The 88,593-nt window shown below is 42.6% G+C and carries 84 protein-coding genes, 1 tRNA gene and 3 pseudogenes; 19 read left to right on the plus strand and 69 right to left on the minus strand.

The genetic code is table 11. From position 1 onward, the window contains the following. Positions 1–60: 60 nt before the first annotated feature. The 11 genes from lysS to E5329_RS11385 all read right to left on the minus strand — a co-directional run bounded on the left by lysS (position 61) and on the right by E5329_RS11385 (position 10,471). Positions 61–1,560 carry a lysine--tRNA ligase gene (gene lysS / locus E5329_RS11335; RefSeq protein ID WP_330572113.1) on the minus strand — a complete coding sequence of 500 codons (1,500 nt, stop codon included), beginning with the start codon at positions 1,558–1,560 and terminating at the stop codon, positions 61–63. 200 nt (positions 1,561–1,760) lie between these two features. Next, complete coding sequence (greA, locus tag E5329_RS11340) at positions 1,761–2,240, minus strand: transcription elongation factor GreA (RefSeq protein WP_330572114.1); 480 nt, start codon at positions 2,238–2,240, stop codon at positions 1,761–1,763. Positions 2,241–2,323: 83 nt separating this feature from the next. Continuing rightward, on the minus strand, positions 2,324–2,881 hold the full coding sequence (locus E5329_RS11345; RefSeq protein ID WP_135989654.1) for a hypothetical protein: 558 nt from the start codon (positions 2,879–2,881) through the stop codon (positions 2,324–2,326). A gap of 110 nt (positions 2,882–2,991) precedes the next feature. Beyond that, positions 2,992–3,960 (minus strand): tRNA dihydrouridine synthase DusB, encoded by a 969-nt coding sequence (gene dusB, locus E5329_RS11350; RefSeq protein ID WP_135989721.1) that lies wholly within the window; start codon positions 3,958–3,960, stop codon positions 2,992–2,994. A 192-nt stretch (positions 3,961–4,152) separates the two neighbouring features. Beyond that, a complete protein-coding gene (locus tag E5329_RS11355) occupies positions 4,153–4,929 on the minus strand; it encodes a type III pantothenate kinase (RefSeq protein ID WP_135989655.1) in 777 nt (258 codons plus the stop codon). Next, the gene (locus E5329_RS11360) at positions 4,929–5,282 is read right to left on the minus strand and encodes a DUF6145 family protein (RefSeq protein WP_135989656.1); all 354 of its coding nucleotides are present in this window, start codon (positions 5,280–5,282) and stop codon (positions 4,929–4,931) included. Before E5329_RS11360 ends, E5329_RS11355 begins: the two co-directional genes overlap by 1 nt. Before the next feature lie 10 nt (positions 5,283–5,292). Continuing rightward, positions 5,293–6,300 (minus strand): biotin--[acetyl-CoA-carboxylase] ligase, encoded by a 1,008-nt coding sequence (locus E5329_RS11365; RefSeq protein ID WP_135989657.1) that lies wholly within the window; start codon positions 6,298–6,300, stop codon positions 5,293–5,295. 26 nt (positions 6,301–6,326) lie between these two features. Beyond that, the gene (gene argF / locus E5329_RS11370; protein ID WP_135989658.1) at positions 6,327–7,313 is read right to left on the minus strand and encodes an ornithine carbamoyltransferase; all 987 of its coding nucleotides are present in this window, start codon (positions 7,311–7,313) and stop codon (positions 6,327–6,329) included. A gap of 135 nt (positions 7,314–7,448) precedes the next feature. Beyond that, positions 7,449–8,375, minus strand: coding sequence for an SPFH domain-containing protein (locus E5329_RS11375; protein WP_135989659.1), 927 nt, complete (start codon positions 8,373–8,375; stop codon positions 7,449–7,451). An 18-nt stretch (positions 8,376–8,393) separates the two neighbouring features. Then, positions 8,394–8,825 (minus strand): NfeD family protein, encoded by a 432-nt coding sequence (locus E5329_RS11380; protein WP_135989660.1) that lies wholly within the window; start codon positions 8,823–8,825, stop codon positions 8,394–8,396. Positions 8,826–9,013: 188 nt separating this feature from the next. Then, entirely contained in the window at positions 9,014–10,471 is a 1,458-nt protein-coding gene (locus tag E5329_RS11385) for a cell wall hydrolase (RefSeq protein WP_135989661.1), read from the minus strand. A 305-nt stretch (positions 10,472–10,776) separates the two neighbouring features. On the opposite strand from E5329_RS11385, the gene E5329_RS11390 reads away from it, so the two are divergent. Next, the gene (locus E5329_RS11390) at positions 10,777–12,507 is read left to right on the plus strand and encodes a methyl-accepting chemotaxis protein (protein WP_168356592.1); all 1,731 of its coding nucleotides are present in this window, start codon (positions 10,777–10,779) and stop codon (positions 12,505–12,507) included. Positions 12,508–12,736: 229 nt separating this feature from the next. On the opposite strand, the gene E5329_RS11395 is transcribed toward E5329_RS11390, so the two are convergent. Together E5329_RS11395 and E5329_RS11400 are read right to left on the minus strand one after the other, a co-directional pair. Beyond that, entirely contained in the window at positions 12,737–14,086 is a 1,350-nt protein-coding gene (locus E5329_RS11395) for a glucose-6-phosphate isomerase (protein WP_135989722.1), read from the minus strand. 114 nt (positions 14,087–14,200) lie between these two features. Beyond that, positions 14,201–14,548 carry a hypothetical protein gene (locus tag E5329_RS11400; RefSeq protein WP_135989663.1) on the minus strand — a complete coding sequence of 116 codons (348 nt, stop codon included), beginning with the start codon at positions 14,546–14,548 and terminating at the stop codon, positions 14,201–14,203. Between the two features lie 236 nt (positions 14,549–14,784). Between E5329_RS11400 and E5329_RS11405 the strand changes: the two genes are divergently transcribed. After that, entirely contained in the window at positions 14,785–15,858 is a 1,074-nt protein-coding gene (locus tag E5329_RS11405; protein WP_135989664.1) for an undecaprenyldiphospho-muramoylpentapeptide beta-N-acetylglucosaminyltransferase, read from the plus strand. Between the two features lie 116 nt (positions 15,859–15,974). Here E5329_RS11405 and E5329_RS11410 read toward each other — a convergent pair whose 3' ends face one another. From E5329_RS11410 to E5329_RS11475, 14 genes are all read right to left on the minus strand, one after another. Further along, positions 15,975–16,397 (minus strand): HIT family protein, encoded by a 423-nt coding sequence (locus tag E5329_RS11410; protein WP_135989665.1) that lies wholly within the window; start codon positions 16,395–16,397, stop codon positions 15,975–15,977. A gap of 77 nt (positions 16,398–16,474) precedes the next feature. Then, the gene (locus E5329_RS11415; protein WP_135989666.1) at positions 16,475–17,467 is read right to left on the minus strand and encodes an SCP2 sterol-binding domain-containing protein; all 993 of its coding nucleotides are present in this window, start codon (positions 17,465–17,467) and stop codon (positions 16,475–16,477) included. 71 nt (positions 17,468–17,538) lie between these two features. Further along, positions 17,539–18,918 (minus strand): DUF6382 domain-containing protein, encoded by a 1,380-nt coding sequence (locus E5329_RS11420; protein ID WP_135989667.1) that lies wholly within the window; start codon positions 18,916–18,918, stop codon positions 17,539–17,541. Next, positions 18,902–19,135: a hypothetical protein gene (locus tag E5329_RS11425; RefSeq protein ID WP_135989668.1), complete on the minus strand. Its 234-nt coding sequence runs from the start codon at positions 19,133–19,135 to the stop codon at positions 18,902–18,904. Before E5329_RS11425 ends, E5329_RS11420 begins: the two co-directional genes overlap by 17 nt. Continuing rightward, positions 19,132–19,554 carry an A24 family peptidase gene (locus E5329_RS11430; RefSeq protein ID WP_135989669.1) on the minus strand — a complete coding sequence of 141 codons (423 nt, stop codon included), beginning with the start codon at positions 19,552–19,554 and terminating at the stop codon, positions 19,132–19,134. The genes E5329_RS11425 and E5329_RS11430 overlap by 4 nt, the downstream gene beginning before the upstream one ends. Before the next feature lies 1 nt (position 19,555). Next, positions 19,556–20,383, minus strand: coding sequence for a TadE/TadG family type IV pilus assembly protein (locus E5329_RS11435; protein WP_135989670.1), 828 nt, complete (start codon positions 20,381–20,383; stop codon positions 19,556–19,558). 196 nt (positions 20,384–20,579) lie between these two features. Beyond that, entirely contained in the window at positions 20,580–22,124 is a 1,545-nt protein-coding gene (locus tag E5329_RS11440; RefSeq protein WP_135989671.1) for a DUF5702 domain-containing protein, read from the minus strand. Further along, complete coding sequence (locus E5329_RS11445) at positions 22,108–22,275, minus strand: Flp1 family type IVb pilin (protein ID WP_135989672.1); 168 nt, start codon at positions 22,273–22,275, stop codon at positions 22,108–22,110. The genes E5329_RS11440 and E5329_RS11445 overlap by 17 nt, the downstream gene beginning before the upstream one ends. Before the next feature lie 123 nt (positions 22,276–22,398). Beyond that, the gene (locus E5329_RS11450) at positions 22,399–23,670 is read right to left on the minus strand and encodes a type II secretion system F family protein (protein ID WP_135989673.1); all 1,272 of its coding nucleotides are present in this window, start codon (positions 23,668–23,670) and stop codon (positions 22,399–22,401) included. A 32-nt stretch (positions 23,671–23,702) separates the two neighbouring features. After that, positions 23,703–24,443, minus strand: coding sequence for a type II secretion system F family protein (locus E5329_RS11455; protein ID WP_135989674.1), 741 nt, complete (start codon positions 24,441–24,443; stop codon positions 23,703–23,705). After that, complete coding sequence (locus E5329_RS11460) at positions 24,430–25,671, minus strand: CpaF family protein (RefSeq protein ID WP_135989675.1); 1,242 nt, start codon at positions 25,669–25,671, stop codon at positions 24,430–24,432. The genes E5329_RS11455 and E5329_RS11460 overlap by 14 nt, the downstream gene beginning before the upstream one ends. After that, positions 25,631–26,755 (minus strand): P-loop NTPase family protein, encoded by a 1,125-nt coding sequence (locus E5329_RS11465; RefSeq protein ID WP_135989676.1) that lies wholly within the window; start codon positions 26,753–26,755, stop codon positions 25,631–25,633. Before E5329_RS11465 ends, E5329_RS11460 begins: the two co-directional genes overlap by 41 nt. Continuing rightward, a complete protein-coding gene (locus tag E5329_RS11470; RefSeq protein ID WP_135989677.1) occupies positions 26,752–27,246 on the minus strand; it encodes an A24 family peptidase in 495 nt (164 codons plus the stop codon). The genes E5329_RS11465 and E5329_RS11470 overlap by 4 nt, the downstream gene beginning before the upstream one ends. Positions 27,247–27,381: 135 nt before the next feature. After that, positions 27,382–27,654, minus strand: coding sequence for a pro-sigmaK processing inhibitor BofA family protein (locus tag E5329_RS11475; RefSeq protein WP_135989678.1), 273 nt, complete (start codon positions 27,652–27,654; stop codon positions 27,382–27,384). Between the two features lie 256 nt (positions 27,655–27,910). Here E5329_RS11475 and E5329_RS11480 point away from each other — a divergent pair, with 256 nt between their 5' ends. Next, the gene (locus tag E5329_RS11480; RefSeq protein WP_330572115.1) at positions 27,911–28,168 is read left to right on the plus strand and encodes a YaaL family protein; all 258 of its coding nucleotides are present in this window, start codon (positions 27,911–27,913) and stop codon (positions 28,166–28,168) included. Here E5329_RS11480 and E5329_RS11485 read toward each other — a convergent pair. The 3 genes from E5329_RS11485 to E5329_RS11495 form a co-directional block, all read right to left on the minus strand. Then, the gene (locus E5329_RS11485; RefSeq protein WP_135989680.1) at positions 28,132–28,608 is read right to left on the minus strand and encodes a flagellar export chaperone FliS; all 477 of its coding nucleotides are present in this window, start codon (positions 28,606–28,608) and stop codon (positions 28,132–28,134) included. The two genes, E5329_RS11480 and E5329_RS11485, sit on opposite strands and share 37 nt — an antisense overlap. An 11-nt stretch (positions 28,609–28,619) precedes the next feature. Further along, complete coding sequence (locus E5329_RS11490; RefSeq protein WP_135989681.1) at positions 28,620–30,119, minus strand: flagellin N-terminal helical domain-containing protein; 1,500 nt, start codon at positions 30,117–30,119, stop codon at positions 28,620–28,622. Positions 30,120–30,202: 83 nt separating this feature from the next. Next, complete coding sequence (locus E5329_RS11495; protein WP_135989682.1) at positions 30,203–33,328, minus strand: DUF6240 domain-containing protein; 3,126 nt, start codon at positions 33,326–33,328, stop codon at positions 30,203–30,205. A gap of 181 nt (positions 33,329–33,509) precedes the next feature. Between E5329_RS11495 and E5329_RS11500 the strand changes: the two genes are divergently transcribed. Continuing rightward, complete coding sequence (locus tag E5329_RS11500; protein WP_135989683.1) at positions 33,510–33,680, plus strand: DUF362 domain-containing protein; 171 nt, start codon at positions 33,510–33,512, stop codon at positions 33,678–33,680. 129 nt (positions 33,681–33,809) lie between these two features. Here the strand turns inward: E5329_RS11500 and E5329_RS11505 are convergent, their stop codons facing one another. Continuing rightward, entirely contained in the window at positions 33,810–34,487 is a 678-nt protein-coding gene (locus tag E5329_RS11505) for a MerR family transcriptional regulator (protein ID WP_135989684.1), read from the minus strand. A 410-nt stretch (positions 34,488–34,897) separates the two neighbouring features. Here E5329_RS11505 and E5329_RS30635 point away from each other — a divergent pair, with 410 nt between their 5' ends. The 5 genes and pseudogenes from E5329_RS30635 to E5329_RS11520 all read left to right on the plus strand — a co-directional run bounded on the left by E5329_RS30635 (position 34,898) and on the right by E5329_RS11520 (position 37,138). After that, the gene (locus E5329_RS30635) at positions 34,898–35,173 is read left to right on the plus strand and encodes a hypothetical protein (RefSeq protein ID WP_275443214.1); all 276 of its coding nucleotides are present in this window, start codon (positions 34,898–34,900) and stop codon (positions 35,171–35,173) included. Continuing rightward, positions 35,155–35,355 (plus strand): hypothetical protein, encoded by a 201-nt coding sequence (locus E5329_RS30640; RefSeq protein ID WP_275443208.1) that lies wholly within the window; start codon positions 35,155–35,157, stop codon positions 35,353–35,355. Before E5329_RS30635 ends, E5329_RS30640 begins: the two co-directional genes overlap by 19 nt. After that, positions 35,352–35,912 (plus strand): ROK family protein, encoded by a 561-nt coding sequence (locus E5329_RS30645; protein ID WP_275443209.1) that lies wholly within the window; start codon positions 35,352–35,354, stop codon positions 35,910–35,912. Before E5329_RS30640 ends, E5329_RS30645 begins: the two co-directional genes overlap by 4 nt. Beyond that, positions 35,897–36,147: pseudogene (locus tag E5329_RS11515) on the plus strand (alcohol dehydrogenase catalytic domain-containing protein); the annotation flags it as partial. The gene E5329_RS30645 and the pseudogene E5329_RS11515, both read left to right, overlap by 16 nt. A gap of 41 nt (positions 36,148–36,188) precedes the next feature. Next, positions 36,189–37,138: pseudogene (locus tag E5329_RS11520) on the plus strand (MFS transporter). Here the strand turns inward: E5329_RS11520 and dnaB are convergent. From dnaB to E5329_RS11540, 4 genes are all read right to left on the minus strand, one after another. Continuing rightward, entirely contained in the window at positions 37,135–38,466 is a 1,332-nt protein-coding gene (gene dnaB / locus E5329_RS11525) for a replicative DNA helicase (protein WP_135989685.1), read from the minus strand. The pseudogene E5329_RS11520 and the gene dnaB overlap by 4 nt on opposite strands. 48 nt (positions 38,467–38,514) lie before the next feature. After that, positions 38,515–38,964, minus strand: a complete 450-nt coding sequence (rplI, locus tag E5329_RS11530) for a 50S ribosomal protein L9 (RefSeq protein ID WP_135989686.1) — start codon at positions 38,962–38,964, stop codon at positions 38,515–38,517. Further along, positions 38,961–41,015: a DHH family phosphoesterase gene (locus tag E5329_RS11535; protein ID WP_135989687.1), complete on the minus strand. Its 2,055-nt coding sequence runs from the start codon at positions 41,013–41,015 to the stop codon at positions 38,961–38,963. The genes rplI and E5329_RS11535 overlap by 4 nt, the downstream gene beginning before the upstream one ends. Positions 41,016–41,397: 382 nt before the next feature. Next, positions 41,398–42,771, minus strand: a complete 1,374-nt coding sequence (locus E5329_RS11540; protein WP_135989688.1) for a D-alanyl-D-alanine carboxypeptidase family protein — start codon at positions 42,769–42,771, stop codon at positions 41,398–41,400. A gap of 205 nt (positions 42,772–42,976) precedes the next feature. Here E5329_RS11540 and trmB point away from each other — a divergent pair, with 205 nt between their 5' ends. From trmB to E5329_RS11555, 3 genes are read left to right on the plus strand one after another with little or no spacing between them, the layout of a single operon-like run. Then, a complete protein-coding gene (gene trmB / locus E5329_RS11545) occupies positions 42,977–43,615 on the plus strand; it encodes a tRNA (guanosine(46)-N7)-methyltransferase TrmB (RefSeq protein ID WP_135989689.1) in 639 nt (212 codons plus the stop codon). Positions 43,616–43,669: 54 nt separating this feature from the next. Then, positions 43,670–43,891, plus strand: coding sequence for a DUF4175 domain-containing protein (locus tag E5329_RS11550; protein WP_135989690.1), 222 nt, complete (start codon positions 43,670–43,672; stop codon positions 43,889–43,891). Next, positions 43,872–44,186 (plus strand): YbjQ family protein, encoded by a 315-nt coding sequence (locus E5329_RS11555; protein ID WP_135989691.1) that lies wholly within the window; start codon positions 43,872–43,874, stop codon positions 44,184–44,186. Before E5329_RS11550 ends, E5329_RS11555 begins: the two co-directional genes overlap by 20 nt. Before the next feature lie 146 nt (positions 44,187–44,332). Here the strand turns inward: E5329_RS11555 and E5329_RS31700 are convergent, their stop codons facing one another. From E5329_RS31700 to E5329_RS11580, 6 genes are all read right to left on the minus strand, one after another. Then, the gene (locus E5329_RS31700; RefSeq protein WP_330572118.1) at positions 44,333–44,881 is read right to left on the minus strand and encodes a S66 peptidase family protein; all 549 of its coding nucleotides are present in this window, start codon (positions 44,879–44,881) and stop codon (positions 44,333–44,335) included. Further along, positions 44,853–45,239, minus strand: coding sequence for an LD-carboxypeptidase (locus E5329_RS31705; protein ID WP_330572119.1), 387 nt, complete (start codon positions 45,237–45,239; stop codon positions 44,853–44,855). Before E5329_RS31705 ends, E5329_RS31700 begins: the two co-directional genes overlap by 29 nt. A gap of 78 nt (positions 45,240–45,317) precedes the next feature. Continuing rightward, positions 45,318–47,837 carry a DEAD/DEAH box helicase family protein gene (locus E5329_RS11565; RefSeq protein WP_135989692.1) on the minus strand — a complete coding sequence of 840 codons (2,520 nt, stop codon included), beginning with the start codon at positions 47,835–47,837 and terminating at the stop codon, positions 45,318–45,320. After that, entirely contained in the window at positions 47,807–48,403 is a 597-nt protein-coding gene (locus E5329_RS11570; RefSeq protein ID WP_135989693.1) for a class I SAM-dependent methyltransferase, read from the minus strand. The genes E5329_RS11565 and E5329_RS11570 overlap by 31 nt, the downstream gene beginning before the upstream one ends. Before the next feature lie 54 nt (positions 48,404–48,457). Continuing rightward, entirely contained in the window at positions 48,458–49,681 is a 1,224-nt protein-coding gene (gene pepT, locus E5329_RS11575) for a peptidase T (RefSeq protein ID WP_135989694.1), read from the minus strand. Between the two features lie 78 nt (positions 49,682–49,759). After that, positions 49,760–51,403, minus strand: coding sequence for a CvpA family protein (locus E5329_RS11580; RefSeq protein WP_135989695.1), 1,644 nt, complete (start codon positions 51,401–51,403; stop codon positions 49,760–49,762). Positions 51,404–51,559: 156 nt separating this feature from the next. On the opposite strand from E5329_RS11580, the gene E5329_RS11585 reads away from it, so the two are divergent. Next, a tRNA-Lys gene (locus E5329_RS11585) sits at positions 51,560–51,632 on the plus strand. Between the two features lie 292 nt (positions 51,633–51,924). Here the strand turns inward: E5329_RS11585 and E5329_RS29735 are convergent. Next, positions 51,925–52,065: a hypothetical protein gene (locus E5329_RS29735; RefSeq protein WP_168356593.1), complete on the minus strand. Its 141-nt coding sequence runs from the start codon at positions 52,063–52,065 to the stop codon at positions 51,925–51,927. 153 nt (positions 52,066–52,218) lie between these two features. Here E5329_RS29735 and E5329_RS11590 point away from each other — a divergent pair, with 153 nt between their 5' ends. Further along, positions 52,219–53,262: a helix-turn-helix domain-containing protein gene (locus tag E5329_RS11590; protein ID WP_135989696.1), complete on the plus strand. Its 1,044-nt coding sequence runs from the start codon at positions 52,219–52,221 to the stop codon at positions 53,260–53,262. 390 nt (positions 53,263–53,652) lie between these two features. Here the strand turns inward: E5329_RS11590 and E5329_RS30650 are convergent, their stop codons facing one another. The 18 genes from E5329_RS30650 to vanR form a co-directional block, all read right to left on the minus strand. Continuing rightward, positions 53,653–53,784 carry a hypothetical protein gene (locus tag E5329_RS30650; protein WP_275443210.1) on the minus strand — a complete coding sequence of 44 codons (132 nt, stop codon included), beginning with the start codon at positions 53,782–53,784 and terminating at the stop codon, positions 53,653–53,655. 44 nt (positions 53,785–53,828) lie between these two features. After that, the gene (locus E5329_RS11600; RefSeq protein WP_135989697.1) at positions 53,829–55,271 is read right to left on the minus strand and encodes a sensor histidine kinase; all 1,443 of its coding nucleotides are present in this window, start codon (positions 55,269–55,271) and stop codon (positions 53,829–53,831) included. Between the two features lies 1 nt (position 55,272). Next, positions 55,273–55,944 carry a response regulator transcription factor gene (locus E5329_RS11605; protein WP_135989698.1) on the minus strand — a complete coding sequence of 224 codons (672 nt, stop codon included), beginning with the start codon at positions 55,942–55,944 and terminating at the stop codon, positions 55,273–55,275. A gap of 312 nt (positions 55,945–56,256) precedes the next feature. Continuing rightward, positions 56,257–58,383: a hypothetical protein gene (locus E5329_RS11610; RefSeq protein ID WP_135989699.1), complete on the minus strand. Its 2,127-nt coding sequence runs from the start codon at positions 58,381–58,383 to the stop codon at positions 56,257–56,259. Between the two features lie 179 nt (positions 58,384–58,562). Continuing rightward, entirely contained in the window at positions 58,563–59,705 is a 1,143-nt protein-coding gene (locus E5329_RS11615) for a glycerate kinase family protein (RefSeq protein WP_135989700.1), read from the minus strand. A 113-nt stretch (positions 59,706–59,818) separates the two neighbouring features. Next, complete coding sequence (locus tag E5329_RS11620; RefSeq protein WP_275443211.1) at positions 59,819–61,963, minus strand: ADP-ribosylglycohydrolase family protein; 2,145 nt, start codon at positions 61,961–61,963, stop codon at positions 59,819–59,821. A 105-nt stretch (positions 61,964–62,068) separates the two neighbouring features. Continuing rightward, a complete protein-coding gene (pgmB, locus tag E5329_RS11625; protein ID WP_135989701.1) occupies positions 62,069–62,713 on the minus strand; it encodes a beta-phosphoglucomutase in 645 nt (214 codons plus the stop codon). Continuing rightward, a complete protein-coding gene (locus E5329_RS11630) occupies positions 62,714–65,026 on the minus strand; it encodes a glycoside hydrolase family 65 protein (protein ID WP_135989702.1) in 2,313 nt (770 codons plus the stop codon). A 16-nt stretch (positions 65,027–65,042) separates the two neighbouring features. Then, positions 65,043–66,080, minus strand: coding sequence for a Gfo/Idh/MocA family protein (locus E5329_RS11635; RefSeq protein WP_135989703.1), 1,038 nt, complete (start codon positions 66,078–66,080; stop codon positions 65,043–65,045). An 18-nt stretch (positions 66,081–66,098) separates the two neighbouring features. Continuing rightward, the gene (locus E5329_RS11640; RefSeq protein ID WP_135989704.1) at positions 66,099–66,890 is read right to left on the minus strand and encodes a sugar phosphate isomerase/epimerase family protein; all 792 of its coding nucleotides are present in this window, start codon (positions 66,888–66,890) and stop codon (positions 66,099–66,101) included. 12 nt (positions 66,891–66,902) lie between these two features. Continuing rightward, positions 66,903–67,958: a zinc-dependent alcohol dehydrogenase gene (locus E5329_RS11645; protein WP_135989705.1), complete on the minus strand. Its 1,056-nt coding sequence runs from the start codon at positions 67,956–67,958 to the stop codon at positions 66,903–66,905. Between the two features lie 59 nt (positions 67,959–68,017). Beyond that, entirely contained in the window at positions 68,018–68,866 is an 849-nt protein-coding gene (locus E5329_RS11650; protein WP_135989706.1) for a carbohydrate ABC transporter permease, read from the minus strand. Then, positions 68,853–69,740 carry a carbohydrate ABC transporter permease gene (locus tag E5329_RS11655; RefSeq protein WP_168356594.1) on the minus strand — a complete coding sequence of 296 codons (888 nt, stop codon included), beginning with the start codon at positions 69,738–69,740 and terminating at the stop codon, positions 68,853–68,855. The genes E5329_RS11650 and E5329_RS11655 overlap by 14 nt, the downstream gene beginning before the upstream one ends. Positions 69,741–69,860: 120 nt before the next feature. Next, a complete protein-coding gene (locus E5329_RS11660) occupies positions 69,861–71,171 on the minus strand; it encodes an ABC transporter substrate-binding protein (protein ID WP_135989708.1) in 1,311 nt (436 codons plus the stop codon). A 51-nt stretch (positions 71,172–71,222) separates the two neighbouring features. Next, a complete protein-coding gene (locus E5329_RS11665) occupies positions 71,223–73,004 on the minus strand; it encodes a sugar phosphorylase (RefSeq protein WP_275443212.1) in 1,782 nt (593 codons plus the stop codon). A 57-nt stretch (positions 73,005–73,061) separates the two neighbouring features. Beyond that, a complete protein-coding gene (locus tag E5329_RS11670; RefSeq protein ID WP_135989709.1) occupies positions 73,062–74,063 on the minus strand; it encodes a LacI family DNA-binding transcriptional regulator in 1,002 nt (333 codons plus the stop codon). 68 nt (positions 74,064–74,131) lie between these two features. Beyond that, complete coding sequence (locus tag E5329_RS29740; RefSeq protein WP_168356595.1) at positions 74,132–74,281, minus strand: hypothetical protein; 150 nt, start codon at positions 74,279–74,281, stop codon at positions 74,132–74,134. Then, on the minus strand, positions 74,271–74,972 hold the full coding sequence (gene vanR, locus E5329_RS11675) for a VanR-ABDEGLN family response regulator transcription factor (RefSeq protein WP_135989710.1): 702 nt from the start codon (positions 74,970–74,972) through the stop codon (positions 74,271–74,273). The genes E5329_RS29740 and vanR overlap by 11 nt, the downstream gene beginning before the upstream one ends. Positions 74,973–75,571: 599 nt before the next feature. Between vanR and E5329_RS11680 the strand changes: the two genes are divergently transcribed. Next, entirely contained in the window at positions 75,572–76,663 is a 1,092-nt protein-coding gene (locus tag E5329_RS11680; RefSeq protein ID WP_275443213.1) for an IS110 family transposase, read from the plus strand. 680 nt (positions 76,664–77,343) lie between these two features. On the opposite strand, the gene E5329_RS11685 is transcribed toward E5329_RS11680, so the two are convergent. The 3 genes from E5329_RS11685 to E5329_RS11695 form a co-directional block, all read right to left on the minus strand. Further along, positions 77,344–78,879, minus strand: a complete 1,536-nt coding sequence (locus tag E5329_RS11685; RefSeq protein ID WP_135989711.1) for an ABC-F family ATP-binding cassette domain-containing protein — start codon at positions 78,877–78,879, stop codon at positions 77,344–77,346. A 563-nt stretch (positions 78,880–79,442) separates the two neighbouring features. Then, positions 79,443–80,324: a radical SAM protein gene (locus E5329_RS11690; protein ID WP_135989712.1), complete on the minus strand. Its 882-nt coding sequence runs from the start codon at positions 80,322–80,324 to the stop codon at positions 79,443–79,445. Positions 80,325–80,440: 116 nt separating this feature from the next. Further along, positions 80,441–81,340, minus strand: a complete 900-nt coding sequence (locus E5329_RS11695; protein ID WP_135989713.1) for a B12-binding domain-containing radical SAM protein — start codon at positions 81,338–81,340, stop codon at positions 80,441–80,443. Positions 81,341–81,559: 219 nt separating this feature from the next. On the opposite strand from E5329_RS11695, the gene E5329_RS11700 reads away from it, so the two are divergent. After that, a complete protein-coding gene (locus tag E5329_RS11700; RefSeq protein ID WP_135989714.1) occupies positions 81,560–81,889 on the plus strand; it encodes a winged helix-turn-helix transcriptional regulator in 330 nt (109 codons plus the stop codon). Between the two features lie 77 nt (positions 81,890–81,966). Here E5329_RS11700 and E5329_RS11705 read toward each other — a convergent pair whose 3' ends face one another. Then, a complete protein-coding gene (locus tag E5329_RS11705) occupies positions 81,967–82,779 on the minus strand; it encodes an amidohydrolase family protein (protein ID WP_135989715.1) in 813 nt (270 codons plus the stop codon). A gap of 238 nt (positions 82,780–83,017) precedes the next feature. On the opposite strand from E5329_RS11705, the pseudogene E5329_RS32160 reads away from it, so the two are divergent. Further along, positions 83,018–83,329: pseudogene (locus E5329_RS32160) on the plus strand (winged helix-turn-helix transcriptional regulator); the annotation flags it as partial. Between the two features lie 9 nt (positions 83,330–83,338). Continuing rightward, positions 83,339–84,007, plus strand: coding sequence for a TetR/AcrR family transcriptional regulator (locus E5329_RS11715; RefSeq protein ID WP_135989725.1), 669 nt, complete (start codon positions 83,339–83,341; stop codon positions 84,005–84,007). A gap of 71 nt (positions 84,008–84,078) precedes the next feature. Here E5329_RS11715 and E5329_RS11720 read toward each other — a convergent pair whose 3' ends face one another. Further along, positions 84,079–84,867 (minus strand): SDR family NAD(P)-dependent oxidoreductase, encoded by a 789-nt coding sequence (locus E5329_RS11720; RefSeq protein WP_135989716.1) that lies wholly within the window; start codon positions 84,865–84,867, stop codon positions 84,079–84,081. 82 nt (positions 84,868–84,949) lie between these two features. On the opposite strand from E5329_RS11720, the gene E5329_RS11725 reads away from it, so the two are divergent. Beyond that, complete coding sequence (locus E5329_RS11725) at positions 84,950–85,321, plus strand: MerR family transcriptional regulator (RefSeq protein ID WP_135989717.1); 372 nt, start codon at positions 84,950–84,952, stop codon at positions 85,319–85,321. Positions 85,322–85,405: 84 nt separating this feature from the next. Here E5329_RS11725 and E5329_RS11730 read toward each other — a convergent pair whose 3' ends face one another. From E5329_RS11730 to E5329_RS11745, 4 genes are all read right to left on the minus strand, one after another. Continuing rightward, entirely contained in the window at positions 85,406–85,828 is a 423-nt protein-coding gene (locus E5329_RS11730; RefSeq protein WP_135989718.1) for a DUF2000 domain-containing protein, read from the minus strand. Between the two features lie 2 nt (positions 85,829–85,830). Further along, positions 85,831–86,730 carry a DMT family transporter gene (locus tag E5329_RS11735; protein WP_168356591.1) on the minus strand — a complete coding sequence of 300 codons (900 nt, stop codon included), beginning with the start codon at positions 86,728–86,730 and terminating at the stop codon, positions 85,831–85,833. Then, positions 86,723–87,553 carry a helix-turn-helix domain-containing protein gene (locus E5329_RS11740; protein WP_135989720.1) on the minus strand — a complete coding sequence of 277 codons (831 nt, stop codon included), beginning with the start codon at positions 87,551–87,553 and terminating at the stop codon, positions 86,723–86,725. Before E5329_RS11740 ends, E5329_RS11735 begins: the two co-directional genes overlap by 8 nt. Before the next feature lie 165 nt (positions 87,554–87,718). Continuing rightward, positions 87,719–88,561 carry an MBL fold metallo-hydrolase gene (locus E5329_RS11745; protein ID WP_135989726.1) on the minus strand — a complete coding sequence of 281 codons (843 nt, stop codon included), beginning with the start codon at positions 88,559–88,561 and terminating at the stop codon, positions 87,719–87,721. Positions 88,562–88,593: the final 32 nt, after the last annotated feature.

The raw sequence follows: 88,593 nt of genomic DNA on the forward strand, positions 1-88,593 counted from the left end.
ATGAATGGGTGTAAAGACATCCGGTATTGTTCTTTTCCTTAAGTTAATGACATTGTGATTTTACTGGTCTTTTCCGCCAAGCGTCTTCATCGTGGGGAACAACAACACATCACGTATTGCCGGGGAATCGGTCATCATCATCACCATCCGGTCAATCCCAAACCCAATCCCGCCAGTGGGCGGCATTCCAATATTCAAAGCATTCAGGAAATCCTCATCCGTATGGTTAGCCTCTGCGTCCCCGGCTGCCAGCAACGCTTCCTGCGCTTCAAAACGTTCCCGCTGATCAATAGGATCATTCAGCTCTGAATAAGCATTTGCCATCTCCCATCCATTCATGAAGAATTCAAAACGTTCCACATATTCCGGATGATCCGGCTTCTTTTTGGTCAATGGGGAAATCTCAATTGGATGATCCATAACAAATGTAGGCTGAATCAGGTGCTCTTCCACATATTCCTCAAAAAACAGACTCAGAATATCTCCTTTCTTATGTCTGTCCTCATATTCAATGTGATGCTCATCTGCCATCTTCTTGGCATCTTCTGTGGTATGAATCTCATTAAAATCCACATTAGCATATTTTTTCACTGCATCTACCATGGTAATGCGCTCAAAAGGTTTCGACAGATCCATTTCATGTTCGCCGTAAGTAAGAATTTCAGAACCCGTTACCTCTTTTGCCACATAGCGGTAAAGATTTTCTGTTAAATCCATCATGCCACGGTAATCTGTGTATGCCTGATACAGCTCCATTAAGGTAAATTCAGGATTATGGCGGGTGTCAAGACCTTCATTGCGGAATACACGTCCAATTTCATACACACGCTCCAGGCCTCCTACAATCAGCCGTTTCAGCGGAAGTTCCAGTGAAATACGGAGTTTAAAATCCTCATTTAAAGCATTAAAGTGGGTTTCAAAAGGCCTTGCGGCAGCGCCCCCGGCATTGCTTACCAGCATAGGCGTCTCCACTTCCATGAAGCCCTGTTTGTCCAGAAACCTGCGGATACTGCTCAGCACCTTGGAACGTTTGATAAAGGTATCCTTTACCTCCTGATTCATAATCAAATCCACATATCTCTGACGATAGCGGATATCCGTGTCTGTCAGGCCGTGAAATTTCTCTGGCAAAATCTGAAGGCTTTTGGAAAGAAGCGTTACTTCCTGGGCATGAACAGAGATTTCTCCGGTTTTGGTTTTGAATACCTCCCCTTTGATTCCCAAAATGTCTCCCACATCATATTTTTTAAAATCCTTATAGCTGTCCTCACCGATGCTGTCCCTGGCAACATATGCCTGAATATTTCCCTGTAAATCCTGCACATTACAGAAAGACGCCTTTCCCATAACACGTTTGAACATCATCCTGCCCGCTATACTTACAGTCTGCCCTTCCATGAATTCAAAATTATCTTTGATTTCCATGCTGTGGCTGGAAACGTCATATTTCGTTATCTGAAATGGATTCTTTCCATTTTTCTGCAAATCTTTTAACTTATCGTGACGGACCTTCAATAACTGATTCAAATCCTGTTCCGCCGGCTGATTGTTCTGCCCCATTTTCTTTTCCTCCATTCTGTATGATGGCCTGAAACCACTGCCTTTCACTCAGTTTCAAATATGATCTGAAACCATTTTACCCAATGTCATTTCTAACTCGGATTTTTACCGGATTCTACCGTCTTTTGCTGTCATGCTCTTATATTTCTATTCCGCGCTGCACATAAAATCCGCTAAATCGCAATATCTTCTGAATCCATTTAATTCGACCGCTGTATCTCCAGAACCTTATATTCCATCACTCCCGCCTGAGTTTCTATTTTCACCATATCGCCTGCTTTTGCCCCAATTAAGGCTTTTCCTACCGGAGATTCATTGGAAATCTTACCCTGCAGGCTGTTTGCCTCTGTAGAGCCTACAATTTTATACTCTAATTCTTCTTCAAATTCACAGTCATAAATTTTCACACGGCAGCCTACGCTTATCTTGTCCAGATCTACTTCATCCTCAACGACAACTTCAGCATTTTTCAGTATTTTTTCAATTTCTTCAATTCTGGCTTCTATATCACGCTGTTCATCCTTTGCAGCATCATATTCTGCATTTTCTGAAAGATCGCCCTGCTCTCTGGCTTCTTTGATCTTCTGAGCAACTTCCTTTCGCTTTACCACTTTCAAGTCATGCAGCTCTGTTTCCAGCTTCTGCAGCCCTTCATAAGTTAATAAATTTTTCTTTTCCATAATCCAACACCTTCCTATTACACTATATATTTTTTATCACCAGACAGCCTACTTTTCACAGGACTGCCCGCAAAAATAACTGATTATCTCCCTTTAACAATCACAGTATTATACCCGATAGGTATAGAAATGTCAAGATTCTGCTGTATTTTCACCTGGGTCCACGGCCTTTTATAGACAGGGATATAAAGTATGCCTTCCTTCATAAAACGATAATGGCAATTACCATTTCGTTCCATATCCAAAATGACATTGACGCTTTCCAGAGAAATTTCTCCTTTGTCCTCTATCTGAACTACCAAACCGGTATCCTCATACATTCTTTCAATATAAGAAGCAAAATATGCAGGACGATCTGTTACAATTTTTAAAAAATTCAAGTCTCCTGAAATCTGCTCCAGCGCCAGTTCTACATCATCTTCATCTAACATGGACTTAGGCGGTGTATCAGTATCCAGCAAAAGTGGGCAAAAAATCCTGTAATCCATCTGATATTTTTCCAATACCTGTTCTAAAATCCATCTGAGCTTTGGCAAAAATGGATTTCCTTCCTCCGTCTTTTCCTCCCAGTTTTCCGCTTCCTCTGTTTTCTTCAAACGCCCTTTAAGTGTTTCGAGCCTGGCTTTCAGCCAATGTAACATTCCTTTTTTTTCCTGTTTTTCTTCTATAATAATGCTCCTTTTAGGCTTATCCATTTTTCCAATTATATGAACGCCCCAATCAAGTTATTACAAAAGAGTTTTCCCTGCCTTTAAACTTTGGGTAAATTCCGAAACAGGGCTTCCAATTGCCCATAAGTTTCCACTTCATTAATTTTCCCTCTGAGCTTGGCTGAATTTTTATAGCCGGTTGTATACCATGCCGCATGTTTACGCATTTCCCGGATGCCAACAATTTCACCTTTCCATTCAATCTGAGCTTTCGCATGGCGCAGAAGCATTTCTGTCACCTCTGAAAGTTCCGGTTTGGACAGTTCCTCCCCAGTTTCCAAAAAGTGCAGAATCTGTCTGAAAATCCAGGGATTTCCCTGAGCTGCTCTTCCGATCATAAACCCATCACATCCTGTCTGCTCTTTCATTCGGAGCACATCCTGTCCGTTTTGAATATCTCCGTTTCCAAATACCGGAATGGAAACGGCTTCTTTTACCTGACGGATAATATCCCAGTCAGCTTTGCCGGAATAATACTGTTCTCTGGTTCTCCCATGTACCGCCAGAGCGGAGGCTCCCGCCTCTTCCAATATTTTTGCCATTTCTACAGCATTCACATGGGCATCGTCAAAGCCTTTGCGTATTTTAACAGTGACTGGTTTCTGTATGGCTTTTACTGTTTTTGAAACAATATCAAAGGCCAGCTTCGGCGTCTTCATAAGCGCAGAGCCTTCCCCGTTATTCACTACTTTCGGCACAGGACAGCCCATATTGATATCCAGAATATCAAAGGGACGTTCCTCTATCCGCTTCGCCATTTCACTGATAATCTCCGGATCTGCGCCAAACAGCTGAAGAGACAGAGGTCTTTCTTTTTCTTCGGCAGCTAACAGAATTTCCGTATTTTTATTTTTATAATAAATGCCCTTGGCGCTTACCATCTCCATACAGAGAAGTCCTGCGCCCTGCTCTTTACAGAGCGCACGAAATGGCAGGTCGCATACCCCTGCCATTGGCGCCAGAATCAAATTGTTTTCCAACGTCACATTTCCAATTTTTAACTTTTCCATCACTTTTCCAATTCCTGCTATTTTTGCTGTGCTTTTATACACGTGAGCCAAATGATTGTTTCCTGTCCGCCATTACAGCATGCACCTTCTGACACTTCTGTACGCATGAGACAAATAATTTGCCGGCAACTCTCATTATTTCAAAAAGAGTCGCCAAACATCTGGCAAAGAAGTATTCTTGCGTATAACCATCTACTTTCCGCGGTTCTGCTTATTATAAATCAGCCGAAGTCCCTGCAATGTCAGCGTAGGATCATAAATATCAATTTCCTCTGTTTCCTTTGCAATAATTTTTCCAAGACCCCCGGTTGCCACTACTTTCAAATTCTTATAACCCGTTTCTTTCTTGGTCTGTTTTATGATATATTCTGTCTGGCCAATCTGACCATAAATCAACCCTGCCTGCATACTGCTGATAGTTTCTTTGGCCAAAATGCTGCCGGGTTTGCGAATTTCAATTTCCGGTAATTTTGCCGCATCTTCCCACAACGCCTTGGCAGATGTACGGATTCCCGGTGCAGTCACGCCAGACACAAAGGCCCCGGTTTCATCCACCAGATCATAGGTAGTTCCTGTTCCGAAATCAATCACAAATACCGGCCCCCCGTACTGCTCATAGGCCGCAGCGGCGTCCACAATCCGATCGGCTCCCAGCTGACGGGGATTTTCCGTGGCAATGCGTATTCCTGTCTTAATTCCCGGTTCCACCACCACAGGCCGGATATCAAAATATTTAATAAATGAACTTAAGAGGGAATGCATCACATTTGGCACTACAGAGGCAATAATCGCGTCCTTAATTTTTTCCGGTTTTAACCTGTTGTGGGAAATCAGATCCCGAATACATATTCCATACTCATCGGAAGTCCGCTGCAACTTGGTAGTCATACGGAACGTTGCTTCCAGCTTCTCCCCGTCAAATACCCCAAACGTAATATTCGTGTTTCCCACATCTACCACTAATAACATTACAATTCCTCCAAATCCTCTTCTGAAAGTTCCTCTCCCAGGAAAAATACTTTAAAATACATTTCCAGGGATTCCAGCAATTCCTGTTTTGTCCGCTGAAGCTGCTTTACCTTCAGCACACTTCCAATGTCATCATACAGCAAATCCCCTTCATCCGCCGCCGTCTGAAACTGCAGCCTGCCCCCTTCGTCAAAAAACAGGGTGAGAACACCGCCGATATCCTCTGTATACAGCACACACATGATTTTCAGCTCATCCTTAATGCTTTCTGGCAAAGCTTCAAATTCTTCATTCAGGTAATACTTCTTTGTATATGCACTGGAGCCGCACAGTATGATTTCTTCCTGCTCCATAAAATCCTCCTTACACATAACCGTAAATTCCCCGGACAGATACCTCTCCCGAAGACACTTTTTCCACCCCATTTTCTCGTTCTACCAATAACTCCCCCCGATGATCAATCCCAAGGGCTGTCCCCTCAAATTCTCCCATGGGGTCTAACACCCGCACTTTACGGCTGCAATTTACCAAAAGGGAATTATATTCTTCTGCGAGCGCTGATAAATCCTGAGTTTTCAAATATATTTCATAATAGTCTTCAAACTTTTTTAAAACAGTTCCCAACAACCTGGCTCTGGAAATCTCCGGCTTCTTTCCCTCCTTATGCAGCTCCATATCCAGTGAAGTGGCCGTCTTTGCAATCTCTTCCGGAAAATCTGTCTGATGCACATTGATTCCGGTTCCCACTACAATATGATTTACATAATCTATCTGAGCGCTCATTTCCGTCAAAATGCCTACAACCTTTTTTCCATTCACCACAACATCATTGGGCCACTTAATTTTTGCCTCTAATCCTGTAACCTCACGAATTCCATTTACTGCCGCCAAAGCTTTCACCAGTGTCAGCATAGAGGCGTTAGCAGGATCTATCTCTGGTTTCAGCAAAATAGTAAAGAAAATTCCAGTTCCATGAGGAGAATTCCAGTTTCTTCCCCGCCTTCCTCTTCCAAAGGTCTGCATATCTGCCACAAACACGGTTCCATGGCCTTCCATTCCCTTAGTTTCCTCTGCCCTCCGTTTTGCTTCTGTATTCGTGGAATCAATTTCATCAAAATAGCAGACAGGATGCCCCAGCCATTTGGTGAAAAGGCAGCTTTCGATTTCACTTTTTGACAAGATATCCGGCACAAAAACCAGTCGGTATCCACGATTCTGCACTGCCTCTATTTCATATCCCATTTCTTTTAATTGTTTCATTGATTTCCAGACTGCAGTCCGGGAAACTCCCAGGCGCTCACACAACTCCTGGCCGGAAACATAGCTTCCTGGACTGGCCTGCCGCAGCATGCGCAAGATTTCTGTTTTCATAGCATCCTCCAGTAATTACAGGCAAATTACTTCAATGTAGCATACATAATGGCTTTAATGCTGTGCATACGGTTTTCCGCCTCATCAAACACCACTGACTGGCTGCTTTCAAATACCTGATTAGTCACCTCCATCTCTGTAAGTCCGAATTTCTCATGAATCTGTCTGCCAATCACAGTCTCCAAATCATGAAAAGCAGGAAGACAGTGCATGAAAATTGCAGTGGATTTGGCATGCTCCATTACTTTCTGATTGACCTGATAGGGCATCAGCTCACGAATCCGGCTTTCCCAAACTTCTTCGGGTTCTCCCATGGATACCCACACATCGGTATAGATTACATCTGCATCTTTGGTTCCCTCTTCCACGCTTTCTGTCAAGGTAACGGAACCGCCAGACTCTTTTGCCTCCTTTTTACAATAAGTTACCAACTCCTGATCCGGAAAATAATTTTGACTGGTGCAGGCAACAAAATCCATGCCCAGTTTTGCACAGGTTACCATCAGAGAATTTCCCATATTATACCGGGCGTCTCCCATGTATACCAATTTAATCCCTTTCAAGTGTCCAAACTTCTCCTGAACTGTCATCATATCGGCAATCATCTGAGTGGGATGGAATTCATTGGTCAGCCCATTCCAAACTGGTACGCCGGCATACTCTGCCAACTCTTCTACAATTTCCTGTCCGAAACCGCGGTATTCAATTCCGTCATACATTCTGCCCAACACCCTTGCGGTGTCTTTAATGCTTTCTTTTTTCCCAATCTGGGAACCGGATGGATCTAAATATGTCACATGCATTCCTAAGTCATGTGCGGCAACTTCAAAAGAACACCGTGTTCTGGTACTTGTCTTCTCAAAAATCAGTGCAATATTTTTCCCCTTTAACTCATCATGGGCAATCCCCTGTTTCTTTTTCTGTTTCAGTTCTTCTCCCAGTTCCACAAGATATGTAATTTCTTCCGACGTAAAATCCTTTAATTTAAGAAAATTCCTTCCTTTTAAATTCATTGTTTTCTCCTTCCAAATATGATGGAACAGCGGACTGCCCTTCTTCCTGCAGCCCGCTGCAAATCACTTTCTTCCTTTTCGAAGCTCGCCTGCCGCTTTTGTTCTTAAGCCTGCAGCCTGCCGCAAATTACATTCTCAGCTTTCTTTTCCAATCTCCGTCAGGGATTTTGCAAGACCTGCCAACCCCTGAATTTCAGATGGTATAATAATCTTGGTTGCCTTGCCGTCTGCGGCTTTTTCAAATGCTTCCAGACCCTTTAAATGGAGTACCGCACCATCTGGCGCAGCTTCTTTTAAGAAACGAAGGCCGTCCGCGTTGGCTTTTTGAATTCGCAGAATTGCTTCTGCCTGACCTTCCGCTTCCCGCATTGTAGCTTCCTTTTTCGCTTCCGCACGGAGAATTGCCGCCTGCTTTTCTGCTTCAGCATCCAGAATTGCAGACTCTTTCTTTCCTTCTGCCACCAGTACGGTTGCTGTTTTCTCCCCCTCTGCCTGGGTAACGGCTGCACGGCGTTCTCGCTCCGCTTTGGCCTGTTTCTCCATTGCATCCTGAATCTGCTGAGGCGGAATAATATTTTTCAGCTCCACTCGGTTTACTTTAATTCCCCAGGGATCCGTGGCCACATCCAGGGAAGCGCGCATCTTGGTATTAATCAGCTCCCTGGACGTCAGTGTTTCATCCAGCTCCAGGTCTCCGATAATATTTCTAAGGGTAGTGGCAGTCAGATTTTCAATTGCCATAATGGGATTTTCCACCCCGTATGCAAACAGCTTGGGATCGGTAATCTGGAAATAAACTACCGTATCAATCCGCATGGTAACATTATCCTTGGTAATCACCGGCTGAGGCGCGAAGTCAACCACCTGCTCCTTCAGCAATACGCGCTTTGCCACCCGATCGATAAAGGGAACTTTAAAATGCAGCCCCACACCCCAGGTGCCCTGGTATCCGCCCAGACGCTCAATGACAAGAGCGTGTGCCTGAGGAACAATTTTCACACAGGACGCCACCAGAATCAGCCCAAAAATTATCAATATCAATACAATTATATATCCTAACATAAATAAGCCCTCCACAAATTATACTTCTTTCTGTCTCACCAGCAGCTTTACGCCGCTGATCTCCAGAATTTCCACCAGGGTTTCTGCAGGAATCACTCTATCATCAGCAGACCTCGCTGACCATTCCTGTCCATCAACAGCAACCATTCCTGCGGCTTTCAAATTATCAATTTCCTGCTGTACCAGAGCCGTTTTGCCTATCAGGCTCTCTGCATTTGTTTTTGTTCTGTCCTTATTAAAAAATTCCACTGCCAGCGGCCTAGTAACTGCCAGCAGTACCACAGACGTCACAACGAACAATATACTCTGCACCAGAAGATTCGCTCCCAGCAGGCTGGCTGCAAATGCAAGCAATGCTCCGCCTGCAAACCAGATGGTAGTAAGCCCCAGAGTAATGATTTCAATGACTGCCATCACTACAACTACGATCAACCAGAAAATACCATCCATAAATTCCCTCCTTTCGGGTACGGTTATGGTGTTAGTTTACTATATTTTTACTCATATTACAACATTTAATGCCTGGAAGACAAAAACTGTTGCATGGAATAGAAAATTTCCCATTCCATACAACAGTTCTTTAATTTTTCTGATTATTTTATGCCCACTGCAAGCAGCCTTAGCAAAATTCAAATTTATTAGAAAAATACATGATTTCCAATTACAATTCCAGACGCTCCTGAAGCTGCATTCCGAAAACTTGTGGCTCCGCCTACATTGCTGGCTCCTGCAATTGCTTCCTGAGCCGCCTGAATACAACTACCGGATACGCCATTTGCCAGTACGCTTGCAAGTGCACCGCTGGATGCCGGCGTAAACTGACCGCTCTGATAAATCACTCCAGAAATGCTTCCTGCATAACCTGCCCGGAGACGGTTCATTACTACAGCTCCTACTGCCAATTTTCCTTCATAAGGCTCGCTTCCTGCTTCACACTGAATCAATGCCCCTAACAACGTCACATCATCATAAGATGCTGAAACTGCTCCCCGCTGGGACGTTCCTCCGGAAGACTGCTGTGCTTTTTTTGCTTTCTCTGCTTCTGCAGCAGCAATTGCAGCGCGTTCTTCTTCTATGGAAATTGCTTTTCCAAGTTTTAACTCTACATCTACGAACTCAGCGCTGACATAACCAGTCCCTTCCTCCAGCTTCACCGGAACCCAGCCTTCTGCCGCTTCTGCTTCGGTATCTACCTTAACCTTACCGCCTTCTTCCAATACATCCAAAATCTCTGTCTCTTCTGATGCAGATGTGGTTTCTCTGACTCTTACGCCGCCTGTTACCGCTGTAGCATAAGTTGTTCCCACCTGATTTGCAAGAGCCTCTGCTTCCAGTCCTGTCACACAGAATTCATTTTTTACATATCCTTCTACGCTTCCAGAACTGATTTTGGTCCATTCCTCTCCTTTTTCCAGAATGTCTGCAGAAGCGCCTTTATGGAGCTTTCCTGCAAGCTCTGCCTCATCAGAGGGCTCTGTACGGATATTCAGATAATCTTCTACATTCGGCAGTAATTTGGATGCCCATGGAGAAACCTCCTCGTTTCCAACTGCCACCAGACCATCTTTTACTGATGTTTCTTCCTTATTCTCTTCTTCATCCTTTTTGGCTTCCATTTCTGCCGGTTCTTCTGCAGTTTCCTCCGGTTTCTCTGCCTCTGTCGGGTCTCCTGCAGTCTCCTCCGGTTCCACAGCTTCTGCCTGTTTTGCTTCATCCTTTACTTCTTCAGCTTCTTTCGGCTCCTCTGCTGGCTCTGCATCATTCTCTTTTGCTTCTGCCTCTTTTGGCTCTTCTGCCTGCTTTGGTTCCTCTGATGCTTCTTCTGCTTTCTCCTGAATGGAAACTTCCTTTATCTCTTCTGCGTTCTGTTCAGGCTCACTTTCTGTGATGGTTGCTGTCACAACATCTTTCACAATTCTTTCCTTCGTTGCCGCAACAAGCTCCTCACCTACTCCTGCCGGTTCTGCTGACAATTCTACCTCCCGGCCATCTGGAGCCTGAGTAGTTACATTATTTCCGCATACGGATGAAACTGTCATCACCAGGGTAAAAGCTGCAACAATTCCGCTTTCCATAACCTTCTTATCGAATTTCATATTAACCTCCTGAATTTCTGCTAAAATAACATATTTATAATTTTTAAAAATTTGTATGTTATTTTATTCGAATTTGTTACAAATGTTACGAACTTGTTACACTATAGCAAAGAAATTGTAAATTGTCAAGCTCTCTGCCGGAATTTCTTTTTTCCCGCCCTGGTCTTATCTCCTTTTTTCGTCGTTATGTATGGATTACAGGAATTCTTTCTGCCATTTTTTCACAATTTTTCTGTCTTTCTGTCATTTTCTTGCAATCAAACATGAAGACTGCTATAATAAAAAGAAAAAAGGAGGATACTCTTGTGAAAGCAAACAACTTTCCAACTACGGAGAAAAGCGCTGATTCCACGGGCAGCAGAAAACTTTCCTCCATTAAAATAAAAATCGTGGGCGTTCTGCTTATTTCTATTATTGTAACAATTTTCCTCAGCACATGTATTATCATCCCGAATGTTAAGAAAAATATTACAGCCACCACACAGAACTATATGTCTGATTTTACAGATTCCTATGGAAAAGTACTGGATCAGAATCTTAAAGTATCCATTATGTATCTCTCAACAGAGCGTCTGGAGACTATGCTCTCAGGCGCCGGATTAAAAAATATAACTTCCAGTTACTTTTATGTTACAGGGGCTGACGGAACCATTCTCTATCATCCTGATGGGGAAAAAATCGGCCAGACAACAGGCATAGACGCCATTACCGCACTTACAGAGCAGTTGGAACAGGAAAATACACCAACAGCCGACATTATCCGTTATACTTATAACGGAAAAGGGCGGTATGCTTCTTATTATATAGTAGATAAAGGGAAAGCTATTCTGATACTTACTGCAGACGAAAATGAAATTCTCGGCCCAGTCACAAATGTAGTTCGACAGGCACTTTTGTGTTGTGGCATCCTTTTAGTGATTCTTGGAATTTTTGGATATTTGCTGATTGCCCGAATGATGCAGCCGATTATTACAATTTCCGAAATTATCCGGAAATTTGCCGCAATGGATCTTACTGAAGATCATCGCTTGGAGAAAATCAGTAAGCACAAAGATGAAACAGGAACTATAGGCACTGCATTAATCTCCCTCAGGGAAGCTTTCGCTGCCATAATCACAGATATCAAACAGCAGAGCTCACTGCTTTATGCAACATCCGAATCATTAACAAGCAATGCCTCTGCCACTTTCGGCACGGTTCAAAATGTAGAACGGGCCGTAAATGAAATTGCTGCCGGTGCGGCAAATCAAGCAGAAGAAACCCAGAAGGCAACAGATGACATTTTACTAATTGGAACCATGGTAGAAAACACTTCCTCGGAAGTCTCTTCTCTGCGCAGCATTGCACAATCCATCAAAGACTCCAGTGAACATGCCAATACCACTCTCCGGGAACTGGATACGGTAAATAAACAAGCCATGGATTCCATCAATATAATATATGAACAGACGCACACTACTAACGAATCTGCTCTTAAAATAAAAGAAGCAACAACCTTGATTTCCTCTATTGCAGATGAAACAAACCTGCTGTCTTTGAATGCTTCTATTGAAGCTGCCAGGGCCGGGGATGCCGGCAAAGGATTTGCCGTAGTAGCTTCTGAGATTCAAAAGCTTGCAGAACAGTCCAACAAATCTGCCCAGCAGATTGACAGTATTATTTATACCTTAATGGAAGATTCCAGAAAAGCTGTAGAAACTATGGAAGCAGTCAAAGAAATTATGGCGCAGCAAAACGAAAACGTAACGAAAACCGGAACCACTTTTTCTCAGGTTCAGGGAGGAATTATGGACTCCGCCGTTAATGTCGACTCCATTGCCGAACGTACCAACCAGTTGAATTCTGCCCGCACTAATATTGTAGACGTAGTACAGAACCTGACTTCCATTGCAGAGCAGAATGCCGCAAACACCCAGGAAACTTCTGCAGCAGTTATGGAAGTTGCTAATGTTATGCAGGAAATATCCAATCATGCCTCTGAATTACAGAATATTGCTTCCTCGTTAGAAACAAATGTAAATACTTTTCAATTATAAAATACAGGGCATTACTTTACCAAGAACATACATAAATGCTTTGAAAATAACAATACAGGATATGGCTTTTCTGACATCAGAATGCTCCATATCCTGTATTGTTTATTCCAGCGGTTGAATATCGACTTTTTTACCTGCATAAAATTCGCCGATATTCAACCGCCGGATATTTCCTTTTAAAAGCAGTTTTTTCTATAGAAACTGCGCTTCGCATACCAATTGTAATCTCTTACAGTCTCTTTAACAATTCTTCCCGTTCAGCCTCGAATCCCGGCTTACCTAACAGTGCAAACATATTGCGCTTGTAACTTTCAACGCCAGGCTGGTTAAATGGATTAACACCCAGCAAATATCCGCTTAAGCCGCAGGCAAATTCATAGAAATAGAACAACTCACCCAGGTAAAATTCATTCTGTTCCGGAATATTTACTACCAGATTAGGTACGTTTCCATCTGTATGGGCTAAAATCGTTCCATTCATAGCGCTCTTATTTACAAAATCCATATCTTTACCGGCAAGATAATTTAATCCGTCTAAATCTACCGGCTCCTGATTGATCTTAATTGTGCTGCGGGATTTTTCTACGTTCATTACCGTTTCAAACATAATTCTGGAACCATCCTGAATAAACTGTCCCATAGAATGCAAGTCTGTGGTCAAGTCTACAGATGCCGGGAAAATGCCCTTCTGGTCTTTTCCTTCGCTTTCTCCGTAAAGCTGTTTCCACCATTCAGAAACATAGTGCAGTGACGGCTCATAGTTGGCAAGCACCTCCACAGCTTTGCCTTTTCTCAATAAAATATTACGAACTGCTGCATACTGCATCGCATCATTCTCTGCAAACGGCTGATTCAATGCCCGTTCTCTGCCTGCTGCAGCGCCTTCCATCAGCTTGTCCAAATCTGCTCCGCTGACTGCTATGGGCAGTAACCCAACTGCTGTCAGTACGGAAAAACGCCCGCCTACATCATCCGGTACCACAAAGCTCTCATATCCTTCTTCGGACGCAAGTCCCTTCAACGCACCTCTGGCTTTATCTGTTGTTGCGTAAATTCTCTTTGCAGCACCTTCTTTTCCATATTTCTTCTCAAGCATTTCTTTAAATACGCGGAATGCAATGGCCGGTTCTGTGGTAGTTCCGGATTTGGATATCACATTCACTGAGAAATCACGATCACCGATTACTTCAATCAGTCCGGCAAGATAGGAGCTGCTGATGCTGTTTCCTGCATAGTAAATTTCAGGTGTCTTGCGAATTTCTTTTGACACATTATTATAAAATCCATGTCTCAGAAATTCAATAGCGGCTCTGGCTCCCAAATAGGAACCTCCGATTCCGATAACTACCAGCACCTCAGAGTCTCCCTGAATTTTCTCAGCCGCCTTCTTAATTCTTGCAAACTCCTCTTTATCATATTCCACCGGCAGATCAAGCCATCCTAAAAAGTCATTTCCGGCCCCGCTTTTCGAAACCAGTACTTTTCTGGCATCTTCCACCAGCTTCTCCATATAGCTGACTTCTTCCTGACTGATAAATCCCGCAGCTTTTCCATAATCAAATGATACTTTTTCCATGATTTCCACTCCTTTGTCTTTATATGCTTAGTATAAGAATCCCTCTTGGGCATTCTCCGCTCTACTTATGGAATATTGTAACAAATCTATCCCACTTCGTCAAACAGAAAAGCCCTTTCAGGAAAAGTATTCCTGCAAGACTGCATTAAACAGTTTTTCATCCTCTGCCTTCTTTTGCGCCTGCTCCGGCGTCAGTTCCCGCCTCTCCCTTTTATTCTCTTCTGTTTCTTCTATCTTATGTATCTGCTCCATCTCCTGCTCCATCTCTTCCTCTTCTTCATCCCGCAATATTACCTCAAAATATGCCTGGACACTCCCAATAATATCTCCAAGACTTCTGTTCAGTCTTTTTATCTGCCGCAAAATCCTTGCCAGAAGCAGCAGGATCAGCAAACCCATCAGAATAAGCGCTGCTTCTTTCAAAAGTCCCTGATACCTCTGGCAAAAACGTATCAATTCCTCCATAAAGCATGTCCCTCCTTTCATAAATGGTCAAGCAGATTTCCGATATCATGGCGTTGCCAAAAGTGGAATCTGCCTGATACATTCATTATAAATATTCTTTTCCAATCTGTGAAGTCTTCCAAAGGCTTTTTTCACCGCATATTCTCCCGGTTTTCGACACCTTGCTTCTCTTGATCTTTTTTCAGGAACAGTATAAGATAAGAACAGATAAATTTAAAAACACTCAGGAGGTCATCATGAAAAGAATTGTGTTAACCGGCGGAGGCACTGCCGGCCACGTCACCCCGAATCTTGCACTTCTCCCTAGATTGAAGGAGCTTGGTTACGATATCCATTACATTGGTTCTTACAACGGAATTGAAAAAAAACTGATTGAACAATACAGCATTCCATATTATGGTATTTCCTCCGGCAAGCTGCGCCGTTATTTTGACTGGAAAAATTTTTCTGATCCTTTTAAGGTAATCAAAGGCTACGGGCAGGCACGCACACTGTTAAAAAAATTAAAGCCGGATGTTGTATTTTCCAAAGGAGGTTTTGTTTCCGTCCCGGTGATTCTGGCAGCCAAACACCGAAAGATTCCTGCAATTATTCACGAATCCGATATTACTCCTGGCCTTGCCAACAAACTCGCTATACCAAACGCCTGCAAGGTCTGCTGCAATTTTCCGGAAACTCTGAAATACCTTCCTGCAGATAAAGCTGTTCTGACAGGCTCTCCCATCCGAGAGGAACTGCTGTCCGGAAATCGGTTAAAGGGACTTACATATTGTGGGTTCCAATCAGAAAAGCCAGTGATTATGGTAATCGGTGGAAGCACCGGTTCCCAGTTTATCAATAAAATTGTTCGCAGCCTTCTTCCTGATTTATTAAAAGATTTTCAGGTTCTTCATCTCTGCGGAAAAGGAAAGCTGGATTCATCATTCGAACATACCAAAGGATATGCACAATTTGAATATGCAAATAAAGAATTAAGCGACATGTTTGCCCTCGCAGATCTGGTGATTTCCAGAGCTGGAGCCAATGCTATCTGTGAACTTCTGGCGCTGCGCAAGCCTAATATTCTGATCCCTCTTTCTGCCAATGCCAGCCGTGGAGATCAGATTTTAAACGCCCGTTCTTTTGAAGGTCAGGGCTATAGTGTGGTAATTGAAGAGGAACAGTTAAACAGCGTCATCCTATTGGATGCTATTAAGAAATTATTCCAAAACCGGAATCAATATATCAATGCTATGGCAAAAAGTGAACAGCTGAATTCTGTAGAAACAATCGTGCAGCTTCTGGAACAAGCCGCCAATCAGAAAAAATAGATTTTTTTACCCTTAAGCATACCTATTTGCCAAATGATTTGCCGTTCTTCTCGAAATCGTGGGAATCTGTTCGCAAATCATTTGGCTTAAAGGTATAGAAAGCCATGCCTGCTGCTTCAAAGATTCCGGCTGAGTTTCTGACAGATATCCTCTAACTCTTCCTGAGATAATTCCAGATGATTCCAACAAAGCTTATCCTGATTGCCGTCCTGTTCATATCTGGGAATCAGATGCATATGAAAATGAAATACCGTCTGTCCTGCTGTTTCCCCGTTATTCTGTACAATATTAAATCCATCACAATTTAAAGTTTCTGTCATATGCAGCGCAAGCTTCTTGGCAAGAATCATAGCTTGTCCTGCCATATCTTCCGGCAGTTTATAAATATCAGCATAATGTTCTTTAGGAATAATAAGAGCATGTCCCTTTGATGCAGGACTGATATCCAGAATTACCCTGAATTGCTCATCTTCATAAATTGTTTTGGAGGGAATTTCTCCGGCTGCAATTTTACAAAAAATACAATTTTCTTCTCTCATTTCAAATCTCCTGTTTCTAGTCTCATTCACATTAAATATCTGTACAGATCTTTCTGGCTGCTGCACCCAAATACAATTTATCCGAAAATAAATACCTGATCCAGCATCTTCAGCGTCTTAAAGTTTCCTTTAGCGGTCATTTCCCCTGTCATAAAAGCCCGTTGAAAACTCATTCTTCCCTGAATAATATTATCCATAACTGCGGTTGTCATCTTAGCATAGACATCTATCTTTTCCCCTTGTCCGTAGTGAACCCTCAGTTCATCATTGTGCACCTCAACGGTCAGCGGCTTCTTCTTTCCGTCTATCATAAACAGGTAAGTGGCTGAAAAATCATCCTGGGCCACAAAATGGGCTTCTAGTTCCGTCAAATATGCCATTTCCTCATCTTCTTCACTCTGGCCCAGCAGATCTTTAAACATACTGCTCAATTCCTCAATGTCTTCCTTCTGCTTCTTCACATAAACATCATCTGATACATATTTGGACAGCTGCTCGCTTTCCTGGGGAGTCAATTCCAACTGCTGAGGACGCAGCACAGACTGTTTTACTGCCTGATTACTGTTGGGAAGACTCTTTAATTTCTGTGAAATTGTACGGTAGAGATTCTCTGCTTTCTTCTCAATCAGCACCGTATAGTCACGATTCATCTCAAACGCAATCAAATCCTCTACATAACCGCATAATCCTGCGCAGGGAAGCCCTCCCAGAATCTCCCAGGCGCTTGCAAGAGCAATCTCTCCCTCTCGCTCACCATAAGTAGTAGACATTACAATGGGCTGCATATAAGTTGCTGCAATCTTTTCCTTATCTCCGTAAAGCCAGCAGGAATCTAAAAACTGCTGCATATATCCGCCAATACCCAGCCATTCTACCGTTGTAGCCAATATAATGCCATCCGCATCCTTAATGGTCTGGGGAAGTGTGGAGATACTGTTTTTGTGTTCATAAATATTATACCGCTCCACGTTTACCCGAAGTTCCACCAATACTTCCTGCATTTTATCAATGACATATAAGGTAGGATCATCCAATAATCCCCGCCCTCCATAATAAATATTTACTTTCATACCAAAGCCTCCAAATTTATCAATGTCTTTAGTATATAAATTTTTGAAAGCAAAGTCAACTACTTGCAGAATCAGGAAAAAATGTATTCTTCCGCGCCAAACAGAATTCTGTCATTTTTGCACAGCCTTCTTTGCTGATGATATGCTATGGGTTCCCCATTCAGATATGTTCCGTTGGTGGAATTTAAATCCTCCAGATAATACACCCCTTCCCGGCGGCTGATTCTGGCATGCAGCCGGCTGATTCCTTCTGCTTCAATTACTCCTTCCGCCTGATCCTTGTTCTTTCCAATCAAAATTTCTTCCCTCGCCACCAGAATATCTTTGCACCCATGAATTCCCTGATATATTAATTTTCCTACGGGTTCCTGTATACACAGTCCCAGAATTTCCGTGGGATATGCCGTTCCTATTTCTGACAAATCTTCCTTTTCAACTAAAATATTTTTTTCAGATACGGACTTTTTTTTCGATCGATGCTGCTCTGAAATAAAATTGTCCCGTCTCTGCTCCTCTTTTTTTCCCTGTCTCTGCAGACAATTCTCTTTGGGAAGAATTCCTTTTGTAAACATCCTATCTGAGAATCTTTCTTTGAAAACACCTTTTTTTTCAAAAGATTCCTTTAGTGGTTTCTTCTGCAGTTTAAGTTTAGGAGGATTCTCTTTGAAAAACCATCCATTCCGGGACTTTTCCTCTGGAACTTTTACCAACAAACTGAAAAAACGGGACATCCAGGGAATCTGTTCTGCACGTACTCTAATGTACTCCCAAATTCTATCCCACCCTTTTCTATCTTCCAACTCATTTTCCTCCTTCTTCTGTTCCAATATATTTTCACATTCCAGCTCCTTATGGTTCCATTCCAAATCCTTATAGTTCCATTCCGGCTTTTTATGTTGATTTTCCTCTTTTTCTCTCTTTACAGAAGCTTCTAATATTTTCTGTATACTGATATTTTTCATCATCGACATCTGATACACCTGATATGCCAATTCCGTAGCTGCCTGATCCTGATGATCAATGATTCTGAGAATCTGTTCCATATAACGGCCAAACGCCTCCTGAAAATTTTCTCTCCAAAAGGGAAGATATGTAAAATACAGACTGCCGTCTCCCAGATTAACATAGATATATTCTGCCTTCAGGCAAATTCCTGTCTCGCGAAGCAGATAATCCTGTAATACAAAACACAACTCCTTTATAGAAAGCAGCACTTTCCAGAACATTTCATAATCCATCTTTTTTCCCGAAAGATAATCTTCTATCTGCTGTTTTCCGCTGATATCATACAGATAGCTTATTTCTCCGTCTGTCTCTACAATTTCCATTTTCAGCAAATACGGCACCTGTTCTGCCTCCAGCATATTTAATTCATATTCCTCTGCAGATTTCTCCTGTTCCTTCACACACATATAACTTTTTTGCAGATTTCTTCTATATGTTATTTCCATAATTTCCTCCGATATCCTGATATTTTAGCAGCAGTTCCAGTTTGCGGAAATCATCTGCCGGAGCAAATTCCTCCCACATTTTCTGCTGTTCTGCTGTTTCCACCATTTCTCCATACAACTCCAGTCCTTGATTCAGCATCAGTAAAATACAAAACAGAATCAGAGGAAGAACCAACGCAGCCTCTACCGTAAAGCTTCCACTGACATTCTTCATCATATCTGCCACCTGATTATCATCATAAGATAGGAAAGCAGTAAAAACGGAACAAACGCAATTCTATCCTTCCTCTTTTTCTTCCCAGAGACAAGTAGCCAGAGAGACCAAAATGCCGCAAGTACAAGCCCTGTAAAAAACAGTTTCAGATTTCCCATTCCTCCCAGATACACCCCGGTTACCACCAGAAGAATTCCGTCTCCTATTCCTGCTTTTCCATGAGTTATCCAACTAACGATCATCATTGCCGCTCCTGGAAGCATCCCCCACAGCATACTGTAAATTGAACATTTTGGATAAAACAAATGCAGGCACACACCACATATTCCAAATAGCAAAATATAGATCAATGTAAGTTCTTTTCTTTTTACATCTTCCCAGGTACACAATCCCAATAATCCTAATACCATAAATTTCTGCATACTACTTTCCTCCGCATCTTGAACAAGCCTTTTTATTGCCCACCTGTTCTTTCCATACCATATAAATTGTCCTTTTTAGTCCGCTGCAATCTATTTTCAAATGATAACATCCGCCTTCACTGGTAATATAAACAATACCACACGGTTTTTTATGGCGGACGCAATGTCCGCAGGGATCATACTTTTTCCTGATCCATTCACTGATAGACGCTGACTGAACCGAAAGCTTTAAATGGCTGCAGTTTCTGCTGACATGATAGACATTTTGTGTCGGAGTAAGATAAACCCATTCTTTTCCCTCCCGATCCGCTGCATCATCCTGACCGCCTATCCATCTGTGCATTCTGCATCCATTGGATAAAGCAATGCTTCTTCTTCCAAAGAAACTCAATGGAAATCCCATGCGATAAGACACCAGCAAATCAATAAAAGCAGCATTTTCTTTCCCACTTTTCCAGGAAAATCCCGCCACTCCCCATTCTATGCTGGACATTGGGCATTTTTGAACTGCCAATTTTTTGTAAAACCGTGCTTTGGCCAAATTTTCTGCCTCTTTCTGGGAAATCCCCTTTAACAACACTGTTTCTTCCACCGCTTGATCCAGTGAATTTCCAACAATATACTGTACCTGCATCATTCGAAACAAATATAAAATCATCACCACGGCAAAAAGAAAAATTGGAAAAGCCAGCGCCGCTTCTACCGTCAGGCTTCCCGAAAGAAGAACATGAGAAAGTGCCTTTGGCGGGGAATCCCCATAACTTTTTTCTATTTTACTATTTTGCCTGAGAGAGTTTTTTTCGTTATCCTTTCCAGTTATCCAAGGCACTTTATCATGCCCTCCTTCCTAAAAATATTACCAGTTTCCTCTTCTGCCATATGGATGGCGGCACAATCTGCCAGACAGCCCTCCCGGCAGTTCATTTTACAAGAGCTCTTTACAATCTGCAGACAGAGGGCACATCCTCAAAACAGATCGCCTGACAGTTTATGCAATCCCCCAATATTCTACGATAATAAAACACCTAATAAAAAAATTGTTGTCTGCTGTTAAAATGGTACACTCCATCTTTCATCTTCACGCTGGTAATCAGCCCCAAAAACATAGAATCTGCCCCGGATACCGTTTCGGTCTCCATACCTTGTATCATATGATCCATCGAAAAATTATTTTCCCCCGGAAGCATTCTGATATTTTGTTCCATAACATCCATTGCACGGGATACCAGCACATTTTCCTTCACAGACAGCAGCAAAATCTGCAGATATTCCCGATAGTCAAATCCTCTTTCTTCCTGCTGTTCGGTGTTTTTCTCCAGAGCTTTTTGTCCCAGTGATACGTCACTTTTCCACTCCGACGCTTCTTTAATCAATGGAACTTTTCCTCCAGCCAGCAGGCATCTTACATCCAACACACTTTCTATATAACTCCAGGACAGAAGAATTCCAATCTGAACTGCCTGTATTAATGGAGCAATCCCAGTAAATCCCACTGCCGCTGTCGCCATTTCCAATGCAAGGGCCTGTTTCCCGCTGTCTTGCATAATGGTTGCAAAATTTCCAGCTTCCCGCAGCAAAAGCAGCTTTTTTACCGTCTGCTCCAGATTTTGTCTGTCTGTATCCTCACCGCTGATACAATACTCCAATTCATAATCCAGAGCATGACTGCTGCAGCCCTTTGTCCCTGAACCGCCCTGACAGGAAAAATATGTATTCAAATATTGAAGAAACCACAGTTTTTCCAGCTTTTCTTCTCCAGTCTTCCTCAGATTTCCAGTTTCTTTTTTCCGATTCTGAACATTATTTTCTAAAGAAATACCTTTTCCTGAAATATCTGAAAGATTTTCCACAACCAAAGCTAAAACCGGTGACTTTTTCCACATTTTAACAAAATCCATGGGATTTTCCGGCAGTACCTGTTCTGGCGGAGACTCAACTCCGGTATTCACTGCGCTTTTTTCTCCCCCTTTTGCTGCCTCTTCTCCTCCTGCTTGTTCACCTTCCGCTGCTTTCTCCGCGCTTTGAGCTGCTTGTTCTGCCGCTTCCTGGGCCAGCTTCCACTTTTCTTCTGCTTCTTTACTTTCTTTATCCAGGTTTTTTCCCTGACTCAGAAACTCCTTGATGGTATCTGCTGCATATTCCGCAAGCTGTTCCTTCATCGCCCTGCAGGCCTGCTCCCTGAAAAGTTTCCCATTTTGGTCTGTGGCCAGCGCAAATCGGTCAATTTCAACATTTTTTAAAGAAATCTGGTAAAAACCCTCCTCTTTTTGTTCCAGAGCAGCCTCTTCCATCATGATTCCTTCCAATACTGACAAATTAAACTGACCCTTTTCATCATTTCCATCCAGAAAAAGCATATGATAATTTTCCCACATGGGTACATGATACTGACCAAATACTGATTCCAGTCTGAGCTGCAAATCACGCCTGGCAATCAGGGCAAGCGCTTGCATTCTTGCGGCTTCCAGCAGAGAGAAAATCAGAGAAAGTATTATTGTCAGTGTCAACGCCAAAAACAACGTGACACTGCCGGCACAGGTCCTTAAATTTTTCTCAGATTTTTTTTGCATTTCCTGAAACCTTCTTCAATACATCAGTAACCAGCTGGCTGATCTGGGTTTTAAACAGCGCCACCAAACTAATCAAAACAACAATAATTAAAATTACTTCCACAACGCCCATACCATCTTCTTCCGCTAAAAACCTTTTCAATTCTCTCATATTTATTCCTCCTGAAATATTAAATATTTGCTTTATGGCGCTTAAAATCTGCACATTAGGCATCCGCCTTTCGACGCTGCAAAATCTGCACATTGAGCATCCGCCTTCCAGCACTTAAAAAAACTACATATTGAGTGTCAGCCCTGCCGGCACTACCAGTATTACCAACACAAGTATCAGCATCATTCCCATGGGAAGCAGAAGCTTGGTTCCTGCCTCTTCTCCTGCTTTTCTGGCTTCTGCCTTTCTCTGTTCAAAAGCCTCTTTCTCCTCTTCCTCTAACAGCCGCTGCAGACCTCTGGAGCCTTTCCGGATATTTTGGACAATCAGAGAAGAAAGCTTCCGATATACGTTCATATCACACCTTGTCCCAAAATTCTCAAAAGCCTGCAGTTCTCCTACTCCCTCACGGATTTCATTAAGAACTGTTACCATCTCTTCATATGCTTCACGTCTTTCCACCTCCTTTCGCTCTCTTCTGCTTTGATAAGCTGCTGCAATTTTTTCCCAGGCCATGGACAGATTCATTCCTGCTCCCAACAATAACGACAATTGACTGACAATTTCAGAATAATCCAGAAGCATTTGACGCTGACGCTGTAATTCCTTTTTCTTTTTTTCTTCTTTTTCGGAGAAAATTATGACTGCCGCGCCTGCAACTCCCAAAAGCGCTATCAACAAACTGCGATGTTCCCTCTGTTCCTTCCAGATTATTTTTCTTCCCTCCAGTTCTTCTGGAAGTTCCAGATAATCCGTATTTTCTTTTTCATTTTCCAATGCCAGTAATTTCTCAAGCTTTTCTGCAAAAGATTCCTGTTCTGATTTTTCTTCTGGCACCGCCTGGACATAAAAAGAATACAGACAATTTTCTTCCTGACAGGTGAGTTCTGCCGTTAATTCCACCATAACCGGTTCTTCCAAAGACCCAATCAGATTCCCTTCCGTGTCGAAAATCTCATAATCAGAAAAAAAGTAAGATGCTTCTACCGCCCCCTCCTGTAAGGTTTCTGGCAAATACAGCGGCTGGCTTACCGATTCCAGAGATGTATTTTCTCCCAAAATTATTCTGTCCAGTTCCTTTCTCGCCTTTTCCAGATATTCCTGTTTCTGTTTTTTGGTCAGCTTCTTTTCTTCTATTTGAATTCTCATGGGATACTGCTCCATCAAATCTTCTGCATCCACCAGATAATCCTTTTCTTCCTGCCCATGACCAGGAGAGTTTCGGACTGCCCTCTTTTGATTTCCACCGTCATCTATCCTGCAAAAAACCGCTGCCATCAAAAACCCTGCTGCCGCTATCAGGACTGCTTCATATAATTTTTTCCGATATCCCTGTTTTTTCATTCTCCAGGCTGCCGCGCTGCAAACTGCCGCACTGAGAATATATCCATACATATTTTACCTCTCTGTATACAATACCTGTCTTACTACACTTGAATATTTACAATTTTCTCCGCCAGCATACAGGCGCATCCATAAATAAGCAACGCAGCTGTCATAATTCCGATTCCCAGCCAGTTTCCATAAAGGGGCTCTAAAAATTCCGGCGAAGTAATTCCCACGTAAGCCAAAATGCCAAAGGGCACAAGGTTCATAATATTCATTTCCATCCGCTTTGCCGCGATCACCACCCCGATTTCCCGCTTAATCTCTGCCTTCTGCCGTATTTTATCTGCTGAGTTCTGAAAAATTTTCAAAAAATCCCCGCCGCTGCGCTTTGCAAACCCAAATACCTGAGAAAAACTGCTGATTTCCTCTATCCCGCACCGCGTTGCCAAATCCTCCAGCAAAGCCTCCAGAGGTACATTTAATTTCACCTGATAATTAATGTGTGCAAATTCCTGTGCCATGATCCCCTTCTCTCCATAAAGCCTTACAAACTCCTCTCTGGCATGCACAAACGCATTTTCCATGGCATATCCTGCCTTTAACGCTGTCACTGCCATTTGAAGGATTTCTTTAAACTGAAACAGGATTTCTCCCTTTCGCTTCTGCAGAAGACGCCGTTTTAAAGTTTTCCTGACAGGAAAGTACAAAACCACTGAAACTGCCATCCCAGCGCTGTTATGATAAAACAGCCAGGAAATGGCCCCGGCAAGCCCTATCGTAATGCCAAGACAAAGGAATCTTTCCTTCCAGTCCAATTCGTAAACCTTATAATTCCTCACAAACGCCCTCCATTCCTGCTCGGTATAATTTCCCTCTGTGAATCAACTCACCCTTTTTCATCCAGCTTCCGGTAATCCGGCCATTCTGTTCCCCCATTTCTTCAAATTCATACAGAGGGTTCAGGCGAATTTCATCCTTTTCAATTCCTGCCACCTCCATAATAGCCAGCATCCGCCTGCTTCTGTCCCTGAGCCGTCCTAAATGCACCAGGATATCCACGCCAGCAGCAATTTGTGACCGAATTGCCAACAAAGGCAGTTCCATTCCCATCAATACCATAGTTTCCATTCGGCTCAGCATATCCTGACAGCTATTGGCATGTCCGGTACTGAGGGAGCCATCATGCCCTGTATTCATAGCCTGAAGCATATCAAGACATTCCGCTCCCCGGATTTCCCCTACAATGATCCGATCCGGCCGCATCCGGAGGGCAGTTCGAATCAGATCCCTAATAGTAATTGCCAAAGTTCCTTCTGCACCTCCATTTCTGGTTTCCAAACGAACCAGATTTTCAATTCCCTGCAGCTGTAATTCTGCCGAATCTTCAATTGTTATTACACGTTCTGATTTCGGAATAAATTCAGAAAGGGCATTTAGAAATGTTGTTTTTCCTGATCCGGTTCCCCCGGAAATAAAAATGTTATAACCGGCTTTCACCAGTTTATCCAAGAATTCTGCACACTCCCTGCTGATGGAACCTCCAGCAATCATCTGTTCCATTAAAACAGGGTGTTTGGGAAACCTGCGGATAGACACTGCAGGCCCCTCCAGCGCTATAGGCGGCAATACCACATTTACCCTGGAACCATCCTCCAGTCTGGTATCTGCAATGGGTTCTGCCTCATTCACCATCCGGTTGTGATTCCCCACAATTTGCTGAATAATATCCTCTAGCTTTTCTCTGGAGGAAAAGCATTTATCCCAGCAGAGAATCTCTCCTTTTTTCTCATAAAAAATATGGTTTGCGCCATTTACCATAATCTCTGTCACATCATCTTCATTTAAAAGTTCCTGTAATACATCCAGCTTCCGCAGAGAATGAAATACCTGCATGCGAAGCTCTTTGCGCCAGTTCAGAGGAATTACCCTTTCCTTTGCAGATCTGCAGATTTCCTCATCAATAACTGCCAAAATTTCTTCTTCTGCATGTTCTCTGGTCATATCCAGCTGTTCCAATACATGTTTTCTAATCTGTTCCACCCTGTACCCCCGCAATTTGTCTGGCATAGTCTCCCAGTTCTCCCCAAATCCACTGCTGCATCTTATTTTCCCGGCAGATACACGGATTCATATCCGGCAGCTGCAAATGTGCCACTTTCTGTTCTAACCGGAGATTTTCCTGCCTTGCCACAATCTGCTTAAAATGGTTCCATGCATTTTTCTGCAGTTCTCCCGTTTCTGAGGGAATATAGACTTTACTGCAGAATTCCAGCAAACCGAAGAAACCGGAAACCATCATACCCAAATCAAGAATAATGACTTCATAACCGCTTTTCTCAGCCAAAAGTTTTACAAACTCCAGATAATCCTGACTGGACACTTCTCCCAGGCACTGGCTGTCGTTGGCTGGAGGGATATAATCAAAGTTCTCCATAGAATACACGGCGCTGCCCACACAATCGACAATATTTCCTTCTCCTGTCAGACACAAATACATGACATCCAGTAAATCTCTTGAATAATTCTCCTGAAGCCATTCTGCAAATCCGGCGCACTCTTTGAAATTCACATAAAGCACCTTCTCCCTTTGCCCTAACGCCTGTGCAAGAGTTAATGCAAAGGGTGTCTGCCATATACTATGTTCCGGAGAATAGACGCCGAGAACTTCCCGGCTCAGTATGGCCGGTTCCTGCTGATTGCCTAACTTCTGGTAGTGGTAAAAGATCTCTCTTACTATTCTGGAGGCCGGCTGATATTTCCCAATCACAGGAAAATTTTCTGCCAAATCTGAGTTTTCTTGTCTGACGGAGGAATCTTTCAGATAAATCCAGAGTATTTTTTGCGTATTCTTTGCCTGGCTCTTCTTCAGATCTTTCTCCGCTGCCATTCCCTTTTTCTGTATGGTATCTTTCTGTGTTTCGTTTTCCTCCAGCGCTTTCTCCATCTGGGCTGCAATTGCAGGCTCCTCCCAGAATCCATTGCCCAGAAGAACGATGTCTACGGTTCCCTTCTTCTGAAATTCCAGAAAACTCTCCAGAGTGGAAAAACTGCTGCCAAATGCCCGCCCGCCTTTTTCCAGGGAAATCCATTCTCCCAGTTTTTGTCCATATGTTTTGTCTGTATCACAGACAGCAATTGAAATTTTCCTCAATAAGCCACCTCCAAAGCTATGATAAACCCTATTAATATTGCAATTGAAAAATGAATGATATGTTGTTTTCCCTGACTCTTCGGATATTGGGATAATCGTGCATTTACGATAACCTGATGGATATAATCCCCAAATATACATAGACGTGAAACCAGATTATGATGATACAGCATTTTACAGAAAGAGATTCCTGCTGCCGCCAGAAAAGATATCATTATTGTTACAGTAAGGATTTCTAAATTCCAGATACCACCAATTACGGAAAACAGTTTGATGTCACCCGCCCCAAGGGCACGTATAAGAAATAACAGATAACATAAGATTACCGGTATAGAAACGTTTCTAAGAAATACGCCGGCTCCTTTCCATCCTGCATCTGCAAACTGGAAAAAAAGTCCTGCTGCTAATCCGCATAAAATCAGCCGGTTACTGATTTTACCGCGTCGTATGTCCATCACCGCTGCTGAAATTAGTAGCAGAAGGCTGAACATAAATTTCACTTCCCCAATTCATCACCTCTCTTTTCTTAACCATTTGCCTGCTGGCAAGTGATTTCTTAGGATTATAAAACATGTTCCTTCTCTTGTAAAGTAGGTTAAGGAAATTTTTTCAATTTTGTAACTATTTTACAATAAATGATAGAACAAAATTCCATAAATCAGCGCAAACCCGCTGATACCAAGGGTTGCGATTGTCAAAACAGTCACAGGATTGATTCCGGCCGCCACCGTAACGCCCTGGCTTTTAAGGATTTCATTTACCACGCAGATTCCCACTGCTCCCACAAATCCCCGCAGCACAAAAGTAGTCAGAGCTTCTGACTTCTGTTTCATGGCTCCAATAAAAAGTATCAGCACACAAAGAACTGCAATGGCGATGGCTCCATAATATTTCTCCATAATCCACTCCCGTAATCAGTATAATCTTTAATATAAATATATACTTTCTGGAAAAATTTATGACTTTTTTGTATAAAACTGGAATTGGCTGCTTATACTTTAAGAAAGAAAACGGTATGTATTACTCCGGCAGATAAATACCGCAGCATCTTACTTGCCCAAATCTCCATCTGCTACGATATTTAACCGCCGGAGTAATACCATCTGCAAATCATCACACCGCAGAAAAATCGTTACAAAAAGGAAAGGGATGCATATGTTTCTAATTTCTAAAAAGCAAACCGCCCATGCGACTGCCTACTCTTCACTTTTAGATGACCTGGAAAAAGCCCAGTATGATTTGGCGCTTGCCTATAACCGTTTTGAAAATGCCATGGACCCGGACTTAATTGACTGCTGCATTTATCAGGTCAAAGCCCTGCAAATGCGTTATAAATTCCTGCTTACGAAAGCGAAGCAGTTCGATGAAGAGGATTCTTATGCCAAGAATCCCCTTGAACTGTCAGAACCCTGAAGGGTTTCTGTCAGGCTGCCTTTTTGGTAAGTCATGCCTGCAACCACCTGCTGCGTATGCTGCATCAGAGGTTCTGAAGTATCCTGTTTTGCCGCTTCCACAAAACCTTCATAGAGATTCTTCAGAACCTTCTGTGCGTCCTGAATATTCTGCAAAGTATTTTTACATACTGCCATTGCCAGAAGCTGATTCACAAACTGGTACAGAGGATATAATTCACCAGAAACAGCATAAGTAAAATCCAGATCATCCATCAACCTGCGCACCACCTGCTCCGCTTTTCCCACGGCATTCTTAAATTCCTCATATTCCCCTGCTTCTTTGGCATTCTCAGCATCCTCAAGGTAAGCAAATAGAATGTCATATAAAATCACAATCATTTCCCCCCGGTTGCAGCAACTCAACCGGCGGGTAAATTCCTGCTTTTTTTCCTGTGTCATAGGTTATCCCCCTACTGCAGCAGCTGCAATACCTGCTGAGGAAGATCATTTGCCTGTGCAAGTACGGAGGTAGCTGCCTGCGTCAATACATTGTATTTGGTATATTCTGTCATTTCCTCTGCCATATCCACATCTTCAATCCTGGACAGCGCCTGTGTCATGTTAAGCTCTGTTCCGTCCAGACTGCTGACCGCATAATCCAGACGATTCTGATATGCGCCGATACTGGAACGAACCTCACTTACCTTTGCAATAGCCCCGTCAAAGCTGGTAATGGCTCTGTCTGCGCCTGTAACGGTACATACATTCACTTTATCAATATAAAGTGTCTGGGAAGAAACCTCCGGAATCCGTACGTCCACTGTCTGATTCTCATTTGCCCCAATCTGAAGGGTCATAGTTCCGATATTGGTAACCTCCATATTCACTTCTGAACCTGGTGTAATCTGTCCGGGAATAACCTCAAACTTCATCTCAAATCCATTGCGATCCGAAATTGTCACATAATTGCCCTCTGCAAGGATCGTAGCCTGAGAGCCAAATCCCACACGTTCCTGCGGATTTGTGTTTGTGAGCGCAAATTCCACTTTCACATCCTCTCCATGGGGCACATTCGGATTATCCTGCGGAATCCCAAGAAAGTTTGCAAGATCTGGGTCATCACATTTCAAATCCAGCTCTGCAGCGCTTCCATATTCATCTGATACAAAAATCAGAAATCCTCCGTTTGTAACATCCGTAGGCACATATCCGGCATCCTCCGGTTTTCCAACCATTGTAGCGGGCGGCGTAGCTGTCGGCGGATTCTGCTGAGCAGAAACCAGCAGGTTCACTTCCCCTCGCTCAGCCCCCTCCCGCAGCTTCGTATATACTTCTTCAAAAGTATCACCCTGGGAAATTTCAACCTCAACCCCATTAATTGTAACCACGCCATCTGCCGGAGCTGTAGCTGTCGGCGCAATATTTACATTTCCTGCTACTACTGCATGAGTCGCATCGCTGGTAACTGTAATGCCGTAATCATCCGCTGTAACAGAGTCAGAAATATCCATCCTGCTGATTCCCCGGTTATCCGTAAATACCCGTTGATCCAACGTACCATCTAATAAATGCTTGGTATTAAATTCGGTGTCCTTGGAAATACGGTCAATCTCATCCCGCAAAGATGAAATCTCTGCCTGAATTGCCTCTAAATCATCCGGCGTATTTGTCTCATTTGCCGCCTGTACAGACAACTCCCTCATTCTTTGAAGCATTGCATGAACCTCTGTTAAAGCGCCGTCTGCAGTATCCAATACGGAAACTCCGTCAGAAGCATTTCTGGAAGCCTGCGCCAATCCTTTAATCTGCGCTTTCATCTTAGTTGAGATTGCCATTCCTGCCGCATCATCGGAAGCCCGGTTAATTCTATATCCGGTGGACAGCCGTTCAATGGAGCTGGATAAGCTTTTATCGGATGCTAATAATCTTTTGTTGGCAATAAGTGCTGACATGTTGTGGTTAATTTTCATTTTCTATCTCTCCTGTTCTCTTAAATCCTGCCATTTTTCCCAATCAACTGCAAAATCCGTTTTGCCCGTATCCTGGAGAAAACTTATGGCTGCATGTTCTGTCCTGTCTGCTTTACCTCTTCTAAAAAGGCTCTGGCAACGCCGTACAACGTCCTTGTCTGCACCTGCTGCTCTTCTGCCGTCTGTTCTGAATCTCCCATTCCCTTTTCTTTGGAAAAAATATTGGAAAAATCCAGATGTTCACTGCAAATCATATTCATATCCCATGTCTGTCCCTCATCCTGGCTGACACGCTCCCGAAGGTTAGCTTCATGGTTTCTTAATTCTTCAATGGTTTCCGGAGAATCGGATACCAGATAACCCTTGATGGAGTCCTTCTGCACCTGGAAGCTGGCAGATACTTTTCCCAATTTAGGGGTCTCAAAACAAATATCAACTCTGCCCCGCTCTCTCTTGCCCCGAACAATCTTAAGCTGAACATTCGTCAACTCATCTGCCACCAATACAGGAACTGCATAATTCTCTTCTTTTGCCATCCGGGCGCCCAATTCAATCTGCTGCTGCATAATTTTCATATTCCGGATATCCAGGCTTCCCACATCCTCTGACTCTATCATGGTTTTCATGACATTCTCCGCCAGATCTGCCAGCTTTTCCTGGGCTTCAGCCATTTCTTCTGGCGTCTTTACTGCTTCGCCGAACTCTTTAATAATCTCTTCTTTTACTTCTTCAAAATTAACTTCCTTATCCAGATTCCTGGGATCGAACAAGGTCTTAAAGATTCCGTTACGATTGTGAAGCATCTGGCTGGCTGCCATAATATTATAAGCAGTTACCGGCATATCGCGGCCGCTCAGCATTTGCAGTACCTGCGCCTCTGCTTCTTTGGCTCCGGCAAACTCTCGCAACTGTTCCTTGTAGTATGCCCGTTCCGCCTCTTCATCTGCCGGCGCTTCTCTCAATTGCCATAACAGTTCTTCTGGAGTCATCTCTTCCCAGGTCTTACCTGCGCCGCCGGCCTCAGCCTGCTGCAGTCCTTCCGGCGTGACCATATCAAAAGCTTCTTTGGCGCAATCAGTCTGATAAGCCGCTTCTATCTGCTGGGAAATGCTAAGCTCCTGGCTTTGAATTACATCCGCTTCCCCAAAATTATCATCTACGGATACATTAATCCCCGGATTCCGGTTGGTCCGTACCGCACTTAAAAGATTCTTCATCGTCAAATCTGCGCCCTGATGCACCAATGCTCCAACCACCGCTCCGTCTGTCTTATCAATCTGATTCAGCAGACGGTAAATGCCTATATAACTATCCCGCTGCTCAGAAGTAATCTGCTGATTTTGTTCCAGCTTCCACAAATATTTGCTGAATTTCTCTTCGCTGGCATCCTCCATGCGGTTTTTAATTTCCTGCGCTTTGCTGTTTAATTGTTCCACATCCAGTTCCAGAGGATTCACCCCTTCCCGTATCATCTCCATTACCACAGAAGGAGAAAGGTTCTGGAACATATTCTGTACTTTCTGATCAGCCGCTTTGATCTCTGCAATGGATTCTGGATTAATTTCCATCTGGTTATAGGCCAGAATCCGCACCGCCCGCTGATTGGCCTCTGTGGTTTCCAGTCCTAAATCCTTTAATATATCATCTACATTCCGGAATGCTTTCTGTATGGAATCGCCCATATCTTTTCTGGGCTCCGTCCGAAGTGTCTCATAGGCCTCTCCTGCCCGTTCCATCTTTGCCTGCTCTGACATTCCTGTTTCGTGCATAGCAGGAATGCCGTCTTCATTGGTTCGTATATTTCCCAATATAGAAGCCGGAGCCTGAGCCAGTTCCCTGGTCTTTTCCATAGTCTGGGCAAAAACTTCTGTATTTTCCGCAGTAGCTGGAATACCGTTTTGGGACAGCAGACTTTTATAATACTGATCCTCTAAGGATTTTAATTGTTCTACCAATTCCTCCAGAGGCTTTGTCTCAATGGATATCCCCTGTTTCAACAATGCATAATTAGCCTGGGCTGTCATCATCAGCCTTGTTTCCTCCAGCTGTCTCTTTGCTGTCAAAAATTCCATATCCTCCCTGGCATAATCAGGAACATCCTGAGGATTGGAAAAAGGCTGTCCGCTGTCCTTTCCCTGCTGCTTTTCTGTATTCTGAGCTGCCTGTAAATTCTCTATTGTAAGAGGAAGACCCTCCTGAACCACGCTCCATACCTGTGCCTCGGTAGCCTGGCTGACTGTCTGAGCGGCCTGTCTTGCCCTCTCACTGTCACTGTAGCCTTCTAAAACCACAGCATCCATGGGGCGGCCTCCCTCTGCAACTGCCTCCATCATGGCTCCAGCAAGCTGGTCTGGCTTAGGCGGAAGCTGCAAATTCTTCAAATCCATGGCATACTTCAGATTTTCTTCTGTAAGTGGAATCTGATGATCCAGCATCCATTGGCTGCAGCCAATGGTCTCCTCATTCACGGAAAGACCTGACCTGGAAATTATCTGCTCCACCTGCGCCCTCAGATTATCATCCACGAAAACGTCTGCCGCAGCGGCACCGGCCGTACCGTAACTGGTGCTGTACTGGGCTTTATAAAGATTCTCTACGGTAGGAGGAAGATCATGCTCCAACAGATATTTCACTGCTTCATCTGTGCAATTGACAAGATCGGCCGCCTGCTGCACCGTTTCCATGCAATCAGAAATATTTTCTTCAGTAGCCGGCAAATCCGCTTGCCGGAGCACTGCCTCTAATTGGCTTGCCAGACCCGGGCTTCCGGCTAACGCTTCCAGCTGCTCCTGGCTTAATTCATCCCCAAAGACACTGATATCCACGCCTGCTTTTGCCAGTTCCATTTTAATTTTATCAATTTCTGTCACAATGGTCTCAATCTCTGTGCCATTTACAGAGAATCCATCTTCTCCCATTTTCTCACAGTCTTTTTCCGACATCGTATTGGATACAACTTCCATCTTCTGCTGCATCAGTTCTGTCTGGGCATTTTCCGCATCCTGCTGTATCTTCTCGATCTGGGATTCTGCCGGACATACCGGAACTTCCACCCTGGTCTGCTGCACCGATGTTACTCTGCCAGTATCCTTCTCTACCTGCTCTGTAGTTGTTTCCTGGGTGGTTACCGTAACGTTCCCCTTAATTTCCACATTATTATTTGTTCTGGTAATTTCTGCCAGATTACTGTTATCTATTCTTATATTCATATCCGTGCCCCATTTTTTCTGTGCCTGATTTTTGATAATAACTATTTCGGATAAAAAACAAAGAAACTTTAGTAATTTTTCACTTGTAATCAGAGGACATTTGTATTAAAATAAGGTTCAAAGCTACCATTTGATTTAGGAAGCTGATTTGAACATTCATATTATTAAGGAGGAAATTAATATGGCATACGTTATTAATGACGCTTGTGTAAGCTGTGGAACATGTGAAGGTGAATGTCCAGTAGGAGCAATCTCCGCTGGTGACGGCAAATATGAAATCGCTGCAGATACCTGTATCGACTGCGGAACATGCGCAGGCGCCTGTCCTACAGGCGCTATTGAGCAGGGCTAATTTTTCTCGCTTTGCAGCATAAGGCAGACTACATAAGGAGCTGACATCCTGGTTGAGATGTCAGCTCCTTTTTAGATATGACAGCCGTAAAGATGATTGACAAATCAAATGACAAAGGGAACACTCCCACTACTCAGTGACTGTCAGATTTGGGCTCAGCTTCTTATCCTTTCCAAGTCTCTTTTCGGCTTCTTTCTTCTCTTTTTTCTCTCTGTGGAACCGTTTGCTTTTCCGGGTGGCGCGAATCGCCTCATCCAGTCTGCGGAACCGTTCTTCCTCTGCTTCATCCTGCTCCCGCATCAGATAATTCATCTCTTTTAACACCCGATCTCCTACCTGTACTCCTACCTCCTTTCCCAATGCCGGATTATTTTCTTCCATTGCCTGTTTTACAATGTTAAGCATCATAGACTGAAACTGTTCTAACTTCACCGTATTAGAAATCGGATTATTATGCTTTTCCACCATAGGTTTTGGAACTGTTTCCACATATTCTCGGTTCATCTGAATTACGTTATTCCCTCCTGTCTGCAGTTCTGCTGCCGGCTGACCTCCGTAAAACTCTCCGTTTCCCATGGCCGGCTGGCTGCTATGTATCATCATTCGAATGGCTTTCAGCTGATAACCCTGCTCTTTCCATTCTTTTATCTTTTGAAATTGCGCTATATTTTCTTCTGTGTAATAACGGTGTCCCATTTCGTTGCGGGGAATTGTAAGCTCCAGCTCTTCTTCCCAGTACCGCAATACGTGGGACTCAACATTTACAATGTTTGCCGCGTCCGAAATCATATAGCGTACATTTTCCACATTTTAACCTCCTTTTTGGGATTTGACTTCCGGTAGCCCGGACTGCCTGCTGCATGATTCATATCAATGCCAGCTTGTCCCTTTTTACTAATTCTATTTTAACGATTTCTATGCGCCGTTACAATCTTTTTTCATCGTGAAATAATGACAGCAAAAAACAGATATTCACACATTACGGAAAATATCTGCAAATTTTTACAGAATCTGCGCTGAAACAGAAAAAATATGAAAAATGTCACTTTACAAATTATAAAAAAAGCATATCATTCTTTTCTAAAATAATTTATTAAAGAGGCAGCTATGGCAAATCCATCCGTTAGAAAAATGTTACAAAATCCAAAATTCTCAACTATATTGTTAACAACAAAGCCGCATCAAAAGCTGAGTTGTCCAAAAATCTGAACTTAAGCATGCCGACAGTTCTCACAAATGTAAACGAATTACTGGAAAAAGGCATAATTGCCGAAACCGGAGAATACGCATCCACTGGCGGCCGAAAGGCCAAAAGCATAGAAATCAATCCCATGTACCGCTGCGCTATGGGAATAGTGATTACAGCCAATCATGTGGGAATGGTTCTGGTCAACCTGAAATATAAAATAAAAAAGAGGAACGTGTGCGCCTTAAATTTTCAGAAGATATGTCATATTGCACTGAATTTTCACAAATGGCAGAAAATTTTCTGAAAGACGCCAAATATCAGGAAAAGCTTCTGGGAATTGAAATCTCCATTCTGGGAATTATCCATCAGAAAGAACGGTTTGTAATAAAATCCCATGCTTTGCAGTTGGAAAATTACAGCTTGAATTTTCTGGAGCAATCCTTTTCTATCCGGTTTACTTTGAAAATAACGCAAATGCGGCCATGATGGCCGAAAATTTGCACAAATACAAAAATGCTATTTATCTCTCCCTGAATCATACTTTAGGCGGAGCCTTCTGCATTGATGGAAAATTATTTCCAGGCCTGAACCAGAAGGCAGGAGAATTCGGCCATATGATACTGGTTCCCAAAGGACGGAAATGTTATTGCGGAAAACCGGGCTGTGCAGACGCCTATTGCGCCGCAAGCGTCCTTACAGACGGAGGACAGATCCCTCTGGAGCAGTTCATGGCAAAACTCCGGCAAAATGACCCTGCCGCCAAAAAGAAATGGGAAGATTACCTAGACAGCCTCGCCATATTGATTTCAAATTTACGCATGGCCTATGATATAAATCTGATACTGTGCGGAGAAGCAGGAGGATATCTTTCCGAATATATGATTCCGTTAGGAGAAAAGGTATTATCCTATACTGGATTTGACCGTGACACAAGATATTTGAAAAATTGCACTTACGCAAGAGAAGCCTCAGCCATCGGGGCTGCAAAACATTTTATAAAACTTAAAATAAAAGGAGGAAGCAGGTTATGTTACAGCAGGTAATGACAAATCCAGTAAAAATCATTTTCAGAGAGGTACCGGTTCCAGAGCCAGAAGATCATCAGGTATTGGTTAAAATTATGAATATCGGAATCTGCGGCTCAGACATCCATGTTTATCATGAAAACATCCCCTTACCTCCTACCCTGTCACACAGAGCCACGAGGTGTCCGGAGAAATTACTAAAGTGGGGAAAAACGTTACTGAGTTCCACAAAGGACAAAAAGTAACCATTGATATACCTGTATCAATATCCCCTATGGAACACTTTGCGGAGCAATGACCCAGGATATTGACGAGCGGACAAAAATCAATACCTCACGTTCTGTTGCCGCAATGATTGCAATCGGGATTATCAATATTATAACGGTTCCTCTTGTCAGCAAGCCTGGAAGCCGCAGCGCAAAAGACGGCTATCTTTTTGTGGCAATCATCTATGGATGCATTTTTGCCGCATGCTATTTCTTTTGTTTTGCAAAAACAAAGGAAACTGTAACAACGCCGGAAAAGGAAAAATATCCATTAAAGTACAGTTAAAAGCAGTACTGCAGAACAGGCCTTATCTTCTGGCGCTGGCAGGACAGGTATTATTCGGATTTACTCTTTATGGAAGAAACGCAGATGTATTATACTATTTTGCTTATGTAGAGGGAGACGCTTCCTATTATACAAGGTATTCCATGTGCATCATTGTCCCATCTATCATTGGCGCCGCATGTTTTCAGCCGGTATTTTCCAGACTGAATAACAAAGGCCGAACAGCGTCTGTTTTCGCTTTACTCACGGGAATTGCAATGCTCTGCCTATTCTTCTTTAATGTGAAAGAATCGCCAATTGCATTTTATGCATTATCCGGAGTGACGCAATTTTTCTTTTCTGGATTTAATACTGCAATCTACGCCATTATTCCGGACTGTGTAGAATATGGGGAATGGAAGACAGAATTGAGAAATGATGGTTTTCAATACACCTTTATCTCTCTTGGAAATAAAATCGGAATGGCAATCGGCACCGCCCTTCTTGCCGCTTTACTGGGAAAATTCGGATATGTTGCAAACCAGCCCCAGAACTCTACTGTTCTTAGTATTATGAAGCATTCTTTTACTACTATTCCAGGAATCCTCTGGATTGTAACGGCTGTTGTACTGTACTTTTACCGATTGAATAAAAAGCGTTACAATGAAATTATAGAGGATCTGGAAAGCAGAAAGAATCAAAGTGTACGCTAACGTTTCTCCATATTGGCAAACTTGGTATACTGGGGCAGCCAAACCAGATTAATGGTCCCTATGGGGCCGTTTCTCTGCTTGGCAATTATGATTTCCGCAATATTTTTATCCGGCGTATCCTTGTTATAATAATCGTCACGGTAAATAAACATTACCACATCCGCATCCTGCTCAATAGCCCCTGACTCTCTTAAGTCTGACAGCATGGGTCTGTGATCCGGCCGCTGCTCTACCTGACGGCTCAGCTGGGATAAGGCAATTACCGGAACGTTCAATTCTCTGGCAAGCCCTTTTAAGGAACGGGAAATATCCGAAATTTCCTGCTGCCTGGAATCTGATCTGCCAGAGCCGGACATTAATTGGAGATAGTCGATAATAATTAATTTCAAATCATGCTCCAGTTTGTACTTCCTGCATTTGGAGCGAAGCTCTGAAATGGAAATTCCAGGAGTGTCATCAATAATCAATTTGGAACGCCCGATGGTTCCAGCACCTTCTATCAGCTTCTCCCAGTCAGAATCTGCCAGATTGCCGGAACGGAGAAGCTGAGCGTCTACCCGGGATTCCAACGAGAAGAGACGGTTCACCAACTGCTCTTTGGACATTTCCAGACTGAAAATCGCAGAGCACAGGTTGCTGTGGAACGCCACATACTGGGCAATATTCAATACAAACGCTGTTTTTCCCATGGAGGGCCTTGCCGCAACCAGAATTAAATCCGAGGGCTGAAGCCCTGAAGTGCGGTAATCCAAATCTACAAAACCAGTGGCAATCCCGGTGACATTTCCCTTTGTCTTAGAGGCCTGTTCAATCTTTTCCAGCGCATTAATCACAACCTGCTTGATGGGAACATAATCGCCGCCGCTTTTATTCTGGAGCAAATCAAAAATCTTTTTCTCCGTATCCGCCATAATATCTTCTAAGCTTTCCCTGCCCAGATAACATTGATTGGCAATTTCTTCATTTACCTTAATTAATCGGCGCAGTGTGGCTTTCTCTTTTACAATATTGGCGTAATATTTGATATTGGCGGAGGTAGGCACAGAGGCCACCAGTTCTCCCACAAATTCCAGGCTGCTCACTTCTGCGGGAACATCTTTTTCCCGCAGACGGTTCTGGAGCGTTATCATATCCACCGGCTGTTCCTCATTGTAAAGCTCTACCATGGTTTCAAACAGGACTCCATACTGCTGATGATAAAAATCCTGCCGGATTAAGATTTCAGAAGCCATAATAATTGCTTCCCTGTCCATAATCATTGCGCCGATAACTGACTGCTCTGCTTCCAGATTATTGGGCATAATCCGTTTGATCAGATCTTCCTCCATAAATGCCTCCTGCTATATTCCTAATCCTGCGCCTGCCTTATAGGGACACTACGCTTCTTTCACCTTTACCTTCAAGGTTCCTGTTACTTTCGGGTGCAGTTTAATTCCTATTTCATATACGCCCAGAGCTTTCAGTCCGCCTTCCGGAAGCTGCATTTTCTTCTTGTCCAATTCCATTTGAATCTGCTCTTTTGCCGCCTCTGCGATTTCCTTAGTGGAAACGGAACCGAAGGTTTTTCCACCTTCTCCTGTTTTAATCGTTACCACTACCTCTTTGCCTGCAATCTCTTCTGCCAGAGCCTTTGCCGTATCCAGATTTTCCTGGGCTACCTTTTCTTCATGCTGATTCTTTAATTTCAAATCGTTCATATTCTTCTTGGTTGCCTCAATTCCCAGCTTTTTGGGAAAAAGCAGATTTCTTGCATAACCGTCGCTGACGTTGACTACTTCACCTTTTTTGCCTAATGATTTTACATCTTCTAATAATATTACTTTCATACTTCTATGTCTCCTTCCTCCAGCATCTTATCCAATGTTACCTGAATTCTCCGCTTCGCTTCTGAAACGGTGCAGTCCTTCATCTGGGCGCCTGCCACATTCAGATGACCTCCGCCACCCAGACGCTCCATAATAAGCTGTACGTTAATCTCATCAATGGAACGGGAACTGATATATATTTTCTCATTATATTCGGTTAATACGAAAGACGCCTTGATTCCTACAATATTCAGCAGCTCGTTGGCCGCCTGGGCCCCTGCAATTGTGGGACTTTCCACATCACGATCCGCCGGACAGATGGAAATGGCAAATGCTCCCCGGTACACTTCCGCGTGGCGCACTGCTTCTGCCCTGGCCTTGTAAGCGGCCATGTCGTCCCGCAAAAGCTTGCGGACTCTGGTTACCTCCGCACCGCACCGCCGCAGATAAGCTGCTGCCTCAAAGGTCCTCACGCCTGTTTTCGTCATAAAATTATTGGTATCGATCAAAATTCCTGCATAAATACTGTCTGCCTCATTGGGCTTTAGATGAATATTTTCATTGAAATACTGCAATACTTCCGCCACCATCTCACAAGTGGAAGAAGCGTATGTCTCGATATAAGAAAGCACTGCATTATCTATTACTTCACTGCTCTGTCTATGGTGGTCAAACACCACAATCGTTTTCGTCTTCTTTAACAATTCCGGACATTCGGTATAATTGGGGCGGTTTGTATCCACTACCACCACCACACTCCGGTAATCTGCCATCTCCAATGCCCGTTCACTCCGCACAAACATATCTGCCGGATAGCCCTTTTCCTCTGTAAAGCATTCCTTCATGGGCCGCAGAGAAGATGTTACTTCATCCAGAACAATATGCGCCTTTTTCCCAAGAACCTGGGCTGCACAGTAAATACCTATGGCCGATCCAAAAGCATCCATATCACTGATACTGTGCCCCATAATGAATACTTCTTCCCGGCTCTCTAAAATTTCCCGCAGTGCATGAGCCTTCACCCTTGCTTTTACCCGAGTCATTTTTTCCACTTGTCTGGACTTGCCGCCGAAATAGGAAATCTTTTCTCCTTCTTTTACTACAACCTGATCGCCGCCTCTGCCCAACGCCAGGTCGATTGCCATACGGGCGTATTCGTATTTCTGGTTATAGCTGTTTCCGCTGACGCCAACGCCGATACTTAAGGTAACTGCCATCTCATTTCCTACCTTGACCGTTTTGACATCTTCTAAAATACTGAATTTATCTTCAATCAGCGCCTCCAGGTATTTCTGCTTAAACGCAACAAAATATTTGTCTTTTTCAATCTTTTTAATAATACTGTCCCGATCAGAAAAATATTTGCTTACCTTACGATCCACCAAAGCTACCAGCAGAGAACGTTTTACTTCCTCTACGCTTTCTAAGGCTTCCTCATAATTATCAATATAAATCAGCATTGCTACCAACTGCTGATCACGGATTTCCTGAATACTTTCATGAAGCTCCGTCTCGTCAAAAAGGTAGAGCGCCGTAAGGAACTGATCCTTTTGCTCTAGTTCAATCAAATTCCCTTCTGCCGTTTCCTCATCGAAATAGATCTTCCCCACACTTGCCCGGTAAACCCGATCTTTCCATTCTACCTTAATATGGTCGTTGTGCTCCTCTTTTTCCAGAAGTTCTCTGGTAATAGACGGAAAGATTGTGGCAATAGACTTATGGTATTCCTTATCCTTTTCCGTAATACGGGAAAAGGTTTCATTCATCCACAAAATCTTACTGTTATAATCCAGCAGCGCATATGGTATCTCAAATTCGTTCAGCAGCTTTTTCTGAACGGTGCCGTACTGAGTGGCAAAACTGATTACCTCATTGCGCATAGCAGATTTGTTGGCCAGGAAAATTCCCAGCATAATCAGGAAATACAATGCTGCAAATACAGAGACACAGATTCCGGCAGTCCTGTCAAAATAATATAAGGGGATATTCATCAATACAAGTAAAATAGTCAGCATCAAGGGCCAGTTCATATAGTTCTTTAACGGGCCTCCAGGGTGATTTTTTTTCTTCATTTATCTTCCTACCTTTGTTGTTCTCACTTATATTTCAGGTTTCCATTCCACAAAGGCAGTGCAGGAATTGCTTTCTGTACTGCCTATTGTTTTCGTCCTATTATACCACCTCCTCTTAATTCTTACAATAACCGTTTTCTGTTCCCCGAAAAACCGGTATATTGCAGGATTTTACAGGGTTTTTAATGAGCGGAGAAAAATTTTCACTGCAAAAAGTCTCATTCCCTCTCTGTCTGGAAAGATAAACCATTATCTTTGTGCCGTTTCTATGGTTCAAATCAAATCTTTTCTACAGCATTCACTTCATTGCATTTTACTAAAATTATATAATTTAGGACGCCCCAGAACAAGACGTCCAAAAAGAGATTTTTATATTTCGTTATTATTTCCAGTCTTTTTTCTTTTTAAATTTAAGATCCTTATAGCTCATTTTCCGCTGCCTTCTGCACTCAAGCTTATACTTAATCAAATAAAAATTATCCACAAATTTATATATTCCAAACCCAATTCCAATCAACAGCGCTACAGCCAATACTCCTAATATAATATATTTGACATTAATATTTACTACTACTTTATCTTCTTGAGCCTCTTCCTCTTTTTCCTCTTTTTCTGCTTTCCGGAACTTATATTCAGATACCTTTGCCCCGGTTATTTCAATGTCTGTCCCTCCCACAGACCGTCCGGCATAAGTATACTGAATATTTCCGATTACATCTTTTGAGTTATTAATTTCAACTATTTCCGGCACAGCATCCGTAAATTCCACTGCCTTAGGCAGAACAATACATCCCTCTTTATTTAAACCCACAAAAGATTCTTCATTTTCAAATATCTTATTTTCTTTAATATTCTGAGAGTAATTTTTCTCATTTTCCGCTACATTCCAAAGCTGAAAATTCTCAAAACAATAATCAAAAAGTGTTCTGGTATCCTGATAATGATTCGGCGCCTGTTCTTTCATTACCACACAAATTAAAGTCATACCGTCCTTTTCGGCAAAGGTAGCCAAGGTGCTCCCGGCCACGCTGGTATATCCTGTTTTGCCGCCGATACAATAATCATACAGATATTGAGTATCCCCCTGGTAATTTGTCAGCATCTTATGATGATTAATCAGGTAAGTTTCTTCTTCATGCTTATTAGTAGAAGGAATCGTATGGCGCTTTGTACTGACAATCATACGGAAAATATCATTTTTTAAAGCTTCCTTGGATATCAGCGCCATATCATAAGCGCTTGTCCAATGTTCTTCATCCGGCAGACCATGGGGGTTATTGAAATGCGTATCTTTGCAGCCTAATTCCTTAGCCTTATCATTCATCAATTTAATGAAATCATCATAATCCTTACCAACATGCTCTGCAATCGCGTAGCCGCATTCATTGGCAGACGCCAGCATCAGGCCATACAGGCATTCCTCCATAGTCATAACTTCATCTACGTCTCTGGAGATGCCGGAACCATCTGTCTGATAGACTGCATTTTTCGAAAAAGTCACTTCTTCATCCAAATTACTGTTTTCAACTGCTAATAAACTTGTCATGATCTTTGTAATACTTGCAGGATATGACTGCTGATGAGAATTCTTTTCATATAAAACAGTTCCTGTGGACGCCTCCATAACAATCGCCGATTCTCCTGCAATCTGTGGACCTTCCGGCCAATACTCTTCCGCCTGGACAGTCATAAAATTCATCTGAAAGAGACTTACAGCCCCTAAAACCAGACCTGCCCATTTCTTTCTCTTTTTCATGAAATTTTCTCCTTAAGTTCTCCTGCAGACTGTATGAACTATTCAGAATCGTCAGTCTGCCGCATCTTTGTTTTGATATTTTACAAAATATCACATTTATTTTACAAATCTGTTACAAGTTTCATATAGTATAACATATTGAAAGTTGCGTTGCAACTTCTGGTATGGTATTATAACTTTATTATATCAATTTTCGGAGGTATTTATGAGATTAAGAAATATCCCGGGTTCCAGGGAAGCCATTGCCGAAAGCCATTGGTGCATCCAGGAACCGGAACAGTATAAAGGAAACTGGCAGCAGGTTTTTTGCAGCGGCAATCCCATCCATATTGAAATCGGCATGGGAAAAGGGCAGTTTCTAATGACTCTTGCAAAGCAAAATCCCGGCATAAATTATATCGGCATTGAAAAATATTCCAGCGTCCTCCTTCGGGCTCTTCAGAAAATGGAAGAAGAACCTCTGGAAAATATCCGCTTTATCCGAATGGAGGCAGAGACCATCTGCGATATTTTTCAGGAAAATGAGATAGCGAAAATCTATCTGAACTTTTCCGATCCCTGGCCGAAAGACCGTCATGCAAAACGGAGACTTACTTCCCGGCAGTTTTTTGCCCGCTACAATTCCATTTTAGCAAAAGAAGGTAACGTGGAATTTAAAACGGACAACCGGGAACTTTTTGATTTTTCCCTGGAGGAAGTAAAAGAAGCAGGATGGAAGTTAGACGGAATCACCCGGGATCTGCACCGGGACGAAAGTATGAATGCCGGAAATGTCATGACAGAATACGAAGAGCGTTTTTCATCTATGGGAAATTCTATTTACAAATTGATTGCATCCAGATAAGAGAAAGCGTATAATAAAATTGTTCCAGGTTTTCAGCATGTAAAGGAGTATATTATGAAAAGTACAAAATTAATTGCCCCAGTGATTATTACAGTAATTCTGATGCTGTTTTTGCTTAGTTACTTTTTCTTATGGACGATTTTGCCTGTACCTGCTGTCATAAAAATTGTATTTCTCCTGGCTCTGTTGGCCCTTATGGGCGTTTCAGTGTACAACTTAGTGGAAAGAATTCAAGAGATAAGGAGCGGTGAAGAAGATGATCTTAGTAAATACTGATTATATTACCGGCAAAGAGCTTGAAATGCTCGGCCTGGTAAAAGGAAGCACGATTCAGTCCAAAAATATCGGACGTGACATTACCCAGGGCTTTAAAACCATTGTTGGAGGCGAATTGAAAGCTTACAACGAAATGATGAATGAAGCAAGGGCCCTTGCCACCAAGCGTATGGTGGAAGAAGCAACCGCTTTAAAAGCAGACGCGATTGTGAACATCCGGTATGCTTCTTCTGCGATTATGCAGGGAGCTGCTGAAGTAATTGCTTATGGAACGGCAGTAAGATTTACCAATTAGAAAGCTTCGCCTGTTTTTATATCAGGTCCTTAGAAATAATTCAGGAAACAAAAGCTGCGGGACTGTCCTTCGTTTCATCAAAGGACAATCCCGCAGTTTTTGTGTATCAAGTGCATATATTTGGCAGCAAGCGGCTTTCCCGCCTTTTATAAGAATACAATCTCCTGCTTTCCTGCGTCCACCCGGACACGGGCGCCATAAGGCAGGATCGCTCTGGGCAGTGCATGTCCAACATTCACATTATACAGAATCGGCAAATCTTTATCCCGAAACATTTCCAAATAAACTTTCTTATATTCTTCATAATACTGCTCATCCTGGGGCTTGCCCACAATCATCCCGTTAGCGCCCTCAAATACCCCTGCCCGTTCCAGAGATTGCAGCTCTGTAAACAGCAATTCGGGCGAAGGTTTTTCCTCACAGGTTTCCAAAAAAACAATTTTCCCTTTCCACTCTTCTTTTTTGGGAAAAATATGATATTTCCGGCAAATTTCCCCTTCTTCTTTATATCGTTTGGACTCCAGCATGTCATACATGGATTCCAGGCAGCCGCCGAGTAATTCTCCCTCAAAAACCTGAGTTCCCTGGAGCAGCTCATATCCATGGATTTCCTTATGGGAACTGTGGTCGCTCCCAAGTGCGGCCTTGGAAAAATCTACCCGTTCCTCATACCAAACCCCACTTGGGCGGATCACCTGAAATCCATGGAAACAGCTTAGGGGAATTCTGTACCGCCTGGATAAACTCTGTATCCTCCATCAGATAAGGCAGCAGTCGGAATGTGTCATCCCCGCCGATTGCAGTGATAATCCCCTGAATGGAATCATCCAAAAAAGCCTGTTTCAAATCTTCCGCTCGCTTTTGGGGATGCTTGTCCAGATAATCTTCTCCTTTCAGGGAATTCGGCATAAACACCGGGATAAGCCCGAATCCTTCCATGCGTTTCCTGCCGATTTCCAGGCTGTGGCTGCAGTATTCTTCTCCCATCTTTCCGCTGGAAAGGCTGACAACTGCGATACGGTCTCCGGGTTTTAAATAGTTTGGCTTTATCATTTTGATTCTCCTTTGCCGACTTATTTTGATTCATTGAATTTTACCCTGCCGGAACTGTCTGGCAAATGCAGTAATGCGCTATCTTTCCATATACCTTCTTCTGTAATATTCCATTGTCCGATATTCTAAAATATCCTTCATATGGCATCGCAGTTTATCATCTTCCACCCAGTCTTTTAATTCCTCCCGGATAGCCAGTGCATACCCTTCTTTTTCAATAAAAAATCCTTTCCCGGATGCTTTCAGAAACTTAACAGGCATGGTTTTGGCTTTGCTCAAATGCTGCTTATCTGTCATATTCCGAAATTCTTCCAAAGAAATGCCCGGAGAGAAGTCCTTCCAGTTCGTTCCTGAATAAAAGAACTCTTTCCAACTTTCCAACACTTCTTTATCTGTAACCTGCAGCCGGAGATTTCCATGATTATAAAAACTGTACAATACCGGCATTTTATAAACTTTCTGCATATCTGTCGTCTCCATCAGGGCAATAAATTCCCTGCAGATCCCGGAATAAAGATTCTCCTCTTCAGGCGAAAGTTCCTGCAAATCGTGCAGAAAATCCAGATATCTGCGGAAGGGATTTTCTTTCGCATGTTTCATACAGTACTGGTAAATATCATCTTCCATATAAGTAAACAATTCCATTCTGGAGGGAGTTTTTCCATTCAGCAGATCTTTCACACGATAGTATTCCTGTACAATCCGTTCCTTCACAGACAAGGTCTTCTTCTCCAACTCCTGAAACAGATCAATCAGGCGCATGTCAAAATCTACAATACAGTCATCCGGATACTCCATATCATGACAGCCGGAAAGGCTTTTTCCCTCCAATGACTGTTCTCCGCTCAGCAACAGAGGAGCCTTTCCTGCTTTCTGATAATTTCCAATAAAATCAAGGACATTCAGATATTTCTTTCCTTTCCAGGTACGAAGTCCCCTGCCCAACTGCTGCAAAAATACAACGGGGGATTCCGTAGGCCGCAAAAACATTACCATATCCAAAGAGGCGATATCCAATCCTTCATTGAACATGTCCACAGAAAAAATTACTTTAATTTCCTGATTTTTCAAACGGCTGATCGCCGCATCCCTGTCCTGTGAAAATTCACCGTTAGCATTGCTGTATACTGCCGCAGACGGAATTTTTCTTTTGCAGAATTCTCTTGCCATATCTTCCGCATGCTGTCTGGAACAGCAGAAACCCAAAGCCCGTCTGGAAGGATATTTCCGGTAATATTTATAAATCAAATCATATCTGTTAAAATTATTCTTATAAATTTCTGTCAGCTCCCGCTCATCGTAACGTCCCTTTACCAGATGCAGGCCGGAATAATCTGTCTCATCAAAAATTCCATAATAATGAAAAGGAACGAGAATTCCTTTATTGATTGCTTCCTTCAGGGAAATTTCATAGGGCACCTGGTAATCACAGATTTCATAAATATCTTTTCCGTCCATCCGCTCCGGCGTAGCTGTAAGCCCAAGCATAAACTGAGGTTTAAAATAATCTATAATCTTCCTGTACTGTTTATTGACGGCATGGTGAAATTCGTCAATCACAATATAATTAAAATACTCTGCCGGAAAATACTCCTCCTGAAGATACTCCGCTCTTCCCAGTGTTGCAACAGAAGCAAAAATAACAGATTTACCGGTATCCTTCTGCTTTCCGTGGAAAAAGCCGTAATCCTCAGAATTTCTGACATTCTGAAAAGAAACCGCCGCCTGTTTAAGAATTTCCTCTCGGTGGGCAACAAACAGTACTCTTTGATATTTCGCAGAATCAAAAGCCGCAAGATAGCTCTTACCAACACCTGTAGCCGCCTGAACCAATCCTTTCACCGCCCCTTCCGCCCTGCTTTCCTCTAAAGCATACAGTGCTTCAATTTGTGCGCCCCTGGGCTGAAAGAAAGGTTTGACGTTACGGCCTGATTCATCATCCGTTTCCTTCTGACTGTCATATCTTTCCAAATCCCTGGCCACCGCCGGCTTGTGCCAATTCTTGGAATACCGCTTTAATTCCTCATGATCTATGACAATGGAATGATGATAGAATAAATCTTCAAAGGTCTGGTAAAACAACTGAAAATTCCTTTCATCACATTGATTGGTAAAACGATAATTCCATTCGATTCCCGATGTCAGCGCGCTTCTTGAAACATTGGATGAACCGATATAGATTTCACTGAAAGATCCTTTATGAAACATATAGGCTTTGGGATGAAACGAACGGTTTTTATCATTGTAAAAGCGCAGATCCACGCGGTCACCCAATTCTTTTTTCAATAAATACAAGGCGGAAGGCTGAGTAATTCCAAGATAATTTCCAGTCAAAATTCTCACTCTGGCCCCACTGTCCAACGCAATCCGCAAATCATTCAAAATCATACGCACACCAGATTCCATCAGAAAAGAAACAATGATATCAATTTTTTCTGCGCCCCTAAAACTCATTCTGAGCTGATAATACAAAAATTTGTCCGGATTGCTTCCGCCGGTAATCACATCCACAGGCTGTATCTGCAAAAGCTTCGGTTCTTCCGTTCCCATCTGATCTTCCGGAACAATTATTTTTTCCTCAAAATTAGATTGAGCCATTTCTCATTCCCTCGCCCAGTCCTTACATCCGAAGTAATCCACTGTTTTTCCCGTTGCAAATCTTTTATATCTGTCAGAAACTCCGTAAAACTGTTTTCCGTCATATCGGTAAAATACCGGCCGTTCCGCTCTCCCTCAAAAGTTCCGTATTTAAAGGAAACGTACAGAATTCCCTGCTTTTTCAGAGCTTTTATCATTTTTAGAAATACAGATTTTAACTCAGCAGAGGGAACATGCAAAACAGAAGCACAGGCCCAGATTCCGTCATAGCATTCCGTTTTATCTAACTCCTGAAACAATTTTTGTTTTACCTGAATCCCTGAATACTGGCTGGCAATGCTGCAGAGTTCTTTTGAACCGTCTATTGCTTCCACCTGAAAGCCCTTTTCCAGAAAATATTTTGCATCACGTCCTGCCCCACAGCCAAAATCGAGAATATGCGCTCCTTTGGGCAATCTATCTGCAAATAAACCCTGAACGCTTCTTAAATCTGAATCGATCGTTCCCGCAGCAAATTCCCTTGCATTTTTATTATAATATTCTATGGTTTTGTCTGTATTGGTCACCCGAATCCCCTATCTCACTTTAAATTTCTATTTTCCTCAGAAATAACTTCAAATTTACGCTTGATCCACAGCCCGTTCCACAATCCCCTTAATCACTTTCACCACAGCCTTCATTCCTTCCACTGTCACATGCTCCTTAGGCCCGTGGAAGGCATATCCTCCCGTTCCCAGGTTCGGGCAGGGAAGTCCCATAAAACTCAGCCTGCCGCCGTCTGTGCCGCCCCGGATAGGAAGGGAAGCCGGTTCCATTCCGGCTGCTTTGATGGCTTCTTTTGCTTTTTCCACCACAAAGAAATGCTTTTCCATCACCTCAAGCATATTCCGGTAACTCTCTTTCAGTTCCAGTGTCACTGTGCCTGCGCCGTATTTCTCATTCATCTTCTCTTCAATTTCGCGAAGGGTCTGCTGCCGCTTTTCAAAGATTTCGCTGTCGTGATCTCTGACAATATAGTCCAGACGGGCCTCGTTGACATCTCCGCTCATTCCCTCCAGATGATAGAAGCCTTCCCGTCCTTCCGTATGCTCCGGTGTCTCCTGCACTGGCAGCAAGGACTGAATTTCACAGGCAATGGAAGCCGCATTGACCATGATATTTTTGGCTGAACCAGGATGGACGTTCACTCCTTTAATGATAAAACGGGCAGATGATGCGTTGAAATTCTCATAAGCCACTTCACCCTCATAGTCACCGTCCACTGTATAAGCATACTCTGCCTGAAAATAATCCAGATCAAACAAATCCGCCCCGGCTCCCACTTCTTCATCAGGAGTAAAGCCGATCCAGATATCTCCATGAGGCATCTTCTCTGTTATGATTTCCTCTGCAGCAGTAACAATGGCCGCAATTCCCGCCTTGTCATCTGCACCTAAAAGAGTTGTACCGTCTGTAGTGATCAAAGTTCTTCCTTTTAAAGAAGATAAATGGGGAAAATCGCTGACTTTTATCACATCTCCGGTTGCCGGAAGAACCACATCTTCTCCGTTATAATCTGAAATCACCTGAGGCTTCACATCTTTTCCGGAAAAAGCTGCTGCTGTGTCCATATGGGCAATAAATCCCATGGGCTTCTTCTGTTCAAATCCTTCTGTTGCCGGAAGCAGGCCGTAAACATAACAATGTTCATCCCTCTTCACTTTTACCAGTCCCAGTTCCTTTAATTCCTTTGCCAGTTCATCTGCAAGGGCAAACTGCCGCTCTGTGCTTGGAATGGTATCTTTGCCATCCTCAGAAGCAGTCCAGTAAGAAACATATTTTAAAAATCTCTCCTGTATTTTCATAATATCCTCCAATGTAAAACCTGTTGTTTCTGAATTTCAGTTGAAATTTACGGCAATATTTCTGCCAGGGTTTCAGCATCACTTCTGAATCTCCGTTACCTTCACGGGATTATCCCCTTCCAGATAGGAAATCCGAATGCTGTCTCCTGTATTGTATCTTATAATATCAAGCAAATCCGCATTAGACAAGTCAATATCGAAGATCTCTTCTTTTCCTTCCAATGAAAAATAAATATGGGAGGTTCCCTCGATATTAACCGGCATCAAACTGCCTATTTTTCCGGAAGCTGATTTGCTCTCCTCGCCGGTTCCCGCGGCAATTCCGTTGGTTTTCAAAAGCTGAGTATAAGATTTCTCACATTCCTTAATGGAGTCACCGGTAGCCACCCACTGGTATTTCTGGATATTTACCATGGCATACATTTTCACCAGTCCTGCGCCGTCTTTCAGCGCCATAAAATACGTGGGTTCCCCGGAAATATTCAAAAGCAGCGGAAATGTTGCCTGATAGCCCAGATTCTGCACCTGTCCTTCTGCAGACGACATGGCAGATTTTTCCGTCGCGCCCTCTATTTTGTAAAAACGCGTCTCCATGGTACGCTGATTCATCAGCACAAAGCCCACATTCGACTGATCGCCGCTGACGCTGGTAACGCCGGAATACACCCACACATCATCTTCCAATGCAATATAATTATAGCCGTCTGTAGTTTCCAGACAGTCCTTCTGTCCCAGAATACTGTTGAAAAATCCGTGCTTCAAGGTTCCGTTATAGTCATAAAGCTCCATCAAAAGCTCCGCCTGAAATACTTTATCCACCCATTGGGGAACATCTTCAATCTTATAATCACTGCATTCTCCCGTTACTGCATTGCAGATTACAACATTTCCAATGGTCACTCCTCCAAACAGTCCGATATTAAACTTTTTCACCGGACAAATCCAGTAAGGGGTTCCCTCTTCATCAATTTCAAAAAACAACTGCTCTGTGAAGATATAGGTAGGATACTTAAAACGGAGATGCCGGTAAATGTTCCGGTTCAGATATTCTGATTTGGAATATTTGATCCCTTCGCTTAATTTCACGCATTCAGTATCCTGGGTAGCCATATCTATCTTTATATAAGCGGGAATTCCTGATTTCTGGTTCGTCAGCCACTTGATGGGGCTGGCATAAACCAAAGGCGATACCCTTACCGGCTTATTATTTACATTAATCTGGCTGTAATCGTTGGCTACTTCAAACTGCGATACCATATCCACCATACTTCCCATTTTCCGATCTCCCAAAAGGGCTGCGGAATCTTTATCTAAAATAGGAATCGTATTGTAATCCACCTGTGAAATATCTTCAGAAAAATTCCGTTCCTCAACGGTCATCAATTGCTGATACTTCTTTGCATTGATAATCGGAGAAGAAAGAAACGTTCCAATCACCAGAATTAAAATTAATATCCCTGTTATGCCGAATCCAATTTTAGAAACCATTCCGAACTGGATGTCCATCAGCTGATGAAGTCCCCCTTTGCCCTGGCCCTTTTCTCTCCCTTTCCATGATTTCCGAAACGAAAAAAGCAGGGTCAGAACAATAGCCCCTCCAATCAGAAACCACCAGGTTCCCATGGAATGGATATTGAATGCAGGAATCGTAATATAGTAATATAGAAATGCTGCAATTGCCAAAAGAAACACAATCACTATATTTTTACCAGTTTTTTTCATTTTTCTTCTCCTTAATTGTATTATTTAATTAGTACAATTCTACCCTTTTCTAATTATTATGTCAAGTTAGCTAAATGTTAAAAAAAAATTAAAAAAGTTCTTGCAATTCTAAATTTTTTATTATATAATATATCTCGTGTTAAAGATATAACAGACGCGCTTCTAGCTCAGTTGGTAGAGCACCTGACTCTTAATCAGGGTGTCCAGGGTTCGAGCCCCTGGAGGCGCACTGAAAGCACTGTTTTTGATGACTGTGAGCATCGGGGACGGTGTTTTTTTTGTGACTTTTTCAGGTAAATGGGTAATCTGTATAAGCGTAAACTTTGTAAAGATAAATTTTTATATGCTTAAAATTTTAACGCTACCGGGTTCTTTTCCAGTATAAACGAAAAGAAGAATCCCTCAACTATGGTCGCGTCACGGTTAAGGGATTCGTTCTTTGATTCCATGCTTTACTCATATCTTTTGCCTAGTGGCATTATAGCATATGCAGATAATTACTTCAATATACTATATACTTTTTATAAATTTTCTTGAATGTATTGGGCGCGAATCTGGCCGCAAGCCGCTTCTTCTGATTTTCTTTGAAATTGTTGATTAGGTGCTTTAAAATATCGATTATTTTTGGCACAGTCTGCCCCTTTTCTTTTTTTCTTCGTCATACACTATCATTAAAAAGAAAAATTGTGGAACAAAGTTAAACGATAGTAAAAAATAATTCCTGTTGTTTAACTCACATTCAATTGTTTTTTGAATCCCTATCAGCTATACTATCCATAGAATCAATCCAGAAATAGTGAAGGAGATAGTGAAACATGGCAATAGGAGATGTCATCAAAAAATATAGGAAAAATAAAGGAATGACGCAGGAGGAAATGGCTGCTCGTCTCGGCATAACTACCCCTGCTGTCAATAAATGGGAAAGAGGTAATACGCTGCCGGATATCACTTTGCTTGCACCTATTGCACGGCTGCTTGATATAACCACAGACGAACTTTTATCCTTTAAGGATGAATTAACAGATGAGGAAATTAACCAATATCTATCAATTGTTCAAAAAGACTTGGAGGATAAGAGCTTCCATAAAGTATTTATTTCTGTAAAAGAAAAAATTCAAGAATATCCAAATTGTGAAAAACTAATTTGGCAGGCAGCAGTCATCCTTAATGCGAACCGGATAACAACAAAACTTCCAGATAAAGAGAATTACGATGATACAATATTCGGATGGTTCGAGAGGTGTTTACTCTCGAAAAACGAACAAATTCGAAACCAAGCGGCAGATTCACTGTTCCAAGCGTATTTTCAGCAAGAAGATTATGAAAAGGCAAATCAATATTTGGATTATTTCTCTCTGGAAAACCCTGAACGCAAACGCAAGAAAGCGCTTGTGAACAGTAAAACAGGAAAACAAGCGGAAGCCTATCGCGCATACGAAGAATTGATTTTTACTGGTTATCAGCACATTCAAATGACATTAAATAATTTGCGTACCCTTTATATGGAAGATGACAATCATGAGATGGCAAAAAAACTTGTTGATGTTTCTTCTTCTGCCGCGTTCACGTTTGAAATGGGAAAATATAATGAGGTTTGTTTCGGATTGGAGATTGCCGCATGGGAAAAGGATGCTGCATGGACCGCACAGCTTATGCAGGATATTTTGGATGGTATTGAGACAATTGGTGATTTTGCAAATTCCAAACTTTATCAACATATGGATCTAAAAACTGTTAGCTCTGAATTCTCAGTTGGCTTAAAACAAAAACTGTTGGAATCTTTCACAGATGAACCGTTTTGTTATATGCAGGGAAATGAATACTGGGAAAAATTGAAAAGCGGCATTTACAGCAGTTAAACCAGATCTTTGATATTATATGTACAGATTCATTACCGGCAGACATACTCGGGGATTTTGAGCGCTGTCAGATTACGAAAAAAATTATGGATATGGCAATGAAAATGCCATTTTAAACCCTTGTCCATCATTCTATCGCGGGGAGGAAGTATCCGAAGATGTAATTGATTCTGCTTACTTTGTCGGCTGCCATTTTAAGAAATATTTATTAGAGGTACAGCAGGCAATTATGATTTATTGCTTAACGAACGAAAGGGTACGTCATATGGGAAACTAAATGTTGAAGTACAGAAACATTACAGTAAAGAACCTGCTGGATTCTTCACCATTATAAACTAAAAGAACAATCCCTCAACTGCACTGTACCGCAGTTGAGGAATTCGCCCTCTGTCACTTATTCTCATTCAATATTTTTTTAACTTCTTTCAGGGATTTTTCCATATTGCTTACTTTTTTCCCAAGGGAAGGCTTCTTATAGATGGCCTCAGCCATTTTCTGTCTGAAATCTTTTTTATGTTTCACAATTGGGTTCTCTTTTTTGATTATTATATGCCGGATCTTTTATTTTATTCTGCGTATTCCGGTAAAGTAAACCAGAATTCCACTCCGGATGGAAGATTTTCCACTCCGTAACTTCCGTTATGCATTGTAACTATATTCTGTACAATATACAATCCCAGACCTGCATGAACAAATCCTTTTTCTTCCCGTCTCTTCTCTTTTTTATTCCGGTAATAGCCGCTCCAGATATGTTCTAAATCTTCTTCTGGAATCTGCCTGCCCTCATTATAAACGCTAACCCGGATGTTTCCGTCTGTTTTCTTTAAGGTCAGCCGGATGTTTCCGCCAATATCGGTATATTCCAGCGCATTTGTAATATAATTATCCACAACCTGTTCCAGGTATTCCCGATCTCCTTTCACATAACAATGTTCTGACAGAAATGTTTCCATATGCAGCCTCTTCTTTTTTACCATGCCTTCATATTTGATAATAATATAATCCATTACCTCTTTCATATCCATGGTTTTCTGAATCATATTTTCCATCTGATGCTCCATTACAGAATTTTCCAGAAGGCTGCTGACCATATCAGACATTTTTGCCACTTCTTCCTGAATAGATTCCACATAGTATTCCTTATCTTCTTTGAGGTATCCGAGCAGTTCTGCCTGACTGGAAATTACGGCAAGAGGAGTTTTCAGTTCATGGGTAATATTAGCAATAAATTCTTTCCTCCGCTTTTCAATCTGATCCTGACGGACATTGTGGTGAAGAATCTGCCTTTTATCTTCTTCTAACAATTCTGACTGGCTCTGCATCTGCTGTGCAATCTGATTCAAATTCTTTGCAAGCTGATTCAATTCCCTGTACCGCCCCTCTGTCTGTAATTCGGCTTGATAATCCCCATTAACCACGGCATCTGTGACAGAGACAAGTTTATCCACAGGTTTTAGAAGATATTTCCACATAAGCGTCATAAATATGCTGCCTGGCAGCATAAGAAGAAAGAAAAGCGCCATATAAAATTTTTCTGCCATGGTAATGCTTTTTCGTCCTGCGGCAATATCTTTGATTAAAATATAATAATCAGTCTCATCCTGCTTTATGATGCCGCGATATCTGGCTGTTTCTAACAGTTTTCCGCTGTTTCTGATTACTTCCGGTGTTCTGGAAAAAGAATCAAGCCTTTTTGCAATGCTTCGGTGAACTGTATTTTCTTTATTATCACTCGATTCTGTTAAATAAATGGGTTTCATATCTTCATCTGCAATGCAAAAGCTTAAATTTTCATTCTCATAATTTGCAAACATTACATAATCTTTTTCATTCAGATCAGATAAATCCAGTTCTCCAATGTCTTGATAAGCCTGTACAATTTGTTTATCTTTCACATATTCATAGTAAACAGGCATAAAGATCATATAAAGCAACGTGCTGATTCCTGTAATAACAACTATAAACATACACTGCCGTAAAAATATATCCGTTCTAAGTTTTCTCTCCATTTCATTTTCCTTCAAAACAATAGCCTATGCCGTAAACGGTACGGATACAGGAACTATCCCCCAGTTTTTTCCGGAGCTGTTTTACAATGGTATCAATAGTTCTGGTGTCTCCCACATAATGATACCCCCAAATGCTGTCCAAAATTTGATCTCTTGTGAGAACAATTCCTTCATTTTTCATAAAAAAATGCAGAAGCTCAAATTCCTTAGGCGTAGTTTCCACAAATTCATCTCTGACATATACTTTCTGCGCGCCTGTCTCAATTCTTATCTCTCCTGCTGTCAGGAAATCCTGCTCCTGCCGGAACCGTTTCAGTAATGCCTCTATATGCATTTTTACAACGGCCAGAGAGTAGGGCTTCATAATGTAATTATCTGCCCCATAGGAAAGGCTTTTCAATTGATCCTCTACTTCTTCTTTAGCCGTCAGCATAATCACCGGAACATTCGAAATTAAGCGAATCTGCTTCAACACCTCATTTCCACTGGCAAAAGGCAGCATAACATCCAACAGCACACAGCTGATTTCCTTACTGTGAGCCTTAAATTGCTGAATTCCTTCCAGTCCGTCTTCCGCAGTATATACCTGATATTGGTTTAATTCGAAAAAATCTTTCAGTGTCTTTAATAATTTTTTTTCATCTTCTATCACTAGTATTGTTGTTTTTTCCATTTTATTCCCTGCATATCCTATTTTTAGATTTTTTTATTTTATCGGGAAAATGTGATAGAAGTTTGAGATTTTTAATAACAAATGAAATCATTCCCACTTTTACGCGAGTATGCATCCTAAACAGTAAACTCTTATCTGATAGGAAAGCCAAAAACTTTAACACACCACAGCAACATAATATTTTCTGTAAAGTAAAAAGAGGCTGCCGCATTAAGAAGTAAACATACAAGATACATATTTTGTAAATGGAAATTATACCATATCTTGTAGTTGTATTTCTTAATACGACAGCCCCCTGCAATAAGTGCTTATTTACATATTAGCAATCAAAGCGGCAATATCATCGGCACTCATCAATTTAGACGGATTTGATAAATCCGGCATTAATGGCCTTTCTTCTGCTTCGATCGGGCTGATTGTCTCCGGAAGGCCGTCTACAGCAGTATTTCCGATTAGAGCGGCAATATCCTCAGGACTCATCATCCGGTTTCCATCTTCTATGAGCGGACTTGGCACTGGCTCCGGTTCCGGTTCTGGTTCCGGATCTACGCTTGCTAACAATGCAGTAATACCTTCCGGCGTCAATATCTGGCTGCCAGTTCCCATTATAGAATCAACATTGGACACTGGCTCTTCCATTACCTCCGGCATCGCTTCCATTGCCGGTTCTGGTTCTATTTCCGCTTCAGGGAGCGATTCGGTCTCTGCTGCCGGTTCTTCTGCTGCTTCCGGCATTGTATCAGCTTCTGCAAATAACTCCGGTTCTGGTATTACTTCCGGTTCCGCTGCTGTAACTTCTTCAATTTCTTCAACTGCCTCCATCATTGCTTCGGTATCTTCCAATACTTCCGGCTCTGTCACTGTCTCTTCTGCGGCTTCTGACATTACTTCAGCTTCAGCAGATAATTCCTGTTCTGGAATTGCGTCCATCTCTGGTTCCACTATGGGTTCTTCTTCCGGCATTGTCTCCAGTTTCAGTTCCGCTTCCAACACTGGCTCCTCTTCCACTGCAGATACGATTTCTGGCTCTGCTGCCAATTCCGATACCTGATTCAGCGCTACTTCCGGCACTGCCTCCAGTTCTGGCTCCTCAGTTACTTCCGGTTCTATCTCCGGTGCTGTTTCTATCTGCGGCTCTTCGGCTGCTTCCGATTCCATCTCTGGGACTGCCTCGTTCTGAGACCCCTCGAATGTTTCTGGTTCCATCTCTGAGGACGCTTCTATCTGAGACTCTTCTGCATTCGGTTCTATCTCCGGTGCTGCTTCTATCTGTGGCTCTTCAGTTGCTCCTGGCACTGCCTCTATTTGCGGCTCCTGAACCATTTCCTGCTCCGCTCCTGGGGCTGCTTCTATCTCAGGGTCCCGAATCATTTCCGGTTCCATCTCTGGTGCTGTTTCCATCTGAGGTTCCTCAATTACTTCCGGTTCTATTTGCGGCGCTGTCTCTACTTGCGGTTCCTCTATTGCTTCCGGCATAACTACTGGTTCTGCTGCCAGTTCTGGTTCCGGTATCTCTTCCAGTTCTGGTTCTTCCGCTGCTATGGGCATCTCTTCTCTTTCAAATTCAGCCGTTTCCTCTGGCATTCCCTCCGGAACATCAGACGCTGTTTCCGACGGCAATTCCGACTCTGATACTGTCTCAGACATTATTTCTGACGGCAATTCTGACGATTCTTCCTGATAACCTTCTCTCTCAACAGGAACTTCCTTCACAATCACAGACGGCGGATTCTGCGCTACTTTCTCTGGAATCGCTTCCACAATATTCTGGATCAAATCTGTAGATTCCTGGATTTTCCCGGGTATTACTTCAATAATATTCTGGATTAAACTGGAAGACTCCTGGATTTTCTCTATGATTTCTTTCTGGTTATCTCCCATCTTCTGAAGCTTCTTGTCATAAATTTCATTCTGCTTATCTATTACTTCCGTCTTTATCTCCAACATGGTTTGCTGAAATTCTTCCATCTGTTTCAACAACTGATCATTGGAATTCATCAGCGCATTTGCATTTTCCTTACTCCGGCTGATGGTTACTTTCGCCACCTTCTTCTGACCATCCATAAGAGTTTCTAACATATCGGCAATTTTCTTCTGATTTACGGAACTGGATTTTTCCAGAGGCATAATCTTCTGACCGATAAAATTCAGCTTCTCATCCAAATCCTGAAATTTCTTCTGGGAAACCAGATGGGTTGACTTCTCAGCTTTCATAATATCCACATATTGTTCTTCTGCCCGCTGACTGTCCAGTTCTTTCCATTTCAGCCATGCGCTTATGGTTAACGTAATGGAAACCAAAGTTGCAACGGCAGCAACCCCAAGTATCGGATAATTCTCCTTCATATTAACAATCAGATAAATATCAACTAAAAATACGAAGATAGAAATTACTGAAAAAAATTGTATTTTAGTCTTTTGTGAATTACCATGTTCCATCTGCTTTCCTCCACTTTATAAAATATCAGAGTGTTCTTTTATCACTAAATCAAAGTATTCTTTGACTATTTTCTGCATAAAAAGATAATATCACAAATTACAGAATTTTGCAAATCCCCCTGTTGTAATTTTTTACTATTTCTTTCTCATCTTCGAATTCTTCTTTAACTTTATAAATCTTATGCTTTTCGCATATAAATCAAACGAAAAACCTGCTCTGCGGTATCCCTTAGATTGTTTTTTGCATTTTCCGGCTGCATCGCTTCCTCTAAGGTAGTGATTTCACGCAAAATCGGAAAAAATGCGTCAATGCCTCTTTGATTGCAATTTTTTGCATCTTCTGTAACGCTTCCTGCAAACGCAATCACCGGAATACTATATTTTTTGGCAAGCTCCGCCACTCCTACAGGGGCTTTGCCCATGGCAGTCTGCCCGTCCAGACACCCTTCGCCTGTGATTACGATATCCGCCTGCTGAATATGTTTTTCAAGCTGTGTCTCTGTAAGAACAATTTTAATTCCGGATTCCAGTACAGCATTGGTAAAAGTTAAAAATGCAAATCCAAGCCCGCCGGCAGCTCCAGTTCCCGGATAATTTTCATCTGCCTTTCTGTAATGTTTTTTCGCAAGCCCGGCATACCTGAGAAGCCATTCATCCATATTCTGAATCATCTCCGGCGTCGCTCCTTTTTGAGGCCCGTATACTGCGCTGGCGCCTTTCTCTCCGCACAGGGGATTCGTCACATCACAGGCAATCTGAAACTCGCACTTTGAAAGCTCCGGAAGAACATTTTCATCTGTAATCCTATCAAGAACTTTCAGCCCGGCCGCGCCGTAAGGAATCTGATTGCCTTCTTTATCAAGAAAGCCGAACCCCAAAGCCTGCAGCATACCCACACCGCCGTCGTTGGTTGCGCTTCCGCCGATGCCTGCAACAAACCGCCGGCAGCCTTTTTGAACTGCATCTTTAATTACTTCGCCTACCCCATAAGTAGTGGTATACAGCGGATTTCTCTTTTCCTGCGGCACCAGAGTAATTCCTGCGGCGCCGGACATTTCCAGTACAGCCGTTTTTGTCTTTTCTATAATGCCATAGACGCAATCCACCGGTTCTCCCAGGGGGCCTGTCACACGTATTGTCTGCAATATGCCGCCCATACCCTGTACCAGAGCTTCTACGGTACCTTCTCCGCCGTCTGCTAATGGCCGCACCACTGTTTCTGCCTGGGGATTTACACGTCTTATTCCTTCTGCGGCCGCTTCGCCTGCTTCTATGGAGCTTAAACTTCCTTTTAGTGAATCAATTGCAATTACTGCTTTCATAATGGTTCCTTTCTATTCGTGAATTTGGAATGGCATTGCTGCAAATATTAATGCCGGCTATACCCTCCACCCATGATATTTAACCGCCGAAGTAAGAATTTCACTGCAGCACATTAAGAAATAGAAATACACCTGCACTTCAAATGACTTCCTTCAAGAACTCCCAGCCCCACAGCCCCCGTCAGGTAAGGCCCCTCCCGATCCTGCCAGGTCAGTAATTCTTCCCCGTTGATTTCCAGTTTTATTATATCATCTTCTGCCTGCACTGCAATCCTGTATTCCCTCCCTGCCGTCCAGGGAAAATCAACTGTCTGAAGAATCCGGTATCCGTTTTCATTTTTCAGAATTCCGGCTTTTCCCTCCGGAAGCAGCGCTGCCGCATAAGCCCGCCTTGCCCCCTGTACCCGGACAATTGCCAGATGTTTTTCTCCCGTTAAAGGAGTAACTGCGAATTCTGCCCGGTAATTTTGGGCGTCATATTTTCCGGTATAGACTTCGCCGAAATCACTGCAGGACAGATGCAAATTTCCCTCTTCTAAATAACACAGTCCTTTCAGCCTGGTAAACTGACTGACTTCCCGGTGGACTATTGTCCACAATTCTTCTTTTTCCTGCTCCATACGGATACTGTAACAAGGGGTTCCGTCCGCATACAGATGATCTAACAGCGCCGCCGCCGTCACTCCCTTACCTCTGTCCGCTTTTATCCGGACGCAGACGCCGATTTCTTCTATTAAACCGCCGTCTATCGGGGGAATCCGATAACTTAAATTCTCCCATTGCCCTTTTTTCAGTTCTATGGCATCGCCATGATAAATAGTATCTGTATGCCGCTCTCTGGCATACAGGCCCACCAGCGCCTCCGTTCCGTATTCCGGCAGCATCACGCAGCCGTGAATGGTCTGTCCGGGATAGACGGTGGGAGAAAATGCCGGATCGTAGCGGCTGTCATGAAAATCCTCCGGGCCATAGTATGTTTTCTGGTAAATGAACAGATTCTCTCCACCCTTTAGCTCATTGGCAGTTACTTTCAGTGATCTGCTGCCTGTGGCCGCAGATTCGTCGGTATTTACCAGATGGTAATCTAACTCCGGATACAGGTCCGATGTGTGCAGATGTTCAGACCGGACCCGAATCGCATGGGTGGAACCGGGATATTCAAAATGACAGCTATGTATCCGGTTCCTGCAGATAGTGGAAAATGGCTCCGGCAATTCTTCCTTTGCCAGAGCTGCCGCAAGTTTTGCAATATAAGAAGCCCCATAGGGAATATCCATGATGTTCAGGGAACCCAACACACCGGAACATGCCAGAAAATCATTGATGGGTTTTCTCCACTTGCGGTCATCAATGGCAGAAAGTCCGCAGTAAACCCCCATAATGGTTCCAAGATTGCCTGTATTACAGTCTGTATCCCATCCGCAGCGGTTGCAGATATTCAATGTATCTGAAAAATCCCCGTTTCCATATAAGAGGGCCAGGATCATCACTGCAATATTGGGAATAATGTGGCACACTCCGGGATATTTGTCATATCCATAATTTTCAAATATAAAACGGTAACAGGATTCCCAGGAGTCTCTGTGGCCGCTGTGATACTCCATAACGGCCCGCACTGTTTTCGCATACTCACAGTCCTTCGGAATATAGCTTAATCCCTTTTCTATGATCTTTGGAATATCCTGCTGCATAAATGCGCAGCTGATACAGGCTGCCACAAAAATTCCGCCATAAACTCCGTTGCCGTCATGAGTGACACTGGCCGCTTTTTTGGCAAGCCCTGCAGCCAAATCCGGATTTCCGGGGGTTACCAGTCCCCAGGAATCTATAAAAATCTGGCCCCCGATCTGCTCTGCCATAGTGCGGCCGTTTTGCTTTATGCTTCCGCTTTCCGGCGCCTGAATTCCATTTCTCAGATTCAGATAAGCGGTATGCTCTGTAGATACCCCATAACCTCCCCACCAGAAAAAACCATGTTCAAAAGGCGCATAATTCAAGAGCGCGTCCGCAACATCCTGAGGTTCCATCTGCTCCCATTTGCCGCAGTCCTCCAGGGCCCGCAAAAGAAACAGAGGCCCGTTGCTGTCGTCATCTGCTGCAAATTCTTTATAATCTGTCGGATACCCGTCAAGATCCCCGTAAATATTCTGAATCTGTTCACGGCTCCATCCTTCCACCGGCGCACCCATGCGGATACCAATGATTTTTCCCAGCAATCCGGCATAAATTTTCTCAATGTATTCTCTTTTCATTGCCATAAGCTACAGTCCTTCTATGCGATAAATTAAAAGCCCTTCCGTGCCGTAAATTGAATCCTTATCATGTTGAAATTTGAATCCTTATCATGCTGGAAATTGTAATCTTTATAATACGGTAAAATCTACACCCGCCAGCTGATCCGTACCGGAAACCACAAGATTTGCTGCCCCAAGCACTTTTTTATCGCCAACGCCGATGCACTTCATATGCCCGGCCAGAGCGGCTTCAATTCCTGCCCCGGCGTCTTCCACAACGATACAGTTCTCACAGGGAATGCCCAAAAGCTCCGCTGCCTTCACAAATACCTGGGGATTGGGTTTCGCCAGTTCCACCAGGTTGCCGTCCACCACAGCATCAAACTGATCTGAAAGATTCAGCTTGTCCAGAATCATTTTTCCGCTCTTGCTTGCAGAACCAAGGGCAATCCGGTATCCTTCTGTTTTGAGCTTCTCTATAAACTGGGGAATTCCAGGCAAAATCTCAGATTCATCTATTTTTTCAATCATCTTCAGATAATATCCGTTTTTCCTTGCGGCAAGCTCTGCTTTTTTTTCTTCCGTTAAGCCTTCGATTCCCCCTGTTTCCAGTACAATATTCAGAGAATCCATACGGCTGACGCCTTTTAACTTTTCATTATGTATAAGATCAAATTCAAATCCCAGTTCCGCCGCAAGTTTTTTCCATGCAAGATAATGGTATTTTGCGGTATCTACAATGACTCCGTCCAAATCAAAAATTACTGCTTTCATTTATGACGATCTCCCTTTTGTCTTTAACCTGATTTCCAATGTCTGCTCCAATATGTATTTGCAGTCCTCCGCTTCCACCTGAATGGCTGCGTTGGTTTGGGATTCACAGGTAAGATTTATCTTTTCATTGCCTATGAGAAAATGCACCTGCACACCTTCGATCACCATGCGAAAATCCATGTTTTTCCAATGTCCGGGAAGATGCGGATTCAAATACAAAATCCCGTTTTCATAGCGGACGCCTGCAAATCCGAAAATCAGACAGTTCCAGATCCCGCCTAATGATGCAGAATGAATTCCGTCCGTACTGTCATGGGGATTTTCGTCCAGATCCACCACCAGACAGTTTCGGAAAAATTCCCAGGACAGCTCCATGGCTCCGATTGCCGCGCATGCCTGGGCATGGGCGCAATAACTTAAAGAAGAATCATGAATAGTTCTTTCTTCATAGAACAGCACATTTTTTTTCACCGTTTCCTTATCGAAGAGATGGGGAAACAGATTTAAAAGCATAACCACATCCGCCTGTTTCAACACCTGCATATTGACAATTTCCTCTCTGGAATAATCAAACAGAACCGCCTGCTTAATCTGGGAAGTCTTGTATTTTTTGATGTTTTCCAGACAGGGTTTGGTTAAAAACGTGTCATCCTGGGGAATAATACCATCCTCCCCCGGAACCGGGAGATACATTTTCTTCAGAAATTCTTCCCATCTGTCCAGTTCTTTTTCAATCTGAAGTTTCCAGTTCAGCGCAGCAAATACATCCGGCTGCTTCTCCTTTAAGGTTCTGGCATAGCGGAGGGCTGTTTTCACACAATAAACCGCCATATAATTAGTGTAGGCATTATTATCCACATGTTCCGTATATTCATCCGGGCCGATGACATCAAAAATTCCGTATTTCTGACGCTGTTTTTCCCATTTGGCGCAGGATGCCCAGAACCTTGCCGCCTCGAAAACAATCTCATATCCACATTCTTCCATAAACTGCCGGTCGCCGGTGGCCCTGTTATATTGCTCCACCGCATAAGCGATATCTGCAGTCACATGATATTCCTTAATGCCGGACCACACTTTGTTGGCTTTGCCGGTATGTATATTCAGCGCCGCATACAGGGGAGTTTCTTCTTCGCCGCTTTTCGCTGCTTCCCAGGGAAACATCGCGCCTTTAAATCCATAGTCCCGGGCCTTCTTCCTTGCCCCGTCCAATCCATGATACCGGAATTCCAAAAGGCGTTTTGCCTCTTGGGGATACAGATACAGAAGCATCGGAAACAGGAAAATTTCCGTATCCCAGAACACATGTCCCTTATATCCCTCTCCCGTCAGCCCTTTTGCCGCAATGCTGCTTTCATTGGTATGCCACGGCGTCATGCCTGCAATATGGTACTGGGCGAAGCAGACTGCCGCTTCCTCTTCTTCCGTCATTCCCTCCACCTGAATTCGGGCAATGTCCCAGAATTTTTTCATTTCCTGCCTGTGAGCCTGAAACAGCGTATCATATCCTGTTTCAGCGGAAGCGTTCAGCATCTGTTTTCTTTTCTCAGTGGTGATGCCATCCTCCGCCTGATCCGCAAAAGTGATTTTTTCCAGAACTGCCTGTCCGCAAACTGGCTGCAGCGCATAAGCGCCGTATATGCTTCTTCTCTTTAAGCTGAATTCTTTTTCTGACAGAATGCCGGTTTTCGCCCTGCATTCCGCAGCTTCTATCACAGTGCCCTCTTCCAGTTCACTGCGGATTTCCATGACTGCTTTTTCATACACCCTTGCAACAGATTTGTGGAAATGGGACACGCCGCTGTTGGTCATCTGTCCATTAATTCCGGTTTTGATCTTAATCTTTCTCACATCCCCATTCAGAACCTGCACCTGAAACCTCTGGGCAAAGAGATTTTTCCGAGCCATGGAAGCAAATCTTCTGTTTTCAACTGCGATTTTCCTGTTTTGGGACAATTCAAATTCATACCGGATTACAAGTTCTCCGCTGAAAAGATCCAGTTTCCGTTCAAAAGAGGACAGTGCGGACTGTTCAGGATAAATCTTTTCACCGTCCGCTTCTAATTCAAACCATGTCACATCCGGACAGTTAACAAGCTCCGTTACCTCTTCTTCATAAGCTTTATGGAAGGCGCCGCATAAGAACATCCCCCTCTGTTCATTAATCAGGGAAAAGGGATGGGCCGCGCGAACGCCCAGATATCCGTTGCACTGGGCAAATACGGATTCTGTTTTTAATTCAAAGTCCGGCAAAAATTCTTTCTCGCAAAGCCATAATCTTTCTTTTTCTTTTTCTGTCTGATAATGAATCATACACTTATCCCCCGCCTTAAAAAATCACAGGTTTTCCTGTTTCCGCAGATTCATACAGCCCGCAGATCAACTTCTGAATATAGGCGCCCTGCTCTGCAGTAACCAGAGGTTCTTCCGTCCCGAGACATGCATTTACAAAATTCACATCCAAATCCATATGCCAGTCCCGCATCTCCATAAATGGAAATGCAAGGTTCACAAGCTGTCCGCCTTCTTCGCCGTAAATTTCCAACGGAAACAGCTCTGCGCCTTCTTTTGAGCCAAAGAGTTTCACGCTTCTTACATCCTTTTCCCTGCGGTTGATGGCAAAAGATGTCTGCAAATCCAGACTTGTTCCGTCTGCAAACCGGATATATCCAAAGATTCCGTCCTCCACAGTAAAGCGGCTGGGATTCCATGCTCCCATCAGCCCCACACCGGAAGTTTTTCCGATACGGTCACTGCTGGAAGCGCATGCATAAGAAATTTCCGGATAGTCCAATAAATACAGGGCGCAGTCAAGCATATGGGCGCCGATATCAATCAGAGGCCCGCCGCCCTGTATCTCTTTATTGGTAAAGCATCCCCAACCCGGGATTCCTCTTCTTCTGTGCCACTTTACCTCTGTGTGGTAGATAGTTCCCATCTTTCCTGCTGCAATTCTGCTTCTTAAAAATGCAATATGTTCACTGGCCCGAAAATGAAAACCATAAGATAAAATTTTTCCTTTTTCTTTTGCCTTAGCAGCCATCTTTTCTGCTTCTTTCGCGGTAATTGCCGGCGGTTTTTCGCAGAATACATGACATCCCAGTTCCAGAGCCTCCAGTGTAATGGAGCAGTGGAACTTATTGGGCACACAGATGATCACTGCATCCGGCTTTAATTCCTCCAACATGGTTCTGTGGGAATCATAGTAATTTTTTATGCCGAATTTCTCCGCAGCTATTCTGGCGGTATCAATATTTGTATCGCAGATTCCTGCAATCTCTGCATGCTCCATGGACTGATAATTGGGTATGTGCGTCACCTGGGCAATCTGTCCGGAACCGATGATTGCTGTTCTTAATTTACTCATGATGTTTCCCCTGTATTGTTATAGAAACTGTTTCATAAAATTCACAGATTCCTGATATACTTTCAACGGATCTTCTCCGCGGATTCTTCCTTCATTTACCACAGGCCCGTCGTATCCAATCTCTTTCAGCGTAGCCATATGCCGCTTCCAGTCAATGGAACCTGTTCCCGGCTGATAGCGATGGTTTTCAGCAATATGGATATGACCTATATAATCTTTATATTTTTTCAGAGTTTCTGAAATATCATCCTCTTCAATTGCCATATGGTAAAAATCAGAGGTCAGCTTCACTCTTTGAAATCCGCCCTGGCGGATGATATTCACCGCATCCTCCTGGGTATTCAGCATATGATCCTGATAACGGTTTAACGGTTCCAGATAAAGGTATGTGCCGGTTTCTTCCGCCGTTTTCTCAAGCTCTGTCAGGGAATCTATAATGGCTCTCACATCCCCTTCATGGCTTCTTGGAGAAACCATGGGCGGAAGCCTGAAGGTAAACATTCCCCATGCGGCCGGAACCACAACGCCGGTTCCGCCTGCTTCCTTTAAGGCATGCAGGATCTTTTTTAAATCTTCGATGCCGTTTAACCGTTTTTCCTCAATAAAATCGCCGATCCATCCCCGGTATCCGCCGCAGGCAGTAACAACCGGAATCCCTGTTTCAGCTATGGCCTGTTTCACTTCCTCTAAATGCTCCACCAGTTCTTTTCCATCTATCTCAAAGCATTCAAATCCCAGTTCTTTTATAAAACGGAATTTCTCCGTCATATTTTTTGGGAAAAAATCCTTGTCCTGTGTTCCTAATTGCATAACCCTTTCCTCCTACAAAAAATCCACGCCCATTTTAATGCTTTCTTCCGGATGCTGATCCACATATTTGCAGAATCCTTCTGCGCACTCTGCAAAAGGAACCACCGGATCAATCAGCTCTTCGCAGTCCAAATATCCGTTCATCAAAAGCTCCCAGCATACATCCTCGATTCGTTTTCTGCTCCAACGGGGATACTCCGGATTGGGTTCGCTGCACGCTCTGGAAAAAATGATTTTTCCATAATTAAAGTGAGCCTCCTGACCAAGCCAGAGCCCTTCCGGAAAGGGCTTTGCAAATGCCACATAGGCAATTGTTCCGTTATACGCAAGTCCCTTTAAGGCAGACTGAAGGGCATGTACATTGCCGCTTGTCTCAATAATCACGTCTGCGCCCTGTTTTTCTGTCAGCCGTTTAATCTCAAGCCCTGCATCGCAGGCCATGGAGTCCAGGGTATAGTGAGCGCCGGTTTTTTCGGCTATTTCACGTCTCTTTGCAATGGGATCAATTCCGATTACTGTGGTCGCCCCGATTTTTGCCGCCATCTGAAGGGCAAGAAGCCCGATAGCGCCAAGGCCGATAACTACCACCCGATCTCCGGGCCTTACATCCGCGTCCCGGATTCCGCTCAATGCAAACTGGGCCGGATCGTAACATACCGCATTTTTGGCAGACGCCTCTTTGCTCATTTTACGAAGCTTGTAGTTATCAACGGCATTGACAATCTGAGTCTCTTTGATTGGCCCGTAGGAGCAGACCCGGTCGCCGATTTCATATTCCGTTACATCCGCTCCTTTTTCTGTAATCGTGCCCACAAACATATTGCCCAGGGGAAGATCCCCAAATTCAATGCCCCTAGGTTCGTCCTTCTCCCTCTGGGTAAAGACTCTCCATTCCTCATCAAATTTACCGTCAATGTAAGGGGTGGTGCCTCTGAAATCCGCCAGTTCTGTTCCATGCTTGGGCGCTGCAAATTCCACCTTCACCTTAACCTCATTGCTTTTAATTTCTCTGTCCTGATACTCTTTCAGCTCTGCAACTCTCGGAGCCGTCGCTACTAATTTTTTCATAAAATAAATCAATCCTTTCCTTCTGTCCTGACACAACTGTTGTCAATTTTCCCTGTGCCTTAACCTTTTACGCCGCCTGCAGTGCTTCCGCTCTTAATCAAACGCTGGCTGAAGCCGTACATAATTACAATGGGAAGCGAGGTAACAAGAGAAGCTGCCATCATACGTCCCCAGATATAATCCGGTGTGTTAAACAGTGAATTCAATCCAATGGGAATTGTCATAAGTTCCGGTGAATCAATGAAAATAGATGCAAACAACACATCATTCCATGCAATCATAAACGCATATACAAACACGGATATAATTCCTGACATGGAAAGTGGCACTACAATCCGGAAAATGATTCCCATTCTGCTCAGGCCGTCCACTCTTCCAGCTTCTTCCAGCTCCGCCGGAATGGTGTCAAAATAACTTCTCGTCATATAAATTGCTGTGGGCAATGTCTGCACAATCATACAGATAATAACCGCTTCCCGGCTGTTGCTGAGCCCAATGGCAGACAACATCTTAAACAGCGGAACAATCAGCAGGATTCCTGAGAACATATACACCAGGAAAAACATTTCGCTGATCAGGCTTTTCCCCTTAAACTTCAGCCTGGATAACGCATAACCACCCAAAATTCCCAGAAGCACAGCGATTACGGAAGTGGCAAGGGCAATATACAGGCTGTTTCTCATATATTTATTGAACGGAAAGATATTTGCATTAAAAATATCAAAAAAATGCTGAATGTCCCAGTTCCGGGGGATAATTGTCGGCGGATATCCTATGGTCTCTGCAGTTTCCTTAAGAGAAATGCTGAGCATTATGATAAATGGAAATAATAATACCAATACCACAAGGATGACACGGGCATAAAACCAGATCCCTTTGAGAATTTTCTTATTATTAGTCTTCTTCAACTTTCAGCACCTTCTTTCTTATCAGCATAATCAAAGCAAAAATAAACGCGAATAAAACAATGGAAATGGCCGCTGCTTTTCCAAAATCATGGGTAGCAAAGGCCATATCGTAAAGATATACGCCCAGTACGTTTACCTGTTTTGTAAGCAGATATACTTCCGTATAAATATAGAACACCCAAATGGTTCTGAGGCTTACTACAGTGACCAGTGTGGGCTTAATTGCCGGATAAGTAATTACTTTGAATTTTTCCCAGGAGGTGGCCCCGTCAATATCTGCCGCTTCATACAGACTGTTATCCATAGACTGCAGAATAGCATTAAAGGAAAGGTATGCATAAGGGAAAAATTTCCATACCGCAAATATAGACACTAAAATAAATGCACTGGCCGGCTGATCGAACCATAGCGGCGCTTTGTCTGTAATTCCAAGCACATCTATTACAAAATAATTCATAATTCCGTAAATATTATTAAACATATACCGCCAGGTAAAAATCAGGCAGACTGCCGGAACCACATAGGAAAGAATGATAATGGAATTCACCAGTTTCTTTCCGAAAAATGGACGGTTCAAAAATACTGATAATATCAGACCCAACACTGTGCTGATCCCTGTCACAACTATGGTAAATGATAAGGTTACAAATACGGATTTATAAAATTCCGGATCTTTAAATACTTCTATATAATTCTGCAGCCCGATGAATTCTGAAGGCAGGTTTGGATTCAGGGGAACATCCTGACAACTGATTACGATATTATAAATAAGCGGATAACCAATCAGCATCACCAGTAAAAGAATACTTGGCGACAGAAGAAACATTGCAAATTTTGTATCGCTTCCACCCAGCTTTTTTTTCTTTATACTCATTTTCATCCTTCCTTTTAAAAAATGGGAGAGAACTGGCCGCCTAGCATTCATGTTTCAAAAAACAGCCAGCCATTGGACAAACAGGTGTACTTTCCATCGCATTCTCTCCCATATCTGTGATTATTTCATCAGCTTCTCAACTGCCGCCTGAGCCGTTGAAAGCTCTGCAGCAACGTCTGCATTCTGTACCACTACATTGTTAACCATTTTACTGATTACTCCTGTATTGGTAACATCGCCCATTTCTGTGAAGTTCTTTCCGTCAACTGCGCCGAATAACTGAAGATTTGCCACAGCGTTTCCAATCTCTTCTTTCATATGAACGTATGCTTTTCTGGCTTCCAGATCTGTATATTCCGGCATTTCATCCACAGACTTAATTACCGGCTGAACTCCGCCCGGCGCCATATTCAGCCAGTCTACATTGTTCTCATCCTCCAGCATAAAGCTTACGAATTTCTTAGCTGCTTCTGTCCTTTCCTCATCCATGCCGGCTGCAATTCCAAGAACTGTAATACATCCGTATGCCGCTTCTGTTTTTCTGTTTGGAAGAACCAGGGTAAGATCATCTGCAAATCCCGCGTCCTTTACATTTCCGAGAATATAAGTGGAATACATTGCCATAGGCGCGTGTTTTCCTACAAATGCGTCGTTAACGTCTGCAACTTCCGTAGATCCGGGCATGGAGAATGCCGCCAGGCTCTTATAATATTCCAATGCTTCCTTCATCTCAGGGGTATCTACCGTTACGCCTTTGTTTCCGTCAAATACATTTGCTCCGTTTGAAAGGGCAAACTGGGAAAATACCTGCTCTGTAAATGCGCTGTCAGAGGTAGGAAGGGCAATGCCGTACATCTGGTTCCCGGGATCATGGAATGCCTCAGCTACCGCCAGTACCTCTTCCCAGGTGGTCGGAACGGATAAATTTTTCTCCGCTAACATTGCTTCATTCACCCAGATTCCCTGTACCCAGCTGCTTACCGGAACGCCTACATAGCTTGATCCGTCTTCTGTTTTTGTTACTTTCAATGCGCCCTCATAGAATGCATCTTCGCCTTTGGCGTCTACAACTTCTTTTACTGCGTCAACATCTGTAAATTGATTTGCAACACTTGTTTTTGCCTGATCCTGGCTGTACTCTACAACTGCAGCAAGTTCCCCGTTTCCTCCCTGCGTTGCAATTTTCGAATCATAATCATCCTCATTTACCGGAACAGATTCCACAACAATATCCGGATTTGCTTTCTGGAACTTGTCAATGATACCCGAAACGGCATCCTGTCTCTCCTGTTCCACCTGCATATGCATAAACTGAATATGCACCTTTCCGTCTCCCGATTTACCTGATTCTCCTGATTTCTTGCCGCATCCTGCAACCATTGTCGTTGCCATTGCTGTAATGAGCAATGCACTGATTAATCTTCTTTTCATAATCCTTCTCTCCTTTTCTATTGTTAACAGAATCTCTCTTTTCTGTTACAATCACTTTCCTGATTCCTTTACCCAGGCACATTCCCATGGTTTCAGGGTAATTGCACCGTTTACCATACTGCCGGTCAGAATATTTTTCCCTTTTAATGCCTCATAAGCAGCGGTCTGCTCCTGCCCTGACACATTAATCAGCACATGGATTGTCTCACCGGTTCTGTCATTGCTTCTGATAAAATTTATTATCTTTTTATTTTCTTTCCGAACTTTCTGGTCCGCTGCCGGGGAAAATGCGCTTTCGGTTCTGCGAATATTCAATCTCTGAATCAATGTGTCAAAAATCCGCTTCCGGTTTGTGTCCTCCGCCAACTGTCCTTTTAATCTGCCGTAATCCAGATTTTCTCTGTTGATCCTTCGGGGTATGCCGGAAATTTCTTTTCCGTAATAATCGTTTCTTGAACCTAACAGGCTGTGAATGTAAATTCCCGGAACGCCCTGCAGGGATAAAAGCAATGTTTCCGCCGCCAGAAATTTGCCGATTCTCTCTGCATCGGAACTTTCCGGCCCTGCCAGTGCATCCTGATAGTTGATATTCAGTTCATAAGGGCTCCTGGTTCCGTCCCCGTTATTTTTATAAGATACAGCCCCGCCATTCCTTAAGGCTGCATCGATCAATGCCTGCTGCTGTTCTTTTGTAAGAATTCCCTCTGTGGGGCGAACACCTATGCCGTCATGGGAACTTAAAAAATTAAAATATGTAACCTTTTCACTGGGCAGCTGAAGCGTTTCCATCCATTCCGACAAAACCTCCGCATTTTCTGATAAAAAGGTATGCATGGTAAGGGGCGGCAGCGGAAATTGATAAACCAGATCCGCCTCATTTCCATTCTCTCCAAAATAACTGATATTATCCTTATGGGGCACATTGGTCTCTGTAATGATTCTTGTGCCCGGCGCATATTCCCTTAGCACATCTTTCATTAACTTAACTGCCTCATGGGTCTTGGGAAGATGCATGCAGGTTGTTCCCGGTTCTTTCCACAGAAAACCTATGGCGTCCAGACGGATGAACTTAGCGCCCCTTCGCCCGTACATTACCAGAATGTCCAAAATTTCCGCCAGCAGCGCCGGGCAATTGAAATTTAAATCAATCTGATCTTCGCTGAATGTGGTCCAGAGATACTTTTCACCGTCTCTGGTCATAAACTTTGTCAGAAGAGGCAGAGCCCTGGGCCTTGTAACTGCACTGTAATCCGCATCCGGATCACAGGTAATAAAATACTCTGTATAAGGCTCTTCTCCATTTAAATAACCCTCAAACCATCTGCTGCTTCTGGAAATATGATTGATGACCGCATCAAACATCAGCCCGTATTGATGGGATAGTCTCTGAATATTTTCCCAGTTTCCCAGCTCCGGATTTATTTCTCTGTAATCCACTACAGAAAATCCGTCGTCGGAAGTATAGGGATACATAGGCAGCAAATGCACTGTTTCTATGGCTTCCTGAACAAATTCATTTAAAAAATCATGAAGGACTTCAAGCCCCGGCCTGCCTTCTTCTGTCAGAGTATTGCCATAGGTAATCAGAATACTGTCTCTCTCAGACAAATCCTGCTCTGTTTCCTTCACGCTCTCATATACATCCAGATAATTTCCTATCAGCCGGAGGGCTTCTTCTGTCTTATCCTGACTGGAATAGATACGCTGTAATCTTGCTTCTAATTTTTTGATAAATGCCTGTTCCATAATAATCACTAATTCCTTATTTTTGTTTTTATTTTTTGACAACGTTGTCTTTATGGATTTATTTTTAGTGACAACGTTGTCAAACATTGCCACTTAATTCGCTCTCTTGATAACAGAGAGCGGTTTTTTATTTGATGCTGCATTCTATGTAGAGCCTCGTTCAATCAGCTTACAGGGAAATCTGAATGCTTTATGTTCCGTTTCTTCTTCCCGGCCAATCCGGCTAATGACATAATCAATACATCCCTTTGCCAGAATCTCAAAATCCTGTTCTATCGTGGATATGGGCGGATAATAATATTCTCCCAACGCGATATTGTCAATTCCCAGTACTGCAATATCTTTCGGAATAGACAGGCCCTTTTCATAAATGGCACGGTATACTCCCAATGCCCTTTCATCTCCGGATACAAAAAACGCCTTAATATTGTAAATTTCTAAAATCTCTTTTGCCTTATGATAAGCTTTCTCTAAGGTATCAATTCCTGTGAATATATAATTTTCCGTCTGTCTTTCTTCCATAGCGGCCATAAAGCCCTTCACACGGTTCTGAGTGGACAGGTATTTCTTCTCTCCAATCAGCATTGCAATCTGATCCAGTCCTTTTTCTGCCAGATACAGACCTCCCTTGTACCCTACATCAAAGTTATCCAGACTGACCGACGGCACATGGGGATTTTCCGGTTCTCCAAATACCACATATGGAATATTCCGGCTTTCAAAATAATCCACCCGGGGATCTTTACGAATGTTTTCCAGTAAAATCGCACCGTCCGCAATTCCGCTTGCAATCAGATAGAATCCGTCTGTCTCATCTCCTTCAAATCGTTCGCTGCTTGAAGGCGAAAGGACAATTTTCATGGAACGTTTCTTGGCATAAGTAAACAAATATTTCAGCATAATGGTATGCCAGATGCTCAAGTGTTCTTCATGGTGACGCTCTGCAAATACTACAATAATATTGGTGCGGCTTCCCTTCAGGCCCCGGGCAAGCATATTTACCTGATATCCTTGCTCTTTGATGGTGCTCATGACCTTTTCCCTCATGGCTTCACTTACATTCGGGCTGTTATTCAACACTCTGGATACTGACTTAATTGATACGCCGCAGGATTTTGCAATATCAACGATTGTTACATTCCCCACTTACTCTCACTTCCCTTTGTCTTACGTTGTCATTATAGCCTGTCCGGCTCTTTTTTGCAAGTGCTTTATTATTTTTCAGCATATCTGGCAAATTTATGGATAACGTTTTGTGCACTTGTACTAAAAAGAAATTGTTTTAAGATAATTTCCTTTGTTTCTTTTACATCTTTCCATTTTCCTAAAATTTCATCCCTACGATAAAGCTTTTTATTCTCCAATGGTATATCCCACTCCCCATACTGTTTTGATAAATTTAGGATTTCTGGCAGGTTCTTTCAGCTTTTCCCTGATCCTGCCGATATGGGCCATAACCATATTATTATCCAGAAATTTCTCACCCCATACTTTTTCAAACAGTTCTTCAGAAGAAATCACTTTTCCCCTGTTCTGCCAAAGATACCAGAGAACTGAAAATTCTATGGGAGTTAATGTAACTTCTTTTCCATACAGTGAGCATTTATGAGTATTCTTGTTGATGATCAAACCATTAATGTCATATTCCATCACTGGCGCATTTGTTTGTTCCATGCCTGCGCCATGGTTATAATGAACATAACGGCGAAGCTTTGTCTTTATCCTGGCGGTAACTTCCAGAGGGTTGAATGGTTTTGTAATGTAATCATCCGCGTCGATGGTAAGATCCTTGATCTTATCAATATCTTCTGTCTTAGCGGTCAGCATAATGATCGGATAAAAATACTGTTCCCGGATCTTTTGGCAGATGTGAAACCCATCTACATCCGGAAGCATCACGTCTAAGACTGCCAGATCCATTTTTTCTGACTCTGCACATTGCAGGGCATCCATCCCGTTATAAAACTTATATACGTTATAACCGTCGCTTTTCAGATAAAGCTCCGGTAAATCTGCTATTTCCTCTTCATCATCAATCAGAATCTTTTCGTTCATAGTACCGGGCACTATCTTCAGATTGTCCATGTGCCGTGAAATGCTCTGTCGACTTGCCCTGTTCTTCCAATCTTGCCAGTCCGTCACTAATCGTCCGGTTTAATGCATGATTGTGTACTATGCCGCCATATACAGATGCAAAACCCTATTGTCATTCATTGGCAAATATTTCCCAATTTTCATCTTCTCCGGCTCCGCAAAGTTCCTATCTGCCCCATACCGGGCTTGCACTGCCTACCTGATAGAAATTTACCGCTCATGCCGTTACAATCCAAAATAGGGGCAGGGGAACGCCTGATAAGAGAATGAGAAGGCAGCAGCCAGCTTTCACAATCACATTACACTAAACCTGTGTTTGACTCTTAAATCCTGCTGCCAAATATGCTATATTAAGCATAGAAAAAGCTTCCTGTATACTTTAAATAGGTCAAGAGATTGACACAAAAAAATACCTCAAGTAAATTTAGATTATTACTGACCTGGCCGTTGGTAAAAATCTAAAGAATACAAGAGGTATCTAAAATGAATGTTAAAGGAACAAAGAAGAAAAATCAAGTAGCAGCAGTAATATTTTTGAGCAGCAGGAGTTTTTGAAAAAAATGGAGGTGATCAGAAAAAGTCTTACAGCTTCAACTTGGCGTGAGTTGGAGACCAATGGTAAGTTTGGTAAAAACGAAAAACTCTCCTTTATCTGTGATTACATGCTTATCTTAGGATGTGATGTAGGCAGTGAAACACACTATATGAGGGTAATTGATACCAGGGGAAGGGAACTCAGTAAGTCCGCATTTCCATTTAACAATGATTCAGAGGGATTCCAGAGTGCAAAGGAGTGGGCTGTGAAAACAGCTGAAGAACATAATAAGAGTCAGATAGCGCTCGGCTTAGAGCCGACAGGTCATTACTGGTTCTGCCTTGCGACATGGATGATTTCAAATGGAATTAGCGTTGTTCAGGGAAACCCTTATGCTGTGAAACAAACAAAGGAGGTTGAAGATAACAGCCAGCTGAAGAACGATACGAAGGATCCGAAACTGATAGCAAACCTTGTCAAGGATGGTAACTTTGGGATGCCATACCTTCCGGAAAAACTCTATGCGGAGCTTCGCAGATTATCCATGTTCAGAGATCAGCTGAATGAAGACAGAGTCAGGACAATCAATCGAATGCACAGGGAGATGAAGATTTATTTCCCAGAGTATAAGGATGCGCTGGGTAAAGTCGATGGCGCATTTAGCCTGGAATTGCCGAAACAGGCGCCATTCCCGGATGATCTAGCAACGCTTGGCGAAGATGGAATAGGACAAATCTGGCATGACGCTAAGCTTAGAGGACGCGGCTATAGCAGAGCCAAAGAAATCATACAGTATGCGAAAACAAGTGTGGAGATTAAGGATGGAGCCGATGCAGGCGGGAGCGCTGTCAGGTGGTTTGTCCAGAAGATAAGGCTCAGATACTGGTTATTCCAGGCCGCAAAGTCAGCAGTGGCGCATGCGGAGGAATCCAAGGAACTCCATATATACTATACGACACGGGCTGATAATCCATTGAAAAAGATGCAGTCATTGATCGTGATAGCCTGCAAGCTTCTGAGGATCATCTATACGATCCTGAAGAATGGGACGGCCTATGATCCGAAGAAGATGTTAATGGACATCAGACGTCCGGAAAAGGAAGTGGTTACAGCATAAGAGATTTAGACAGAAACAATAATTCCAGAACTCTGCCGGGCTGCGGAGGGTTCCGAAACCGGGCAGGGTTCTGGAAAGAAACCCGGTCACGATGGAGTGCTATAGGCACTGCATCATCACGACAAAGACCGGCTGAATCATGCAGGGCAGGCGTCCGCGGAATATCCGTACCCTGCGGAATGGGCAGGTCAGAAAGATCAAGATACAAACAAGAGCTGTAGCCAGCAGCAGTTCTCTTTGTAGGGCATGACCCTGCTAGAAAGCTTAGCGGACACTCAGTGTATGAACAGGTGGGACGAAGGAAGTTGGCATATGACACCATTAGACACGGAAAGTTCACCATCATAGTTAACAGAGGAATTATAGCCTTTATAAAACAAGACAAAGGGATGCTTTAAAAATTATACTCTCTTTTATCTATTCAGTATAAGATACAATGACTGCCATACACTTTTGGCTCTGTTTATTGAGGTAACAATTTAAAGAAAAGCCTTTAAAATCAATAATTTAGGGCTTGACATTATAGGAAGTACTTCCCGTATGCAAAAAATCCCTCTAAACTGAAAACAGTTTTGGAAGGACTTATATTTTGGGTATGGCAAAGCAGCCCACAAAACACTGTTATTTTATTTGGCGGGCTTCCCCTTACCTCCGGCACTATTTAAAAATGTGCCTTTCACCTATATTTTCTTTTCTATGTTTATCACTTTCTGCGTCCATTCTCGGTAAAACGCTTCCTCATGCGATACTAATAGCACTGTCCCCTCAAATTCTTCCAGTGCGGTTTTCAACGATTCTTTCGCAAGCGCATCAAGGTGGTTTGTCGGCTCGTCCATGATAAGGAAATTGCACGGCTTCATCATAAGCAGGCACATTTTAACCTTTGCCTGTTCCCCTCCGCTCAAAGTTCCGATTTCCTGCATGGCATGTTTGCTTGAGATACCGCAGCCTGCAAGACGCTTTCTCACATCTTTTATCGTAAGTGATGGGTAAGCATCGGAAACAATCTGAATGGGCGTTTTTTCTATATCCGCCCATGCCAGCTCCTGCTCAAAATACCCAATCTTTACCTGCTCCGAAAAACGGAAACTCCCGCTTAATGAGGGTATTTGGCTGATAAGCGTTTTTAGCAGGGTGGATTTGCCGATGCCATTAAATCCCGTCATAACAATTTTTTCTCCCCCTTTTATGGAAAAGCTGATGTCTGACAAAACAGGATAGTGGTAGCCAACATCCAGATGTTTTACTTTTAGATGCTCTGTCGTAGTCAGCGGGAGAGCCGCAAACCGAAAATGTGGCTTGCTTTCTTTCTGTTCCAGAGCTTCCATTTTATCCATTCGGTCAAGCTGTTTCTGCCTGCCACGAGCCATTTTTGACTTTCTCCCCGCAATATTCCTGCGGATAAATTCTTCCGTCTTTTTGATGGTTTTCTGCTGTGCGGCATACTGTCTGATATAATCCTCACGGAGCAGTGCCTTTTTTCTCGTGAACTCTGAATAAGTGCCAAAATATTTTGTAATCTTCTCGTTGTCAATGTCGCATATCCTTGTGGATATTTTCTCTAAAAAGTCATAGTCATGCGATACTGCCAGAAAAGCGTTTGGCAGGCTGGAAAGATATTCGGCAAGCCATGTAACATGTTCCTTGTCTAAAAAGTTTGTCGGCTCGTCCAAAAGCAAAATATCTGGCTTCTCAAGCAGCAGCTTCGCCAGTATAACCTTTGCCCTCTGCCCGCCGCTCATCTGCTCAATCGGTCTGTCTAACCCGATTGCCGTTAAGCCCAGACCTGTCGCTACCTGTTCTATCTTTGTGTCAATCAAATAAAACTCCTTGCGCTCTAATTCTTCCTGATACCTTGCCGCCGTGCTTAGCTTCGCCATATCCCCGTCCGCAGACTGGCAGTACAGCTCATTCATCCTGTTTTCTATCTCATACAGCCCAGAAAATGCGGATTGCAGGAACTCCCTCATTGCCACGCTTTTTTCAATTTGGGCGTACTGGTCGAGATACCCTATTTTTGTGTTCGGCTGCCATACTATCCTGCCAGAGTCGGGGATAAGCTGCTCCGTGCAAATCTTTATGAACGTGCTTTTTCCTGCCCCGTTCTGACCGACAATCCCGATATGCTCCCCTTTGTTCAATGTAAAATCTGCGTTTTTAAACAGATAATTTTCTCCAAAAGAATGTGTTAATCCCGTAACTTCTAATAAACTCATAATCATTGTCCTCTCTTTTTCCTGTCTTATTTTCCAAAATGGGCAAAAAAATAGCAGAAGTCAGATACTCTTGGTATCATGCCTTCTGCTATATCCGTTCCATCGCAAACCACTTGCAGGAAACAGCCCATATACAACAAAAGGCTACGGACAAAACACTGTCCATAGCCTGCTGCACACAAATTTGTACGGGAAAGAAACAATATATGAAAAAGACATAAAATCCCTCTCATGTACTGCTGCATTTCCCGATGAAATCCTAACGTGTTATATTACGCTATACTCTGTACAATGTTTCATCGGATTTGATTGTACAGAGCTGATTTTCTTTTTAGGTGGAAGTTCGTTTGTGATGTAAAAGCTCATGAAACTGTTCTCCTTTAAATTAGTGCAAATAATTTTAGCATGAAAACCAGCAGTTTGTCAAATCCTATTTTTATGAAATTTTCTGATTTTATTTCTCCATAAATTGAAGATTTTAATAGTTTATTTAGAAGTTAATTAGTAACATAATCATATTTAGCAATAAATATGATGAACAAGCATTAAGATAGCATCATGGCTTATCCTAAAGATTTTAGATTATTTCTATACTTCCTCATCTCCATTTCATCCGTATTATCTAATACATATTGCAATTCACTTGTAACCTTTTCACGGTCATATGGAAGATATGCCGTTACGGGCATGAAATTTGAAACCGTGTTTGCAAATAAATGTGTGCGTATATTTAAGTTGTTGATTAGCATTTTCAGTTCACGGATACGCTCTTTTTCTTCAGCAGGGACAAACAAACCTTGCTGTGCCATCTGGTACAACTCTGTGTCTGGGAAAAGCGTAAGAGAGTCCACCGAAACAAAATACGGATTGAGCTGGCTGAACAGTTCAGCACTATTCCTTGCATTACGGTATCCGCCGTCTTTTCCCGCAAGACCTGTCATATAAACAAAGTAATATTCAATACCCGCTTCATCTAATTTTCTGCATTGTTCCAGAATATCAGCAGCCGTATATCCTTTATTTGCGAGGGCAAGCGTTTCGTCATCACCACTTTCCACGCCGATGCTCAGTCCGTTAATGCCCATTGCCCTTAATTTTCTTAGCTGCCACACCTCTTTATTTTTAATATCACGGATGCTCGCAAACATAGCCATTGCCTGGCATTTAATCAGATAATCCCTTACGGTCAAAGCCCTAAGTTTCAGATTCTCGTAACTCATGGCAAAAGGATTTGCCCCTGTCCAGAATATTCTCCTTGCATATGGCTGATAGCTCTTTATCTCTGCTAAATCTTCCTCAAATTCTTCCATAGGCGACATTCGGAAACACTCATTTTTATACAGACTACAAAACTTGCATTTATTATAGGTGCAGCCAGAGGTAGCCTGTATGATGACCGAGTGAGCTTCATACGGCGGTCGCCAAGTTCTGCCTGTAAAGTGCATGATTATCGCTCCTTTCGTCCTTTTTGCGCTGCTTTTTGTGAAGATATACCCGCAGGGTGCTTTCTTATTTTTGTGTAGTTCTCTGCACATAACGGTACACCCACAAAATACTGCTCTTACAAATGATAGACGCTTTTTCTATACCGCTGTAATTCTTCTTCACTGACGTTTCCAATGATTTCATCGAGAAATACCAACAGCTTTTCCTTGTCTTTCGGCAGTCGCCCGTGAAACTGGAACGCATTGGAAGCCCCCATTGCCGCAAAGATGGTAGGTATCTGCAAATTTTCAATGAGCGTCCGTACCTCTTTGTATTTTTCAACTTCTCCTTCTTCCTGCCAGTTCCCACGCTGTATTTCTGCAAAAAGTTCAGAATCGGGATAAATCGTAAGCATATTTGCCCCTATGAGCGTAGGGTGTATCTGGTTGCATATATCAGCCGTCAATTTTGCTCCAATCTCTCCACGACCTGCCCCAGAAATGCTCACCAAATAAAAGAAACTGTAATGAATATCCGCTGCATCTAATCTCTGGCATTGCTCTATGATGTCTGCCGAGGTATATCCCTTGTTCATAAACCGCAGGGCTTCATCATCGCCTGTTTCTATTCCTATCGTCAGACCGTCATATCCCATATCCCGCAGTTTGGCAAGCTCCTTATCGGTTTTCGGAGTAACATCTGTAATCCTTGCAAACGAGCCGATAGATTTCACTGACGGACGATATTTGCGGATTAGCTCTGCAATCGCAGTTAATTTGTCATAAGACAAAACAAATGGGTTAGCTCCAGTCAAAAAGACTCTGTCAATACGCCCACTGTTCCAACCTTTCGTTGCTCTTTTAACCTCCCGTAAATCACTCTCAATATCTTCCAGAGGGGACATTCTGAATTTGAACGACAAATCATTATACAAAGTACAAAACTTACATTTATGATGCGTACAGCCTGCCGTTACCTCTAACAAAAGTGACGCCGCTTCATACGGCGGTCGCCAAATTGTTCCTGTGTAGTGCATAAACACATCTCCTTTCCTTATTCCTGCGCTGCTTTTTGTGCACGTGTGCCCCAGAGGGTATAAAGGTATGCCCGCAGGGTGTTTTCTGTAGTCTATACTAATTATAGTTTTGTACAACGTTTTTACAAGTACTGTACTTTTTTGTAGTACTTATATCAAAGAGGTACATTAATTTTTAAGAAAAGGCGTGTTATACTATTTCAGAAAGGAGTGGCAGGAATGAAAAAAAGTACATTGGCTGTTGAACGCTGCAAAACCGTTTCTACCATACAAAAAATTTTAGGCGGTAAATGGAAAATCGAAATCATTTATTATATTGCCTTTCGGGATATACACCGTTTCGGGGAGCTTCGCAGGCATATCGGCGATATTACGGAATCAAGCCTGACAAAGCAGCTTCGGGAATTAGAAGCAGACGGATTTATTACCCGCCATGATTATAAAGAAGTTCCTCCCCATGTGGAATATAACCTTACTGACTTGGGCAAAAGTTTTATTCCCGTCTTTGAGCATATGAAACAATGGGGAGATGAAAACCTCAATATGTAATCATGTTTTCCTCAAAAAGACAGAGCCAATGATCTGACATTGGCTCTGTCTTTTTACTTTTTACGCTTGATAAACAACTACGAAACAAGTCCAAGACTATCCAACAATTTTTCTATATTCTCACCTAACGCCATTTTTGCGGTTGTCTGGTTAGGGCTTACAAATTCTATGAGCTGCCTATACAGATATGGTTCTCCATAAGGAGCGTCCGAGCTATACAAACATCTTTCTGGCAGCTCAACTAATGCCATTTTTGTAGCAATAGAAGCAAAAGCGGCTGAAAGGTCTAAATATACATTCTCATGTCCTTTTGCAAATTTAATCACATCCATCCAATTTGAGCCGCCTAAATGCCCCAAGATAACAGGTATTTCTGAATACTTCTCACATAATGCCATTAGCCGCTTAATGCCGTCTAATGTAACTGGATGAAACGTATGTACCCAGACAGGATATAACCTTGTATTCTGCACTGATTGGAATACCGTGTCTAATTCCATAATCTGCTGCTCATTGCCAGGGGTAAATTCCCCTATGCCACATAAAGAATTGGCTGTGATATGTGTTTCTATCCATTCCTGTGTTTCCTCTAAACTTAGCCCTAACGGTACAGAGCCAAAGCCCAGAAAGCGGCCTGGATTGTCTTTTATGGCTTCAGTAACCTCTAAAATATTCTTTTCCAATCGTCGGATGTTGTCTTTTTTACTGTTATCTCCTGCAAGAACTCTGTATAATGTGTCCATCTCCGATTCAAGCTCACTTAAATTACCCGCTTTTTCTGGATGCGGTGCGGAGCAGAAAAGGATTGTCCTATCCACGCCTGCAGCATCCATTTTTTCCAACTGTGTTTTTGTCAGGAACATGATGTGTTCGTGACTGTCAATAACCATATTTACGCCTCCTTGACAAATTTGATATAATATAAGTATCTCTGAAAGAGAGTAAACTTCAAGTACGCACTTTTTTGATATGAAGTGTCTTTTTTAACACTGTACCCAAAGGGCATCCATAATATATGCTCCTGCGGGGCGGGCGGTTAAGGTATACCCAAAGGGCATCCCATAATGCATGCCCCTCACGGGGCGGGCGGACTATCGTCCGATAAAGTATGAAAGGATGGAGATATTCATGGCAAAAACACAAGCAGTTCACGACCAATGCCCTATTGAAGTCGGTCTGAATATATTGAGCGGAAAATGGAAACTAAAAATATTATGGCATTTATCTAAAGGTACAATCCGCTTTAACGAGCTGCAAAGGCTTTTAGGCGGCATTACGACAAAAACATTAACGGGGCAGCTTCGGGAACTGGAAGAACAAGGAATCGTCGTAAGAAAAGTTTTTCCAGAAGTCCCTCCCAAAGTTGAATACTCTTTAAGCGAAATAGGGACAACCCTTAACCCTATCTTGTCGCAGCTATGTGATTGGGGAAAGACATACCATACTTACATGGAAACGAAAAAAACACGTAAAGAAAGAGCTTTAGAAACTAAAAATAAAATTTTTGATACAGCCGTAACACTAATAAAGAACAAAGGATATGACAATGTAACAATAAGTGAAATTTGTCAAACAGCGGGATTAGCAAAAGGTTCTTTTTATGTCCATTATAAATCTAAAGAAGATATTGTAAGAGAAAGTTATTATGCTGACTTGGGAAAATATATCCAAAAACATTACACCAATTTTGTAACCAAAAATCCAGATAAACCTATAATTGAACGCATTATATATTTCCTTAATCTGGAATTGAAATTTGCAGAATATGCGGGGTATGAGTTAACCTGCCTAGCATACTCTTTAAATTTAGCTGCTTGCATTCCTGGTCCATCAGAGCATTTCAGCAAACGCCACTTTTCCAAACTTCTGTATGAAGAAATTTCACAGTCTTTAATATATATATCATCCCCTTTTTCATGTAAAGATATTTTTGAATATTTAGAAAGTATAGTAAGGGGTATAATGGCAACTTGGTGTTTTTCAAATAATTCTTTCAATATTGTCGAACGGGGTGAGAAATACATTAAACAATCAGTTTATAGTATTTTATCAAATCAAAACCATGAATCTAACAGTTATACTTGCGAACATAGTCGGGACTGCACAAGGGATATGTAAAGCAAAAGAGCAAACAGAGGAATAAGCCCCTCTGTTTTCCTTTTTACCGCACCGAAGGCTATTTCCATCTACTACATTTTCTGGTTATGCCGTGAACTGCCTGCATATTGAAATTGTGGCTCAAACAACTGAAATGAAAAGGTTTCCCTGTCCACAAAGCCCACCGTTTTATCGCTGTTGTACAATTCAAGCAGAAATGCTGCCATCTGTGTGCTTGTATGATAAGTGCCAAATAATTTGTCATAATCATATTCACTGATGTCATTCGCAATTTTCCCAAATTCCGTTTTTGTTGCGGCAGGAGCTAATACCTTTGCCTGCATTTTTGCATGGGCGGCTTTTAACTCCCATGCCAAGCCCTCCGTAAAAGCACTGACATAGAACTTTGCAGCACAATAGGTTACCGCATTGGGAACAATCGTATAGCCGCCGCAGGAAGAAACATTGATAAGCTGTGTCCCCTCCGTATCTTTAAAGTCACGGACGAACAGGGATGAAAAGACGGTGAGGGCTTCCACGTTCAAGTGCAGCATCCGACTGATTTTCTCCAAATCCTGATTCCCGACGCTGCCATAATTTCCAAATCCTGCATTGTTTACCCATGTCCGCAGCAGATATGATTTTATGCTTTCGTATAACTGGAAAACATTTTGGGGAACAGATAAATCCGCAGCCTTAACTACAATATCAAGCATCGGATGTAAAGCTAAAATTTCCTGCCTTAAAGTTTCCAGTCTGTCTTTTCTTCGGGCAACAAGGATTAGGCTGCTCCCACGCTCCGCAAAAGCTTTTGCCGTTTCATACCCTATCCCCGAACTTGCCCCCGTGATTACCGTGTACTTTTCTGTGTTTTGTACCATTTGCAAAACCTCCTCTTTGCTGATATAATACGAGCATACAATGTAGAGTAAACTCTATGTCAAGAGATAAGAGGTGATTTTTATGGAATATTCCATAGGTGAATTTTCAAGGCTGACAAATTTAGGGATACATACCCTGCGTTACTACGAGCATGAAAATCTGATTACTCCGAAACGCAATTCCAGTAACCGCCGCTGTTATTCGGACAAAGACCTCGCATGGACCTACTTTATCAAGCGTCTGAAAGACACGAGTATGCCGATTAAAGAAATACAGCGTTATGCCAAACTGCGGGCAAAAGGCGACCTTACCCTGAATGAGAGAATGGAAATGCTGACCGTGCATCGTGAGTCCCTTAATGAGCAGATAAAAGCATTACAGGAACATATGGCAAAACTGGACGATAAAATTGATTTTTACCGCCAAGAAATAGAACGCACATCTCTAAAATAGTCGGAACACATATCGAAAGTTCTTCACATGGACTATGTAAGGTAAAAGAGGAAACAAAAGGATAAGCCCTCTGCTTCCTCTGTTTTACCGTAACAAAGGCATACTCCCCGTCAGCTTGTTAATCTGCTTTTTATTTCCGCAGACAGCGATTCCAATATAATTTAATCTGCTTTCTGAGGTATTCGCTATTTTGCGGGTGAACTCATTGTAAGTCTTACACCCTTGTGCTAAATCAGAAAAATCAACAACTGTCAATTCAGCAAATTGCGGCTCAAACAACTTTGTTCTGAGTTTTTTAAGTATCTCGGTATTTCCTTTTAATATCGGTACGGGAAACTGTATAATCCCTATGTGGGCATTTCCCTCTAAATCAAGCACATCATTCCCGACAACATCGGGCATTTTCATTCCCATAGTGATGCCAAGGATAGCGGCGGTATTTGCAATAATCCCAAGAGGTAAATTTTCATCAACAACAATCACACATTTTTCATTCTCTACATTCATTTTCACTTTCCTCTTTTCCTTAATTTTAATTTACTTTCCGATAGAAACAAGCCGATTAAGGTAAGCCCTATTCCTATCGCAGCAATCCATGTAATTTTTTCCTTTAACACAATAACGGATGAAGTGGCGGTAATGACAGGGACTATATAAATATACACGCTTGTCTTAACAGTTCCAAGCACCCCTACCGCATAATTCCAAGTAACAAAACAAAGGGCTGATGCTCCAAGACCTAAATAGATAAGGTTTAGGGCATACTCTGGCTTTATAACTTTTTGCACATCCAAGTTGAAATCAAAAACAAAGAGAAACGGAAGCATGAAAAGTATTCCATATGTAAATATCTTCCTTGTAGTCCCAATCGTATTCAATCCATAGCTGCTGATTTTTCGTGTAAGCAAGGAATAAACTGCCCATACCAATGCCGCAGCAACCGCCAGAATATCACCAATGGGATTCAGCTCCAATTCCTTACCGTTAAAACTGATAAGGCATATCCCTATCATAGCAACTACAAAACCAACAAAAAATTGTACTTTCAGTTTTTCTTCTGTCTTTAGAAATACATGAGATAAAACAGCAGTAAAAAACGGGGCGACAGAAATAATAATGCCGACATTAGAAGCCATCGTATAAGTCAATGCTATGTTCTCAAGCAAATAGTATAAACATATCCCACATAACCCCGCCGCAGCAAATGTAAGCTCCTGTTTTTTATCCTTTATTTTTAAGCGTTTCGGATAAATGATAATCAATACAAGCAGACCAAGCAAAAATCTAAAAAACAGAATTTCTATCGGCGTGAAATCTGCAAGAAGTATTTTGGTGGATATGAAAGTCGTTCCCCATATCATAATCGTAACCAGAGCTGTGATATGCCCTGTGGTAGTTTTTTTATCCACGATTCCTGCCACCCTCCTTAAAAATGCGTCTGTATGCGGCAGGCGACAATCCGATAAACATATGAAAAAAATTTGAAAAGTGGCTCTGGTCTGAAAAGCCTGTCTGTATAGCTGCATCAACCGAAGTCATGCCTTGCTCCAACAGTTCCTTTGCTTTGCCTATGCGAACCGTCTGAAGATACCTGTATGGCGTAACTCCTTTTGATTTGGTAAACGCACGAAGCAATGTTGATTTACTAAGACCACTGCATTTACAGAGGTCATCAAGTGTAATATGCTCTGTAAAATGCTCTTCCATAAATGTGCAGGAATTCCCTATTTCTTCACTGCACTCTGGAATACACTTCTCAAAAGGTTGTCCATACTGCTCGACAAGCAACGAAATAAGGAGCAGGAGCATTTCTTCTTTTTCAAACTCTTCCCCACCGTCCATAATCATCTGATGCAAAGAATGGAGATAAAGATTCAGCTCATCATTTTTAATAACATTTTCCGAAAAGCCAGGCAATACACTTTGCCCTGTTATTTCTTCCGCTAATGACAGCATCGTTTCTTTGGAAATATTCAAACCTCTGTAATCAAGCGTTCCGCCGTCACATTGGACACAACTGTGGCTATCGTTTGGATTAAATAGCAGAATATTTCCCTGACCTACCGTGTACTCTTTATTTTTGCAGGATAAACAGCGTGTCCCTGCTTCTATAAAGCCAATCACATAGTAATTATGAAAGTGGTTCGGGAATGGCTGTACAATTCCCTCAAAACGATATGCTTCAAGATGACAATCGTCATCATAGCAGACTGTCCGTATTTCTTTTTGCATTGATAACACCTCCTCGCACTCTATATTATACTCAGAATGTCTGCTGGTTTCTTGTAAGATATCTTCATTTTCCAAAAACACATCTATAACCAAAAGAACAGGCAAAGGAATACGCACCTTTACCTGTTCTTTTCATCACAATATTTTGCAGACATCAATCTATTTTTATAAACTGCTCCACATTAACTGATTATCTGTAAAAACAGCCCTTATTTTATCGTTATCTTTTAGCCATGCCAGATATGAACGCACTGTACTTCCCACTAAAACATACTGTTCAAAATTCATTACCAGCCCGTATTCATCAAAAAGCAGCTTTAAAAGTTCTTCAAAGCACATAGGCGTTTTTAAAATGGACTGTATATCCTTTGATATATCAAATACTTTTTGACGGTTAAGCTGAACTATGCCTGTGATGTCTCTCGTAACATCCGAATGGGCAGGCACGAACATAGCAGCTTCCATAGATTCAACTTTATCCAGTGTATTTAGATATTCAGCAATATCATAAATAAAAGTAATCTGATATTTATCCAAAGTGCTTTCACTACTAATACAGTCAGCAAGAAACACAACATCGTCTGGTGTGCGGATACCAATCATATCAAAAAAATGCCCGTGTAATGGAATGACCTCTAATTCTTTCGGAAAATCAGAATCCGTTATTTCATTAACATCACTTTCAGACGCAAGCAAAAATTTATGTCTTAAATCTTTGCAAGGGTATCCGCCATACAGAAATGACGGCTCTAAAAGAGGATACTTTGTAAATGCTGCTTCAATGCCGTCTGCAAATATTTTACATCCTGTTTGCTGCTGTAAATACTTATTTCCTCCAATGTGGTCTGCATTAGAGTGTGTGTTGATAATCCCTTTTAAATTCCATCCATTTTCACTTAGTATTTTACGGACTTTTCTGCCTGCATCTTTATCATTTCCGCTGTCTATCAGATAGACATCTGTATCATTTGACTTATAAATCCCGATTGAACAAAATCGCTGCGCGATGGCCTGCCAGGGCTGTGGCGTAGTTTTTACGT

The organism is Petralouisia muris (genome assembly GCF_004793545.1).
GTDB classification, from domain to species: Bacteria; Bacillota; Clostridia; order Lachnospirales; family Lachnospiraceae; genus Petralouisia; species Petralouisia muris.

What these genes read in the sequence shown, in the direction of transcription:
- E5329_RS11550 (WP_135989690.1), top strand. Translation starts at nt 43,670, where the DNA reads ATGAAAAGTACAAAATTAATTGCCCCAGTGATTATTACAGTAATTCTG.
- E5329_RS11470 (WP_135989677.1), bottom strand. Translation starts at nt 27,246, where the DNA reads ATGTTCAGCCTTCTGCTACTAATTTCAGCAGCGGTGATGGACATACGA.
- E5329_RS11640 (WP_135989704.1), bottom strand. Translation starts at nt 66,890, where the DNA reads ATGCAATTAGGAACACAGGACAAGGATTTTTTCCCAAAAAATATGACG.
- E5329_RS11380 (WP_135989660.1), bottom strand. Translation starts at nt 8,825, where the DNA reads ATGGATGGTATTTTCTGGTTGATCGTAGTTGTAGTGATGGCAGTCATT.
- E5329_RS11365 (WP_135989657.1), bottom strand. Translation starts at nt 6,300, where the DNA reads ATGAAAACAGAAATCTTGCGCATGCTGCGGCAGGCCAGTCCAGGAAGC.
- E5329_RS11730 (WP_135989718.1), bottom strand. Translation starts at nt 85,828, where the DNA reads ATGAATGTAGAGAATGAAAAATGTGTGATTGTTGTTGATGAAAATTTA.
- E5329_RS11725 (WP_135989717.1), top strand. Translation starts at nt 84,950, where the DNA reads ATGGAATATTCCATAGGTGAATTTTCAAGGCTGACAAATTTAGGGATA.
- E5329_RS11720 (WP_135989716.1), bottom strand. Translation starts at nt 84,867, where the DNA reads ATGGTACAAAACACAGAAAAGTACACGGTAATCACGGGGGCAAGTTCG.
- argF (WP_135989658.1), bottom strand. Translation starts at nt 7,313, where the DNA reads ATGAATTTAAAAGGAAGGAATTTTCTTAAATTAAAGGATTTTACGTCG.
- E5329_RS11715 (WP_135989725.1), top strand. Translation starts at nt 83,339, where the DNA reads ATGGAAACGAAAAAAACACGTAAAGAAAGAGCTTTAGAAACTAAAAAT.
- E5329_RS11400 (WP_135989663.1), bottom strand. Translation starts at nt 14,548, where the DNA reads ATGGAGGAATTGATACGTTTTTGCCAGAGGTATCAGGGACTTTTGAAA.
- vanR (WP_135989710.1), bottom strand. Translation starts at nt 74,972, where the DNA reads ATGAACGAAAAGATTCTGATTGATGATGAAGAGGAAATAGCAGATTTA.
- E5329_RS11600 (WP_135989697.1), bottom strand. Translation starts at nt 55,271, where the DNA reads ATGGAGAGAAAACTTAGAACGGATATATTTTTACGGCAGTGTATGTTT.
- trmB (WP_135989689.1), top strand. Translation starts at nt 42,977, where the DNA reads ATGAGATTAAGAAATATCCCGGGTTCCAGGGAAGCCATTGCCGAAAGC.
- pgmB (WP_135989701.1), bottom strand. Translation starts at nt 62,713, where the DNA reads ATGAAAGCAGTAATTTTTGATTTGGACGGAGTCATTGTAGATACCGCA.
- E5329_RS11660 (WP_135989708.1), bottom strand. Translation starts at nt 71,171, where the DNA reads ATGAAAAGAAGATTAATCAGTGCATTGCTCATTACAGCAATGGCAACG.
- E5329_RS11415 (WP_135989666.1), bottom strand. Translation starts at nt 17,467, where the DNA reads ATGAAAGTAAATATTTATTATGGAGGGCGGGGATTATTGGATGATCCT.
- E5329_RS30640 (WP_275443208.1), top strand. Translation starts at nt 35,155, where the DNA reads ATGGCAGAAAATTTTCTGAAAGACGCCAAATATCAGGAAAAGCTTCTG.
- E5329_RS11615 (WP_135989700.1), bottom strand. Translation starts at nt 59,705, where the DNA reads ATGAAAGCAGTAATTGCAATTGATTCACTAAAAGGAAGTTTAAGCTCC.
- E5329_RS11450 (WP_135989673.1), bottom strand. Translation starts at nt 23,670, where the DNA reads ATGTATGGATATATTCTCAGTGCGGCAGTTTGCAGCGCGGCAGCCTGG.
- E5329_RS11360 (WP_135989656.1), bottom strand. Translation starts at nt 5,282, where the DNA reads ATGGAGCAGGAAGAAATCATACTGTGCGGCTCCAGTGCATATACAAAG.
- E5329_RS11535 (WP_135989687.1), bottom strand. Translation starts at nt 41,015, where the DNA reads ATGAAGAAAAAAAATCACCCTGGAGGCCCGTTAAAGAACTATATGAAC.
- E5329_RS11555 (WP_135989691.1), top strand. Translation starts at nt 43,872, where the DNA reads ATGATCTTAGTAAATACTGATTATATTACCGGCAAAGAGCTTGAAATG.
- E5329_RS30635 (WP_275443214.1), top strand. Translation starts at nt 34,898, where the DNA reads ATGCCGACAGTTCTCACAAATGTAAACGAATTACTGGAAAAAGGCATA.
- E5329_RS11500 (WP_135989683.1), top strand. Translation starts at nt 33,510, where the DNA reads ATGGCATACGTTATTAATGACGCTTGTGTAAGCTGTGGAACATGTGAA.
- pepT (WP_135989694.1), bottom strand. Translation starts at nt 49,681, where the DNA reads ATGAAAATACAGGAGAGATTTTTAAAATATGTTTCTTACTGGACTGCT.
- E5329_RS11480 (WP_330572115.1), top strand. Translation starts at nt 27,911, where the DNA reads ATGTTTCTAATTTCTAAAAAGCAAACCGCCCATGCGACTGCCTACTCT.
- E5329_RS11345 (WP_135989654.1), bottom strand. Translation starts at nt 2,881, where the DNA reads ATGTTACATTGGCTGAAAGCCAGGCTCGAAACACTTAAAGGGCGTTTG.
- rplI (WP_135989686.1), bottom strand. Translation starts at nt 38,964, where the DNA reads ATGAAAGTAATATTATTAGAAGATGTAAAATCATTAGGCAAAAAAGGT.
- E5329_RS11485 (WP_135989680.1), bottom strand. Translation starts at nt 28,608, where the DNA reads ATGACACAGGAAAAAAAGCAGGAATTTACCCGCCGGTTGAGTTGCTGC.
- dusB (WP_135989721.1), bottom strand. Translation starts at nt 3,960, where the DNA reads ATGGAAAAGTTAAAAATTGGAAATGTGACGTTGGAAAACAATTTGATT.
- E5329_RS11425 (WP_135989668.1), bottom strand. Translation starts at nt 19,135, where the DNA reads ATGATGAAGAATGTCAGTGGAAGCTTTACGGTAGAGGCTGCGTTGGTT.
- E5329_RS11695 (WP_135989713.1), bottom strand. Translation starts at nt 81,340, where the DNA reads ATGCACTACACAGGAACAATTTGGCGACCGCCGTATGAAGCGGCGTCA.
- dnaB (WP_135989685.1), bottom strand. Translation starts at nt 38,466, where the DNA reads ATGGAGGAAGATCTGATCAAACGGATTATGCCCAATAATCTGGAAGCA.
- E5329_RS11645 (WP_135989705.1), bottom strand. Translation starts at nt 67,958, where the DNA reads ATGAAAAAATTAGTAGCGACGGCTCCGAGAGTTGCAGAGCTGAAAGAG.
- E5329_RS11540 (WP_135989688.1), bottom strand. Translation starts at nt 42,771, where the DNA reads ATGAAAAAGAGAAAGAAATGGGCAGGTCTGGTTTTAGGGGCTGTAAGT.
- greA (WP_330572114.1), bottom strand. Translation starts at nt 2,240, where the DNA reads ATGGAAAAGAAAAATTTATTAACTTATGAAGGGCTGCAGAAGCTGGAA.
- E5329_RS11355 (WP_135989655.1), bottom strand. Translation starts at nt 4,929, where the DNA reads ATGTTATTAGTGGTAGATGTGGGAAACACGAATATTACGTTTGGGGTA.
- E5329_RS11460 (WP_135989675.1), bottom strand. Translation starts at nt 25,671, where the DNA reads ATGCCAGACAAATTGCGGGGGTACAGGGTGGAACAGATTAGAAAACAT.
- E5329_RS11665 (WP_275443212.1), bottom strand. Translation starts at nt 73,004, where the DNA reads ATGTTTGACAACGTTGTCACTAAAAATAAATCCATAAAGACAACGTTG.
- E5329_RS11630 (WP_135989702.1), bottom strand. Translation starts at nt 65,026, where the DNA reads ATGATTCATTATCAGACAGAAAAAGAAAAAGAAAGATTATGGCTTTGC.
- E5329_RS11430 (WP_135989669.1), bottom strand. Translation starts at nt 19,554, where the DNA reads ATGCAGAAATTTATGGTATTAGGATTATTGGGATTGTGTACCTGGGAA.
- E5329_RS29735 (WP_168356593.1), bottom strand. Translation starts at nt 52,065, where the DNA reads ATGACGAAGAAAAAAAGAAAAGGGGCAGACTGTGCCAAAAATAATCGA.
- E5329_RS11385 (WP_135989661.1), bottom strand. Translation starts at nt 10,471, where the DNA reads ATGAAATTCGATAAGAAGGTTATGGAAAGCGGAATTGTTGCAGCTTTT.
- E5329_RS11580 (WP_135989695.1), bottom strand. Translation starts at nt 51,403, where the DNA reads ATGAAAAAAACTGGTAAAAATATAGTGATTGTGTTTCTTTTGGCAATT.
- E5329_RS11740 (WP_135989720.1), bottom strand. Translation starts at nt 87,553, where the DNA reads ATGCAAAAAGAAATACGGACAGTCTGCTATGATGACGATTGTCATCTT.
- E5329_RS11700 (WP_135989714.1), top strand. Translation starts at nt 81,560, where the DNA reads ATGAAAAAAAGTACATTGGCTGTTGAACGCTGCAAAACCGTTTCTACC.
- E5329_RS11590 (WP_135989696.1), top strand. Translation starts at nt 52,219, where the DNA reads ATGGCAATAGGAGATGTCATCAAAAAATATAGGAAAAATAAAGGAATG.
- E5329_RS11490 (WP_135989681.1), bottom strand. Translation starts at nt 30,119, where the DNA reads ATGAAAATTAACCACAACATGTCAGCACTTATTGCCAACAAAAGATTA.
- E5329_RS31705 (WP_330572119.1), bottom strand. Translation starts at nt 45,239, where the DNA reads ATGATAAAGCCAAACTATTTAAAACCCGGAGACCGTATCGCAGTTGTC.
- E5329_RS11655 (WP_168356594.1), bottom strand. Translation starts at nt 69,740, where the DNA reads ATGAGTATAAAGAAAAAAAAGCTGGGTGGAAGCGATACAAAATTTGCA.
- E5329_RS11605 (WP_135989698.1), bottom strand. Translation starts at nt 55,944, where the DNA reads ATGGAAAAAACAACAATACTAGTGATAGAAGATGAAAAAAAATTATTA.
- E5329_RS11635 (WP_135989703.1), bottom strand. Translation starts at nt 66,080, where the DNA reads ATGAGTAAATTAAGAACAGCAATCATCGGTTCCGGACAGATTGCCCAG.
- E5329_RS30645 (WP_275443209.1), top strand. Translation starts at nt 35,352, where the DNA reads ATGATGGCCGAAAATTTGCACAAATACAAAAATGCTATTTATCTCTCC.
- lysS (WP_330572113.1), bottom strand. Translation starts at nt 1,560, where the DNA reads ATGGGGCAGAACAATCAGCCGGCGGAACAGGATTTGAATCAGTTATTG.
- E5329_RS11420 (WP_135989667.1), bottom strand. Translation starts at nt 18,918, where the DNA reads ATGGAAATAACATATAGAAGAAATCTGCAAAAAAGTTATATGTGTGTG.
- E5329_RS11375 (WP_135989659.1), bottom strand. Translation starts at nt 8,375, where the DNA reads ATGTTAGGATATATAATTGTATTGATATTGATAATTTTTGGGCTGATT.
- E5329_RS11495 (WP_135989682.1), bottom strand. Translation starts at nt 33,328, where the DNA reads ATGAATATAAGAATAGATAACAGTAATCTGGCAGAAATTACCAGAACA.
- E5329_RS11685 (WP_135989711.1), bottom strand. Translation starts at nt 78,879, where the DNA reads ATGAGTTTATTAGAAGTTACGGGATTAACACATTCTTTTGGAGAAAAT.
- E5329_RS11440 (WP_135989671.1), bottom strand. Translation starts at nt 22,124, where the DNA reads ATGCAAAAAAAATCTGAGAAAAATTTAAGGACCTGTGCCGGCAGTGTC.
- E5329_RS11410 (WP_135989665.1), bottom strand. Translation starts at nt 16,397, where the DNA reads ATGAGAGAAGAAAATTGTATTTTTTGTAAAATTGCAGCCGGAGAAATT.
- E5329_RS11475 (WP_135989678.1), bottom strand. Translation starts at nt 27,654, where the DNA reads ATGGAGAAATATTATGGAGCCATCGCCATTGCAGTTCTTTGTGTGCTG.
- E5329_RS11610 (WP_135989699.1), bottom strand. Translation starts at nt 58,383, where the DNA reads ATGGAACATGGTAATTCACAAAAGACTAAAATACAATTTTTTTCAGTA.
- E5329_RS11680 (WP_275443213.1), top strand. Translation starts at nt 75,572, where the DNA reads ATGGAGGTGATCAGAAAAAGTCTTACAGCTTCAACTTGGCGTGAGTTG.
- E5329_RS11705 (WP_135989715.1), bottom strand. Translation starts at nt 82,779, where the DNA reads ATGGTTATTGACAGTCACGAACACATCATGTTCCTGACAAAAACACAG.
- E5329_RS11620 (WP_275443211.1), bottom strand. Translation starts at nt 61,963, where the DNA reads ATGGCAATGAAAAGAGAATACATTGAGAAAATTTATGCCGGATTGCTG.
- E5329_RS11405 (WP_135989664.1), top strand. Translation starts at nt 14,785, where the DNA reads ATGAAAAGAATTGTGTTAACCGGCGGAGGCACTGCCGGCCACGTCACC.
- E5329_RS11690 (WP_135989712.1), bottom strand. Translation starts at nt 80,324, where the DNA reads ATGCACTTTACAGGCAGAACTTGGCGACCGCCGTATGAAGCTCACTCG.
- E5329_RS11565 (WP_135989692.1), bottom strand. Translation starts at nt 47,837, where the DNA reads ATGGCTCAATCTAATTTTGAGGAAAAAATAATTGTTCCGGAAGATCAG.
- E5329_RS11445 (WP_135989672.1), bottom strand. Translation starts at nt 22,275, where the DNA reads ATGAGAGAATTGAAAAGGTTTTTAGCGGAAGAAGATGGTATGGGCGTT.